The sequence below is a fragment of the Serratia symbiotica genome, from assembly GCF_000821185.2.
Classification (GTDB): domain Bacteria; phylum Pseudomonadota; class Gammaproteobacteria; order Enterobacterales; family Enterobacteriaceae; genus Serratia; species Serratia symbiotica.
Genome location: NZ_CP050855.1, coordinates 974,337 through 1,089,679, shown reverse-complemented (window position 1 = coordinate 1,089,679; position 115,343 = coordinate 974,337). Strand labels below are relative to the sequence as shown.

Sequence of the window (115,343 nt, the reverse complement as noted above, 5' to 3'; positions counted from 1 at the left end):
TCCGCCTCGCCCAAATTACCCAGTACGCCCGTCAACTCGCCAGCCAACCTATGCTAATCTGCCACAAAGCGTTGCAACAACTTGGCAATGTCGGGTTAAGCCCGGTAGATATCGTCACCTTTTCGCAGATCATCGGCTTTGTCAGCTATCAGGCGCGGGTGGTGGCTGGCGTGGCCGCCTTGGCTGGGCGGCCGACCGTATCGGTTCCAAGCTTCCCTTATAGTGCAGACGCCGAGGGCATCGCTTTTACAGACCGGGAACTGGCGTGGCAATCACGACTACCGGTAGTCACCGTAGATGAGGCCAGCGCCGAGCAACGTCAGGTGTTGGATCATAGCCCTCCTCAGGTGCACTCAGAGTCTTACTACCTATTGCTGGCGCATGATGCCTCTGCACTGCGCGAGCGCAATGGCGTATTCATCAACATCAACGCCAAGGATGGCGGGTTGCCCGCCCAATTGAAAGCGCTGGCCACGCTGGCGGTATCACGCATTAACGGCAGCCGCTACTGTGCTGCTGCTGTAGCGCAGGATATTCAAGACGCGGGGCTGGTAAATGCGCTGTTCGCCACCCTGACTCAAGGACTGGCAAAAGCGAGTAACCCGGCCAGCCAGGCGGTGATCCGCGTAGTCGCAGACCTGACACATACACCGGAGCAATTCACCTCGCAGAGCGTACAGCCGCTGTTTAGCAGTGGACTCAATCAAGCACAAGCATTGGATGTGATCCTTACCGGGGCGTTCTACGCCTGGGAGAATCGCCTGCGGCAGACATTGGGGGAAACAACGTTCTCAGACAGCAGAGGACGATAAACCTGAAAATGGAGAAATGGCATCGGCATGGATGAATCGAATCGCTAACGAAGGGTAGGTACTCTCTGTCGTGCGCCTAAAATGCCTACCAACCAAACAGGGGAGCTGATATTGCGCACTACTACCGCAAAACCCTGATGTTAGGCTTGCCCGCAGCGGGTGATTAGCGTAAAACTGTCTGCCGTAATATTGCCACTCACAACCCATTCACTGGACGATATGCTTCAAAATAATCCGCTGCTGGCGCAGCTTAAACAGCAACTTCACTCTCAGACCCCACGCGTTGAAGGCGTAGTAAAAGGCACTGATAAAGGCTTTGGCTTTCTTGAGATCGACAGTCAAAAAAGCTATTTCATTCCCCCGCCCTACATGAAGAAAGTCATGCACGGCGATCGCGTGATCGCCACGCTACATACCGAGAAAGAACGCGAATTCGCTGAACCGGAAAACCTGGTAGAGCCATTCTTGTCGCGCTTTGTTGGACGCGTGCAGAAACGTGATAACCGACTGTCTATCGTGCCCAACCATCCATTACTGAAAGAGGCGATTCAGTGTCACCCAGTGCGTACGTTAACTCACACCTTCCAGCCCGGTGACTGGGCAGTGGCGGAAATGCGTCGTCACCCACTGAAAGGCGATCGCGGCTTCAATGCCGATTTGACCCATTTCATTACCGATGCCGAAGACCATTTTGCACCATGGTGGGTGACCCTGGCACGCCACAACCTCGAAAAAGAAGCACCGGAGATGGCCAGCATCAGCGAACAGGAAACCGCGCTGGCGCGTGAAGACCTGACCGCGCTGGATTTTGTCACCATCGATAGCGCCAGCACCCAAGACATGGACGATGCACTGTTCGTTGTGGACAACGGTGATGGTTCACTACAACTGACTGTCGCTATCGCCGACCCGACCGCCTACGTCGAGCAAGGTAGCGCGCTGGACGATATCGCCCGCGTGCGCGCCTTCACCAATTATCTGCCAGGCTTCAACATCCCAATGTTGCCGCGCGATCTGTCCGATAACCTATGCTCGCTGCGCCCGAATGAATGCCGTCAGGTGTTGGCCTGCCGCGTAACTATCGGTGCTGACGGCATGTTGGGCAACGACATTCAATTCTTCGCCGCCAAGATCGAATCGAAGGCCAAGCTGGTTTACGATGAAGTCTCTGACTGGTTGGAAGGTATCGCGGGTTGGCAACCGCCAAGCGAGACCATCGCGCAACAGCTCACCTTACTGAAACGCGTTTGCGATGCACGCAGCAGTTGGCGTCATCAGCATGCGTTGGTTTTCAAGGATCGCCCTGACTACCGCTTTGTGCTGGGTGAGAAAGGCGATGTGCTGGAAATCATTACCGAACAACGCCGCAGCGCCAACCGCATCGTTGAAGAATGCATGATCGCTGCCAACGTCTGCGCTGCCAAGGTACTTCGTGATCATCTGGGCTTCGGGGTGTATAACGTGCATACCGGTTTCGATCCGCTGCTGGTCGAACAGGCGGTTAGCGTGCTACAAGCCAACGGCGTGGAGGCCAACGCCGAGAAACTGCTAGACCTTGAAGGTTTCTGCGAATTGCGCCGCCACTTGGATTCGCAGCCTACCCAGTTCCTCGACAGCCGCATCCGTCGTTTTCAGACTTTCGCGGAAATCAGCACCACCCCAGGGCCGCACTTTGGTTTAGGTCTGGAAGCTTATGCCACCTGGACTTCACCGATCCGTAAATACGGCGATATGATCAACCACCGCTTGCTGAAAGCGATCATCACCCAACAGCCGGCAGAAAAGCCGCAAGATGAGGTTACCGTGCAGATGGCTGAACGCCGTCGCTTAAATCGCATGGCAGAACGCGATGTCGGCGATTGGCTGTACGCCCGCTATCTGCACGATAAGGCGGGTACTGATCAGCGCTTCACGGCGGAAATCATCGATGTTACGCGCGGTGGCATGCGTGTGCGTCTGCTGGACAACGGTGCCGTTGCCTTTATCCCTGCGCCGTTCATTCATGCAGTGCGTGATGAGATACAGTGCAGCCAAGAAACCGGCACCGTGCAAATCAAGGGCGAAGTGGCTTATCGCCAAAGCGATGCCCTACAAGTCACCATCGCCGAAGTACGCATGGAAACCCGCAGCGTGATTGTCCGTCCGGCACACTAACATCAGGCGTTCTTTCGGGAACACATCCAATACCGGCGATGAACATCGCCGGTGTTCTTTGCCCCTTCTGGTTTGCGAAGAAGTATGATGGACAACCTAAAGCACTGTCACATTAACAGAGAAAAATCAAAAAAATCTATGCTACCTGTTTTTCAGGCAGCCAGAAGATAAAACTGTCCTGCTGCAGACAACCCATCCCCGTGTGAAACGTAATATCATGAAAACACCATTTATATATTTTCATCATAAAAGTTGTACAGCCAGAGCCTGCTCATCTTTGTTTAGCGCTTTTGGTCTTCCACCTTTTCTTCCTCTGGCACGAGCAGCCTGAATGCCTACCTGCGTTCTCGCGCACGTCAGGTTGCGTTCAAATTCAGCCTGCGCACCAAACAGATGAAATATCAGCATCCCGGAACTGGAAATGTGTCAACGGATCCCTTAAGGCTTTTTAAACCGATACTGTTCAATAACCATGTCAATCAGGTCTTTCAGCGAACGACTCAGGCGATCCAGCCGCCAGATCATCAGGGTATCTCCAAGACCGGCAAACTGAAGTACAGCCTGAAGCCCCGGACGTTTAGCTTTGGCTCCACTGATCTGGTCTTCAAATATTTTTTCGCACCCTGCCGCCTGAAGCGCATCCCGCTGCAAATTCAGATTCTGTTCATCGGTTGAGACTAGGGCATACCCGACTAACATGATTTCACCTGTTAGCTGGAATACACACCGGCACACACGACAGCGAAAGCGCTCCTGGCCTTTAGGGTTCTGATCATGACGGTAAACCAGAGCAAGATCACAACGGGGACAATGAAATTAACGCTGGCTATGAGAAACCTTAAAAACCCGTATTGTCCCCAGACTCAACCAATTAGAGGCATCACTTGTGAAACATTAAAAATAAACAGGATCAGGATATTCGCTACCGTAAATGACGCGAGAGCACGAGAAAAAATTTCGAACTACCCCCCCACCAGTGTTACCTGCATGCCTTTAGCTACCAACAGTTGCTTGAGAAGGTCACGTTTGTCACCCTGGATTTCAATCACGCCATCTTTGACCGCCCCCCCGCAGCCGCATTTCTTTTTCAGTTCAGCCGCCAGTTTGTCCAAAGCGGCGTCATCCAGGCCAACACCGGTAATCAGGCACACGCCCTTCCCCTTGCGCCCACTGGTTTGACGCTGAATGCGCACTATGCCATCGCCCTTGGTGCGCGGTGATTTCACTTCTTGCTGCTTGATTCGCCCGCTGTCGGTGGAGTACACCAGGCGGCTGTTATCATCGTTCATCAGCTTATCCTCAGGCCAGCGAAGCGCGAATGGCGCGTAAAGTCGCAGCCGGATCGACAGATTGCATAATCGGACGGCCGATCACCATATAATCAACGCCCGCCGCCAGCGCCTGCACTGGCGTCATAATGCGGCGTTGATCGCCAGCAGCGCTACCAGCCGGCCGGATTCCCGGTGTGACCAGTTGAAATGCCCGACCGCAAGCCGCCTTCAGCCGCTGCGCTTCATGGGCGGAACATACCACACCGTCAAGCCCGCAACTGTGTGCCAGACACGCCAGGCGCTCAGCATGCTCTGCTGGGCTAACGTCAATCCCAATACCGTGCAGATCATCCTGCTCCATGCTGGTCAGCACGGTGACGGCAACCAATATCGGTGCATCAGCACCATAGGGCAACAGTGCTTCTTTGGCGGCAGCCATCATGCGCGCGCCGCCGCTGGCGTGGATGTTGACCATCCAAACGCCCAGCTCAGCCGCTGCCGCCACCGCCTGCGCGGTAGTATTGGGAATATCATGAAATTTCAAGTCGAGGAAAACGTCAAAACCGCGCGCATGCAGATCACGCACCAGTTGCGGCCCAAACAAGGTAAACATCTCTTTACCTACTTTTAGTCGGCAATCCTTTGGATCGATACGGTCAGCAAACGCCAGCGCAGTGTCCTTGTTTGCGTAATCCAATGCGACGACGATTGGCGATGATTTTAAGCCAGTATTTTTGATTTTATTCTCAGAATTCATTTCTTCTGCCTTCTGTAAAAAGGATATTATCAGATAGTCACCCGCCAGACTGAACGCCGCATTCTACATGCCAGCCCGCTTGGATCCCAGCCGCAACCTGCGTTAGCCATTATATGGCACAGTTTATGAACGGTAGAGAAGGTTCTACAGGGGGCGTCAAGTCAATCCTTTCTAGGCAGAAGTGATTTCATTATCTCCAGCTCTTCTCTCACTACCCTCCTAAGTGCTGTTTCCAATGTTTCTCTTGGCTCTATCCCCTCAAAGCACCCTGACCCGGAAACACCCTGCGATCAGAAGCCATTTTGCAAAGAAGGTATTGCCCTTCTTTTGAATTCAGGGGTATAACATTATTCTCTGGCCCATTTCATCTCCGCAGCATAGTCATATTATGGATCACCCTATCAGAAATTCGTCAAAGGAAAGGGAATCATATCTCATGCTATAAACTCCCTATTAACCCGTCAAAACTGATTATTCTCACATTTCAGCATGACTTCACTATTCCCAAAAACTGCCGTTAATTTTCTCGTCGTAAAGTTAGGGCCGAACCCATCATCAGACGCATTGGTGAGCCGTGTGGCGTTCAGGACGAGGGTGCATCCGGCGACGGTCAACAACGATGTGGCAACGGCTGCGACCTTTCATTTGAGTGCTGCTTCACAGCAAAAATTTATTTTTATTGATAAATATTATTATTTTAAGTGTAATCTTGATACGGTGCACCTCAGATATTGACAGTGGATGAATTTCGTTGTAGCATCAAATTACTGCGTATATAAACAGTATTCTACTCAAGTATAGCGTCTAAAAGAAAAAAGAATGTGAGTGCTGAAGACGGAAAAAAACCGTCGTCGCCCAGCCGGTTTAGGCGCGGTGTTGAGGGGGCTGGAACCTCACCGTACAAAACGTACGTTAAGTACTTTTGAATAACCAATAACTTATGTTGGGCCAATGGGAGAATTAGAGTTTAGGAGTAACTTAACCACGATGATGGTTAAGCAATCAAAATGGTTATAGGTAATTTGACTGTCGTAAATCAGATGGCGAGAAATGGCAATCTGCGGTGTAAGCCGTCTGGTTTGTTTTAGCCACTTAGAATGACCACTTGGTGGCATTTTTTTCGTCACTTTCAAAGTCCAATTGTGTCTATCATTTACATTAGGGGTTGGCGATATTAGTAATAAGGAGTAGAGTCAAATATGCTATAGATATTCCTTCTTTTGGTGAATACTTCCCTATCCAAGAAGGGTTCTCATACCTGTTTTCCTTATAATGGATACTTAAGTATGAATATTAAACTGTTTATAATTATCATGATGATGCCTATCATGGCAAATGCGTCCAATGTAAACCTTCATCAAATTTGTTATGCCAATAACGGGGTGATAAGAACAGGATTTATTACACAAGTTGGGATAAGTCATGCAAAAGATAATACTTGGCCGACGCTACACATCAAAATGAATATTAACGGAAGCGATGCTTATTATTTCAGTACATCTGGAGCCAATGGTCGCGGAGATGGGTTTATTACAAACATGTTTAATATAGCCAGTCAATCACGATTATTTAAGGATCAAGTTGATGTTTGTGTATCCCCTAACGACCAATCTGAGATATTGGGGATTGAGAATTATCCAAACTGGCCAAAATGACAAGGAAGTAAAAAATAACAATTATATCGTGATTATTAAATGACATCTATTTTTATAAATTTAATTATTTTTAGCATCCCATAATGGTTTGTTTAATTGTTATAAAAATAGTAACCACAATATAACAAGTATGCTGTAGGCCTAACTTCTGTAATCACTGAGCCAGGATAAAACTGTACTTATTGGTTAATTATATATAAGTGGGGAATAAATGAAAAAAATAATCATCTTGATTCCACTCTTGTTTATTAGTTTTATAGCATGGTCTGTAAATCCTTTTCATATTGTTTACAGAGTAGATGACCGTGATCTTTCAAAAATAAATATTTCAGGGGGGATGTATCCATGGGAAGAGGGACAACCAGATGATGATCTCACACACCATTTCGAAGGGGAGTCACTAGAAGGCAGAAGATCTAATTTTGTTTCTACCACATCAAGCTTAAGAACAGCAGTAATGCATGCGGCTTCATTGGCTCGGCCGAACAGTGAGGAGCCATTTTCTAAGGAGTTTGTTACATATATATATGAAATAAGGCCAGCATCTAACTTTTTTAGTGTTGATGAATCATTAATCAATGCACGAAATTTATCTCCTGAAAATTCGCTAAGGCGAGAACGTCTGACGAGGCTTATAAACGATTATACCCACATGGGAGAGTTTGTGGCTCGAGAAGGTTTTAGCCATGACAGAATAATTGCTTATGCAGAACTTAATGGTGATATGTTACGTCAGTATTACAATGATCATATTTCCGCCCTATTTACGCAATCGTTCTGGAACTCTCGATGGATACGTAATGAAGGGTATAACCATTCTTTTGACCAAGATACAACCTCTACAGAAAATTACGCCAATATGGATACCCCCTTAGGGGTTATGAATATGGTTATTAATGGAACCCAACCACCGGTACCTCTGAGTTTCACATGTCTTGGTGTTAATTCACAGCCGAATACATCGATTCGCGAATTAAAAGAAGTCTCTAACGATTGTTCGTCAAATCAGTACTTAAATTTTAAGAGAAAAATCTATGATATAAAATTATTATCACTTTTACTCAATAATTAAGGAAGTGTGGTGTTCAACACCAATAAAATTGTGGTGCGGCACGAGGCTGCTACTGCCTCGTAGTATGACATACTCATAAATGACGTAAACGAAACCGTATGATAACTGCTCCAGTCATCACTGGTTATCATGCCGATCCTGAACAAGGTTAGCAGCGTCAACAATTCCAATTGAGTGGAGATTTTGTCTACGGCTACTGACCATCAAGGCCACGTATCGGTTTGACCGACGCCCAGCTCCGGCACGATGGGCAGTGCCAATAGAGCGAATGGGCGGTAAAGCCGCATTTATGGCAGCGATAACGTGGTTTGGTGCGTATCTGCTCGCCGACCATGTCACGTAGCAGCAGCAAACTCTCCTTTGCCCGCCCATCTTCGGCGTCCGCCAAATGATAATCCATCAACCTATAGAATACACGCATGGTAGGATGACGCTGCAATTGTCGGTTGATATACGCCTGCACCACATCGCACCCTTCATACTGTTCGATAATCTCTGCTAGCATCAGTTCAGCAGTTGCACCGCAATTCTCCTCCACACAACGTTTAAGGAAAGCGGTCCAAACCTGCTGCTGATCCGGCCAATACTGGTAGCATTGGTGCAGCATCGGCAACGTCTCGCTAACCAATTCCTTATCTTGGCTCAGCACCCGTTGCAGCGATTCTATCGCTTTGGCGTAATCGTGTTGCGCCATATAAATGCGACCAAACATGATGGAGACGCGGGCGCATTGCTTATCTGCCGAGGCGGCACGCTTTAGTAGGGACATCGCTTTATCGAGATCGTCACTACTCACCGCCTGCAATGCCAGTTCGCAGTAAAAATGAGCGATCTCAATATGCTGCTTATCCATACCTAGCTTGACCAGCTTTTCCGCCACGTCAATCGCTTTCATCCAATCACTGGTGGCCTGATGGATCACTAGCAGTTGCTGTAGAGCCGAGATGCGGAAATCTTCTTCGTCAATCAGTTGGCTGAACATGTCCTCCGCGCGGTCATACATACCGGCTGACATGTAATCGCGACCCAGTTGTTGCACCGCCAGCAGGCGTTGTTCGAATGTCAGTGACGAGCTTTCCATCAGTGCCTGATGGATGCGGATAGCGCGGTCAACTTCACCACGCGAACGAAACAGGTTACCCAACGTCAGATGAGCTTCAACGGTATTGCTGTCCTCTTTCAACATATCAAGAAACAGATCGACCGCCTTATCTTGCTGATTGGAAAGCAAGAAGTTAACCCCGGCAACATACTCACGCGATAGGCGGTTGGCCTCCTGTTGTTTATCCTGCTGAGCACTTCTGCGCCCCATGTACCAACCATACGCGGCAGCCACGGGCAGCAATAGAAACAGCAGTTCTAGCATTGAGGCTCATTCCTTGTTGACGATGGGCTGAACCACTGGTTCAGCAGGCTGTTCAAGTTGCAGCGTCAGCCTTTTAATCTTGCGTTCGGCGCGCCCCAGGGCAATGCGGGTACGCAGATAGAAAAGGCCGCAAATGATCCATCCCAGGATAAAACCGGCACCAAACAGCACAGCCAACAAGGTTGAAACTTGATAGTCACCTTGGGCAATTAAGTAGTTAAAAGTCACTACCTGATCGTTATGTGCACCGAAGGTGGCCGAAATCACGAAAATCACCAAAATAAATAAAAAAATCAGCAAGTATTTCACATTCTTTCCCATAAAGCCGAGTTAATCAGATGAACTATGCCAATATGTGGCGTCCCTAACTATTAAGTTAGCATTTCCCATCGTGGCTGGGAAACCCTGCGGCACGATAAGACCACACATTTGCTCGCATTTTCGTCGCACAAATTACCCCGGAAGCTGCTCAAAATAGCGGATTTATCAGGTTGTGAGGGTAACCAAACAAATGGCTAATGGCATGGCGACACCAGCGATTAATGCGGCTCATTCGCGAGCCGCTGATGTAGGTGACAACGTCATTACTTAATCATTTTTGTGATTTACCTACCGTCAAGCCCTGCTGCCCTTGTGGCGGCATCAATAATCCGTACCACCGCTGTGCCAGCCAGCAGGTGAGCGTCACCAGTAGCCAACTGATCAACGTAGCCATGACTAAATCGCGTGACCAATGCATACCCAGCATTAGACGGCTACCCATAACACCTGCTGCCCATAGCATCAGTAGCACTACGGTTTTGTAGTGGCGGCGCGGCCACAATAACCCAACACCCAGCAGCGCCCAGGTAGCAGCGAACAAGGTATGCCCTGATGGGAAGGCAAAACCGGTTTCAAACTGCCAATGCTTGCTCAACCAAATTGGCACCAGATTTTGCCCCTGCGACAACTCCGCCACTAATGCGCTACGCTGTTTGCTATGTAACGAATAAAAGTATTTTTCATCAACGCCGTGATTCTGTTCAAGCCAAACGACAAATGGCCGGGGTTCTTGCACCCGATCCTTGATCATCGATTTTATGCCCTGACCGATTAACATCGCAGCGGAAAGCAACATTACCAGCCCGATGGCTGCCTTGGGGCATAAGCGTAGGCACCACAGGAACCAGGCGCTGAGGAGAATGCTAGTGAGGGATCCCCATGGTGACGTCACGGTCGCAGTAACCCAGTACAGCCCTTTCAGCAGCATTTCATTACTGCCGGGGCACCAATGCCAGCCAGATACCCAAAGCATCATCGGCATTATCAGCAGTAGCAACGCGCCCACCGCCGTGCGTTTTGCTATTTCATGCATCCCCTTACCCCTCATGGCTGAACCAACAGGTAGTTGGATCGATAGTACGCGAAAAAAATTAGCTCAGTGCAATAAAAATAGGCGTTAAATAATATCATCTGCTGGTTTTCTGAGCACTGCCAACCAAGAAATTGTGGCAAAATAGCCGATAATGAATGAAACAGAGATCGGCGTAGCACGTTTTAGTACTGGTCAGTTCACTGAACCGGACGTAGGATGCGTAACAACGATTGAATAGGATGTATTTGTGGAAAATAACATGCAGCTTAAACGGGTGGCAGAAGCTAAATTGCCGACACCTTGGGGTGACTTCCTTATGGTAGGATTCGAAGAGTTGGCTACCGGGCATGACCATCTGGCGTTAGTTTTTGGGGATATCTCTGGCGAGATGCCGGTGCTGGCACGCATACATTCTGAGTGTCTAACCGGTGATGCATTATTCAGCCTGCGCTGCGACTGCGGTTTCCAACTGGAAGCTGCGCTGGCGTATATCGCCGAAGAAGGACGTGGCATTCTGCTTTACCATCGTCAAGAAGGCCGCAATATCGGCCTGTTGAACAAGATCCGTGCCTACGCTTTGCAGGATCAAGGGGCTGATACTGTGGAGGCCAACTATCAGCTCGGCTTCGCCGCCGACGAACGTGACTTCACCCTGTGCGCTGATATGTTCAAACTGCTAGGAGTGAATGCGGTGCGTTTACTGACCAACAACCCGCAAAAGGTTAACATCCTGAGCGAAGCTGGTATCAACATCACCGCCCGCGTACCCCTGATCGTAGGCAAAAACCCAAAGAATGCGCATTATCTGGCCACTAAGGCCACCAAAATGGGGCATCTACTGGATTCAAAAATAAAACCGCTGTGACAGAAAAATCAAGGTGCCTTTGTTAATGATTAGCGGTTTACAGAGGCAATACGTCAATAGCAGCCAGCTAGTCTATTTCTCCGGCAGTTTAACGCTCTTGAACATGGCTTCGATATCTTCGTTAGAGCGCAATGCTATGGCATTATCGACCACGTCACGTGTCAGGTGTGGAGCGAAACGCTGGATAAAGTCGTACATGTAGCTACGCAGGAAAGTGCTACGGCGAAAACCGATTTTAGTGGTGCTGTAAGTAAAAACACCACGCGCATCCACAGTCATCAGATCCGAGTCTTGCAGCGGATCCACCGCCATACTGGCGATCACACCAACTCCCAGCCCCAGGCGTACGTAGGTTTTAATCACGTCGGCGTCAGTAGCAGTAAATACGATACGCGGCGTCAAGCCGGCGCGATTGAACGCAGTGTCCAACTCTGAGCGGCCAGTAAAGCCAAACGTGTAGGTGACGATTGGGTAAGCAGCCAACTCTTCAATGGTGATGTGGCTTTTGTCAGCCAGAGGATGATCGGGCTTCACCACTACCGTGCGATTCCAGTGGTAGCATGGCAACATGATTAAATCGTCATACAGGTGCAACGCTTCCGTCGCGATGGCGAAATCAGCAGTGCCTTTGGAAACCGCTTCGGCTATCTGCGCTGGCGAGCCTTGGTGCATATGCAACGACACCCGTGGATAGCGTTCGATAAAGCCCTTGATAACGTTTGGCAAGGCGTATCGCGCCTGGGTATGGGTAGTGGCAATGTAAAGGTGACCTCTATCCGGGTAGGTATGCTCGCCAGCGACGGCCTTAATGGCATCCACTTTGGACAACACTTCACGCGCAATGCGGATAATTTCCTGGCCAGCCGGGGTAACTTGGGTCAGGTGTTTGCCACTGCGGGCGAAAATCTGGATACCTAACTCATCTTCCAGCATGCGCACCTGCTTGCTGATGCCCGGTTGCGAGGTGTAAAGCCCTTCTGCCGTCGAGGAAACATTCAGGTTGTGGTTAACCACCTCCACAATGTAACGAAGCTGTTGCAATTTCATATCTTATACCACTCTAGATTAAAGACTGCGGCTTTCCGCAGCCAAATGTAACGGTATCTCAAGTATGATGAAGAGTTAGAAGCCTTAGAGACGGTGTGTTCCTACTGCCAGATGCTGAAGATATCGCCATTATTAATAATATTTAATTAATAAAAAGTATTTTATATAACCACTATATCGCATCGAAGCTTCAAGTGTAGAGATTTATCACATTATGAGAATAATTATGTTGCTTTTCCAGCAACATAAAGATTTGGGCAATAGTGGCGAAAAACAGGCAAGGATAGATTCATTGGTGATGCATCCAATTAGTAGCACATGTGTTTCTTAATGAAGGAACCGATAACTTTTTCATACATCTCAATGGAACGTGAGAAGCAGAGAGAAGTGTTGTTGCTGTATCGTGAACCCCAGCGCCGTTGAAGGCCATATCAACGATTGGCTCTGTAACACCTGGCTTCCTGACCTGATAAGTGTAGGGTAGCTGGAATACACACCGGCACTCACGACAGCAGAAGCGTTCCTGGCCTTTAGGGTTCTAAGCATGACGGTTAACCAGAGCAGGATCACAACGGGGGACAATGAATATTAACGCTGACCATGAGATACCTCAAAAACCGCATTGTAGAACATATTCAAACAATTAGAGGTATCACCCCATTTTCCAGGAAGCCCCTTTCTCATCAGCGCTTTTACCCAGGTATATGACCTTTTTCATTGCCGCCATTGCAGCCTTCCATGTATCCACTGACCCAGTACCTCCAGTACGCCTTTAACTTCCGGTTAACCAGATAGCACCTTATCAGTTTGAGTCGTCTGAGAGCATTGATTTTGTAGGTTAACCATGATATCCAGATGTTATGGTTAACCCGGTCAAAGAACTTTTCCAGATCAAGGTCTACTACCCAACGCCATCCGCTTTGTACCTAGGCTTGCGCCTTCTGCACCGCCTGTCATGCAATGCGACCCAGCCGCTCTATTCGGATAACTCAGGTTCCGTGCAAGTATCAGGCTTTGACGATGATAGCCACCTTACCCCACTGCGCCATCTCTTTGCCTTCGGCTTTCCAAGTCTGCCCTCACGATAAACACCCTTACTAGATGTGTAGAGGAGTTTTACCGCCAAGTCGCTTGACCACCATAATCATAAGACAGCGACCGTCAGACGCATCATAAGCAAAGATCCATCAGCGAACTGCATCCTTTTTATACCAGCCAGCGGATCGTTTGGTTGATTATTAAACGATCGGCATTAGCCACATGGGCTAGTTTTTTTGTTGGGGGGATCCAAGCTAAAAATTTACTTTTTGCCTTCCACCCATTTGCCGTCCACATAGAAGGCAGACCAGCCGGTCGCCTTGCCGTCTTTCTCAGAAATGACATATTGCTGTTTAGTCTTGCGGCTAAAACGCACTAGCGTTTTATTACCCGCACTATCGGCCACTGGCGCATCCGTCAGATAACGGAGTTTCTCCGCTAGGCGATCCTTAAAGCGAACCAGTTCTTCCACCAGCGGCGCGCGGGTTTCACGCGATTTAGGGAAGGTGTTAGCCGCCAGGAATATGCCAGCTGCCCCATCGCGCAGGACGAAGTAAGCGTCAGATTTCTCGCACGGTAGTTCCGGCAATGGAACGGGATCCTCCTTCGGTGGTGCAACGTCGCCGTTACGCAGGATCTTACGGGTATTTTTGCAGTGATCATTAGTACAACCCATGTACTTACCAAAACGTCCCATTTTTAGGTGCATTTCAGAACCACACTTGTCGCACTCAACCACCGGGCCATCATAACCTTTAAGGCGGAACTCTCCCTCTTCGATCTCATGACCATCACACGCCGGGTTGTTGCCACAAACATGCAGCTTACGTTGATTGTCGATCAGGTAGCTGTCCATCGCTGTACCACATTTCTGACAACGGCCACGGGCACGCAGCGCGTTGGTTTCCGCTTCATCCCCTTCGAGAATATTGAGTACTTCTGCTTCCGGCAGTAAGTTTATGGTGGTTTTGCAGCGTTCCTTCGGTGGCAGCGTATAACCGGAGCAACCGAGGAACACGCCGGTACTGGCGGTTCGGATACCCATTTTGCGGCCACAGGTTGGGCAGTCAATGTTGGTCATCACCATTTGGTTCGGGCGCATGCCACCCTCCTCTGGTACTTTCTCTGCTGTTTCCAACTGTTCGCTGAAATCGGCGAAAAATTTATCCAGTATCACTTTCCACTCGGCGTGATTATTGGCAACCTGATCCAACCCGTCTTCCATGCGGGCGGTAAAATCGTAATTCATCAACCCACAGAAGTTCTCTGCCAACCGGTCAGTCACGATCTCGCCCATTTTCTCCGCGTAGAAACGGCGGCTTTCCACCCGCACATAGCCACGATCCTGAATGGTCGAAATGATCGACGCGTAGGTCGACGGACGACCAATGCCACGTTTTTCCAGTTCTTTGACCAATGAGGCTTCGCTGTAACGCGCTGGCGGTTTGGTAAAGTGTTGGCTTGGGATCAATTTTTGCAGATCCAACTCGCTGCCAACGTCAATAAACGGCAGTGTACGGTCTTCATCGCCCTTGCGCAGCACAGGCATGACCTTGGTCCAACCATCGAAGCGCAGCGTGCGACCCTTAGCGCGTAGCTGGTAATCACCCGCCTTAACCGACAACGTGGTGGAATCATACTGCGCCGGCGTCATCTGACAGGCGACAAACTGACGCCAGATCAACTGATACAGCTTCTGCGCGTCTGCTTCCATATCTTTCAACTGCTCGGTAATCGCGTTAACGTCCGAAGGACGGATGGCCTCGTGTGCTTCCTGTGAATTTTCCTTGCTGCTGTACTGATTCGGCTCTTTTGGCAGATACTTGGTACCAAAATTGTCACCGATGTAGCCACGCACCATGGTGAGTGCATCTTGGCTCAGGTTGGTGGAATCAGTTCGCATATAGGTAATGTACCCGGCTTCATACAACCGCTGAGCCATCATCATGGTTTTCTTCACACCAAAACCCAGGCGAGTGCTGGCGGCCTGTTGTAAGGTGGAAGTAATGAACGGTGCGCCCGGCTTGCTGCTGGTCGGTTTGTCTTCACGATCCAATACGGTATATCGTGCCTTTTCCAGCAGCTTGATGGCAGCGTGGGTTTCCTGGTGATTGACTGGCTTGAAGGGTTTATCGTGGGCATGTGTCACTGACATCTGTAGCGCAGTGTGACCCTCCGCCAACAGATCAGCGTGCAGTTCCCAGTATTCTTCGGGTACGAACGCCTTGATGTCGCGCTCACGTTCAACCACTAATCGCACGGCTACCGACTGAACCCGCCCGGCAGACAAGCCTCGGGCGATTTTCTTCCACAGCAGTGGAGAAACCATGTAGCCCACTACGCGATCCATAAAACGGCGCGCCTGCTGTGCATTGACGCGGTCAATATTCAATTCGCCCGGCTGTTTGAATGCCTGCTGGATCGCGTTTTTGGTGATTTCGTTAAACACCACACGGCTAAAACGCTTGTCGTCCCCACCGATCACTTCCCGCAGGTGCCAGGCAATGGCTTCCCCTTCACGATCAAGGTCGGTGGCGAGATAAATATGTTCGGCTTTTTCCGCTAACGATTTTAACTCGGCAACCACTTTTTCTTTACCCGGCAGGATTTCATAATGCGCTTTCCAGCCGTGGTAAGGATCGACCCCCATACGATTAACCAGCGCCGTCTTCTCATCTTTCTTAACTTTCTTTTTGGCTTGATCTACGGCTGAATCAGTACTTTTTTTGCTTGCTGAGCCACTGGTCGGCAAATCACGGATATGACCAACGCTGGACTTCACCACATAGCCATTCCCTAAATATTTATTAATAGTTTTGGCTTTTGCCGGGGACTCAACTATTACAAGAGCTTTACCCATATTTACCTTTACCTAAATTTATAACTTCTAGCTAGAAGGAAGCCTTTTATCTCGCCATACCACAGCAATCGTGTCTCTTTTTCATATTGCGGCAATCAAGAAAGAGATCAACATATTTTTTTGGCCGTATGGCTGTACGAAATTCAATCATCATGTAAATAAAAAATTCCACGCAATACCGCAAAATCACACACTGTACCTGATAAAAAGCGCCACGCAACCTAATTAGCACGTAATGACAGATTTCGCCAATCGGTTGCTACCGTTGGACATCCGGACGACATGAACCCTAGTAGGTTTACCAATAAATGCGAGCGGGTATGAGCATAAAAATGAATTGATAAAATTTATGTTTAGAGTGTAATAAATAAATGTGCACTAATACCGCTCGATTGTGAAGCCCCACAGCATTTGTCAGCATGAAGATTATCTGTATGGCATGGCCGCTCAAGGCATTGAGCAAAAAAAGCGCATTAATTTCTTGCGGCAGATTCTTTTAAAGCAGGCTCGGTTGCCTAAGACAAAACCACCGCCGTATTTAGAACCTATCCCACCAGGCTACCATTTGCCATCTTGGCCCTGGGCAATACCCACCATCCTCACGTCTCCATGTACGCTACGGGTGTTGCTCGCTGTCCGTGTCCAAACTGGCTGCAACAATATACGCCATACGCCTGCTGGAATAGGATCTTAATATGTTTAAACATCAGCCCTGCGGCTTTTCTCAGAAATAAAAAAGGGGCAAGCCCCCAGGGTGAATTTAATCATCACATTCAAAACAGTTGTTTATCCCCGCGTTGCCACCAGCGCAGTAGTAGACGATCTACACTCTCGGCGACACTAGCGGTGAAGCGATCCACCAGGCGTTTGCGACGCGTATAGCGTACGGAGATCACTTTGTAGCTATCGACCTCGGCAATCAGGAGATCGTCGCTGGTGCCGATCGCATCGATCAGTCCTTTCTCTTTTGCCTGGGTGCCAAACCAGTGTTCACCAGTGGAAACGCTGCCGATATCCAACGAAGGTCGCTGCTGGTGCACGAACTGTTTGAACAGTTCGTGAGTTTTGTTCAGATCCGATCTGAACTTCTCGCGGCCCTGTTCGGTATTCTCACCAAACAGCGTCAGCGTGCGTTTGAATTGCCCAGCGGTATACAGCTCAACGTCGATATCGTTCTTTTTCAACAGGCGGTGGAAATTTGGGATTTGCGCTACCACTCCGATTGAACCGATAACGGCAAAGGGGGCCGCTACGATGCGATCGGCCACACAGGCCATCATATAACCCCCACTGGCCGCCACCTTATCGACCGCTACCGTCAGGCGGATCCCGCCCTTACGCAAGCGTTCCAACTGCGAAGCCGCCAGACCATAGCCGTGCACCACACCGCCAGGGCTTTCCAGCCGTAGCAGAACTTCATCTTGCGTGGAGGCTACCGCCAGCACCGCCGAGATCTCCTCACGCAGCGAAGTGACTTCATGAGCATCCATGCTACCTTTAAAATCCAGCACGTACAGGCAAGGTTGGGTCACCTCGATAGTACCGGATCTAGCGTTTTGCTTTTTCAGCTTGTCGTCGGCTTTGGCCTGCTTCTTGAATTGTTTGCTCCAAATTTTTTGTTCGGCCTCACTCATGCGCGCCAGCCGCATGGCGCGCTGCATTTCACGATATTGCTCCCCCAGATCGGTCAGTTGCAGTTCCCCTTTCTGTCGGTTCTTACGTTGCCCTAGGCTGGCTGCTAACAACGCTAGCACGCCAATGGCGATGACCACCGTCGACACCTTAGCCAAGAAGAGGCCGTAAACAGATATAAACTCCACAGATTCCGCCTTTATTTACAGGTTTTTGGTATGATCGAGATCATTTTAGCCAATCGCGGCGTCTGCTGTCGCGGCTAAATAAAAATTTCTTATTCAGGGGGGCGGATGTTTTCCTGGACTAATTTAAGGCTTAACCCAATCATCACTATGCAACTTTGTGATAAAAGAATGCCGTACTCATTGAAAATGCTAGACATAAGACACATTATTTAACAACCTGATGTGGCTTCGCAATTCACCCATTTCCCCATGCAAGTGGAATAGCCAGCAAGGCGCGAGGAACGATTGTGCATTACACCCCACCAAAGCACCTGCTCAAACAACGCATTATTTTGGTCACCGGAGCTAGCGCCGGCATCGGCCGTGAAGCGGCACTGACCTATGCTCGCTTCGGTGCTCAGTTGGTGCTATTGGGACGAACCGAGAGCAAATTACAGGCGGTTCAGGCGAAGATTGCCGCAATGGGCGGCCTACCAGCTCATATCGTGACCCTGGATTTGCTACATACTACGCCAGCACAATGCCAACAGGTTGCAGACGATCTGACAGCGCAGATCCCCCGGCTTGATGGCGTGTTACACAATGCCGGGGTGTTGGGAGATATCGCGCCGATGATTGAGCTGTCGATGACCATGTGGCAGGAAGTGATGCACGTCAACGTCAACGCTACCGTGATGCTGACGCAGGCGCTACTACCACTGCTGCTGAGATCACACGCCGGATCGCTGGTGTTCACCAGTTCCAGCGTGGGCCGTACCGGGCGCGCCAACTGGGGGGCTTATGCGGTGTCCAAATTCGCCACTGAGGGTATCATGCAGGTACTGGCCGACGAGTACAGGAACCGTAATCTTCGGGTAAACTGCATCAATCCAGGAGGAACTCGCAGCAAAATGCGTGCTGCCGCCTTCCCACACGAGGACAGCAACAAGCTGAAAACACCCGCCGATATCATGCCGCTGTACCTCTATCTGATGGGGGATGACAGCCGTTTCAAAACCGGTATGACTTTTGATGCCCAACCGCATCGCAAACCGGGTGCCATCGTATAATAAAGGTACGATGACCTGGCTGAAGAACACCACCAGTAAAGGTTACCAGGAACTGGCAGATGCCGTGCCGGTGATGCCGTTGCTTAAAACTTAACGGCGCTTGCTTGGTCTGCCAGATTTGCTACCTGGCGCATTGCGGCGACCACTGCTACCGGTCACCTGGATATGACGTTTGACAGCACGGCGGATCTGATTGGCCTTCATGCGGCGGCGTTCACGCTCCACCGGCATCTTGCTGACCGTTTCCGGTTTCAGGCCAACCAGCGCGCGTAGATAGTTGATCGCGTTCAGATCCAGCTCAGCCCAACCGCCACGCGGTAGCCCTTTGGGCAATGCGATATCGCCGTAGCGTACACGGATCAGTCGGCTGACCTGCACGCCAACCGCTTCCCACAGACGGCGTACCTCACGGTTGCGGCCTTCGGTAAGGGTGACGTTATACCACTGGTTCAAGCCTTCACCCCCTTGGAAGTCGATGGTGCGGAAGGCCGCTGGACCATCTTCCAACTGTACGCCCTTCTTCAACTGCTTCACGCTGTCATCGTCGGTCTGACCAAACACGCGCACCGCGTATTCGCGTTCAACTTCTCGGCTTGGATGCATCAGGCGGTTAGCCAACTCCCCATCGGTGGTGAACAACAACAGGCCGGAGGTGTTGACATCCAGACGCCCTACTGCCACCCAGCGGGAACCACGCAGCTTAGGCAGGCGGTCGAACACCGTTGGACGGCCTTCGGGATCGCTGTGGGTGCAAAGCTCGCCTTCCGGCTTGTAATAGGCCAATACACGGCAAACCGCCTCTTCAGATTCCTTGACCGAGACAACATGACCATCCATACGAATTTTCATCGCAGGGTTTACCTCAACGCGATCACCCAATTTGGCTATCTTGCCATCGACACTGACGCGGCCAGCGTCAATCATGGCTTCAATTTCACGACGTGAACCGTGACCCGCGCGCGCTAAAACTTTCTGTAACTTCTCGCTCATTGAGCAACCTCTAGTGTCGCCTTCACAGGCATCAGCGTATATGATTTTTCCACTGGTTACGGCTCTCATTGCCACAACCATATAATTTATAAAATATTTTTTGAAAACAAACCGCACACATAATTCAAATTGGCCAGATATTCTACACTAACTTCAGGATCAATGATTCTAAAAATTTTGTACGTTTTTCACGCAACACTGGCGGCCTAAAACTGGCTCAAGTCACTCAAAGGCACTTAACCCACGACCATTTATCTCTATACCTCTCATACTTCAAGTTACTTGTGCGTTTGCTCTCCTCGCTGGCCCCTATCACTTACCGGTCTCAGCGCCTGAGGATTAATCATCCTCATCCCTGGGGTTCACAGCCTGCAGCCCAGCTCAAGCGCGGTTCAAATCGGTTCCCAACCGATTTGTCACTGCGTTGCCGCCTTCCTGCAACTCGAATTATTTAGGGTTTATAACAACCTACCCCATTAGGCTCTTAGCCGAATGAAAAAAATATTCAGGTGTCATTTAATTTAATCACCGACCATGCTGAGTAACGCAACAAACTTTTATCTCAGCGAAAAAGCGTAGGATCGCCGGCCCCTTCTCGCACCACTTCAGGCGTCGATTCAGTCAGGTCAACCACTGTGGTTGGCTGTTGGCCTAGGAAGCCGCCGTGAATCACTAGATCCACCTGTTTACCCAGATGATCGCTGATCTCTTGCGGATCGGACTCAGCAAAATCGTTGCCTGGCAGCATCAGCGTGGTAGACATCATGGGTTCATTCAGCGCTGCCAGCAGTGCCAACGCAATCGGATTGGAGGGCACGCGCAGACCAATGGTTTTGCGCTTATCGTTCATCAGGCGGCGCGGTACTTCTTTGGTCGCTTTAAGAATGAAGGTGTAGTTGCCCGGCGTATTGTTTTTGATCAGGCGATACGCGATGTTGTCGACATAGGCATAGGACGACAGCTCGGATAAGTCACGGCACATCAGGGTAAAGTTGTGGTTGCTGCCCAACTGACGAATGTGGCAGATGCGTGCCATCGCCGTCTTATCTTCCAGCATGCAGCCCAGTGCGTAGCCGGAATCGGTCGGATAAACGATTACGCCACCTTTGCGCAGCACATCCACCGTCTGATTGATCAGACGCGGTTGAGGGTTATCCGGGTGAATATAAAAAAGCTGACTCATGACTTGCTCCTAAAATAATGCATTTGGGGCATTGGCCGCGTTAAATCATACTGTTTGACCAGTCGCGCCATACTGGTTCGACACCACCTGGCAGCCATAACTTACGGCCCAGCTCAACCCACGCACAGGGCTGATGAAAATCAGAGCCTTGCGATGCCAATAATCGATATTCCTGGGCATATTTCGCCAGTTGCGAACGCTCATACGGTGCTTGCTGACATTGCGCGACTTCCATCGCATCACCACCGTGCTCGGTGAAATGCGCCAACAAGCGTTTTAGCCACTTCGCCGTCAGATCATAGCGGCCTGGGTGCGCCATCACTGCCTGCCCGCCGGATTGATGAATCACATCAATGGCTTGTTCTATGCTACACCACTGTGGCGCAACATAGCCGGTTTTGCCCTTAGCGAGGTATTTCTTGAATACCTGCGCCATATTGTCAGCCACGCCGATTTGCACCAAATAACGAGCAAAATGTCCCCTGGTTACCGCCCCACCAGCAGCCAGCCGTTGTGCGCCGGCATAACCATCTTGAATGCGTGCTTTCGCTAGCCGTAGGCCGATTTCCTGCGCCCGTAGGGTGCGCCGCACGCTCTGTTCAGCCAACAATTGCACCATGGCCGTTGACGCGGTATCGATACCCAATCCGACAATATGGATCTCGTGGTTTTGCCACAGTGTCGAGATTTCTACCCCATTAACCAATTGCAGCGGTAACGCCAGTTCGGCGATACATGCAGCAGCGGCAGCCAACCCAGCGGTGGTGTCATGATCGGTTATCGCCAATACGCTGACGCGCATCTCCACCGCCCGCTGCACCAATTGTGCCGGTGTTAGGTAGCCATCAGAGGCGGTAGTGTGGCTGTGAAGATCATATAGGGTAAAAGCAGAGGGCTGAGGGTTGCTGTCTGTCAAAACAAAGTATCCGGTAATGGCTTGTTTTTCTATCATACCCGCTATCGTTAGCCAGGCGGAAATCTATTCTGCCACTGGCCTGTGCCATGATGATGAGTTGAACGACTAAACGTTATGCAAAAGAGGGTTGACTTCATCCTCATGAACTAGTTAACTAGTACAAGGTCGAATAAAAATCACCAGAGAGTACTGAAATGATCAAGCCAATGACTTCTCTTCTTCGTGGGTGGCATACCTCCCTTTTACGGGCGGGGTAATCGCGCAGAGCTGTCATCCGACAATGCAGATTTCCAAAGCTCGCGCTGATGCGGGCTTTTTTATGGGCAGAATTTGATTGGAACAACCTAATGATAAACCAGAAACCACAGCTCAAACTACTGAAGGTGCAAGCCAGCTACCGGGACGATCCCACCACTGTTTTTCACCAGTTGTGTGGCGCACGTCCGGCCACCCTGCTGCTAGAATCGGCTGAAATCACCAGCAAACAGAACCTGCAAAGCCTGCTAGTAATCGATAGCGCCCTACGTATCACTGCGCAGGGCCGTACCGTGACCGTGCAAACGCTGACGGCCAACGGTGCAGCCTTGCTGCCGCTGCTGGATGAAGCACTGCCAAGTGAGGTGCATATTCAGGTTTGCCCCAACGGCCGCGCATTGACCTTCCCGCAGATCGATACGGTGCAGGATGAAGATGCCCGCCTGCGTTCGTTGTCGGTATTTGATGCACTGCGCACCCTGCTGACACTGGTCGACTCCCCGGCAGATGAGCGAGAAGCCGTGATGTTGGGTGGTCTGTTCGCCTACGATCTGGTTGCCGGTTTCGAAGATTTACCAGAGCTGCGCCAGGATCAACGCTGCCCGGATTTTTGCTTTTACCTGGTGGAAACGTTGCTGGTGATGGATCACCAGCACACTTCCGCCCACTTACAAGCCAGCGTGTTCACCGCAGACCATGCAGAAGCACAACGTTTGCAACAACGCCTGGAACAGTTGCAGGCTCAATTGACGCACGCGGCGCAGCCGATCCCGCACCAGAGGCTAGAGAGCATACGACTGGGCTGCAGCCAAACCGATGAAGAATACTGCGCGCTAGTCAGCGGGTTGCAGGAAGCAATTCGCCAAGGCGAAATCTTCCAGGTGGTGCCATCGCGCCGTTTCTCTCTGCCCTGCCCGGCACCGCTGGCGGCTTATAAGACGCTGAAGGATAACAATCCCAGCCCGTACATGTTTTTTATGCAGGATGATGAATTCACTCTGTTCGGCGCTTCACCGGAAAGCGCGCTGAAATACAGTGCCAGTACCCGTCAGCTTGAGATCTACCCGATCGCTGGCACCCGCCCACGCGGATACCGGGCCGACGGCTCGCTAGATTTGGATCTCGATAGCCGCATTGAGTTGGAAATGCGCACCGATGATAAGGAACTGGCCGAACACTTGATGCTGGTCGATCTGGCGCGCAATGATCTGGCTCGCATCTGCCAAGTGGGTAGCCGCTATGTGGCAGACCTGACCAAGGTTGATCGCTACTCGTTCGTTATGCATCTGGTATCGCGCGTTGTCGGCACACTGCGCAGCGATCTAGACGCGCTACATGCTTATCAAGCCTGCATGAACATGGGCACCTTGAGTGGCGCGCCGAAAGTGCGCGCGATGCAACTGATCGCCGCATCCGAAGGTTCACGCCGTGGCAGCTACGGCGGCGCGGTAGGCTATTTCACCGCCACCGGCGATCTGGATACCTGTATTGTCATTCGCTCCGCCTACGTTGAAGACGGCATTGCCACGGTGCAAGCGGGGGCCGGTGTAGTACTGGCTTCTGTTCCTCAGGCAGAAGCCGATGAGACCCGTAACAAGGCCCGTGCGGTGTTACGCGCCATCGCCAGTGCGCATCACGCCAGAGAGGTGTTCTAATGGCCGATATCTTACTGCTCGATAACATTGATTCCTTTACTTACAACCTGGTCGATCAATTGCGCGCCAACGGCCATCAGGTGGTGATTTATCGCAATCATATTGCCGCTGAGTTGATTATCCAGCGCTTGCAGCAGATGGAACACCCCGTGCTGATGCTATCGCCAGGGCCAGGCACGCCTGCCGATGCTGGCTGCATGCCAGAATTGCTGCAACGCCTGCGCGGCCAACTACCAATTATCGGCATCTGCCTCGGCCACCAGGCTATTGTGGAAGCCTACGGTGGCCATATTGGGCAGGCGGACGAGATCTTACATGGCAAAGCGTCGGCGATTAGCCACGATAATGAGGGCATGTTCGCTGGCATAACCAACCCATTGTCGGTAGCGCGTTATCACTCGCTAGTCGGCAGCAATATCCCGGCCGAACTCACCGTCAACGCGCGTTTTGGCGAAATGGTGATGGCGGTGCGCAATGATCGACATCGCGTATGTGGTTTCCAATTTCACCCGGAATCGATCCTGACGATTCAGGGCGCACGCCTGCTTCAGCAGACCTTGGCTTGGGCGCTGGCGAAGTAATAAGGAAAACAACGATGCAACTTATTTTAGAAAAACTGTACCGCGCCGAGTCGATGAACCAACAGGAAAGCCAGCAACTGTTCAGCGCCATCGTGCGTGGCAAGCTGGAGCCAAGCCAGTTGGCCGCAGCGTTGATCAGCATGAAGATCCGCGGCGAACACCCAGATGAGATCGCCGGTGCCGCCAGAGCGCTGTTGGCTGACGCTCAGCCATTCCCGCGCCCGAATTATCCGTTTGCTGATATTGTCGGCACTGGTGGCGATGGCACTAATAGCATCAATATTTCTACCGCCAGTGCCTTTGTCGCGGCGGCCTGCGGCGCGAAAATCGCCAAGCACGGTAACCGCAGCGTTTCCAGCCGTTCCGGCTCTTCCGATTTGCTGGCAGCATTCGGCATCCGTCTGGATCTGCCTGCGCAAGAGGCGCGTAAAGCACTGGACGATCTCGGTGTTTGCTTCCTGTTCGCACCGCAGTACCACAGTGGTTTTCGCCATGCGATGCCAGTGCGCCAGCAATTAAAGACTCGCACATTGTTCAACGTGCTGGGGCCATTGATTAACCCGGCACGCCCACCACTGGCGTTGATCGGTGTCTACAGCCCAGAGCTGGTGCTACCGATCGCCGAAACCCTGCGTATGTTGGGCTATCAACGTGCGGCAGTGGTGCATGGCGGCGGTATGGATGAAGTGGCGATCCACACCACCACCCAAGTTGCTGAACTCAACGACGGTGAAATTGCCCGCTACCTACTGACACCGCAATCTTTCGGGCTGAAAAGCCACCCACTAGAAGCGTTGCTGGGCGGCACACCGGAAGAAAACCGTGACATTGTAGCGCGGTTATTACAAGGTAAAGGCGACCTGGCGCATGCCGCAGCAGTAGCCGCTAACGTAGCGTTACTGTTGAAGTTATTCGGGCATGAAGACCTACGCCAAAATGCGCAGCGAGCATTGGATGTGATTCACAGCGGACAGGCTTACGCGCGTGTTACCGCACTGGCGGCAAGAGGATAAATAATGCAGGAAACCATACTCAGCAAGATTGTTGGTGACAAGGCCCAATGGGTCGTGGCACGACAGCAACAACAGCCGCTGACCAGCTTCCAACATGGAATCGTGCCGAGCGAGCGCAACTTCTATCAGGCGCTGCAAGGAACCAGACCCGCATTCATTCTGGAATGTAAGAAAGCTTCACCTTCCAAAGGACTGATCCGCGAAAACTTCGATCCTGTGGACATCGCCTCAGCCTATAAGGATTTTGCTTCGGCCATTTCGGTGCTGACCGACGAGAAATACTTCCAAGGTAGCGTCGATTTTCTGTCATTGGTTAGCAAAACGGTGACGCAGCCAGTATTGTGCAAAGATTTTATTATCGACCCTTATCAGATCTCTCTGGCACGCTTCTACCAGGCTGATGCCGTTCTATTGATGCTATCGGTGCTGAGTGACGAGCAGTACCGCCAGTTGGCGGCGGTGGCTCATCGCCTCAATATGGGGGTATTGACCGAAGTGATCAGCGAAAAAGAGCTGCAACGGGCGATCGCCCTGGGAGCACAGGTGGTTGGCATTAATAACCGCGACCTGCGCGACTTAAGCATTGACCTTGGCCGCACCCGTCAACTGGCACCGCGTGTGCCACCTGGGGTAACGGTGATCAGTGAGTCCGGTATCAACCAATACAGCCAGATCCGCGAACTGAGCCACTATGCCAACGGTTTCCTGATCGGTAGTGCACTGATGGCGGAAACCGATCTGCGCGCCGCCGTGCGCCGAGTCATGCTGGGCGACAACAAAGTTTGTGGTTTAACACGCCCCCAAGATGCCGCCGCCGCCTACCAGGCCGGTGCTATCTATGGCGGGTTGATTTTTGTTGGTCGTTCAGCGCGCTATGTGGCGATCAACCGCGCCCGCGAAGTGATTTCAGGCGCACCGCTGAAATATGTTGGCGTGTTCTGTGATGAGCAGGTGATGACCGTGGCGCAAACTGCCGAATGCCTTGGCCTGCAAGCGGTACAGCTGCATGGCTCGGAAGACCAGGCTTATATCAACGCCCTGCGCCGCCTTCTACCTGATTGCTGCCAAATCTGGAAGGCGCTGAGCGTAAAAGATCGGTTACCGGCGCGCGATCTACAACAGGTCGATCGCTTCTTGCTGGATAACGGCGCTGGCGGCACCGGCCAATGTTTCGATTGGTCGGTATTGCAGGGTGAAGATCTCAGTAATGTCATGCTGGCTGGCGGCTTGGACGTGGACAACTGCATCGAGGCCGCCAAACTCGGCGGAGCCGGTCTGGACTTTAACTCCGGCGTCGAGATCCAGCCTGGAATTAAAGATGCAGCCCTTCTGACTACGGTGTTCCAGACCCTGCGCGCCTACTGAATGCGAATATCATTAACGGATAATAACAGGAATCATAATGACGCTGCTCAATCCCTACTTCGGTGAATTTGGTGGTCAATACGTACCGCAAATCTTGATGCCAGCCTTGAAACAGCTGGAAGAAGCCTTCGTCAACGCCCAGCGCGACCCTGAGTTTCAGGCTGAGTTCATCGATTTATTAAAGAACTACGCTGGACGGCCAACAGCGCTGACGCTGTGTAAAAGCCTCACTGCTGGCAGTAAAACCAAACTTTACCTGAAACGTGAGGATCTGCTGCACGGCGGTGCGCACAAAACCAACCAGGTGTTGGGTCAGGCGCTGCTGGCCAAGCGGATGGGCAAAACCGAAATCATCGCAGAAACCGGTGCTGGCCAGCATGGCGTGGCTTCGGCTCTGGCCTGCGCACTACTCGGCCTGAAGTGCCGTATCTATATGGGGGCCAAAGACATTGAACGTCAGTCGCCGAATGTGTTCCGCATGCGTTTGATGGGGGCAGAGGTGCTCCCGGTGCACAGCGGATCTGCCACCCTGAAAGATGCCTGCAATGAAGCGCTGCGCGACTGGTCGGGTAGCTATGAGAAAGCGCACTATATGCTGGGAACCGCTGCGGGGCCGCATCCCTACCCGACTATGGTGCGTGAATTCCAGCGCATGATCGGCGAAGAAACCAAAGCGCAAATGTTGGAGCGCGAAGGCCGTCTGCCGGACGCGGTGCTGGCTTGCGTCGGTGGCGGCTCCAACGCCATCGGCATGTTTGCTGACTTTATCGACGACACCAGCGTGGCTCTGATCGGTGTGGAACCCGCTGGGCTAGGGATTGCAACCGGCCAGCACGGCGCACCGCTAAAGCACGGCCATGTCGGCATTTACTTTGGTATGAAAGCACCGATGATGCAGACCTCAGATGGTCAGATCGAGGAGTCTTACTCAATCTCGGCTGGGTTAGATTTTCCTTCTGTCGGGCCACAGCATGCTTATCTAAACAATATTGGCCGTGCGCAGTACGTCTCGATCACCGATGATGAAGCGTTGGACGCGTTCAAGGCACTGTCGCGCAGTGAAGGCATTATTCCAGCTCTTGAATCTTCTCACGCACTGGCTCAGGCGCTGAAAATGATCCATGAAACACCGCAGAAAGAGCAGATCCTGGTGGTCAACCTGTCCGGCCGCGGCGATAAGGATATATTTACCGTTCACGACATTCTGAAAGCACGGGGAGAAATCTGATGGAGCGTTATCAGACACTATTTAAACGCCTGGAAAGTAATCAGGAAGGTGCGTTCGTGCCGTTCGTCACGCTGGGCGATCCTAACCCGGCGCTATCATTACAGATCATCGACACGCTGATCGAATCCGGCGCAGATGCGCTGGAACTGGGCATCCCCTTCTCCGACCCGCTAGCCGATGGCCCAGCGATTCAGGGCGCGTCACTGCGTGCGTTGGCCGCTGGCGTCACACCAACCCAGTGTTTCGAACTGCTGACGGCGATTCGCCAGAAACATCCAGCCCTTCCGATCGGGCTGCTGATGTACGCCAATCTGGTGTTCCATAATGGCATTGATGTGTTTTATCGACGCTGTGCTGATGTGGACATCGACTCGGTGCTGATTGCTGATGTGCCGTTTGAAGAGTCGGCACCATTCCGTGCCGCCGCAGCACGGCACGGCATTGCGCCAATCTTTATCTGCCCGCCAAACGCCGATGACGATTTGCTGCGTGAAATTTCTTCCCATGGTCGTGGCTACACTTACCTACTGTCGCGTGCTGGCGTCACTGGCACCGAAAGCCGCGCCCAACTGCCACGGCATCATCTGATCAACAAGCTGCGAGAATACCATGCTGCACCGCCGCTCCAGGGCTTTGGTATCTCCGACCCTGCCCAAGTAAAGAGTGCGTTGCGGGCCGGTGCTATCGGCGCGATTTCTGGTTCGGCGATCGTTAAGATTATCGGGCAGAATCAGGCTAATCCGATCGAGATGCTGGCTAAGGTGGCGAATTTTGTCAGCGCCATGAAAGCCGCCACTCGGTCATAACATATCGCAGCGGGCGCAGTAGATGCTGCCCGCTGATCACCTCTATTTTGTTCATTTTTACATCTGGAATTTGAATAAAGCCGCTTCTTGTCTCACACTTACCTTTGTTCGCTATGCATTTCTTTATTCTGGGGAATGCACTATTTTTACAAGTGATAACCCAAATGTAGTTTCGACAGTAACATTAGTGTGGAGAGCCATTATGAAGTTATTTAAAACCCTTTCAGCCTTGTGCATGGCAACTGTTGTAGCATGCGCAGTGAGCGCTTGCGCCCCGACAGCGAAGTCCGAGGGAACGGGTGGTTATATTGACGATACGGTGATCACCACCAAAGTGAAAACTGCGCTGCTGGGTGATAAAAACATTAAATCGAGAGAAATCAGCGTTGAAACCTTCAAGGGGCGAGTGCAATTGAGCGGTTTCGTTACTTCAAACGACGATGCTATTCGTGCGGTGCAGACAACACGCGGCGTAGCAGGTGTAAAATCCGTTGAGAACGTGATGCAACTTAAATAACACTTCCAGGGAGGCGCAACGCCTCCCTGTTTCTGGCATCTTCAGAAGCGATAACCCGCCCCGAACATAAACACCCAGGGATCGAAGTGGTGTAGTCAACCACAGCGCCAATATGAGATCGTAGTTTGTTCTGCTTGTCATCAAAGCAGTACTGAGCCATCAATGTGGGTGGCAACTGATGCACAGTAGCCAGTTCAGTTCCACCCAATGTGACTTTGTGGCGGAATGGTGTCGCTGCCAGCAGTTCAATACCGATATTTTCCGTTACCCTGTAACCGAAGGTCAAACCAAGCTGAGGGTCATTTTTGGCATCCAGCGACCCAACCCCAGTACGTTTTCTAAATCGGCCTTTGGACGCACTGTCGCACTCCCAGCACGGAATAGGAAATCACCTGCCTGGTGCGCACTTACCCACATAGGAGCCATTATCGCCGCCAATGCCACCACGAGAGTTGTCTTTTTCATGATCCATTTAATTTATCTGGTTTTAACTATTGGGTAATATAACGACTAGTGGGGTATGATGATCCCACTGGGATCACATCTTAAGGGTAAAAACTCAAATTCCTTGCAAAAAAAGGTTACCTGGCAGCCGATTAGATCAAGAGTTGATCTGAACCATAAAGTCACGATTGGGCGGCAAAATCAGCAAAACCGTTGCTTCCTGGTTCGGTTTATTTCAACCGTTCCACCGACGATCAGTCTGGCTATAGCAGTAGACGCAAACAGTAATCAGCCATAGTGCGACTCACGGGGTGCCACAGCGGCACGGAACAGGGTATAATCACCGCTGATTTTCCTCTCTTTTCTCGATGCCAAGGAGTCTGCATGCCTATCACGGCCAACGTTTTGTACCGTGACAGTTTTAATTTTTTCCGTAACCAACTGGTCAGCATCTTAATGTTGGCGCTGTTGACTGCGTCTATCTCCGTGCTGCTCAACAAGATTCTCGGCACTGACGCCGAGATGTTGAAGATCCTGAGTGCCACAAAAGGTGACTTTGCTGCATCAGCCAGTATGGATATCCAGGAATTCATTCACCAAATGACGCCAGAACAACAGCTAATGTTGCTGAAAGCATCGGCGGCAGCGACATTCTCCGCATTAGTGGGCAATGCGCTGCTGATCGGCGGGATACTGACGCTGCTGCGCCTGGTATCCCAGGGGCAACGCACCAGCGCGCTGCGTGCTATCGGTAGCTCTGCGCCAGCGTTGCCGCGCCTGATGCTGCTGCTGTTTATTTGCAGTTTGATGATTCAACTGGGCCTAAGGCTGTTAGTTGTACCAGGTGTGATTATGGCGATCGCCTTCTCACTGGCATCGGTCATCACCACCACCGATAAAAAAGGCGTGTTTGCCTCGATCAAATTGAGCTGCAGGCTGGCCTTCGCCAATGTGCGGGTGATCGTACCGGCGATGGTGCTCTGGCTGGTGGCCAAGCTGCTGCTGTTCTTTGTGTTTAGTCACTTACCGTTACTAACACCCAACGCCACCAACCTGGTGATTACCGCGCTGAGTAACCTGATTTCCGCTCTATTGCTGATTTACTTGTTCCGCCTGTATATTCTGTTGCGCAGCTAATTTGACGTGGATGACGATAAAAGCGGCCTGCCCTTTGTTTTTATGGCCTCCATGAAGGATTACGCCGACCAAACGTCGATAATCAGTCGTTCCCGGCGATACACATAGCCCGATAGATCAGGTATAGCCGGCCGATGAACAGATGATGGATTGATTTATGAAGCAATTTCTTGATTTTCTTCCGCTAATTATCTTTTTTGTCTTTTATAAGCTGTACGATATCTACCTGGCTTCTGGAGCGCTGATCGCCGCCACAGCACTGGTACTGGTCTTCACTTGGGTGAAATATCGCAAGGTAGAGAAAATGGCACTGATCACCTTTCTGATGGTGCTGGTGTTCGGCACCCTAACGCTGGTGTTCCATAACGATTTATTTATTAAATGGAAAGTGACGGTAATCTACGGCCTGTTCGCGCTGGTTCTGCTGATCAGTCAATTGGTGCATAAAAAGCCGTTGGTGCAACGCATGCTAGGTAAAGAGCTTACACTACCGGACAAGGTATGGAGCAATCTTAACCTCGCTTGGGCGGTGTTCTTCCTGGTATGCGGTTTGGCGAATATCTACGTTGCCTTCTGGCTACCACAGAGTACATGGGTCAACTTTAAAGTATTTGGCCTGACTGCTCTAACGCTGGTGTTTACCCTGATCAGCGGCATCTACATTTATCGGCACATGCCGGAAGAAACAAAAAAATAGCTATACCCTAAATAATTCGAGTTGCAGGAAGGCGGCATCTCAGTGACAAATCGGTCGGAAACTGATTTGAATAGCGCTTGCTCTGGACCGCTGGCTGAACCTCAGGGATGAGGTTCATTTATCCTTAGGAGCTTACATCAGTAAGTAACTGAGGAAAGCTAACGCACAGGGAACTTGAAGTATGACGGGTATATAAATTTGTCATTCATTGCCCATGGCGCGGATCGCGGGCAGCAGGGTAGGAAGCGATGGATGACGAGAGCAATTTACCCCCTACCCGGCATTCTGCGTTAGCTTATAACCCGTTCAACATGGGGATCATTTCATTTCGGTCATGCCATTCATTTTGAAGCGGATGTTAACAACGCGATCTTTTGCTTCTTTAGCTTCATAACGCCACTTGCGCAATGCTTGCTTTACCTCGCGCTCAAATATATTGCGCGGTTCAGCGGATAGGATGCGCACGTTAGTCACGAGGCCATTGCTGTCAATATCAAACTGCACCCGCACGCTGCCTTCAATCTGCAATGCTCTGGCGCGTGGCGGATAGAGAGGATCAACCCGACTGATCGGCTTTGGCTCCGCATCGCGTGAATTCCCCTGCACAGGCACGGGACTGATTGACTTAGCAGGCGCGTGATTTTCGGACAGCGATGTCTCATGCCGCCCAGCCTCTTCTGGCTTTGGCCTGATCTGCTTTTCAACTTTTGGTTTCGGCTTTGGCCTAGGTTTTATTGGCTGCGGTTTCAGCATCGCCTTCGGCAATGGTTCCGGCATCAGTTCAGGTTCAGGCTCTACCTGAGGCGGCTCAGGTTCGCTCTGCGCTGGTAGCTCTGCTGTAGGGGCGATATTGACCATCATCACGCTGATCGATGCATCCTCAGATTTGGGGAGTTCCATCACCTCCTTGGCGGAAGCACAGAACAATCCCGCCACCAAGGCGCAATGTAAGCCAACGGACATGACAATCGGCACTGACAAACGACGATTAGGGAACATCTTTTTTAGCGGCATAGTGATTTTGTTTCCTCTGGTTCGTCAAGTTTAAATGCAAATAGCAATCATATTCAATAACGAAAGGAAAACAATCACTTCAACCGTCTTTAGCTGGGGTAAAATTAGCGAACCGCCGTCATGGGTAGGTGGAAGAGGCAAGCAATGCGCAGATTCAAACAGTTTCTCAACGCTATCTTCATCATTGTGGGTTGTTGTTCTCATCGTCGCCGTAATACAGCACACCCAGCTTGATCAGCGACCGCCCTTGCGCTTTGCGGTGCAAGTTGGTATCTCGCAGCGAATAAACACAGCCACAATACTCCTGCTGGTAAAAACGTTCACGTTTGCTGATTTCGATCATGCGCGCTGATCCCCCTTTCTTGCGCCAGTTGTAATCCCAATACAGCAGATCAGGGTACTTTTCTGCGGCACGGATACCGCAATCGGTGATCTGCTGCATGTTTTTCCAACGGGAAATGCCGAGGGAGCTGGAGATAGCATCATAGCCGTTTTCATGTGCGTACAAGGCGGTGCGTTCAAAACGCATATCGAAACACATGGTGCAACGAATACCACGCTCCGGCTCATGCTCCATACCTTTAGCACGGGCGAACCAGTTGTCGGTATCGTAATCTGCATCAATGATCGTTATCCCGTGCTGGTCGGCAAAGCGGATGTTCTCCTCTTTGCGCAGCAAATACTCCTTTTGTGGATGGATGTTCGGGTTGTAGAAGAAAATGGCATACTCAATACCGGACGCCTGAATGGCTTCCATCACCTCACCAGAACAAGGAGCGCAGCAAGAATGCAACAGCAGTTTGCTTTTCCCCGCAGGGAGTTGGAGTTTTTCTCTAATCAGTTCCACTATTTTCTCAGCTCTCATGCATCACTTAATTGACCGCGCGGCGCACTATACGAATAAAAGCTTGCGGCTTCAAGGCGTAAGCTTTAGCCGAAATAGAATTTGTCCTAAGCGTTTTAGGCGTTTCCTTTACTTCGCCTTTTACGTTACCCTGACTTAGCCATTTTATAACAATGATTTAAAGGTGAAACATGCTTTATCTAATCTACACGCAAGATGTTCCACAGTCGTTGGAGAATCGCCTGTCAGCACGCCCGGCGCATCTGGCACGCCTACAGGCGCTGCGTGACGCTGGCCGCCTGGTGGTGGCCGGGCCGAACCCGGCTATCGATAGCAATGATCCCGGCAACGCAGGTTTTACCGGTTCGACAGTGATTGCGGAATTCACTACGCTGGCAGATGCCAAAACCTGGGCCGAGCAAGACCCCTATGTTGCAGCCGGAGTTTATGCGCAAGTGACGATCAAGCCGTTTAAGCAGGTATTTTAAATAGAAGAAAAATAATAGACAAATAATTAAAAATAATTATTTCGGTGTTAAACAAAGATTTTATGTCTGAGGATATTCACCGACCGAAAGCGGTACAGACTCTTAACCCTCAGTAACCGTAGAAAAACGTAATCTGGCCGTTTAGTCCATGCGCATCGGAAATCATTTCGATCTCATCGCACTTTCTACCTGGCTCATTAGCCTTGATTGGCACACCCCTCTAGCTATTCCAAAGACACATTGTATTTCTTAGAACCTATCCCAGTAGGCATACTTTGTTGTCGCCATTTTGGACACGGACAGCGCACAACAACCGCAGCGTGCGTTCTTAACTTCATCATAATTATGCAGTATCAGCGCCCAGAAAAGGTTTCCCCTTTGCCGATCTGTGCGTACACTCCTCATGTGTGGTTTGCAAACGGAATTTTCAGCCTTATGACAACATTTTATACTGTAATCGATTGGCTCATGGTGTTCGGCTACTGGCTGCTTATCGCCGGGGTGACGCTGCGTATTTTGATGAAACGCCGCGCAGTACCTTCGTCAATGGCGTGGCTGCTGGTTATTTATATTCTGCCGCTTGTAGGCATCGTGGCCTATTTATCCTTTGGTGAGTTGCATCTGGGCAGACGCCGTGCCGAACGTGCCAAGGCAATGTGGCCCTCCACCGCCAGCAGGCTGAATGAACTGAAAGAAAGCCGCAGGATCTTCGCCACCGAGTACAGCCCAGTGGCCAGGCCGCTATTCCAACTGTGCGATCGCCGACAGGGCATCGATGGCGTCAAAGGCAATCAGCTCCAATTGTTCACTACCACTGATGAAACGCTAAAGGCGCTGATCCGTGATATTGGATTGGCTCGCCATAACATCGACATGGTGTTCTACATCTGGCAGCCTGGCGGTCTGGTCGATCAGGTAGCCGAATCGCTGATGGCTGCTGCCCGCCGGGGTGTGCATTGCCGTTTGATGCTGGACTCTGCCGGCAGCTTGCAGTTTTTCCGTAGCCCCTATCCGAGCATGATGCGCCATGCTGGCATAAAGGTTGTCGAAGCGCTGAAGGTTAACCTGTTGCGCGTTTTCTTGCGCCGCATGGATCTACGCCAGCACCGCAAAGTAGTGCTGGTCGATAATTACATTGCCTATACTGGCAGCATGAATATGGTCGATCCGCGCTACTTCAAGCAGGACGCTGGGGTGGGCCAGTGGATTGACTTGATGGCACGTATGGAAGGCCCGGTAGCCACCACCATAGGTATCGTGTATGCCTGCGACTGGGAGATTGAAACCGGCAAACGTATTTTTCCGCCACCCCCTGATGTCAATATCATGCCGTGCGAACAGGAAAGCGGCCACACCATCCAGGTGATCGCTTCCGGCCCTGGCTTCCCGGAAGAGTTGATCCATCAGGCGCTACTGACGGCGGTCTATTCGGCGCGAGAGCAATTGATCATGACCACGCCGTACTTTGTGCCAAGCGACGATCTGTTGCACGCTATCTGCACTGCGGCCCTACGCGGGGTTAAGGTTAGCATCATCGTGCCGCGCGGCAACGATTCTACGATGGTGCGCTGGGCTAGCCGGGCATTTTTCTCCGAGTTGCTGGAAGCTGGGGTGAATATTTACCAGTTTACCGGTGGCCTGCTGCATACCAAAAGCGTGTTAGTAGACGGCCAACTCAGCTTGATCGGCACCGTCAATCTCGACATGCGCAGCCTGTGGCTAAACTTTGAAATCACGCTAGTAATCGACGATGATGGCTTTGGCAGCGATCTGGCCTGCGTGCAAGAAGACTATATCGCTCGTTCAACACTGCTGAATGCCAAAGAATGGCAAAAGCGGCCATTCTGGCACCGTTTGCTTGAGCGACTATTCTACTTTTTCAGCCCATTTCTATAAAAGCCTTACTGCGCGTACTTAAATAGCGCCCAATCATTTTATCAGGATTTTTTTATGGAATTGAATAACCGCCTTACCGAAGACGAAACATTGGAACAAGCCTACGATATCTTTTTGGCGCTGGCTGGCGACAATCTGGATCCGGCGGATATTTTGCTGTTCAATTTGCAGTTTGAGCAACGCGGTGCCGCTGAGTTGTACGACCCGTCGGAAGACTGGCAGGAACATGTAGACGTCGAGTTGGATCCAGATTTCTTCGCCGAGGTGGTGATCGGCCTGGCGGACAGCGATGGCGAACCGATCAACGATGTATTTGCCCGCGTGTTGCTGTGCCGCGAGAAAAACCACAAGCTGTGCCACATTCTGTGGAAAGAGTAAGCCTTTTCCCCGCCGGGTAAACAAGTCCCGCTAAAAATTTAAACGGCATCCCAAAAATTGGGTGCCCAACGAGTCAGTGGCATTTTTTATTAATCAATGATACTTACCTGGATTTCAAATTTCCGCTAGGCACCCAGTTCGCTCACCCCGCAAGGGGTGAGGCCTACGGATGGGCCGCATGACCGAGTGCAGGTAGCAACGCTGCTGCTTGAAAGATGACGGGTAAATTATAACGGGTCTACCTTCAAGCACGATACCGCATGGTGGAAGCTGCCTTCTAACAGTGGCCGTGTCTTGGCGCATTCCGTTCCAGCGTTAGGGCAACGGGTACGAAACACGCAACCGGTCGGCAGGTTGATCGGTGAAGGCAGTTCTCCTTCCAGCAATTGGATCTGTTTGCCTTGCTCCTTGTCTGGATCGGGGACTAGCACCGCCGACATCAGCGCTCTGGTATAAGGGTGCTGTGGGTTGTGATACACCTCGTCGTAGGTACCCAACTCCACCGCATGGCCCAGATACATCACCAGCACACGATCGGAAATGTGCTTCACCACCGCCAAATCGTGGGCGATAAAGATCAGTGATAACCCCATCTCACGCTGTAACTGTTGCAGCAGGTTGACCACTTGAGCTTGGATCGACACGTCCAGCGCGGAGACTGGTTCGTCGCAGATCACCAACTTCGGTTCCAGGATCAGCGCACGGGCAATACCGATGCGCTGGCACTGCCCACCTGAGAACTCGTGCGGATAGCGGTTGACTAAATTGGGCAGCAGGCCAACCTTAAGCATCATCGCTTTGACCTTGTCCTTCACATCCTGACGCAGCATTTTTGGGTAGTAGGTGCGCAGCGGTTCGGCGATGATCTCACCGATGGTCATGCGAGGATTCAGTGAAGCTAGCGGATCTTGGAAAATCATCTGAATGTCGCTGCGGGTTTCCCACCAGTAGGCATCCTTCATGCCAAGCAGTTCCTTACCCAGCCAGGTTATGCTGCCACTGGTGGCCTTCACCAGGCCGACAATGGCACGGGCGAAAGTTGACTTACCACAGCCAGACTCGCCAACCACACCCAGCGTTTCGCTCTCAAACAGCCGTAGTGTCACACCATCGACCGCTTTCAGAGTTTTCGGCGGCTGCCAAAACCACTGTTTATCACCATGAATATTGAAGTGCACTTTCAGTTCGGCCACTTCAAGCAGCACTTTCTTATCGGTCAACGCTGTCATATCAACGCCTCCAGGGGTTTAAAGCAGGCGCGCAGGCGTCCTTGCGCAAAAGGTTCCAACGGTGGAGCGCTTTCGCACTGTGCCATCGCGTGCGGACAGCGTGGCTGGAACGGGCAACCTTGCGGCAGACGCAGCAGGTTCGGCGGATTACCGGGGATGGTCATCAGTGCCTCACCTTCGGTGTCTAAACGCGCCACCGCATTCAGCAAGCCAATCGAATACGGATGGCTCGAATGATAAAACACCTCGCGGGCGCTGCCATACTCCATGGTACGTCCAGCATACATCACCAACACTTTGTTGCAGATGCTGGCAACTACCCCCAGATCGTGGGTGATCATGATAATGGCGGTGTTGAACTCACGCTTTAGCTCATTGAGCAGCATCATGATCTGCGCCTGTACGGTCACGTCCAGTGCCGTGGTCGGTTCGTCGGCGATCAACAGCTTTGGTCGGCACAGCAGAGCCATAGCGATCATCACGCGTTGGCGCATCCCCCCAGAGAACTCATGTGGATACATGCGCATGCGTTTGCGCGCTTCCGGCATTTTTACTGCATCAAGCATCTGTACTGACTCGGCAAAGGCAGCACTTTTGCTCATTTTTTTATGCAGCATTAGCACTTCTACCAATTGTTCACCGACGCGCATATAGGGGTTGAGCGAGGTCATCGGGTCTTGGAAGATCATCGCCATCTCTTGCGCCCGCAATTTGTTAAGTTGATTTTCTGGCAGGTTGATAAGCTCGCGGCCATTAAACCTGGCTGAACCGCCAATGTAGCCATTGTTGGCCAGCAGCCCCATCAGCGCATAGGCGGTCTGGGATTTGCCGGAACCGGACTCGCCGACAATCCCCAGCGTCTCACCGACACGCAGGTCGAAATTCAAATTGCTTACCGCCGTGACATCACCCTCCGGGGTGTCGAAAGTGACGCGCAAATTTTTTACATCCAACAACGGCGGATTTTCAATGGTACCCATGATTGCGCTCCTTAGCGATCTTTTGGGTCGAGGGCATCACGCAGGCCATCGCCGATAAAGTTGAAACAAAACAGAGTGACAACCAAGAAACCCGCCGGGAATAGCAGCAACCAGGGTGAAACTTCTATCGAGTTAGCCCCATCGCTGAGCAATCCCCCCCAACTGCTTAACGGCTCCTGCGTACCCAACCCCAGAAAGCTGAGGAAGGACTCGAACAGGATCATGCCCGGCACCATCAACGAAGCATACACCACCACTACGCCTAGCACATTCGGCACGATATGCCGCAGTACGATGTTGCGCGTGGATACACCGCATACCCGTGCGGCTTCAATGAATTCTTTACGCTTCAAGCTCAGTGTTTGCCCACGCACGATACGCGCCATATCCAGCCATGACACCATACCTAGTGCCACAAAAATCAGCAGGATATTTTGACCAAAGAAGGTTACCAACAGGATCACGAAGAACATGAAGGGGAAGGCGTTGAGGATCTCCAGCAAGCGCATCATCACCGTATCCGTCTTGCCCCCACGATAACCGGACATCGCTCCATACAAGGTGCCGACGATCACTGCCATCAACGCCGCCGCCACACCCACCATCAGTGAAATACGCCCACCGATGGCGACACGCACCAGCAAATCACGCCCAGAGGAATCAGTCCCGAAGTAGTGAGTGGATCCAATGCTCGGTGCCGCCGACATCATCGCCCAATCGGTATCGTCATAAGCGAATGGCGACAGCCAAGGTGCCACAATCACAAACAAGGTGATCAGCGCCAGCACAACCAGGCTGCTGATTGCTGCGCGATTGTGCACAAATCGCCGACGCGCATCTTGCCACAGGCTGCGCCCTTCTACGTCCAGCTTTTCGCTGAAGTTTTCCAGCGCATCGCTGTTCTTTTTCACCAACATCATACGCGTGCTCCAAGTTAATAACGGATTTTGGGATCGATTACGGCGTACAACATATCGACGATGGCGTTAAACAGAATGGTCAAGCCACCAACCAAAATGGTCAAACTCAGCACCAAGGAGTAATCGCGGTTGAGCGCGCCGTTAACAAACAACTGGCCGATGCCCGGCAGACCGTAAATGGTTTCGATCACCATTGAGCCGGTGATGATGCCGACAAACGCCGGCCCCATATAAGACAGTACCGGTAGCAGTGCCGGTTTCAACGCGTGGTAGAAAATGATGCGCCACATCGGTAGCCCTTTGGCGCGCGCGGTGCGGATAAAGTTGGCATGCAGCACCTCAATCATCGAACCACGCGTAATACGCGCAAGGCTGGCAATATAGGCCAGCGAGAGCGCGACCATTGGCAGAATGATGTATTGCGGCGCTCCGTCGTTCCAACCACCACCCGGTAGCCACTTCAGCGTAATGGCAAAGATCAGTACCAGTAGCGGTGCCACCACGAAACTGGGGATCACCACCCCGGTCATGGCTAATCCCATCACCGTGTAATCCCATAGGGTATTTTGCTTCAGCGCAGCGACCACGCCAGCGCTAACACCCACTACCACCGCCAGCAGAAAAGCGGCCAGACCGAGTTTGGCAGAAACCGGGAAAGAGGACGCCACCAGATCGTTAACCGAATAATCCTTGTATTTGAATGATGGGCCAAAGTCGCCCTTCGACAACTGCACCAGATAATGGCAGTACTGTTTCCACATCGGATCATTCAAATGGTATTTGGCTTCGATATTGGCCATTACTTCCGGCGATAATGCCCGTTCGCCGGTAAAGGGGCTTCCCGGTGCCAGACGCATCATAAAGAATGAAATAGTAATGAGGATAAACAGTGTCGGGATCGCTTCCAGAAAGCGGCGAAATATAAATGTAAGCATTGGGCTACCCCTGTGCTATAGCCTAGTGGCGGCTTGTTGTTCTCAACATGCGCCAGCGATTCACACCATTGACGCTTACCGTATCAATGCTTGATGATGTACAGGTTTTTATCGTACACGTTGGCAAGCGGATCTTTACCGCTATACCCCCCTACATAGGGCTTCACCAGGCGGGCACTCACATTGTGATACACCGGAACGATGGCGGAGTCTTTATCCAACTGGGTTTCGTCTTTTTGGTACAACTCGGCACGTTGTTGTTCGGTTTTCGCCGTCAACGCACCCGCCATCAGCCTGTCGAACTCGGCGCTCTTATAATGTGCGGTGTTATTGCTGCTGCTGGACAGCATCATGTTCAGGAACGAGCTAGGCTCGTTGTAATCGGCACACCAGCCAGCACTCGCCACGTTATAGTTGCCCTGATGACGACTGTCTAAAAAGGTTTTCCACTCTTGGTTTACCAGCTTCACGTCCACACCCAGGTTTTTCTTCCAGATGGAAGCGGCGGCAATCGCCAGTTTCTTATTCGAATCGGAGGTGTTGTACAGCAGTGAGAAAGTCAACGGTTTGGCCGGGCCATAGCCCGCGTCCGCCAGCAGCTTTTTCGCCACTTGGTTGCGTTTTTCCTGCGTCCATCCGGCCCACTCAGGCGGCGTTAGCGTGATCCCTTTGGTGTAGGGAGGGGTTAAACTATAGGCCGGGAGGTCGCCCTGATTTTTCACTTTATGGGTGATGATGTCACGATCAAGCGCCAGTTTGAGCGCTTCACGTACACGTTGGTCGGTAAAAGGTGCCTGTGGATTGTTGATCTCGTAAAAATAGGTACAGAGGTGAGGAGCAACCTGCACTTCATACGGGATCTCTTTCTTCAGCTTCTGGAACAGTTCGATCGGCATGCTGGAAGTCATATCGATTTCGCCGGTGCGGTAGCGGTTAACGTCAGTCACTTCCGACGAAATCGGTAAGAAGGTTACTTTATTGATGATGGTTTTTGCGTTGTCCCAATATTCTGGATTACGTTCCAGAACGATGTGTTCATTAACGACCCAATCTTTCAGCTTATAAGCGCCGTTACCGACATAGTTGGCTGGCAATGTCCATTTCTCGCCAAATTTCTCTACCGCAGCTTGATACACCGGCTTCATCGCGTAATGCGGGGTCATTTCAACCAGGTAAGGCACTGGCTCAGTTAGGGTGACCTGGAAGGTGTGATCGTCGATGGCCTGCACCCCCAGGGTCGATTTATCTTTCTTACCGGCTATGATGGCATCAACGTTTTCCACATGAGCATATTGCAGATAGCTGGCGTAAGGCGAGGCAGTTCTCGGATCAACCAGGCGCTGCCAACTATAGACGAAATCTTGTGCAGTGACTGGCTTACCGTTGGACCATTTCGCATCTTTACGCAGATGGAATATCCATACTTTAGCGTCTTTGTTATCCCAGCTTTCTGCCACACCAGGAACAATAGAACCGTCCGGGCTATTATTGGCCAAGCCCTCCATCAGATCGCGGGTGATGTTATTCTCTGGCACGCCTTCAATTTTATGTGGATCCAGCGATTGTACTTCAGCGCCGTTGTTTCTGACGATTTCTTGCTTCTCTGCCAACTGTACGCCTGCTGACACTTCAGCCGCGAAAGCACTTCCGCTTGCGGCGATGATGCCAGCGGCCAAGAGGCTTTTCTTCGTAAGATTGCTCATAGATAGGCTCCATTTTCATTATCATAGGCTCGTCGAATCGATATCACTGCATCACTCAGCAGCAATTCCCTTTTTATTGCTTGATGATGCCGCCGATGATCAGCTCGCAGGCAATCAACCCGGTTAACGGCATGGATTTCATAGTTTGCTGCATAGTTGAAGCTCCTTTTCGTTTTCGTTTTCGTTTATAAAATTCTAAATAAATGCAGGCAGGCAAAAATCGTTCCTGTTTTCAGGACTCAATACGCTCGTTACCACAAGGAAGTCTCAAAATTAGCAGAAGCCAAATTCCATCGCCAATTTATTTTACAAAAATGTTAAGAAACTCTCTTTTATTGCCTGAGTTACGATTTTATCGTAGGTTACAAGGTGCTAAATATTAAAAATAATTGCATTATATTGTTAGATATAAATAAAAATAGTTACATAATATGTATTAATGGCCGCGTCGCCAAAATAAACATTTACATAACAAATTAGTTAATTAGGTAATGAATACCTGCTGATGGACTGTTATTCACATTGTAGTGGCACACTGAATTTGGCCACCTGAACAGAGGTGATATGCTCACCTCAGGACATTACAGGTGCTTCAATGAAAAAAAGAAATTTCAGTGCAGAGTTCAAACGCGAATCCGCTCAACTGGTCGTTGACCAGAACTACACCGTGGCAGATGCAGCCAGTGCTATGGATGTCGGCCTTTCCACAATGACGCGATGGGTGAAGCAGTTGCGTGATGAGCGGCAGGGAAAAATACCTAAAGCCTCTCCCATTACTCCTGAACAAATTGAAATACGTGAGCTGAGGAAAAAAATACAACGTATTGAAATGGAAAACGAAATATTAAAAAAGGCTACCGCGCTCTTGATGTCAGACTCCCTGAACAGTTCTCGATAATCGGGAAACTCAGAGCGCATTATCCGGTGGTCACACTCTGCCACGTGTTCGGGGTTCATCGCAGCAGCTACAAATACTGGAAAAACCGTCCTGAAAAACCAGATGGCAGACGAGCTGTATTACGCAGCCAGGTACTGGAACTGCATAGCGTCAGCCATGGCTCTGCTGGCGCAAGGAGTATCGCAACTATGGCAACCATGAAGGGCTTCAGGATGGGACGATGGCTCGCCGGCAGGCTCATGAAAGAGCTGGGGCTGGTCAGTTGTCAACAGCCCACTCATCGGTATAAATGCGGTGGCCTTGAACACATCGCTATCCCGAATCACCTTGAGCGGCAGTTCGCAGTGACAGAGCCTAATCAGGTGTGGTGTGGCGATGTGACCTATATCTGGACAGGCAGGCGCTGGGCCTACCTCGCCGTTGTTCTCGACCTGTTCGCGAGAAAACCGGTGGGCTGGGCAATGTCGTTCTCACCGGACAGCAGGCTGACCATCAAAGCGCTGGAGATGGCGTGGGAGGCCCGGGGAAAACCAGCCGGAGTGATGTTCCACAGCGATCAGGGCAGCCATTACACAAGCAGACAGTTCCGGCAGTCACTGTGGAGGTATCGGATCAGACAGAGTATGAGTCGGCGTGGAAACTGCTGGGATAATAGCCCAATGGAGCGCTTCTTCAGGAGTCTGAAGAACGAATGGGTACCGGTGACGGGTTACATAAACTTCAGCGATGCAGCCCACGCAATAACGGACTATATCGTTGGGTATTACAGCGCGCTCAGGCCGCATGAATATAACGGTGGGTTACCACCAAACGAATCGGAAAACCGATACTGGAAAAACTCTAACGCGGTGGCCAGTTTTAGTTGACCACTACACATAACGACTGAGTGAAGGCCAGACAAACCTTGCATGAGGGTGATTATTCAATAACAACTTTCAGCGTCGGTAGGGAAAATGTAGGCATGATGATGAAGGCAACAGCTCACTCGGAAGTTTCTGGGGGGTAACTTCATCCCTGAATACGCTGGCACTGCACACTTGATCAACAAGAAAACTGCCGCGAAGCCAACGCAAAACAGGTTGTGGCATAACCATCCGAAATCCCTCTACTGCTGTGATTGCCGAACTACAGCAAATCTTGTTAGATACTTTCTATGGCCGTGAGTCTAGTGAAATGATTGCACAAGCAGTTGCTCTTGTTACGGCTATAGGGATAACAAGCTCAGAAAGTAGCCGTGCATTAAACCGATAAAAACTACCTTCTTGAACTGCCCCTTATAGATGGCTAGCTTTCAAGAAAGGCCGTTTTTTTATCCGCATGGTGGGTAGTATCGGCATCGAGCTAAACGCGCTATCGTTCCTGCTATACCTTTCTGACATCAATTTTGGGGGTAAATAGCCTCTTTATAATGCTTGCGGCATACAGAAACATAGCTCTCATTACCGCCTATTACCACTTGCTCGCCAGCTTGCGTTGCCTGACCATTTTCATCCAACCGCAGCACCCGGTTCGCTTTTCTTCCGCAGTGACAGATGGTTTTCAATTCCACCAGCTTATCTGCCCAGGCTAGCAAGTATTGGCTACCGATAAACAACTCCCCCAGAAAATCGGTACGCAGGCCGTAACACAACACCGGAATATCCAATTGGTCTACGACATCGCATAGTTGCTCTACCTGCGCTTTGGTCAGAAATTGGCTTTCATCCAGCAAAACGCAATGAACCGGCTGCTGTTGATGCTGCTGACTGATCATAGTGTACAGCATCGAGTCGTTATTATAGAGCTGTGCCAGAGAGGACAGGCCGATGCGCGAACTCACCTTACCCATACCAAAACGGTGATCAATTTCAGCGGTAAACACCAGCGTGCGCATACCACGTTCTTGATAATTATATGAAGATTGCAACAATGCGGTAGATTTTCCGGCATTCATAGCAGAGTAATAAAAATAAAGTTGAGCCATGAGCCAGCAACTCCAATAGTATAAGAAATATTCAGACCTAACTCTCGGCAGTCAGTGTACCACAGCAAGTCCGCATGCTCAGCCTTCACGAGTACAATAACCTGCTTGAGGTAATAATGCGCTTTCACTATGAAACATATCGTTCTACGCTAGCCTAGCTTATACATCTATTTACCGGATAATCACTATCTGACAGCACTATTAATTATTTCTGATGTAGATGCCCGCATTAATGCCTAGAATAGTGCACGTTACCAACCTGCGCGTTGAACAGTCCTGGCGGCGTATTAAAAGCATCAGCGGCAGCACTGAGGTATTTAATAGCATCAGATGACCAAGACAGTACACGTTGGCGCAATCTTTAGCGGTATATCCGCCAATCCCGGCAATGTTTGCCAAGCCTTTGCGCGGTTACCCCTGTAAAGCTCATTGCAATAATGATACAAATTACTGCTATTACTTATCCATAAAAGCCTTTTGACGCAATCAATATACCACAACTACTGGAAATTTGACTTAAAATTACAGTGGTAATACTTAATAATCCTATCTATATTAGCTTGTCAGATCTGATTGACCATTTTTTAAAACAGTAAATTTGAGTATTAAGACCATTTTAGCTATTGCAGAAAAGAAAAGAGCACTCTATTATTATACACACCCACACCAATATAATTTGAGACTAGGACAATGAGCGAAGCATTAAAGATTTTGAACAACATCCGTACTCTACGCGCTCAGGCAAGAGAATGTAGCCTGGAAACGCTGGAAGAAATGCTTGAGAAACTGGAAGTTGTTGTGAACGAACGACGCGAAGAAGACAGTCAGGCTCAAGCAGAAATTGAAGAACGCACTCGCAAATTGCAACAATATCGTGAAATGCTCATTGCTGATGGCATCGATCCAAATGAATTGTTGCAAACTATGGCGGCGACTAAAGCAGCGGGTAAAGCAAAGCGTGCGACACGTCCTGCTAAATACCAATATAAAGATGAAAATGGCGAACTCAAAACCTGGACAGGTCAAGGCCGTACTCCAGCGGTGATTAAGAAAGCTATCGAAGAGCAAGGTAAATCTCTGGATGATTTCCTGCTGTGATAACCCTTAGCTCCGCATACAAAAGGCTCTCCTTAGGGGATAATGCCGATCAGTTAAGGATCACTTGAACGATCCTACCTCTGTGTGAAAATCCGTAATCTCCCTGAGATTACGGATTTTTTTATGTTACTGAGTCAGGCGCTTGATGCCGTTCTTAAATTCTCTCCTAAAGAGTTTGCTGCACTGTCTGATTTGCTCTCACCTGAGCTTATCGATGAGTGCCTGGCTGATACCGGGGTCGTGACGCTTCGCAAGCGCCGTCTCCCCATGGAGATGATGGTCTGGGCTGTCGCCGGTATGTCCTTGTTCCGCTCATTTTCCATGAATCAGTTGGTTTCACATCTCGATATTATGCTGCCGGGTAAGCGTCCTTTTGTCGCACCCAGCGCCGTGGTACAAGCCCGTCAGCGGCTCGGGGAAGATGTGGTTAGACTGGTTTTCGAGAAAACACGCCAACTCTGGTTCGAGAAAACACCGTTATCCCACTGGAACGGTCTGACATTGATGGCTGTAGACGGCACTCTGTGGAGAACACCGGACACGCCGGAAAATGATGCTGCTTTTGGACGAACAGCTAATGAGTATGCCCAGTCCGACTGGCCACAGCTGCGTATGGTCTGTCAGATGGAAGTGACCAGTCATCTGTTATCCGGTGTGAGCTTTGGCAGCGTGTCAGAAACCAGCGAAGTTGACCTTGCCGCTCAATTGGCCGGGCAGACGCAGGACCACTCACTGACGATACTGGATAAAGGCTTCTATGCACTCGGGTTGCTTCACCACTGGTGGTCATCAGGAACAGAAAAACACTGGATGATCCCACTGCGCAAAGGCGCGCAGTATCAGGTGCGCGAGAAGCTGGGTGCAGGACATGAACTGGTCGAACTCAGCTTACCCCCTCAGGCCCGTAAGAAATGGAAAGATGCGCCTCAAACACTGACGGCGAGGTTGATAAGTAAAGAAATCAACGGAAAAACAATACAGATCCTGACGTCAATGTGCGATCCGTTACGTTACCCTAAAGCTGATATCGTTGACCTTTACGGGCAGCGTTGGGAAATCGAGCAGGGCTTCAGAGAAATGAAACAGCATCTGTTGCAAAATGAACTGACGCTGAGAAGCAGAAAGCCAGAGCTAATAAGACAGGAACTCTGGGGTGTAGTGCTGGCTTATAACCTGCTGAGGTTCATGATGGCACAGATGGCTTACAGCCTGAAAAACGTGGAGCCTTACCAGATAGGGTTTAAACAGGCTGCACTGTATCTAACAGCGCAACTGAGCATACTGCCAGCGGTGGCTCCGGGAAAGGTGCCGAAAGTGATGAATGAAATCCTGGCGATGGCTGAAAGCTTCGTCCTGCCAGCCCGACGGCAAAGACATTATCCAAGAGCGGTAAAAAAGAAGCCGCAACGTTACCCGTTGCGGCGTCCTCAAAAGCTTAACTGACAAGCATTACTCCTTAGGGGAGCCTTTTTTGCAACATTATAAGCCGAACTGACGATTACCTTCTTAGGTAAATATCTTAAAATACTGTATCAAGTTTCTCCGGCGAATTATCTGCATTGCAGGTATAAAAAAGGATCCGTAGCCACTCTATTATCCCTGCATCTGCATACTACTCAATCATTGAAATTTATAAAATTCCCGGTACCAATTTACAAAGCGTTTTACCCCGTCCTGTACGCTAGTTGCCGGTTCAAAACCGATAGCGTTGTAAAGCTCAGCGGTATTTGCATGAGTATCCACAATGTCACCAGATTGCATCGAAAGCATATTTTTACACGCAGTTATCCCTAACGCCTGTTCGAGCGCACTGATATATTCCATCAGCTTTACTGGGGTGTTGTTACCGATATTATAAACATGATAAGGTGCGGAACTGGTAGTCGGTGATCCCTCTTCCACAACCCATTCGGGATCCGCCTGAGGTATAATCGCTTGCAATCGCACTATGGCTTCAGTGATATCATCAATATAGGTAAAATCGCGGTACATTTCGCCATGGTTATATACATCAATGCTCTCCCCCGCCAATATGGCCTTGGTAAATTTGAACAATGCCATATCTGGCCTGCCCCAAGGGCCATATACAGTAAAGAAGCGCAATCCGGTGGTGGGAATACCGTATAAATGGGAATAGCTATGCGACATCAGTTCATTGGCTTTCTTGGTCGCCGCATACAGTGATATAGGGTGATCAACGGAATCTTCAGTAGAAAATGGCAGCTTACGATTCAGGCCATAAACTGAACTGGAAGAGGCATACAACAAATGCTCAACTTTATTACGACGACAGCCTTCCAGTACATTTAAATGGCCAATAAGATTTGCATCAGCGTAGGCCAACGGGTTTTCTAGCGAGTATCGCACACCAGCCTGAGCAGCCAGATGAATAACCCGTTGAAAGTTATGCTCGGCAAACATTGCCGCCATTCCCTCGCGGTCAGCCAAATCCAATTTAATAAACTGAAACTTTGGTTTATTAACCAGCAGATCAAGACGAGCCATTTTTAGAGCCACATCATAGTAATCATTCAGATTGTCGATACCGACAACCTGATGCCCGTCGGCCAACAATCGCGCTGCTACATGATAACCAATAAATCCTGCGGCACCTGTAACCAGGAATTTCATGCCCTCCCCCTTAAATTACTGGCTTAATAGAGGAGCCACGGCCAATTGCATAATAGGTAAAACCACGGTTTTTAAGACGTTCAGGATCAAACAAGTTGCGACCATCAAAGATGACCGGTTGCTTTAACGCCCCTTTGATAATATCGAAATCCGGTGCGCGGAAGCTCTGCCACTCGGTACAGATCACCAACGCGTCAGCACCTTGTAGCGCAGCCTCTTTAGTATCCATCACTTTGAGATCATCACGTTGACCATAGATGCGCTGAACCTCATGCATCGCTTCTGGATCGTAAGCCTGTACCGTGGCTCCAGCCTGCCATAACTGCTCCATCAACACACGGCTGGACGCTTCACGCATATCGTCGGTATTCGGCTTGAACGCCAACCCCCACAGGGAGAAAGTTTTACCCTTCAGATCTTCACCAAAGTAGTCGCTAATAAGCTTGTTTAGCTTGTATTTCTGCTGATAGTTAACCTGCTCCACCGCCTGTAACAGCTTCGGCTGGTAGCCGATGTGTTCCGCAGTGCGGATCAGCGCCTGCACGTCTTTCGGGAAGCAGGAACCGCCGTAGCCGCAGCCTGGATAGATAAAGTGATAGCCAATACGTGAATCGGAACCGATACCCTGACGCACTTTTTCGATATCCGCACCCAACATTTCCGCCAAGTTCGACATTTCGTTCATAAAGCTGATTTTGGTCGCCAGCATGCAGTTGGCGGCATACTTGGTCAATTCAGCACTACGGATATCCATCATTATCATACGATCATGATTGCGGTTAAACGGCTCGTACAGTTCACGAATAGGTTCGATCACCTCTTTGCTTTCACTATCGCTACCGATAACGATGCGCTCAGGGCGCATGCAGTCGGCGACCGCAGCCCCTTCCTTCAGAAACTCCGGGTTGGACACCACATCGAACGGCACGTTGCTGCCGCGTTTTTCCAACGTTGTGGCCATCACCTGACGCACCTTATCCGCTGTGCCGACCGGCACGGTAGACTTGTCAACTACAACTTTACGATCGGTCATGTGCTCGGCGATAGTACGCGCCACGGCGGTCACGTACTGCAAATCGGCAGAACCATCCTCGTCCGGCGGTGTGCCAACGGCGATGAATTGGATAGTACCGTGAGCAATGCCTGCCTTTGCGTCGGTGGTGAAATGCAGGCGGCCAGCTTCATAGTTTTGCTGCACCAACGGTGCCAGGCCAGGTTCAAAAATAGGGATATTCCCTTTTTTCAAGTTTTCGACTTTATGCTCATCAACGTCAATACACATAACGTCATGACCGACCTCAGCCAGCACCGCTGCTTGCACAAGACCAACATAGCCAATACCAAAAACTGTAACTTTCATGGGAAAATCCTAGTTCTTCAAATTATCAATAAATTATTTCTTTGCAGTGGTTATCAACCGTTGTAACCACTGAGAAAAATCTTTGCCTAGGCTAGCGTGGCGCGTACCATATTGGACGAAAGCCTGCATATAACCCAGCTTGTTGCCGCAATCATGGCTCATACCTTTAAGATGGTAAGCTTCTACCGTCTCCCGCTGCATCAGCATCTCAATGCTGTCGGTGAGTTGGATTTCGTCGCCTGCGCCTGGAGGTGTTTTCGCTAGTAGCGGCCAAATATTGGCGGATAACACATAGCGGCCAACAATGGCCAGATTGGAAGGCGCTGTGCCCAGCGTCGGTTTTTCGATCACATTGACCATCGGAGCACTCTCCCCTGGCTGCAACTCATAGCCTTGGCAATCTGCTATGCCGTAATTCCCGACATCGTTATGTGGTACCGGTTCAACCATAATCTGGCTGATGCCTGTCGCGTCGAAACGTCGCAGCATTTCGTGTAAATTGTCTTTTCCCAGATCGGCGCTATATTCGTCAAGGATCACGTCCGGCAATACCACAGCGACCGGTTCATCCCCTACCATCGGATAAGCACACATAACAGCGTGCCCCAATCCCTTAGCCACCCCCTGGCGTACCTGCATAACGGTAACGCCTTTGGGGCAAATCGACTGAACTTCATCCAGCAACTGGCGCTTAACGCGTTTTTCCAGTATTGCTTCCAGCTCAAAGCTGGTGTCGAAATGGTTCTCGATTGAGTTTTTAGAGGAATGGGTGACCAACACAATCTCGATAATCCCCGCCGCAATACATTCATTGACCACGTACTGGATCAAGGGTTTGTCCACCAGTGGCAACATTTCTTTCGGGATAGCTTTAGTCGCTGGCAACATCCGTGTTCCCAAGCCTGCAACCGGGATCACCGCTTTTCTGACTTTACGATTTATAGCAGGCATTGCTTCCCCTCTTAATATGCTCATTTTATGAGCCTTATATGCCATACAAAAACGTTTAAGAGTATACCAGCTTATCGTTACCGAGCATTAGTCCGAACACAAATAGAAAGAATTTAGGGCAATCACTCAATCTGAGGTAAAATACGCGTTCTGAATATCGCATTTCCAAATGCTATTGGTACTGACTTATTCAGCACTCAGCATCAGCCGCAACCTGCCACCGCTTCCCCATACCTGGCACTGCCAGGCGGTGCAGCGCTGGCTGATTTGATTGGTATATGTCGCTTCAAACGTCCCCAACGGAACGCCATTACTCAACTGTATCTGATTGTCTCCGGTATTAACGTTGGCGTTCAGCCCAGCGGAAACCAGAATCAGTTTTTTATATTCGGTGTGATAATAACCTAGCAGCAGGGGGAATTGGCCTTTGAGCTTGCCTTGACGTAATAGTTGATTAATTTGCTTTAACAATACGGGCATTTGCGGCCACCGGTGATGTTGACTCGCTAAATGATCTTGTAACAACCCATTAAATAATACGCGCAACAATAAGGCCGCTAACAAGCCATTATCGCCCGCTCGGCTGACATCGAGACAATAGAACGCCAGATCTTTATCCGACAAAGCAGCAATATCCAGCACCAAGCCGGGATTTTCATCAGTGGTAAGCTGCCGATAATTAATCCGGCAATGCGCAATGGTCTGCTGTACCGGTGGTTGCAGTTGCCTGAGCAGTTCTATGGCGTCAGAAGAGTGCTTACTCAGCGCGTCCCAGTTTTGAAACAGTTCTGCCTCCTCAATTGCCTGAGAAGTGAACATGCTGGGGTACAAACAGGCTAATATCGACTCGCGCAAGCGGTTCATATCAGTCAACGGTTTGAGCAATACATCCTGAACACCCAGCCGCAACACCTTGGCAATATCGACCATCTTATCGGTTGCCGAGATAACCAACACCGGGATCTGTACCCCCTGTAGGCGCAAATTTTCGACAAATTCAATGCCGCCCATTTCCGGCATGGCAAGATCGCTGAGGATCAAGTCGGGCGTGACGTCATCCATCACATTCATCGCCTGCAAGCCATTGTTCGCCTCACTGGTTTCCGCGCCCAATGATTTCAAATAACTAACAAGCACAGAACGAAAATGCTGTTCGTCCTCGACGACCAAAACGCGCTTGTGAGTCAAGGGTAATGCCATCAGCCTCATCCTTTTCATCATGTAATAGTGGCTCAAAAAGGTCACTTATGCTTGCTTGAACATCCCGAACGCACATTTTCCTTCGCCTGTGAACTGATAACCATCTCTTTTTATCGTTGGCAACAAAACTGCCAATCCAGCGAAAACCACACCACATTAAAACACGGTAAGCGGCCTGCAAGCGGATCAGTACGCCACTATGCGCCATCCCAGCCCGATTTTAATTTGCCGCATAGCGCGTACCCTTTGCCAGATGAATTTTCTACTCAAGCCTAGGAATCTTCCGATTAGGCGATTTTATTTGCCATTTTGGCCCTGAGTCACGCTCACCATTCTCACGTACTCCCTGTACGATCCGGTTGTTGCGCGCTGCCCTGGTCCAAACTGGCTGCAACAATGTAGGCCTACTGGGATAGGCTTTAAGAGTAGATTGTCACTCGCAAATGATGTTAGGTAACATATGCGCTAAACTCACTTTCAGCATCCCCTTTCCTGGAGTTATTTTGCCCGAATTATGCCCATGCGGCAGCAGACTGGAGTATAGCGCCTGCTGCGGCCTTTATATTGCCGATACCAAGGGTGCTCCAACGCCAGGCACACTGATGCGTTCACGCTTCACTGCCTACGTCAAACACAACGCCGACTATCTGATCGCTACCTGGCATCCTGACTGCCATGCCAACGAATGGCGCACTGTGATTGGTGACAGTTTTAAAAACACCAAATGGCTTGGGCTGACGATCGTGGAAGAAACAGAGAGCATGGATACCGACGAAGGCTTTGTCGAATTTATCGCTCACTTCATCGACGGCAACGGCGAACATCAGACCATGCATGAGCGTTCTCGTTTTTGTCGCCTTGAGCAACACTGGTATTATATCGACGGTATTAAGCCGCAACCGGGTAGAAATACCCGGTGTCCCTGTCGTTCAGGGAAAAAATATAAGAAGTGCTGCGGGCACTAGCCAACTGACATTTTACCTTCACTCTACGCCATCAGGGCGTTCATTAGCAGACCGGACCCTTGCACCAATGCCATACCAAAACATACAAAGAAAAGTTTTACGCACCATTTGCCCAGACGCCAAAGGTCTGATCGCCAAGATCACCCATATTTGCTCTCAGCATGAACTCAATATTGTGCAGAATAACGAATTCGTCGACCACCGTACTAACCGTTTCTTTATGCGTACCGAGTTGGAAGGCATTTTTAACGATAACTCCTTGTTGGCCGATCTTGACGCCACCCTACCAGAAGGTTCAATGCGAGAATTGAACAACATCGGCCGCCGCCGCATTGTCGTGCTGGTCACCAAAGAAGCCCATTGCCTGGGCGATTTGCTGATGAAGAGCACCTATGGTGGTCTTGAAATGGAAATCGCAGCAGTCATTAGCAACCACGCTACCTTGCAGACGCTGGTGGAACGTTTTGACATTCCTTTCCACCTGGTAAGCCATGAAGGGCTAACCCGCGAAAAGCACGATCTTGAAATGATAGCCAAGATCGATCAATATCAACCAGATTATGTGGTGTTAGCCAAATATATGCGCGTGTTAACGCCAGCCTTTGTGCAACACTATCCGAATCAGGTGATTAATATCCACCACTCATTCCTGCCAGCGTTTATCGGCGCACGCCCTTATCATCAGGCTTACGAACGCGGCGTCAAAATCATCGGTGCTACTGCGCACTACGTTAACGATAACCTCGACGAAGGCCCAATCATCCTACAGGATGTGATTAATGTTGATCACACCTATTCCACCGAGGATATGATTTGTGCAGGCCGTGACGTAGAGAAAAACGTGTTGAGCCGCGCCCTATATCACGTATTGGCTCAGCAGGTATTCGTCTACGGTAATCGGACGGTTATCTTATAATTGTTTAATACAGCGGTGCATTTCGTTCAGTGATGCGCCGCTACGAATAAAAATTCAGCAAACGATTCATTTTCCGCATTTCGATACTTTACACCTGAGCTTCATTTGATATGATGCGCCGCGCTTTGCCAACAAGGCTAGTGGTGGGGTTCCCGAGCGGCCAAAGGGAGCAGACTGTAAATCTGCCGTCACAGACTTCGAAGGTTCGAATCCTTCCCCCACCACCATATTCAAAATATTCGACAGTTTTTTCAGTGTGGCTCGCCGTATTGAAGCATTCCTTAGTAGAACGTTCCCCATTAAATCAATCCTAAAATTTCCATCGACATTCTATATTTCTTTGAATACTCAATGGGACGGTATCTTGAACTCCGGCCAATAATTCGTTATATCATTGGCTTCTTTAATGCCGTAAGGAAAAGTGCATGCATAATAACATCTGCGTTTTTTGTGGTGCCAGCGAAGGCGTTAACTCTGCTTATGCCGACACCGCCCGCCGACTTGGGCAGACGCTCGCTGTTCAAGGACGACGTTTGATTTATGGTGGTGGTAAAAAGGGTTTGATGGGGATCGTCGCCGATGCAGTGATGGCCGCAGGTGGTGAAGCCATAGGCATCATCCCTGAGCGCCTGGTTGAGGCAGAAACTGCGCACCGAGGTCTGACAACGCTGGAAGTCGTTTCCGATATGCATACCCGTAAAGCCCGAATGGCAGCGCTAGCGGACGGTTTTATCGCCCTACCGGGTGGCATCGGCACGTTGGAAGAGCTGTTTGAAATTTGGACTTGGGGGCAGATTGGCTATCACAGCAAACCGGTGGGGTTACTGGATGTAGAGGGCTTCTATCGTCCGCTGAATGACTTCCTGCGACATGTCGCCGATCAGGGATTTATGCGCCACGATTATCTCGACACTTTGTATATTAGCGAAGCACCGCAAACCTTGCTCTGTCAGTTTGACGATTATCAGCCAAAGAAATACGATCGCTGGGCAAAATAACTCCATCGCCAGCCAGAGGCAGAGCCGCTGGCTGCGTTACATTTCCCACCAAACTCTGCTACTATCGCCACACTTTTTTCGTGAAAACGGCACCACTCATGAAGTTTGTCTCTTTTAATATCAATGGACTGCGCGCACGTCCACATCAGTTGGCAGCAATTATTGAACAACACCAGCCTGATGTTATCAGCTTGCAGGAAACTAAAGTCCACGATGACATGTTCCCATTGGAAGAAGTCAGCCAGTATGGGTATCACGTGTTCTATCACGGGCAAAAAGGCCACTACGGCGTTGCACTGCTGACCAAAGAACCACCTTTGGCGGTACGTCGCGGCTTCCCGACAGATCACGAAGACGCACAGCGCCGCATCATCATGGCCGATCTGGTCACTACGCAGGGTACGCTGACGGTTATCAATGGCTATTTTCCGCAGGGAGAGAGTCGCAATCATCCGATCAAATTCCCGGCCAAAGCGCGCTTCTATCAGGATTTACAGACTTACCTTGAGCAGCAGCTATCGGTAGATGCGCCGGTATTGGTAATGGGTGATATGAATATCAGTCACAGTGATTTTGATATTGGTATCGGCGAAGAAAGCCGCAAACGTTGGCTGCGCACCGGCAAATGCTCCTTCCTGCCGGAAGAACGCGAATGGATGGATCGTCTGCTGAATTGGGGGCTGGTGGATACCTATCGCCACGCTAACCCGACACGCAACGACGAGTTCTCGTGGTTCGATTACCGTTCCAAAGGGTTCGAGGACAACCGGGGCTTACGCATCGACCTGCTGCTGGCCAGCCCCACACTGGCGGCGCGCTGCACCGCCAGTGGCATTGACTACCAAATCCGCAGTATGGAGAAACCTTCCGACCATGCGCCAGTTTGGGCGGAATTTGCGCTGTGATATTCAGACCCGGCAACCGCCGGGGTTATTAGGCTGTGCCTGTTCCGCTTTTGGCCGACGATGCCGCTTATCAGTGACATAGTCACTTTTTCAGGCGTACCCAAATTAAGGGATGAGTGCTCACCACGTTGTGATCTCGCGCGCATTGCAACATCTCTCCGTCGATTTTAAGCACCGCCCCTTCGGAGTAATTCTGATCCTGATAAATGCAACAGCGGTTGCAAGGTTGAACGGCGGCTTGGGTATGCGCATTTTTGCCCCAGATATCTGGAGAAATCGGCAATACCACATCCACATCTTGCCGATTGGCTACGGCTAAACCGGATAACAACCAGGTGCCTACCACCAGCATCAGTAATCCACGTTTCATTTACTCTTCTCCTGCGCCTTACCAGCGCTTTTTCTGCGTTTTTTGCTGCCCGTTGAAGGCGGCGGCAACCCACGAAATGCCATACTTGCTCGACTCTGCTGGGCCTGATAAATCAACGTTTGCAACGTGCCAACCAACGGTTGCATAAAGTCCTGATAGCGGCAAGACTTCTCACTGATTTGCGTCAGCGTGGCTTCCCAGTTGGCTGTCATATCAGGGCGTGCAGCGATCTCCGGCAATGAGTGGATCAAAGCGCGACCCGCCTCGCTAGCGTGAATATAGCGCCCCTTCTTGTACAAAAACGCTCGCTTGAACAGCAATTCAATGATCCCTGCCCGCGTAGCTTCGGTTCCTAAACCATCGGTCGCTCGTAGGATTTTTTTTAGCACTTTATCCTGCACGAAGCGCGCAATCCCAGTCATCGCCGACAATAAGCTGGCATCGGTGAACGGCCGTGGCGGTTGCGTCTGCCGGTCAACCACTTCACCGCGTTCGCATAACAGCGCATCATCCTTCGCCACCACCGGCAGTGGTGCCCCTTCGTTCTCCTCATCGCGCTCCTTGCTGCCCAATAGCGCGCGCCAACCAGCCTCTGCCAGAAAACGTGCTTTGGCGACAAATTTACCACCAGCGATATCCAGTTCAATCACGCATTTACGGAACATCGCATCTGGACAAAACTGCATCAGATACTGCCGAACCACCAACCCGTAAACAATCAACTCATCCTGTGTGAGGTTAACTTTGCTGGCGCGAGCAGTGGGAATAATGGCATGGTGAGCATCCACTTTTTTATCGTTCCAACACCGATTGCGGCGTTCACTGTCGATCACTGGCTGCGGGTACATTTCCGGCTGGTGAACGCTGATGGCGTTTAGCACCGCATAACGCTCAGCGAAGTGTTCCTCCGGCAAGTAGCGGCAATCGGAACGCGGGTAGGTGATCAGCTTGTAGGTTTCATATAACCGTTGGCAAACATCAAGCACCTGCTGAGCGCTGAGGTTATAACGCTTGGCGGCTTCAATTTGCAGTGCCGAAAGCGAAAATGGCAGCGGGGCAATTTCTGATTCCCGTTTATCATTATAGGAAATCACTCGCGCTGGCTGTCCAGCAATACGCTTGACTACATGCTCCGCTAACGGCCGATGCAGTAAGCGCCCCTCTTCGTCTTGATAGGCTTCACATGAATCACTGGGTTGCCACAGCGCCACAAAGCGTTCTTCCTTAGGCGTAACAATGTGCGCTCTGACTTCAAAAAAGTCCTTCGGCACAAAGTTTTCTATCTCTTCATCACGCCGCACCACCAGCCCTAATACCGGTGTCTGCACCCTCCCCACCGATAGCACACCATCGTAGCCCGCATTGCGACCTAGCAAGGTATAGGCGCGGGTCATATTGATGCCGTATAGCCAATCGGCGCGTGAACGCGCCAACGCGGATACACACAGTGGGATAAAATCACGGTTGTCACGCAGGCGGTTAACCGCGCGTTCCACCGCCTGCGGGTTAAGGTCATTAATCAGGCAACGGCGGACGTTCTGGCGTTTTTCCGGCATTAAGTCCAAATAATCCAATACCTCATCCACCAGCAGTTGCCCCTCGCGATCCGGATCGCCCGCGTGCACCACTTCATCGGCCTCAAGCAGCAGTTTTTTGATAGTATTGAGTTGTTTGCTGACAGAGAGACGTGGCTGCAACCGCCACTTTTCTGGAATAATGGGCAGATCTGCCAGCGACCAGCGCGCAAAGCGGCTGTCATAGGCATCGGGCTGTGCCTGCTCCAGCAAGTGACCGATGCACCAAGTCACCACATCATTGTTGCCACAGGCGATAAAGCCATCACCACGGCGATGCGGCTTAGGAAGCACATCGGCAATGGCGCGCGCTAAACTTGGTTTCTCGGCAATAAACAGTCGCATTATTCACCGTTTTTCTGGCTATACGTCATCAGGAATTCTCTTACTTCAGCATAGTTCCCGCAGAAAACCCTCCACAGGAAGTGATATCGATGGATAGCCGTCATACAGCGGCACTGACTTGTTATGTGCTAGCCATCTCACCGTCGGACGATTCTCAAAATCAGCGCTCACACTATTCGACCGTGATCAACGGTTTGCCAGCAACCACGGCGTGCAGTTCGCCGATAGCATCGATTTGAATGCCATGACGTTCGGCAATCGACTGCACCTGCTGCACCACCTCCGGCATTACCGCCAGCAGTAGGCCGCCGGATGTTTGTGGATCGCACAACAGTTTACGCTGTAAATCACTCATTTCACTCACCAGATGACCATAGCTATCAAAATTGCGGCCACTGCCGCCCGGTACACAGCCCTCAGCGATGTAAACCTCGACCCCCGGCAACCTAGGCACCTGTTCGAACCATAGGGTGGCCTGTAGCCCAGAACTTTGGCATACCTCGCTCAGGTGGCCCAACAGCCCGAAGCCGGTAATATCGGTCATTGCCGTTATCCCCACCACCTGAGCAAAGTCCACACCCGGCGTATTCAGCCGACACATCACCTCCGTCGCCAACCCTTGATGTTCAGGGCGCAACTGGCGTTTTTTCTCGGCGGTGGTCAGCACGCCTATGCCCAACGGTTTAGTGAGGAACAGTGTTGATCCTGCCTGCGCGGTGCTGTTTTTCTTCACCCGTGCGGTATTGACCACGCCAGTGACAGCCAGGCCAAAGATCGGTTCTGGCGCGTCGATGGAATGCCCGCCTGCCAGCACAATACCCGCCTGCTGGCAGGCGAAACGCCCACCATCAACCACCCGCTGCGCCACTTCCGGCGGCAACGTGGCGATCGGCCAGCCGAGGATAGCGATCGCCATAATCGGGTTGCCCCCCATGGCGTAGATATCGCTAATGGCGTTGGTGGCGGCGATGCGGCCAAAATCAAACGGATCATCAACGATCGGCATAAAGAAGTCGGTAGTGCTGATGATGCCAACATCATTGCCAATATCATACACCGCTGCGTCATCGCGAGTTTCATTACCCACCAGCAGACGCGGATCGATAAGCTTTTCATGCGTGCTGTGCAAAATGGTATCGAGAACTTTCGGTGAGATTTTACAGCCGCAGCCAGCGCCATGGCTGTACTCGGTCAAGCGGATAGCTGGCGATGTCATATAGCGCACTCCTTTCGATGATCGTCACTCAAGATAACATAGGGTAACGTTTGCCGAAGGGATTGATAAGCACAGGCTGTCGATTAACCCGCAGCCTGCACATAGATGCGATTTGTTTTTATTTACCTTGCGTATACCCGTCATACTTCAAGTTGCCTGTTCGTGAGCTTTCCTCGCTCGCCCCAGTCACTGACGGGTGTCAGCGACTGGAGATTCATCAACCTCATCCCTAAAGTTAAGCCTACGGCCCAGCGCAAGCGTTGTTCAAATCGGTTCCCAGCCGATTTGTCGCTGCGTTGCCGCTTTCCTACAACTCGAATTATTTAGGGTTTATATCAAACGTGTAGCCATAGAAGGTGTCGAGATCCTCCCCGTGCCGGTATAATACCTAGTAACAGCAGTGAAATAGCCTAATGCCCTAATCTACTCACAGTCCCTCGAAATAACACCGTTCTAGGGCATTTTGGTATATCCACCAGCATAATCAAAAATGGCTGACGAAAGGCGCACTATTCGGGGCGATGACTTTGTTTGAAGCTTTCAACTCTGGGGTACCCAAATACAAGAAACCGACGATCATATCCTGTTCTCGGCATCCGAACGCATCGCGCACCAGTGGGTACTCAGCCCAAACACCTGTGCGCCAGATGCCATTAAAACCCTGCGCTAACGCTGCCATTTGCATCGCCTGTACCGCGCAGCCAGCGGATACCACTTGCTCCCAATGCGGCACCTTGGTCTCTTTAGTACAGTGCGCAATCACAGCAATGATTAAAGGTGCGCGGAACGGTGCCTTAGCGGCCTTTTCGATCGCGATTTCGTCCATTTTCGCCTGTTTTGAAGCAATTTGTAACAATTGGCTGAAGCGCTCTAGCCCTTGATTCTCAATTATCACAAACCGCCACGGTTGCAGGTTTCCGTGATCGGGCGCACGCAGTCCTGCATTGATGATATTCTGACGTATTTCCCCCACGGGCGCTGGTGCCGAAAGCCGTGAGGCTGAACGGCGATTCAGTAAAAGATGCAGTGCATCCATCAAAAACTCCTGATAATAATTTTCATTAAGATCACGTTAGCATAGCTCATCGATATGTAACAGCCTCGTCAATGCAGTTCGTGATCGAAGATTTAAAGCGACATTTCTTCAGCCGCTCATTAGGATAGCGGAACATTTTTCGACTTTTGTTGGAGAGCACATGCGCACATTAGGGCAAATTTTTACCAGCACATTTAGGTGGACATGGCGTCTGCTGAACTTTCTCAGGGAACTGATCCTTAATTTATTTTTGGTGTTACTGCTCCTGGTTGGCGGCGGTATTTATCTATACTTTCAAAACTCCACCACTCCGGCAATACCAGAACATGGCGCTCTGCTGGTCGATTTAAGCGGCGTGGTGGTCGATCAACCTTCAATGAACAATAAAGTACGCCAGTGGGGACGTGAACTGCTCAGCGCTTCCAGCAACCGACTACAGGAAAACTCATTGTTCGAGCTGGTTAACAGCATCCGTAAAGCCAAGGATGACAAAACCATTACCGGGATGGTATTGCAGTTGAATGACTTTGGCGGTGCCGATCAGCCTTCGCTGCATTATATCGGCAAGGCGCTACGTGAATTCCGTGATAGCGGCAAACCTATCATTGCCATCGGCGACAGCTACAGCCAGATGCAGTACTACTTGGCCAGTTACGCCAACAGGATCTATCTGTCACCACAAGGTTCGGTCGATCTGCGTGGTTTCGCCAGCAATAATCTGTACTACAAATCGCTGCTGGAGATGTTCAAAGTCACCTCCCATATTTTCCGCGTTGGAACCTATAAATCGGCGGTCGAGCCGCTGATACGCGACGATATGTCGCTAGCCGCGCGTGAGGCGGATAGCCGTTGGATCGGTGGTTTGTGGCAAAACTATTTGGATACTGTGGCGGCTAACCGTCAGCTCACTCCGCAGCAACTGTTCCCCGGAGCCGACAACGTGCTGAGTGGTTTGCAGGCGGCAGGCGGCGATACTGCACGCTATGCGCTGGATAACAAGCTGGTGGATGAACTGGCATCACGCACTGCCATTGAAGACCAGTTGGTGAAAACTTTCGGGTGGAACAAGCGCGCCAATAACTTCAACGCCATCAGCATCTATGACTACCAGCCAAAACCGGCTGATGCTCAGGGCGACGAAATTGCCGTGGTATTTGCCAACGGTGCCATCATTGACGGGCCGCAGGCACCTGGTACTGTGGGCGCTGATACCACCGCCGCAGAACTACGTCAAGTGCGTCTGGATCCGATTATCAAGGCGGTGGTATTGCGCGTCAACAGCCCAGGCGGCAGCGTCAGCGCTTCTGAAGTGATCCGCGCCGAACTGGCTGAGATCCGCGCTGCTGGCAAGCCGGTGGTGGTCTCAATGGGTGGCATGGCGGCCTCTGGCGGCTACTGGATATCGACGCCAGCCGACTATATCATCGCCAGCCCAAGCACTCTAACCGGTTCCATCGGCATTTTCGGCATCATCAATACCTATGAGCGAACGCTGGACAGCATCGGCGTGCACACCGACGGCGTGGCAACCTCGCCACTGGCCGATATTACGGCGACCAAAGCGCTGCCGCCGGCGTTCTCACAGATAATGCAGTTAAGCATTGAGCACGGGTATAAGAACTTTATCGATCTGGTGGCTAAAGCGCGCAAAATGGTACCGCAGCAGGTAGACCAAATTGCTCAGGGACACGTCTGGTTGGGTAGTGATGCCAAGGCTAACGGGTTAGTTGATCAGTTGGGTGATTTCGACGATGCCGTGAAGAAAGTGGCCGAGCTGGCCAAGCTAAAACAGTGGAAGTTGAACTGGTTTGTCGATACCCCAAGCTTGACAGAGATGGTACTTAGCCATTTCAGCGGTTCGATTCACGCCATGCTGCCAGCGGCGATCCAAGCGATACTGCCCGCCCCACTGGCATCCGTAGCCATGACAGTAAAAGAACAGTCGGGGTTGCTTAACAACCTGAACGACCCGCAAAACCGCTATGCATTCTGTTTGACCTGCGGAGAAGTCCGCTAACCAATAATTCCACGGCCCGGCGAACGTCGGGCTTTTTTTCTACCACTATCTCCCTATAATTCAGCCCATCTTATCTCGGTTAAGACAGTACCCATGCAAAAGAAATCCATTTACGTTGCCTATACAGGCGGCACCATTGGCATGCAACGTTCCGCTCAAGGCTATATCCCCGTTTCCGGCCATTTGCAGCATCAACTCGCACTGATGCCGGAATTCCACCGGCCGGAAATGCCAGATTTCACCATCTGCGAATACATGCCATTGATCGACTCTTCCGATATGACACCGCAAGATTGGCAACACATCGCCGACGATATTAAACAGAATTATGATCGCTACGATGGCTTTGTCATTCTGCACGGCACCGACACCATGGCTTTCACCGCTTCAGCGCTATCATTCATGTTGGAGAACCTGGCCAAGCCGGTGATCGTGACCGGTTCGCAGATCCCGCTGGCGGAGCTACGCTCCGATGGTCAAACCAATCTGCTCAACGCCCTGTATCTGGCAGCCAATCATCCGGTGAACGAAGTATGTCTGTTCTTCAATAACAAACTCTTCCGTGGCAACCGCACCACCAAGGCTCACGCCGATGGTTTCGATGCGTTCGCTTCTCCCAATTTGCCGCCGCTCTTGGAGGCCGGCATCCATATCCGCCGTATTAACGGCATCGCTAGCCCGACCTGCAACGGCCAACTGAATGTGCATGTCATCACACCGCAGCCGATCGGCGTAGTGACCCTTTACCCAGGGATTTCATACGCGGTGGTGCGCAACTTTTTGCTACAGCCGGTAAAAGCGTTGATCTTGCGTTCCTATGGCGTAGGTAACGCACCGCAGAAAGCCGAGCTGATCGATGAATTGCGCGATGCGTCCGAGCGCGGCATCGTAGTGATCAACCTAACACAGTGCATTTCCGGCAGAGTCAATATGGAAGGGTACGCCACCGGCAATGTACTAGCACATGCGGGAGTGATCAGCGGTTTTGATATGACGGTAGAGGCCACGTTGACCAAACTGCACTATCTGTTAAGTCAACCTCTGACGCCAGCGCAAATCCGCTGCCAGATGCAGCAAGACCTGCGCGGCGAACTGAGCATCAGCGATTAGCATACGGATAGGAATTGGGGCATCACCCCATGGCAATCGTCGATGGTTGGTTGCGGCATCGATTACAACCGGTGAATAACGACCAGACATGACCGGTTGGGGGGGGGGTTACCCTGTCACAATTTATCGCGAGTGATCCCCCAGGTCACGCCTGCATTCTCCTTGCTGACCGGTTAAAGCCATCATTACCTGTCAGCACAATGTCCTCAGAGTATGACGCAGTTGACAGAAAGTTGAGGTTAATCGCTGACAACACGCCTTATCGCCTTGATCCGCGTATTATTGCGGCTTCAGTTTGACCAGTGGCTCGGCAACGAACTGCTGCTTAAGCTGCTGCTTGCTCTTCATCACCATCTGGCCATTGGTGCCGATGCTCATATGTTGAGGATCGACATTGTTTTTCGACTGCCACAGCATCACAGCTTGTAGACTATTTGCTTTCTGCTCTGGCGTCAGTGCTATGCCATCTGACCATTTACCCAATTCAACCGCCCGTAGCAAACGCTGGTAGATTTCTGGCGTCATCGCCGCAATCAAATCTTGCACGTCCATCAGAACATCTCTCACTTAAGGAAGAATAATTAGCTGAATCGATTTTATTAGTGAAATTCCCACTCAACCGGCAGTTTTATCGCCGTTTTCATTATCGGTAAAACTCAGCGAAGCCGAGTTGACGCAGAAGCGCTCGCCTGTTGGCTGTGGGCCATCGGAGAATACATGCCCAAGATGTGCGTCACAGTGACCACAGCGGATTTCGATACGCTGGATATTAAATGAATTATCAAAAAGATAACGAATTGCATTATCAGATAGTGGCTGATAAAAACTCGGCCAGCCGCAGCCGGAATCATACTTGCTCTCGGAGTAGAACAACGGCTGATCGCAGCACAAGCAATGGTACACACCCTCGCGCTTGTTGTGCAGCAATTTACCGGAATATGGGGCCTCGGTGCCTCGCTTTTGAGTCAAATAATATTGGATTTCATTCAGTACAATGGCCGGCTGGTCTGGGGGGGATTCTTTAGGCATTTATACCTGTCTCTGAATGTGTAAAATTTAAACAAAAACAATTTATTGTAACAAAAAATAAACACTCGCGCAGAGATTTTTTGCCCAACTGATTAGCGTAAAAGGTCAATCCAGAATGATATGTGATTCTGATCACACAATTGTAGACGCTGAGTTTATATTTCTCAGTTTGCCCCCATATAGTGCATGAGGCGACACGCAAACGGGACGAGCAATAAACGCGCAACATTAACCTTCAGATTTAGTTTACCGCACAGATTGACACGATTCCGCTTGACGCTTGGTAAGGTTTTTGTAATTTTACAACCCATCCTTTATTCACTAACAATAGCTGGTGGAATTATGACTATCAAAGTAGGTATCAACGGTTTTGGCCGTATTGGTCGCATTGTTTTCCGTGCTGCTCAGGAACGTTCTGACATCGAAATCGTTGCAATCAACGATCTGTTGGATGCAGAGTACATGGCTTACATGCTGAAGTATGACTCTACTCACGGCCGTTTCAACGGCACTGTAGAAGTTAAAGATGGCCATCTGGTTGTTAACGGCAAGACTATCCGTGTTACCGCTGAAAAAGACCCGGCTAACCTCAAGTGGAACGAAGTGGGCGTTGATGTGGTAGCGGAAGCGACCGGTATCTTCCTCACTGACGAAACCGCACGTAAGCACATCGTGGCGGGCGCAAAGAAAGTTGTAATGACCGGCCCGTCCAAAGATGCAACCCCCATGTTCGTTCGTGGTGCTAACTTTGAAAAGTACGCTGGTCAGGATATCGTTTCTAACGCCTCTTGCACCACCAACTGCCTGGCCCCACTGGCTAAAGTTATCAACGATAACTTCGGCATCATTGAAGGTCTGATGACCACTGTTCATGCCACCACCGCAACTCAGAAAACTGTTGATAGCCCATCTCTGAAAGACTGGCGTGGTGGCCGTGGTGCCTCCCAAAATATTATCCCTTCTTCTACCGGTGCCGCTAAAGCGGTAGGTGTCGTTCTGCCTGAGCTGAAAGGCAGGCTGACCGGTATGTCATTTCGTGTTCCAACGCCAAACGTATCGGTAGTTGACCTGACCGTGCGTCTGGAAAAACCCGCCACCTATGAAGAAATTAAGAAAGTCATCAAGGATGCTGCTGAAGGTTCGATGAAAGGCGTGCTGGGCTACATTGAAGACGATGTGGTTTCTACCGATTTCAACGGCGAAACCCTGACTTCCGTGTTCGATGCCAAAGCCGGTATCGCATTGAATGACAAATTTGTGAAACTGGTTTCCTGGTACGACAACGAAACAGGCTACTCCCACAAGGTTCTGGACCTGATCGCTCACATCTCCAAATAATGGCATAATGGTAAGCTGGTGAAAGAGGGCGACATCAATGTCGCCCTCTTCGCTGGTGTTTAGCCGAACAAGAGGCCAAATGATGAACGAGAAAATTTTCAGCCTGCCCGTAACCACACAAATCTCTCCTTATATCAGCCTGCGCCAGCTCGATGAACTGGGTATAGTGGTCATTTCCCATCCCAAGGTTCGGGCGGCTGTTGCCCTACAGGGCGCACAACTATTAGCCTGGCAACCCAGTGGCGCTAAGCCAGTAATCTGGCTTAGCGCTAATACCCCTTTCAAAACAGGCCAAGCGATCCGTGGCGGTGTGCCAATCTGCTGGCCTTGGTTTGGCGCGGTAGCACAACCTTCCCATGGTTTTGTTCGCACCCTGCCCTGGTGCCTGACGGGCCACGATGAGGACGAGAACGGCGTTATTCTGACCTTCACGCTGAAAGACAATGAGCAAACCTATAAGCGGTGGCCGCACGCTTTTACGCTGATTGCCCGCTTCAAGTTGGGCGTGAAATGTGAGATCGAGTTAGAATCGCACGGCGACTATCAGGCGACTGCTGCGCTGCATACCTACTTCCAAATCGGCGATATCGCGCAGATACAAGTGGCGGGCCTTGGCGACAGCTATATCGATAAAGTGGCGGGTGGTCTCCCAGCATGTCAAACTGGCAACCTGCGGTTTATCGGCCAGACCGACCGTGTCTACAACCAACCGGAAGCTCTCAGCCTGATCACAGATCCAGCGCTACAACGCACCCTTGAAGTTCATCACCATCATATGAGTGATGTGATCGCCTGGAACCCTGGGGTTGAATTGTCATGTAGCATGCCGGATATGACCAATGACGGTTACAAAACCATGGTGTGCGTGGAAACTGGCCGCGTCAGCAGGCCGCTAGTCGCCGCTGGCGAACAACCCGCACGTCTGGCCGTCACCCTCTGCAGTAGGAAAAACACCTAAGCTTTTCAGGGTAGCAACATATTGCTATCTTGCCAGCCCACGTCCGGTAACCACCAACAACGTGCAAAATAGGCGCAAGCACCCTTCGAATTAACGTTAAATTAGATGGTATAGCTTGCTGCAGCAACCCGGCATAGGATTTATCCACCTTCGGGCTGTTTTGCACTTCATTGGCGAGTTTTACGTAGCGGCCAACGAAGAAAGCATATACCCTGTACAGATCTGCTGTAAAAGCGTTATTCACCTGCTGTTATCCAACCTAAGCAAAACCTGCTCTCGTACCTGTGCCATAAAGCCGAAAGGCAATCCGTTAGCTAACCCCATAGAGCCAGCGCCGGATTGTTCCGGCATGCAACCGGCATCCGGTTATCTCATTGATTTTTATTGCCATCAGTTCAGTACGCCAGCGGGAACGCTGATAACCAAAGTCACCCAGTGAATGCTTTACGAGCGCGCGCCGCAGTTCGCAAATAGGGGTTATCGGGTCGCGCCAGGGAATTTCCCCCTACGCTCCCACGGAACCGGACGTGACAGTCTCCCGTCATCCGGCTCTTGTCGTTGACCGTTCACGCCGCGTACAAATTTCCCAGTGTGCAAACCGGCAGGACTTAGCGCTCTGTATCCTTCTCAACCATTCATATGCCTGAGCCAGGCTACCCTGTACCCGCTTATATTTGCGGGCGACCCATTTCGCAAGATGCAGATCTATATGACTGGCTATACAGTCCATCGCTGACCGATAAAAGCGCCCAGAGTAATTAATCCAGCCTCGTAACATGGGATTGAGCCAGCGTGCCATTACTTCCAGAGATAACGGGGTTTTGTGACTCAGATCCCAGCCCCGTACCGTCTGCCGGTGTGCCCCGCATTGGTACTCAGGCGCTTGCAGGGTTTCTGCTCGACGCCGCTCCCTTCGCATCGGGACGACAGGTTCCCTCGTTCCATGCCAGAGCCTGTGTTATGCTCATGCTGTCTCTATGCCGGATGCCGACCAGCCAGTAACCAGATAACCGCTGGACTTATCACGCACCGCTTAGAAAGCGCATTTTTAACATCATCTTGTTCCTTCTGACACTGCATCTACAGTTCACTCTCGTTCATCTTCACAACACATACATGACGCATCTGACTGCGCCTTTTCTCTGACGCTCACCACCACCGCTCTTAACGGCAGCAGCTCAGGGTAGTTTGAAGGCTGCGTCTGGACACCGCCTCCGAGGGGCCTACCCTCATCTCTCGCACAGCATTGCACCCTTATTTACCACAGGGTGCATTCGTGGCACACCTACGCCGGAATCCCAGATTTTTCCAGAGGCTGAAATTATGTTCAATTTATTAGCATTAACCCATCATGGATGGGAGCATTTATAGATTTTTACGGTGTAGCTCAATCGTAAAATCACAGTAATCGTTAAGACACCAGGTTTGGGTATATTCAACAGGTCGATCGTTATGAGTAAAGCCTGTTCGGGTCACTAGTAAAACGGGCTCATGCTCATCAGTACCTAAGTAGTGTGCCAGTTTACTGTCCGTAATTGCTGCGCTGAAGTGCTGGGTTGCCCGTAATACCTGTGCTCCCTTTTTTTCCAGATGCCAATACAAAGACTCATTGAGTTCACTGACGTTATCTAGAAAATGCGCCGGTAAAATCGCAATCTGGAGGGAAACAGTAATACCATTAACCTTTCTTAGTCTGGTCAGAGACTGTAATTTAAATTGTGTATCTGCCTGTTTTTGATATGTTCACTCCAGTAACGGAGACAGGTAAATTATGGACGAAAAGAAACTTAAAGCCCTCGCGGCTGAACTGGCTAAAGGCCTTAAAACCGACGCAGATCTCAATGCGTTTTCCCGCATGCTGACGAAGTTAACCGTCGAAATGGCGCTGAACGCTGAACTGACCGACCACCTCGGGCACGAGAAAAATGCCCCAAAATCCGGCTCGAATACCCGTAATGGCTATTCCTCTAAAACGCTGCTGTGCGATGATGGCGAAATCGAACTGAACACGCCACGTGACCGTGAAAACACCTTCGAGCCGCCGTGGATAAAGAAAAACCAGACGCGTATCACGCAGATGGACAGCCAGATTTTGTCCCTGTACGCCAAAGGCATGACAACCCGCGAAATCGTCGCTACGTTCAAAGAAATGTACGACGCAGACGTGTCTCCCACGCTGATATCTAAGGTCACCGATGCGGTTAAAGAGCAGGTTACAGAGTGGCAAAACCGGCCTCTGGATGCACTGTATCCCATTGTTTATCTTGACTGTATTGTTGTAAAAGTGCGTCACGGCGGCAGCGTGATTAACAAAGCCGTATTCCTCGCGCTGGGCATTAATACTGAAGGCCAGAAAGAATTGTTGGGCATGTGGCTGGCAGAAAACGAAGGGGCTAAGTTCTGGCTCAGCGTGCTGACAGAGCTGAAGAACCGGGGCCTTCAGAATATCCTGATTGCCTGCGTAGACGGTCTGAAGGGCTTCCCGGATGCGATAAACAGCGTGTACCCACAAACGCATATCCAGCTGTGCATCATCCATAGGGTGCGCAACAGCCTGAAATAGGTGTCGTGGAAAGACTATAAAGCCGTCACCAGCGGGCTAAAAATGGTGTATCAGGTTCCGACAGAGGAAGCGGCGTTGATGGCGCTGGATACGTTCGCGGGTTTTCAACTTAGCAAGGTCCGCTTCTCACTCTAAGCTGCCTGTCATGCTGCTTAAGAAATAGGCTTAGCGTAGGATATTTTCCGTTTTCCAAGCGGCCCCCGCCAGGCGCTATCAAAAGGGGCGATTCAATCTCCTAACCATGAACCAAATTTTGGGACTGACCGAAACAAAAAGGCCAGCCCCAGAGGGCTGGTTGTTCAGTACAAGGCAATGACAGGTTTCTTGATACCGCAGGCGTGAGCGTAGCGGGTCAGTGTGTCGATGCTGGCTTTGGTGATGTTGTTTTCCAGGCGGGAAATAACCGGAGGTGTAACCCCCATGCGTTCCGCAACCTGCGTTTTTGTCAGGTTGCCATGCTTACGCCATTCCGCAAGTAGCTCTCTGAGCTTCTCCTTGCGTTCTTCTTCCTGCCATGCAGCGCGATATTCATCGTCCTGCATCCACTCGTTATGCAGTTCTTTATGGCTTACCAGTTTCATTAAGTACCTCCGCTAACCGCTTTTTGGCGAGATCGATTTCTTTCGCTGGCGTTTTCTGTGACTTCTTGATGAAAACCCGGAGCATGATGATGGTATTGCCTTTGTGGTATACCCAGATGCCTCTGGCTATGTTCGTCCCCATCGTGCGGATCTCAAAAAGTCCATCGCCCAGGGGCTTCGTGTCCGGTTCCCGCAGTAATCGGGCGTCATACTCCAGTTTGCCAATGAGACGGTCAAACTTCACCCTGATTTTTACGGGCAATGCTGTGGCTTCTTCCCTGGCTTCCGGGTGATAAACAACGCTAAACATGTGACCTCCCATTTCCTTTGATATTAACCTACAGGCTAATTCACTGCAAGGTATAGTTAGTCTGTAGGTTAATAATAAAGTGTGATTAGTGTCACGTTGTCACCTGATTAGTTAGTTTATTTGTTTGTTAGTTTATTGTGTATAATGCGTGTACATCAACCAGAACAGGAAACGGCTCATGCGTCCGGCAACCTTTGAACCACAACAAATTATTGATGCGGGCCTGGAACTCCAGGCTGAGGGCAGGAACATCACCGGGTTCGCCCTGCGTAACCGCGTTGGCGGCGGTAATCCGGGGCGGCTTAAGCAGGTGTGGGATGACTATCTCTCGTCGCAGACAGAAGTCACCGCCGAGCCGGTGGCCGAGCTGCCCGTTGAAGTGGCCGAAGAAGTTAAGGCCATATCGTCTGCACTGGCCGAACGTATCAGCCAGTTAGCCACCGGGCTGAATGATAAGGCCCTCAGAGCTGCCGAACGGCGGGTTGCCGAAGTTACCCGTGCTGCGGGTGAACAGACGGTACAGGCCGACGCCGCACAGACCGTTGACGATCTGGAGGAAACTTTGGATACCCTTCGGGATGAACACAGCACCACGCTGGCTGCGCTGGATGGCAGCCGCAGAAAAGAGCAGTCTCAGGCCGTCGAACTGGCTCAACTGCGGGAACGTCTGGCCGCGACAGAGAAACAGCTTGGTGAATCGGAGAAGGCAGGAAAAGAGGCCGCAGAACAGCACTGGCAGCAGCAAACGGAGCTACAAAAGCGGCTCGATGTGACCGAGAATAAACTGGCTGAGGCCACTACGCGCCATGCGGCAGAGTTGCAGGGCATCAGGGAGCAGCACACTGGCGAAATTAAAGAGCTTAAGGCGCAACATGCCTGGAGCGAAAGCGAACTGCAAAAGCGGCTGGATACTGAACTAAAAGCCCGTCAGACAGCACTGGATACAGCGCTGAAAGAGGCAACCGAAGCGCGGGAAGCAAAAGCGGCCATGACGGGTGAGCTTACAGCGCTGAAGGCGTATAACAAACAACTGGTGGCGTTACTGGCCGGGAAAGAGGAAACAGCAAGGGGGAATAAAAAATGATGTTCGAAGCTGCGTAGCAGCGCCGTTCACGCCGCAGGCGTGCTAATTGACTTTCTGGCATTGATTTCCCGTTTGGAAAATACCGACACTGATACAACCAAGGGCGTCAAACCTGTCCCGGTATGGCATGGGATTGACTGGCCTTCACTTATCGCGGAAATGAACGAGATAAAAACACTGGCACCGCATCCACGGGGATTCCGGTTTGAAACCTGGCTTGCTGAACTGTTCAGTACCTTTAAGCTTGCTCTCCGCTCGTCTTTTCGAAACACAGGCGAACAGATTGACGGCAGTTTTCGGCTGAATGATGAATTTTACCGAAACCGGTGAAAGATCTATAAAGCCTTGCCCGAAATAGGCACATGTGCCTATACGGAGTTCCGTGGTCATTTCTGCAATAACACACGCTATGTGATTTTCACCCTGATGGAAATCAACTGTTTTCAGTTCAGGGGTTAGCGAGAGAAATATTCTCGCCCAAATACGGCGTTTTTGTATGCGACAAACACTGTCGGATAGTGAAATGGTACGACAAACTAACTTCTGACGTTTTCCGTATATTTTAGCTTCAGCATAACCTCGAATGTTCAGGATCGGATCTGGCTAACTCCTTGAATTTCTGCAAGTAGGCTTTTGTTACCGTGTGTTGTTGCAGAAATTCCCACGGAACCCCTAATAGGATAGGCTCTTAATATGCTGGTGAAGCATTTCTTCATTCGTCCATTAAATTAAGACAGTAGACAAAAAAACCAACGCGTAGCTAGCAATAAATTAGAAGCAATGTGATCAGTGTGGTGCCGACTCCGAGGGATTCATACCCTCAGCGATAATGAAAATATTTATCATTTATTATTGTAAAGCACTTTCTGTCGCCACTCTACCTGTCGTGCTAGCGACCCACACGAATTAACGACGCCATACAGCCCAGTAGGTGTACAGTAGGCTAGCGACCCACAAGATAAGCCACAATGCCCCATTCAGCCCACACCACAGCATCAATAAGTAGAGAAAGGTTTGATAGGAGGGAATGCCAAGATCAGCAGAAAAAGGATTAAACTTAAAGAATTTGATTATGCTGAAAGGATTAAGATTAAAATACTCGAAAAAATAAGTGGTCAGTATAGGCGGTAAAAAGAAATAGAATACCAAGGTGGTTACCATCAGGAGCTTGGTGATTGAATGGTTTTTATAGTCTTTCATATTAATAAGTTGCCTCTAAATTCTGGTATCAATATACCCTGCATCCACCCCATATGAACAGACCCCTGCGTAGCCAAAGTAGTTCCTCCTTATCACCCAAATAAAACCCGCTCAGCTTTAAACCCCTATTGAGTGATCGGGCGATATAAACCCTGTGGCTTCCCTGTCAATTCACTTTTCTGCAAATTAAAATAAGGAATGTTAAAAATTCTGTGTCATTCCAGTAAAATGCCGATAAAAGTAATGACACATGTCCCAACCCTTCAATGTTGATAAAGCCCTGAAAGCACCTCAGGATCGTCAGGCTATTACAGGTAAGATAGCATCTTGCCCCTGTTGATCAAGCAGTTATCCCAGGCTGCACTGGCTGCTGAACTCGACTCTCATCTGGCATGGGACATTAATGCCAACCGCAAAAAGGATTCGTCCAGAAAAACGGTCAAAACACCAACCGGTGCCTTTGAACAGGCCATTCGCCGCCAACATAATGGCTCTTTTGAACTTCATCCCGTGAAAAAACATCAGACCACGCTGTCCGATGAAATCGAACACGCGATCATCGGTATGTTCGCGCTAGGTATGAGCTACAAAGATATCAGTCAAAAAATCGAATCTTTATACGCTTTCAGCGTCTCCAGTGCCATCCCGACTGAGCTGAAACAATGGCAGCAACGCCCACTGGAAACGGTTTCCCCCTTTGTCACTTGGATGTGCCTTTTTTATTATGCAAAAATTTCTACTTATCCTGATATTGCTCGGCTAACTCTACCTACCGAGCATTCCCGCCATTGCTACCGATCTTGGCAACAGCGAACCGCTGATCCAACCAGCGATCAGGGTCTGTTAGCGATGGTATTGCCGCTGCCACACCAGCTTTCTTTGGCGCTGCATGCACGGCAGCACAGCAAGCAGATTAAAGAAAAGATAATGAAAGTCGCTTGAGGCTCAAAGGTGATAAGCTCTGGTAAAGATGCAATATAGGGCTAAATCATCAGTCATCGACACCATTGCTAGCAACAACAGCGTCAACAAAAACCGCAGAGAGGCGGGATTAGCACAAAATGATTTTGCCCTAACTTTGGACAGACAATACATCTGATAAGCCCATTCGCATCCCCCCGTATGGATTAACAATGCGCTTCGATCAGATCGCTAGGTAGGCTACCCTGCATACTCTGCCAGATGGCTTCGCTCTGTTTCCCATAGTTACGCACCGTGTCGATCACTTGGTCGTGCTGTTTTTCATCACACAGGGTAGACAGTTTACGGTAGAAGCTCAGCGCCAGCTTGCGCGCTTCCGTGTTGGAGAAATAGTAGCGGCCAACGCGGGTGTACAGCCCTTTCATGCCGTTGAAGATCAAGCCGTAGATCGGGTTGCCGGACGCAAATGCCAGGCCGCGAAAAATCTCGTAATCCAGCAGGTTAAAGGCATCAGCCTGATCTTCCACCCCAGCCACTTTCGCCAGCACATCCTGCGCCTGTGCCGGATGGTTGTGCAGCGCAGCGCGAATAAAAATCGATGCGATACTGGTGCGCACCGATAACAGGTTACCAATCAACTGTGGAACACTTTTATGATCAAAACGCGCTACGGTCTCAAGAATGTTAAGACCAGAGGTTTCCCAGAAATTATTGACTTGGGTCGGTTTGCCATGCTGAATGGTCAACCATCCATCGCGAGCCAGGCGTTGTAAAACTTCACGCAATGTCGTGCGCGTGACACCAATCTGTTCTGAAAGCTCGCGCTCTGCGGGCAAAACAGAGCCTGGAGGGAAGCGATTATTCCAAATACTCTCAATAATGTACTCTTCCGCGAAACCGGCAGGACTCTGTGCCTTTATAACCATGTGTGTGTGACGTTCCGTTGCGACGATAACCAGTAGTGGGCGGCTGATAATAACAGATCGCTATGGCATGACATAGCCTGAGCAAAACAATAAATCAACCTGTACATAGCTTGGCAAAAAAATAGGTGCAAAATCCGCCATCTGAGAAATTTATCACCGTGGATCACGCTTCAGTTGCGCCACCTATGCGAGATTGTTAGGGTATTGGCTAATGACTGATTGATATGGATGCATAACGTACAATGGAAACAACCCTACGCAGTGCTTTGGTGGAAAACTTCCTCGGCCCCTCCCCTCGCTGGTATAAACTGAGCATTATCGTCTTTTTATTCGTCAATCCGCTGATATTCTTTTTGGTTAGCCCGTTCGTGGCAGGCTGGCTGCTAGTGATCGAATTCATCTTTACCCTGGCAATGGCGCTGAAGTGTTACCCCCTGCTGCCCGGTGGCTTGCTGGCCATTGAGGCGGTAGCGATCGGCATGACCCATCCGGCCCATGTGGCGGATGAGATCGCCCATAACCTGGACGTGCTGCTGCTGTTGGTCTTTATGGTGGCTGGCATCTATTTTATGAAGCAGTTGCTACTATCCGTTTTTACCAAACTGTTGCTCAATATCCACTCAAAGATGCGACTTTCGCTGGCCTTTTGTGTCGCGGCAGCGTTGCTTTCCGCCTTCTTGGATGCGTTGACAGTAATCGCGGTGGTGATCAGCGTTGCCACTGGCTTTTATTCTATCTATCACAACGTGACGTCCAACCAGGCAGACAGCGATGGTAATATCAGCGATGTCAGCGGCTTTAGCTCTAACGAACGAAAACAGACGCTGGAACAATTCCGTGCCTTTTTGCGCAGCCTGTTGATGCAGGCGGGTGTCGGCACTGCACTTGGCGGCGTGATGACTATGGTCGGTGAACCACAAAACCTGATCATCGCCAAAAGCGCCGGTTGGGGATTTATCGATTTCTTCCTACGTATGGCACCGGTAACGCTGCCTGTGCTGGCGTGCGGTCTACTGGTATGCCTGTTGGTCGAGCGTTTCCACCTGTTTGGTTACGGTACTTCGTTGCCCGAACCGGTGCGCGAGGTGCTGAAAGCGTTCGATCGCAAGGCCAGCGCCGGCCGCAGCAAGCAGGAGCAGCTCAAACTGGTGCTCCAGGCGCTGATCGGCGTTTGGCTAGTGTTGGCATTGGCGTTTCACTTGGCTGAGGTGGGCTTGATTGGTCTGTCGGTGATCATTCTAACGACCTCGCTGTGCGGAGTGACCGATGAACACGCCATCGGCAAGGCCTTCCAAGAAGCTTTGCCTTTCACCGCCCTACTGACTGTATTTTTCACTGTGGTAGCGGTGATTATTGACCAGCATCTGTTCAGCCCGGTGATCCAGTATGTCTTACAGGCTTCCCCAGCCTCTCAGTTGTCGCTGTTTTATCTGTTTAACGGCCTGCTGTCGTCAGTATCAGACAACGTTTTTGTTGGCACTGTCTACATCAATGAAGCGCGTGCCGCCTTTGAGAGCGGTGCCCTGCCACTGGAGCAGTTCGAAATGCTGGCGGTCGCCATCAATACCGGCACTAACCTGCCTTCAGTCGCAACGCCGAATGGTCAAGCAGCTTTTCTGTTTCTGCTGACTTCAGCGTTGGCACCGTTGGTGCATTTATCTTACGGCCGTATGGTGTGGATGGCTTTGCCCTATACTGTCGTATTGACGACAGCTGGCCTACTGTGCGTACAGTTTACCTTGGTGCCAATGACTGACCTGCTAGCACAATGGCATTGGCTGGCCCAGCCGCTGAACGATCAGCATTAACACTCCTTCCCGCCAATATTTTGCGCTGGTGCAGCGCTAAGTGACTGGCAGAACGGGGGTAAATTGGTTTAGACTGCACCTTTAGGTGCTTACTGCGTGGAACAATAAATATTATGTTGCAATTCTTTAAACGCTGCTCACAAGGCCGTGGGGCTTGGCTGCTGATGGCTATCACCGCACTGTTGTTGGAATTAGCCGCGCTCTATTTCCAGCACGTTATGCTGCTGCAACCCTGTGTGATGTGTATCTACGAGCGTTGCGCGCTGTTTGGCATTCTTGGCGCAGCGCTAGTCGGCGCTTTCGCCCCGAAATCGCCGCTGCGCTATGCGGCAATCCTGCTGTGGATCTACAGCGCTTGGCAAGGGGTACAGATGGCGTGGAAGCACACCATGATCCAACTGCATCCGTCACCGTTTAGTACCTGTGATTTCTTCGTTACCTTTCCATCCTGGTTGCCATTGGATAAATGGCTGCCAGCGGTGTTCTACGCTTCCGGCGACTGTGCCGCTCACCCGTGGTCATTCCTAACATTGACGATGCCACAATGGCTGGTCGGTATCTTCGCCGTTTATCTGGTGGCTGCGGTGATGATGTTGATTGCGCAGTTTGTTCGCACACGCCGCCGCAATCTGTTTGGCCGTTAAAAGTCCCCCCCATGGACAGCATGAAGTACCGTCCCTATCTCCACTGTGCCGGCCTGTCCAGCTTCACATTTAAATTATCTATATCTGTCATACTTCAGTGTTAGCTTTCTTCGCTCACCCAGTTACTTACTGATATAAGCTTCTGGGGATCGATTGTGTCGCCGTCTTGCTGCCACTCGAATTATTTAGGGTATATTCACCTTGCCCAACTTGGCTTATTCAAAATATGATCTTGCCAATCAACCACCTCGCTCTCGGGTACTGCAATATAGCGTACCGTAATGCGCTCGCCGTGCATTGCCGCCTTAGAGCCACTGATTAGCGGGTGCCACGGGAATAGCGGTTTACCTTCGCCGATCAGGCGGTAAGCGCAGGTTGGCGGCAACCAGTCAAAGGTGGTGAGATTTTCACGCGTCAGTTTTATGCAATCTTCTTCCAACTCGAAGCGGTGCGCGTAGTTACGGCACTGGCAGGATTTGATATTGAGCTGGTTGCAAGCCACGTTGGTGAAATAAATCTCGTCGGTATCTTCGTCAATCAGCTTATTCAGGCAGCATTGCCCGCAGCCATCGCACAGCGATTCCCACTGTTGTTCTGACATTTCTGCCAAGGTTTTCTGTTGCCAAAAAGGGAGTGGTGACATGTTTAGGCTCAATATCGGTAAAAATAACCCGCACAGCGGGCGGTGATGGGGGAACTATATAGCCAAGTTAAAGCAAAAGGAAATTAAAAACCCACGCTTGCCCTTCTCCATCAGCCAGCAGCGCCCCCAAGGGATAAACACTCCCAGCGCGAAGGCAAAACCCTATGGCGAAAAAGTGAGCTTCAGAGGGGCGGGGTTCAGCCTTAATGAGATGAATTACGCTGCTACATTAATATGCTGTGGCTCAAAAATTGGTACAGTTCGATATCTCGGTTCATATTGAGTTTCCTCATAGCTGAGCGTTTCTGGCTGCTTACCGTTTTCACATTTTTCTTAAGCATACGGGAGATAGTCGAAACGCTAAATCCAAGGCCGATATAACGAATTATATTTTTCTCACTGTAGCTCAGCCGTTGAAAACGGCAATCCTCATATGGCACATCATTACTGTACGCGAGTGAGTGATTATTGCTCTGCTGCGGTAACCAAACCTTATCCAGTTTTTTCAGTAGCGTTTCAATGCTGTCATTACGGAAAAAGAAGGTAGTATCACGGATACATGAGCATACCTCATGACGCGTCAAATCCTTTGGCATACAAATGGGTATCACTCGCTGCAAGCCCTGATTAAACAGGCAATAGCAGCTAAAGCTCTGCGTGAATGTATCTAACGATCGAAAAACCAGCCTCGACTCGCCAGCAAAGGTATGGTCATAACCGGTGAAGTTGACCTTTAAGTTTTTATAAAAAAAGTAGCTTGTCACTAATTTCCTCAGCCCGTACTCAAAATAGCGATCACTCTCCAATATTGAAACATTAATCATAATTCCCTCCTGGGTGAATATACACTTAGTACTGTATTGACGTTTTGTTACTCAGGCAGCAGGCCGATTTCTCTTTTAGCTACAAGGGAATCATTACAATGACTAACACCACTGTTTTTTGTGGCCTAACAATGGTGTCTGGTTCAATTATTTGCATCACCCTATTTTGTAAGTCGCTCATCATCATTCAATCATTATCACCAAGGTGGCGGAGGCAGTGAATTTTCCAGTCGGGATTGCTCTAGTCGGTGCTTTTCTCACCGGTGCAAAGTAAATCCAATCATCACCTTTGCCACTAACCAAATGGGTTGTAAAACTGCCCCAGGGCTTTATGGTGCGGGAGTGATACTTCATCACCACACCCAGCTCTGGGTTGCTAGTCAGGATATAATCCCCGGAAAAGCGGGTATTGCTAGCGATCAGATTGATGGTCACTGGCAAATTAACATCGCTGTTGCAACTGTAGCTGATGGCGATGTCTTTACCGTAATGGCTACCGTCCAAGGTAATATCGGCGCTGTTCAGTTCACCAAATACCACATCAATCACTTTTTCGTTGTTAATACTGCACACCACCGGCGTGGGAACCACCTGGCCTTTTAAGAAAATACGCAATGCCGGAAGCGGGTTTTTGGCCTCAGGGGGGCTGCCGCTGGAAGGCGACATAGAGCGATAAATGGAGGCGGCCTGCACATTGCGTGGCAACAGTACCCCGCCGCCGACCATATCACGACGCAATATCAGCGAAAGCTCTCCTTCCATACCATAAAAAAACCGGTTAAATGCGCGTCCCATGCCATAATTCAGCGATGCACTGACCCCCTGATACGACCAGCTGAACGGTACCATTTCCCCATGCGGCATACTGACCTTGATATCCAGATTTTCATTCAGTTTCAAATATCCACTATTGATGTCAGAAGGCATTAGGGAAGTTTCCCCAGCCAACCAGGATGGCGGGTTGGTTAACGAGGTTTGGTTATTGTAGTTCAGCGAATAGGAAGACTTGGCCGGCGTCTTGTAAAAGAGCTGCAACTTCGTTCCCGCTTTGCTGCTGGGAAAAGATGAACTGTCCAGTTGAATGTAAAAATCGTTTTCTCCGGCGCCGTCCCAAAAAGTATTAGACAAGTTTGCCCATGCTATCTGGCTGGTGAAAAGCATCAAAAGGAAAAAACCTGTCCGCATGTAAATATCCCCCAATCATCGGCCTGCGTATGCCATTTCTGATCTGCCGCCGCGCGGTCTGCGCGATCAGTTGTAATTTAGCGTGAAGGTGGTAATGGCGCTGAAGGTTCCTTCCTTAATGGATCGCTGCTCAATGCTGCCCTTATCCGCCTGTAAATAAGCCTGTAGACTTAAGCGCGTATCCCCAGGCAGTAGATTAAACCGCGCCACATCGCGATTTAGCGACAGCGCTTCACCCTGCTGGGTTTCCAAGCCGATCGCTACCCCTTGGGCGCTGCCGCTGATCGCCAGCAGGCCAGGTTGCTGCGGGTCTTCTTCACCATCAAAAGTGATTTCGACGGTGTTACCGAAGCTTAAGTCGCAATGTTCGAGCAGGATGTCGAACTTTTTGACATGGCCTCGCGGACGGCTGTAGAAGTCATGCGCTGACATCACACCGAACACCACACGTTGATCCGCAGAATTGATGTTAACTACGCACGGGCCTTCCACCAGTTCACCGTGCAACCTGATATCCACTGCTTGCGCCCCTGTCACAGTCAACAACAGCATGGCGAGCAACACGCAACAGAGAGTTTGCATATATCACCCTTAGTAATAGCGGGAGATCATGGTGGCGTTGGCGCTAAAATTACCGCCAACCAACGGTTTGCCCGAGTCGTCTTTGACCGGTATAGCCTGTAGGAGAAAACGGGTATCCCGATCGACATAAAAAAACTGATTCAGGGGAATTTTTTGTCCATCAACACCGTTGTACAATGCGATGCCCAAATTACTGCTGTCGGTTTTTAGCACATTCTCCCCGTTCAATTGATCGCCTTGTATCGCAATTTGTAACGGTGCCAAGGTGTCGGCATCGCAACTGAAGATCAACGTTTTCGTCACTGCATAACTGCTGCCATCCACCTTTTTGACACCCACGCTGCCAAAAGCGAAATCAATGGTCTGTTCGCCGTTGATCTTGCAGGGCGGCGGATCAAACACCGTACCGCTGAAGGTAACCTCAGTGCCACCTTCACCGCGTGCCAACGGGTTGCCAAGCGCGCAGATAAGCAACACCGCTACCCCGGCAATGCTGATCCTGATTTTCTTTTCATCGCGCAATATGGTCATCACAGATGCTCCAGGCGAAATGCCAACAGCGTGCTGAACAAACCTTCAAGCAGCGACTTCGGTTGCCGCAGTCGTTGAGCATAAAACAGCAGGCTATTGTCTGCTGGGTTGAGCGCTTTCACACCGCTGTGCACGCCCAGCGTCAGTGGCTGCTGACTCTCATCAGTAAGGCGCAGTGCCACACCCTGTGCGTTTCCCGTCAAGCTGAATGCCTGCTGTACATCGTCGGCTTGTACCCCGATAAAGATGATGAACATGTCTGGCTGCTGTGGCCTAGAGGTCAGCGTGCCGCCCAGTTGGCTATCAGGCAACACCCCGGCGCATGCCAACCGGTGACGCGGGATCGCCCCCACAGCGACCATTTGTTGCTGCAACTCCATGGCATGAACATAGGCCGACAACAGCAGTTCCCCCACCACCTGACACTCACCGTGCATCTTCTCCAACTTCACATAAGTGTTTTGCCGAACCTGCAATTGCCAAGCCATCAGTATCAAGGTCTGCATCAGGCGGTATGCAAAATATCGCACTTTTATCTCCCTTAACCTGATCAGGATTCACTCACCTGACAACTATCGCCCTGACAACGGAATGTCAGTTGTGGTCGGCCTCCATAGTCATTGATATAGGTCAGCACCGGCGTTCGCAGTACAGCCGAGCGCACATTTTCCGACGATTTCGGCGCGATCATCACTGGCTGGATGTCACTTGCTGGCAGACCTTTTTCCGTCAAGTCGATCACCGTGATGAAATACGGCGTTGGGTTTTCAATCCGATAACCGGCTGTAGTTCGGGTCAAACGCAGTTGTTCCTGCCATACTGCATTCTGTTCTGGGGCGATCGCCGCTGGGCGGTAAAACAGCTTGATCTTGGTTTGCAGCGCAATTTGCATCACATTGGGTTCGCTGCTACGCGGGGGTATCTCACGCAGGTTAAAATAAAATAGCGATTCGCGATCCTGCGGTAAACGCGCGGTATCCGGCGTGGCCGTGATCCTGACCATGCTATTACCACCCGCTTCTAAGCGCTGCACCGGCGGCACCACCATCAGAACGTGCGTCTTTTTGTTGGTCGTCCCCTCCAGCCACGCTTGGGCGAGATAGGGCTGCTGCTTATTTTCGTTAGTGATGTTCAGGCTGATCGACCTGGCACTGCCATCATAAATTGCACGGGTTCGGTCAAGCGTAATGGCCGCTTGAGCCGTTTGAACACTGAGCACCCAGACGCAACCAAGTGACAGCCATCCGTTTTTTTGCATGATTCGCTTTCCTGTGATTAATGAATGGACTTGCATGGAAGCACCCATTGTGTGGTCGGCGGTAGCGTTTTCGGTACTTCAGCAAAGCACTGCTTGGCGCTATCCCACGCCACATCTAGCGTTTCACCTAGTGCAACACCGCTTAGATAAGCCAACCCGCCGTCGCTGACCACCGCCAGTTCATGCCCTTTGCGATTAATTACACTCGCGCCGAAAGGAGGATGCGTGCCATCGGCCATCGCCAAGATCACTAGCAACTTGACCCCCTTCAGCAAGCCGAACTTGCGGTAGCCAATCGCGCCTTCGGTCAGCGACGATTCCACCACTGGTTTGCTGGCTTCAACATCATCGTCCAGTTGGTTAACGTCGATACGGGTGCTGGTGCGGTAATAGCTGCTCATGTCGGCCAGCACACCGATACCAATAGCGTTGGTGTGAATACGTCCTCCCTCAACCGGCACGCCAGCTACACCGTCTGAGTCCACCATCAGACGCGTGCTGCCATTACCCCCGCCAGGATGCAATGCTGCCCCGTTAGCGGTCACCGTTGCTCCACCTTGCAGCGATAACCCCGCAGAAGTGTAGCTGTTCTGCACATAAGCCGCATTGACGCTCATGTCCACTTTATCGCCCCGGTGGATGTAATATCCGCTCAGTTGCCCATGAGTACCCTCTGAGAGGCCGCCAGTCAGCCGATAGCTATCGTAGTTATCCAACTGCGAGTAAAAGCCGACTGTTTGGCTATAACGGCTATCGTTCAGTTGTCCGTTGTAACTCACCATTGCGTTGCTGAGCGGCACGGATAAGCTCATAAAAAGTGTGTCATCATTGTGACCATAGTATTCGCTACGTGTGGCCGATAGGCTCAGCGACGCATTCTTAAAACGACTGATGTCGAAATAGCGGCTTAGCGAAAGACTATAGCGATGGTTATCCGACTGATCCCAATAAGTCTGGTGGCTATACGATAGATAGGCGCTGATCTTAGCGTCCTCAAACCCTTTATTTGCGGTAAGGGTATATAGCGCTTTATCCTGACCGCTGTTGCCCCCGCCATAGCGGGTATCAAGATAATGTCCCATCGACATATACTCACGCTCTGAGAAACGGTAACCGGCAAAGGTGACCTCGCTATTGAAGTCATCAAACCGTTTCGCATAGCTCAGATGCCAGGATTTACCTTCCCGATTTGCTGCATTGGGCAAACGCGCCCAGGATTGCGTCACATCGGCGGAGATCGCACCGAAACGGTAAAGATTGCGTCCAATCCCGATCGCCAGCGCCTTATAGGGTTCAGCCATGATCGTACCGCCATACAGCGACCAACTGTTAGCCCCCCCCCAGGAGAATACCCCGTTGCTGAACATCGGCCCTTCAATATGGTGGTCATAGCGCGATGGGCGCCCCAAAGCCGTGGCGTAGCGCAGTTGCCCAGGACGCGTCAGATACGGTACCGAGGCATTGTCGACCTGGAAGGTTTGCACACTGCCGTCTTGTTCTTCAACCTTCACATCCAATTGTCCATTGACTGCGCTGTTCAACGACTGAATGCGGAATGGCCCAGAGGCGACCGTGGTTTGATAAACTACCTTGCCCAGTTGGGAAACGGTAACCTTGGCATTAGTGCGGGCAATACCACTCACCTCCGCTGCGTAACCGCGCAGCGAGGGTGGCAGCATGCGTTCATCGCTGTTGAGGCTAATGCCGGTATAACGCCAACTGTCGAACAGGTTGGAAGCCAGGAAAATCTCTCCCAACATTACGGTGGCACCCATTTGCGGCAGAGCGCGGTAAGCATAAAACCGATTCCAGCCTAGGTTATGCCTGCTGCTGGCTGTGCATTTGACATAACTGCCCTGATAATCGGTACGCATACGCCAGGCACCTAGATTAGCACCCGCTGTGCCGCTGACGCTGGCATTGTGCATATGGTCATTGCGTTGCAGGCGGCTCACAGTGCTATTGAGACTGTAGTCCAACATCAGGCCAGGAATACCATTATCCCACTGTGCTGGCGTAACCCAGTTGGGATCAGTGTATTCCAACCAGGCTTGCGGTATGGAGACCTGCAACGAGGCACTCGCCAGATCACCACGCACCTCAGTGCCCTGCAAGGCACTGAGATCAGCGCAGTCATGGTGGTGCCAGTAGCGGATTTTCTTTTCTGCCGTTGGGGTTAGCCCCAACTGCTTCATCAATTCCGGTAACAGGCAGGCTTCGCTGCTATTCTTTTTTTCTTCACGCGGGTAAAAAGGCACAGTGAAATCAGACAGATCTCTGTCATTCAAACGCAACGTAAGCGGATAACGGCCTGGCAGTATGTAATTAGAAGAAGAAAAACGAGAAAAATCGATATTATTTTTATCTTCAGCGTCTAATACATCGGTATTAAACTCAACGGAATAAGCCAATTTTCCTGCATCTAGCAAAGAAAATAAGATAGCGACACTTAACCAGTGTGGTTTTAATTTATATTTCATACGAACCTGTCTACTATTTTTTTATTTTTGCCGCAGATCATCTGTATTCCATTGACTCTGTTCTAAGAGCCTATCCCAGTAGGTGTAGCTGCCAGTTTGGACACGGTCAGCGTGCAACAACCGCAGCGTACATGGCGTACGTGAGGATGGTGAGCACTGCCCTGGGCCAAAATGGCAAATAAAATAGCCTAATGGGACAGGCTCTAAGTACGTTGGTGTAATTAAAGATACTCCAATATAAAACGTACAATGGCCCGGTAGCGCCCGGCCCTGAGCTGTTGGTTATTTCGCCGAAGGAATAATGAATAATTCAAGGAAGTCAGCGCCATGTCTGGCGAAACTTCTCCAAGTACCAGCGGATTGCCCGTGCATATTCAATCACCAGCCCGACCCCACGCGCGCTGCCATGCAAGGCGATCAATGCGCTGTTACTATCACACAGCGCGTCAAGCATCACCCTTACCCTGCGGTAATACACTGCATGATTGCTCTGATCAACGGCAACCCGTTCGTGTGAACGTTAAATTTGCCCCCTGCCTTGTTTTGTTATCACTTCTATCGGCAGGGAACCGAAGTCGATAGCCTGAAAATCACTACCGCTTTCAACAGCACAGGCCGATACGACAATTCGCCTACTGAGGATAACTTGGCCGTAACCTGTCTATATCTGCGCCAGCATTACACAATTACGCATTTACTGCATAGCAGCATAAGAGCCAACCTATCGATAACTGATCTCATGTGTTCGCCTTCCTTTCCATCATTAGCAAACAGATATGCCGAATGCGAACTGCGGCGCTCCCACATACCGTTACCGATTACTGATAATCGATCACAAAATCGGCAATACTGGAGAACTCGCCCGGCACTACGGCTGCGGAAGCCAGCCCTTGTAAGTAAGCAGAGAAGTAGAGCCTGTTATCGCCTTGAACCAATTTAAGCAGACTGGTTTTCTGTCCCAGAGCGATCCGGTTGCCGTTAGCATCAGTAATGGCGATGCCCGCGCCGCGTACACCGGGGATGCCCAGCAGATTGGCCGTAGTACCGCTGCCAGCAGCACTGCCATCAAAGGTAATGGAAACTACTTTACCTACAGCGGTGATGTCACAGTTTTCCAATTGGATACCAAAAGGGCGTGGTTTGGACGAACCTTGATCTTTCAACTCGTTCTGCGTAATATGACCCAATTTCACTTCCTGCTGTGAGCTATCCGACGTGAGCGAACAAGGTGCATCTACAATCGTACCGGTGAACGTTACCTTGCCAGCCTCCCCATTAACCTCATTTACTGCGGGAAAGACTACCCCCATTACCATCACGCATACTGCCCACAGCTTATTCATTTTCATCAATATCTACCTGTCACTCCAGATTCAATAGTTTTATCCACTTCTTGGATAAAACAACGTTTTGAATTTCAAGAAAAACTACTCACCAACAACATGGGCAAGGCAGAAATTGTTTTACTTTTGCATTGGGCAGTAATAAAACCTCAATACTTTAATAGTATTGATGATACAAATCCATGAGATACAAATAAACCAATTTAATTTAACAAAGTTAAAAACAAAGCTTAACTCCAATTAAACTAAGAATATTCTATATCATCTAGTCAATAATGAATGAAAAGACTATTAATATAGATAAAAGAACTACTCAAACAAAAATATTTAGATCAAACACTGATAAAACACAAATTTTTGGTTGTCAAGGCCCAAATGGCACACAAGCAACAGATTAGAGGGGGAAAGGGTGTGGCTACTTAACAGAAAGGGGATCTGAGGCTAGTGGCTGGGTAGCAGCAAGATCTGCTTTATTAAGATAATCTTATTGATAGAAAGACACAAAGAAACGCATTCACCCGCAATGGCCCCCAGATAAGGGTGATCGCCAAACATAGAGCCTATCCCAGTAGGCGTACATGGATGAACACTGCCCAGAACCAAAATGGCAAATAAAGTAGCCTAGAGGATAGGTATTCAGGAGACTCACTGCCTGCCACCTGAGAAACAGCTGGCACCGGGATTAGATCACACGGGTTGTCAGCACCATACCATTGAGCGACACCTTCAAGCTATCGCCAACAACCAGCGAACCTACGCCCTGTGGGGTGCCAGTGAGGACGATATCGCCCTCTCGCAGCGTGAAGAAACGGCTCATGTAGGCGATCAACGGCATGATCGGCGTGATCATCTCGCGGGTATTACCCTGCTGACGCAATTTATCGTTGACCGCCAGCGACAGCGCAACACGTTGTGGATCGCCAAATTCAGCCGCCGGAATAAAGCCAGATATCGGGCAGGAACCATCGAAAGCCTTAGCTTTTTCCCACGGTTGCCCTGCTTTTTTGAACTCTGCCTGCCGCTCGCGCAGCGTCAGATCGAGCGCAATGCCATAGCCAGCAATCGCCCCTGCTACCTGTTCTTCGTTGGCCTGTTTTAGCGCGCTGCCAATTAGCACCGCCAACTCCACCTCATGGTGGACAGAACCCAATTCTTTGGGGATCGCCAGCGGATGGCGAATATCGCACAACGCTGTCTCAGGCTTGATAAATACCACAGGTTCAGCAGATATCGCACTGCCCATTTCCTTGATGTGTTCGCTGTAGTTGCTGCCAACGCAAACCACTTTATTCACCGGCAAATCAAGCAATGCCCCCTGCCAATCTCTATGCCGATACATACCTTTGTCTCCCTTAGGAGCTTACCCGCTAAGCCCCTTATTGGCATATGGACGTTGCGGCTGCTGGTCAGCAGCCATGCATATGATAATATTACTATTTTCATCCAGAAAGATGCGTGTTCAGCAGATTTTCTAGCGGTGGAGGGAACTGCAAATAGTACCCTTCGTCTCTCAGAGACTGTTTGACTTTTTCACTGTCCGCCGAGGCCAACTTTTTTCGCTCGTCGAGCGAAAGTACCATCACCAAGCGTGGCGTGCCGAAATTTTTCATCAATTCTTGCGGTACACGAGAGAAATCGTCTTTTTTCTCGACATAAAGATACGTTTTATCGCGTTTCGTACTGCTATAGATCACGCAAAGCATTTTATTAACTCTATTTAATTAAGACATCGTCTTGCCTGGGCATAACTCTAACTATACCATGTTTAATACATCGGAATATCGCCCCCCGAGTGGTATTCTGGGGTTTTAACGTTGCTTAGACTGAGTCAGGATAGATGTCACAATCGCCAATTGAGCTAAAAGGCAGCAGTTTTACCCTATCGGTTGTTCATTTGTACACTTCAGAACCCGAGGTAATACGTCAAGCGTTACTGGAAAAAGTGGAGCAAGCGCCCAGCTTTTTGAATAACGCCCCTGTTGTTATCAACGTTGCAACGCTGGATAGCGATGCGAACTGGAAAGAACTTCAGCAGGCTGTCGAGGCAGCAGGTTTGCGCGTGGTTGGCGTCAGCGGTTGCCGAGTTGAGCGACAAAAGCAGGCGATAATGCAGGCCGGGCTGCCACTACTTAACGAAGGCAAAGGCCAGAAGATGGTCGCGCCAGACACAGTGGAGGAAAATCCCCCCACCAAGGCACGTATCATCAATACGCCGGTACGCTCCGGCCAACAGATTTATGCCCGCAATAGCGATCTGATCGTTGCCAGCAGCGTCAGCGCTGGTGCTGAGCTGATTGCCGATGGCAATATTCACATCTACGGCATGATGCGTGGTCGTGCTCTGGCTGGTGCATCTGGCGATATACAGTGCCAGATTTTTTGCATGCACCTGGGGGCTGAGCTAGTCTCTATCGCAGGGCAGTACTGGTTGAGCGACCAGATCCCGCCCGATTACCTTGGGCAGGCAGTACAGCTGAGCCTGTTAAATAACGCTTTAACCATACAACGTCTAAACTAAGCCCTTTTGACAAGGAATCCATTTCATGGCACGCATTATTGTTGTTACATCGGGTAAGGGAGGGGTTGGTAAGACCACCTCAAGCGCAGCCATTGCTACCGGCCTCGCCCAGAAAGGCAAGAAAACCGTGGTGATCGACTTTGATATCGGCTTGCGTAACCTTGACCTGATCATGGGTTGCGAACGTCGGGTAGTGTATGATTTCGTTAACGTCATTCAAGGTGATGCCACGCTGAACCAAGCGTTAATCAAGGATAAACGCACTGAAAATCTTTATATCCTACCGGCGTCACAAACACGCGACAAAGATGCGCTGACCCGTGAAGGCGTTGAAAAAATCCTCAACGATTTAGGTGAAATGGATTTTGACTTTGTGGTCTGTGATTCGCCAGCTGGCATAGAAACTGGCGCACTGATGGCGCTTTATTTTGCTGATGAAGCGATCATCACCACCAACCCGGAAGTGTCCTCCGTCCGTGATTCTGACCGTATCCTGGGCATTCTGTCTTCCAAATCCCGTCGCGCTGAAAAAGGCGAATCGCCGATCAAGGAACACCTGTTGCTCACCCGCTACAACCCTGGGCGCGTTAGCCGTGGTGACATGCTGAGCATGGAAGACGTGCTGGAGATCTTGTGTATTCCACTGCTGGGCGTAATCCCCGAAGACCAGTCCGTGCTGCGCGCGTCTAACCAAGGCGAGCCGGTTATCCTGGATGCCGAATCAGATGCCGGTAAAGCCTATGACGACACCGTTAGACGCTTGTTAGGAGAAGACCGTCCGTACCGCTTCATTGAAGAAGAGAAAAAGGGTTTCCTGAAACGCCTTTTTGGGGGATAAACCATGGCCTTATTAGACTTCTTTCTATCCCGCAAAAAACAGACGGCCAATATTGCTAAGGAGCGGCTACAGATTATCGTCGCAGAGCGCCGTCGCGGAGACAGCGAACCTCCGTACTTGCCTGATTTGAAACGCGATATTCTGGCAGTAATTTGCAAATATATTCAGATCGATCCTGAAATGCTGCATGTGCAGTTTGAGCAGAAAGACGATGATATTTCGGTGCTTGAACTCAACGTAACATTGCCGGAGCCGGAAGACACAGGTAAATGAGGACGATTCATAAGCCCCCTCTATAGTGTTTAGGGGGGTGGCTGTACAGGGTGCAGATAAGTCAAGAATGTGAGCATTTAGCGGTTCTCCATCCATTTATACCTTAAATGATAGGTTCTCATATTAGCGTCATAACTAAAGCAGCAGGTGTTTTTTCACTGAAATCCCTGAGTCATCTTATTGTCATCGTGTATGAGGGACGACTCAAGTGGATAGAATATCCTTCGTGGTGCGGTACACCAATCCCCTCACATAATTTATTTCCTGATAAGGTTCTCTTCAGAAAATATACCTAATCCAACGGTTTTTGTTTCTTCAAGTAAAAATGGCGAGTGCATTTATCAGCCTAGTTGGGAAGTTTCAACGTTAGAGGCTCGCCATTTTAATGGTGGAGAACATGAAGTAGCTCATGAGATACCATGCACGCATGGAAATCCGTCAGACCCATTACGTGCTCGCTGGGGTATTCAACCGCATCCAGATTTCAGTGAAAGCCGGAACCCGTTCCCGATAGTTTCCAGCATCTGTGCTACAGTATGCTGCCGCATACCACTCAACAAAATTGAGATGAATTGCCAATTTTGCCAACAATTAATAATTTTTCAGAATTTTTTGTAGCGGTGCCGCTAATAGATCACCGCGCCAGTTGCTGATTAATTCCGGCAGGGGTTGGCTGTCTTTCAGTTTCCAATGCCAGTTCAGCAGTTGGTTAACCTGGCGGCGTGAGGCCAGTAATTCACTGCTTAACCCGCTTTGCTCACTGACGATCACTATCGCCGCTTTAATCTCCTTGAAAGCTTTCTTGTAGCCTGGCTGGTCGATCAGATTCAACAGCGGTGCCGGCAAAGCGGAGGTGTCCAGCGCTGCCGCCTGCGACACTAGCGCTATCAGGGTTTTGCCGTGATAACGGATCTCCGCTCCACTTAGGCCCAGCGAGTCTAGTTCCCCTAGCGATGTTGGCATATAACGCGCCACCTGCCAAAGGTGCTCTTCACGCACCACAAAATTTACCGCCAGATCGCGCTCACGCGCCTGCTGCAAACGCCATGCTGCCAGCTTTTGTAAACATGCCAATTGACGCGGGCTGAGATTCCAGGCATTGCTGATTTCGCGGTAGGCCAATTCCGGTGACAACATCTCGCTACGACGCTGGCACAGCAACAGGCTCTCGGTGTTGGCGGCGCTGGCCCAACCGGCCTCCTCGGTCTCCTGCACCAATTGTTTCGCCATCGGCAGAAGATAGAACACATCTGCCGCCGCATAGACGCACTGTTTTTCCGTCAATGGACGCGCCAGCCAGTCGGTGCGCACTTCGCTCTTATCCAGCTCGACCTGCATATATTCCGCCACCAGCGTTGCAAAGCCACATGACAGTGTTCGGCCAGCAAAAGCTGCCAGGATCTGGGTGTCGATCATTGGGGTAGGCAGAGTTTTAAAGGCGTTGATAAACACCTCCAAGTCTTCACTGCCTGCGTGGAGAAACTTGACTACCTGGGTATCGGCCAGCAATGCGATAAATGGCTGCCATTGCTTTATTGGCAGCGGATCGATCAGGGAAAGCTGCTCGCCATCGTAGAGTTGGATTAAACCTAATTGTGGGTAGTAGGTACGTGTTCTGACAAACTCGGTGTCCAGCGCAATCTGCGATTGCGTGCGCGCCTGCTCGCAGACCTGCTGCAATGCGGTATCGGTAGTAATCAACTTATAATTCAAAACGTCATTCTCTTGTAGGATCCCAACGCAACAACACTAGGCGAACCGTAAAGTTTGGTGGATCAAATCAGCGGCGCGTCACCTAGGGTGAGCATAGTTGGCCTCTGCCCTTCGGGTCGCGCCCTCCACGGTCAACTACCGGGCACAACCAAACACTCACCAGCGTTATGGGACAGTAAGGTATAAAGGACAGGAGACTTTTTCCCCAAACTGTTAAGCATGCCCGACGCACCACAAAAAATCGTTTCGAGCACGGTAATAAACGCCGTAACTCTAATGCCTGACCAGGGTAACGCCCAGCATTCAGATAATCAACTGATGACATTTTTAACCTCGCCCACGCGGTGATGCCATGTCGGTCATCACCAACATCACCCGTAAAATCAGCCCGCAGAGTAATGCAGTTGCACGCAGATCCTTCTTGTCATGGGCAACCACAAATTGATTGCTTTTTATACCCGTCATACTTCAAGTTGACTGCGCGTTAGCTTTCTTGGCCCCCCCAGTCACTGACGGGTGCCAGCGCCTGGGAATTAATGGTTCTCACCCCTAAGGTTCAGTCTGAGGCCCAGCGCAAGCACTGCTCAAATCGGTTCCTGACCGATTTGTCTCTGCGTTACGGCCTTCCTACAACTCGAATTATTTAGGGTATATACCCTGCATCACACCAGAGATGATCGTTTAAACCGATCAAAAAATAACAACCTATCTATATAATCAATTATCAATATCATTAAGGAAAGAGTCAGAATGAATAAAGAACTCCAATACCAGGGAGTTTTGCCCACAGCGTACTACGTGGGCTTTTTCCCGCCCCTCCACTATGCTGAAAATTAGCTATATCACTATGATAAAATGAGTAAATTCATGTTTCACTACCAAACGATTAACTTGATAGTAATATCACTATGAGCAATAGATACGACATCAATTCACCGCAACGCATTTTGGCGGGGAGAGGGTGATATGTGAAATTTTGCTAATACCTGACAAGTAAAAAGACATTGCATAATGCCTGGCCTCTGCCGCTGCACCTCCACGGGAGGCGGCAGAACAAGCGTGCGTAATATTTTACCAATCCAATAAAGCACGGGTATAGCGGCACGAGCAAGTATTCACGCTGACGCACTTCGCCAGAAACAACACATTAGTAATAGTGATGCTAACGCTACAACGCCTGAGCAAACCGATCGGCCGCCGTATTAAAATGGTTCACATCACGCGTTTGCTACTCGGTAACGATGATTTGTAGCTGTGCCGGGTCTGGATTATACCAACCATAGCCCCAGTTGCGCCATGGCCCGATAGGCACAGGCGGTATTATCACCTGCTGCACCAGGTGCCAACGCTTATAACCAGTGGCGTTCATCGTAACAAACCGGTATGAGGTCATGCCGATCTTACCGTCTTTCAGGCCGGTAATCGGCCCGACCACAGTCACTATCTGGCTTTTAAAATCAGCCGGTTCAAGGAACCCTTGTACCGTGGCCAACAAACGGCCGCTTGATGGTTCACCTAAAATAGGACGCGCCGACGAGTCGAGCGGCACAGTGGCAATTTCCAACACTGTCTGCCCTTGCTCATTGGTGATGTTCATTACCTTGCCGCCAAAACGTGCCTCTGCGCCGGTAAACAGATTCGGCGCATGCTGCACCGAGGACAACTGCATGACAGGTGTAGCCGTTGAACCTTTGATGGCATCCGGCACAGTGACGCAACCAGCCAATACCAGTGCACCACAGGCGATGGTCAGCAACACCAAACTTTTTGTATTACGGGTTAACATTGTCATAATCTCCTCGAAATAACAGTAAGCTTGACCATTGAGTTAGGCACGATTACCTCTTCAAGTCCCACAGCACAATACGCTGCGACTAGGGGCGACCAGGCCGCTTCTTCCAGGTAACTTCATTACGCAAGTAGGTTGGTTCGGCGTTTTCCACTGCCACCGCCAGACCCTGTTGCCAAGCCAGTAACGCTAGCGGCAGCATGTCTTCTGCCTGGGGCAACAGCATTTGTCCATCACGCACGCTCAACGCAGACCCGCTGACCAAATCTGGATATGTTTGCCAACCAGTGCCAACACAAGCCCAGTCGCCATGCAGTCCGTGAGCGCGCTCCAATGCCTGAGCGGGTGAAATCACCCCTTCTCCTTCGCTTTCATGCCAACGGCCATCCTGCTGACGCTCGAATTGCCCCCAGTAGACTTCCCCCATCCGGGCGTCAATCGCCGCCAGTACACGCTCAGCATGGCTGACCCGCCAAGCACCCTGTGCCATGGTTTGCAAGGTGGAAATACCCAGCATCGGAAGATCGGCACCCAGCGCCAGCCCCTGAGCGATACCAATGCCGATACGTACACCGGTAAAACTACCGGGGCCGCGGCCAAAAGCCAATACATCAAGCTGGCTAAGCACCAGGCCGCCATCCGCCAGTACCTGCTGCACCATAGGTAAAATACGTTGCGTATGCTCACGTGGGCGTAACTCAGACAAGGCCAGGATTTCACCTTGATTCCAGATAGCAACGGAACAGGCTTCCGTCGATGTATCGATCGCTAAAATTCGCGTGGACATACCAACCTCTGGCGAGAATAAAGCAGGGTTTTCATACAGTGCGCGCATTATAACACAGCCACCTTTCCTCTTTCATGTTACTAGCGGCGGAGTGTCCTGTAGGAATGCGATCGCCTGGGCGATATCACGGGTGCGTGGCGTCGGTGGCAGGCTGTTGAGGAACACTTCGCCGTAAGGACGCATCACTAGCCGATTATCGCAGATCACCAGCACACCGCGATCATCGGTGTCACGGATCAGCCGCCCGACACCCTGCTTCAGCGTGATGACTGCATCCGGTAATTGCACATCATTGAAAGGGTCGCCGCCTCGCAGGCGGCAATCTTCAATCCGTGCCTTTAATAGCGGATCATCCGGCGAGGTGAACGGCAGCTTGTCGATGATCACACAGGATAATGCGTCACCTCGCACGTCTACTCCCTCCCAGAAACTACTGGTTGCCACCAGTAGTGCGTTGCCGGCCTCAACAAACTGTGTCAACAGTTGGCCTTTACTGGTTTCACCCTGCAACAACACAGGCAGCAACAGGGTGGCGCGAAATTCTTCAGCCAATTCGCGCATCATCTGGTGCGAGGTGCATAGCAAAAAACAGCGGCCGTTATTGGCCTCGATCAGGGGCCGCAGCATGCGCGCCAATTGGCGCGCGCCGCCGGGCTGATTAGGCGATGGCAGGAAACGCGGCACACACAGCAGTGCCTGTTTGGCGTAGTCAAACGGGCTAGGTAGCAACCAGGTCTTCGCCTTGCTCAGGCCCAATCGTTCAGTAAAATAGGCCAACTGCTCGTTGACCGATAACGTAGCGGACGTAAAAATCCAACTACCCGGCTGCTCGTCCAGCAGTTCGCGGAAGCGATCGGCCACCGTCAACGGCGTCAGCGCTAGCACAAAATGGCGTGAATTGCATTCATACCAATAGCTATAGCCGGGTTCAGTGACCTGCTGCAACTGTTTGAGGCGCGCACGGTATAGCGTGGCGCGCTCAAAAGCAGCGTCCAGCAATGCAGAACGCCCCAACGATAGCTTGGACACGTCATAACACAGTTCGAGCGCATCATCGAGCAACAGCAGCGCACGCTGAACGTTCGGCTGGCTGAGCACATCACGCAGATTGCCGCGAAATCCCGGCTCCCCCAACATTATCCGGAAATCCTGAGTACTTTGGCTTAAGCGGTCGGCGCTTTTTTGCAATTGTGCAGCATCACGAACTTCGGTGCGGTAAGCAATGGTGATGTCTTTTGCCAGATCCAGCAACTGGCGGCTGGTGAGCTGTTTGCCAAAATACTGGCTGGCGATATCGGGGAGTTGGTGTGCTTCATCGAAAATCATCACATCAGCCGCAGGGATTAATTCGGCAAATCCGCCTTCCTTCACCACCATGTCTGCCAGAAACAGGTGATGATTCACCACCACCACATCGGCATCCATGGCTCGCCGCCGTGCTTTAACCACGAAACAGTTCTGATACAGCGGGCAATCACTGCCGAGGCAATTGTCATTGGTACTGGTCACCAGCGGCCAGACAGCGCTGTCCTCCGCTACATCGCTACAGCGGCTGATATCGCCGTCTTGGGTTTGTGAAGACCACTTACGCAAGTGCACCAGATCGATCAGGGCCTGACCGGCCAACTCTCCACCAGCCATTGACTGCTGCTCCAACCGTTCCAAGCACAAGTAGTTGGAACGCCCTTTCAGCAGCGCCATTTTACCTTTGTAGTTCAGTGCATTGGCAATGGTGGGCAGATCACGCACATAGAGTTGATCCTGCAAGGCTTTCGATCCGGTGGAAATAATCACTTTACGTTGGGCGCGCAGCGCAGGTGCCAAGTAGGCGAAGGTTTTGCCGGTGCCAGTTCCCGCCTCCACCACCAGTTCTTGCTTGAAGTTGATCGCTTCGGTAACCGCTTGCGCCATCAGCCGTTGTGCCTCGCGCGGTTTGAATCCCTTGATTGCCTGCGCCAGAGCGCCATCTGTTGCAAAATCGTCTGTCACACTATTTCTCTGTCAGTGTCATTCAACGTTGATTATGCCAAGCCTGCCACGCCGCTACCATCGACTTTATCACTACCTATTTCCACCGCTGGCTGTGATACTCTTAGTGGAAATAGGCATGGAGATAACCCAATGAACATCGAACGAATTGATCCCGATCATCGCTGATCCTAAGCCGTAGTACACAATGATACCCTCTACTACACCAGCGTGCCGGAAAATCTGATGAAGACGCCACTGCGCAAACCGCTAGCACGCTGACCACCATCGACATATTGTTGGCACGGGTCGGTTCGGAAAAGAACCGCATTCTGGACGCCACCATTTTCCCGGCCAATGCTGCCGATTTCGCCGCCATAAACGCCGCCTGGGATGCCTGGGTGGTCGCTGGCAATGCGCCGGTGCGCTGCACCGTGCAGGCACAATTGATGAACCCGAAGTACAAGGTTGAAATCAAGATTATCGCGGCGCTGTGAAGCGGTGAAAACACCGCATGCACAACAGCCGCAGGTTAGTGCCGCGCCCCAAAAGCCGTGTGTTATTCGAACTCGTTCCAGGAACGGCCATCGCGGGTAATCATCGCCACCGAGGCCACAGGCCCCCAAGTGCCAGCCTGATATGGCTTAGGTGCCTCGTTGTCCGCCTTCCAGGCGTTCATGATAGAGTCAACCCACTTCCACGCTTCTTCCACTTCGTCACGGCGTACAAACAGCGCTTGAATGCCACGCATGCTTTCTAGCAGCAAGCGCTCATAGGCATCCGCTACGTGTTCCTGATTGAATGTCTCAGAGAAGCTCAAATCCAACTTGCTGGTTTGCAGACGGTGCTTATGATCCAGCCCCGGTAATTTATTCAGCACCTGGATCTCAATGCCTTCATCCGGTTGAAGGCGAATGGTTAGCTTGTTCTGCGGCAGTTGCTGATAAGAATCGCTGAACAAGTTGAGCGGTGGGTTTTTGAAGTACACCACCACTTCTGAACATTTGGTCGGCAGGCGTTTACCGGTACGTAGGTAGAACGGCACCCCAGCCCACCGCCAGTTATCGATATCCACGCGGATTGAGACGAAGGTTTCAGTGTGGCTGTTTTTGTTCGCCCCCTCCTCTTCCAGATAGCCCGGTACCTTTTTGCCCTGAACGAAGCCAGCGGTGTACTGCCCGCGCACAGTGGTTTCATGCACATTGGTCTGATCAATACGCCGCAGCGAGCGCAGTACCTTCACCTTCTCATCGCGGATACGGTCAGCCGACAAATCTACCGGGGGCGACATAGCGATCATGGTCAAGATTTGCAGCAAGTGGTTCTGGATCATGTCGCGCATCTGGCCAGCCTGGTCAAAGTAGCCCCATCGCCCTTCAATACCCACCTCTTCCGCCACGGTGATTTGCACAGAATCGATAGTGCGGTTGTCCCAGTTGGAAGCGAACAACGAGTTGGCAAACCGCAACGCCAGCAGGTTCAATACTGTTTCTTTGCCAAGATAGTGGTCGATACGATAGACCTGTGATTCATTGAAGTACTCCGCAACCTGATCGTTGATCACGCGGCAAGACGCCAGATCGGTGCCCAGCGGCTTCTCCATCACCACACGCGCCGGCTCATGATTCAGCTTGGTTTTACCTAGCCCTTGGCAAATCGCACCGAAAGTGCTTGGCGGCATAGCAAAATAGTTGATGGTGGTACGATGCTTTTGATCCAGCATGTGACCTAGCATGGTAAAATTCTTGCTGTCGTTCACATCAAGATTGCAGAAATCCAAGCGTGCGCTCAGCGCGGCCCAGATTTTATCATCCAGTTTTTCCTGCATAAAGGTGTCAAGGGCTTCTTTCACCACCTCGGTGTAGGCTTTTTTATCCCAATCGGCACGGCCAACGCCGATAATCCGTGTATCCGGGTGGATGTACCCGGCTTTCTCTAACTGGTACAGGGAAGGCAGCAGCTTACGACGCGCCAAATCGCCTTTCGCGCCAAAAATAACCAAGTCACAGGCTTGGGATGTAGAAGTTACCGCCATGTTGCTCTCCTTGTTGCAGGATATTTGTAATTTTCTTACATTACTATGCGGTGTCCGGCCATTGACCATGGCAGCGTTGCAGACCCCAAAGCCGGTAATCAAGGCGGAGGAGGCAGAACCTATGTTCATGCCCGACAACGTGGAGTACCGGCTTTGGGGACACGTCCCGCAGGGCTGGGCCATTTGAACATTCTCCTACTTATTTGGCCACCTAGCAAAGCTCACGCGCCGCCTTGATGCGCGTTCAAATGACCGCCAGCAGAGCTTACCTGCCATTACCGGACACAGCCTAATGTACTCTCTTTAACTACGACCAGTAAACTTGGATTAAGAAGCCTTAAGATTCTCGTGTTAGCGTTCGCCACGGCGGGCGGAATGCCGCCGAAGGCGCAGAAAATGGTGACTTTCTGTCTTTTTCTCCAACAATCCCCTGATGAAAGCTAGACAACTCTCATATTATGACCGATGACCGGTATATATGAATATGCTGGAAAGTATCCATCACCATCTGGCGCTACTGAGCCAATCTGCCATTTCCGCGCGTGATTCCCCTTTTCCTTATGTGCCTTATGCGGCTACTCTGGCTTTACTAATTGATTTTCCAGAAGATACCGACATTGACTCTGCCTATAGTGTCATGCATCGCGCAATTAACGTTCATTAACGTATTGGCTACCGATTTTACCCTGCGCAGAGGGGCTAAATTCAGAGATAACTTGCAACGGTTCAAGGAAGCGGAAGCGCTCCAAGAATCGCCTTTTGATTAAGGCAAGGGTTCGCTTGGAAAACGGAACCCAGCTATCCTGATCCTGCTGGAAACCGCCAAACTCAACGGCCACGACCCGTAGATCTGGTTGCGCGATGTGTTGACCCGCTTACCCACCTGTCCCAACAATAGGCTCCAGGAGCTATTACCCTACGCCAAAAACAGCTTCAGTTAATATCCACCAGCTTATTACATTATTTTAATCACACAACGCGGGTTCGCCGTTCGGTTATGATGCGCTAGCTTGTTAGACACGCATGCGGATAAACTTCATGACATTTCACTGCTGGTTTCGTTGCCAAACATTAGCGGAACCCCCTATTTACTTCACCAGTTAGCGGAGTAACACATGTCCAGACGCCTCAGAAGAACCAAGATTGTTGCCACACTGGGGCCAGCTACCGACCGCGACAATAATCTGGAAAAGATCATTGCCGCTGGCGCTAACGTAGTTCGGCTTAATTTTTCTCACGGCAGCCCAGAAGATCACCAAAATCGCGCGAACAAGGTACGTGAAATTGCTAGCAAACTGGGACGTCACGTCGCCATTTTGGGCGACTTGCAAGGGCCAAAAATCCGCGTTTCCACCTTCAAGGAAGGCAAAATTTTCCTCAACGTGGGCGATAAATTCCTGCTTGATGCCAGCCTATCTCATGGCGAAGGGGATAAAGTAAAAGTCGGTATCGACTATAAAGGTCTACCTAAGGATGTGGTGCCGGGCGATGTACTCCTACTCGACGATGGCCGCGTGCAGTTGAAAGTACTGCAAGTTCAAGGCATGAAAGTATTTACTGAGGTTACCATGGGTGGCCCGTTGTCCAACAATAAAGGCATTAACAAGCTTGGCGGTGGCCTGTCAGCCAAGGCACTGACCGAAAAAGATCTAGCCGATATCGTCACTGCCGCCAAGATTGGCGTCGACTATCTGGCCGTTTCCTTCCCACGTACCGGTGAAGACTTGGAGTACGCCCGCCGTCTGGCGCGTGACGCCGGTTGTTACGCCAAAATCGTTTCCAAGGTTGAGCGTGCCGAAGCAGTTTGCAGCGATGAAGCCATGGACGATATCATTCTGGCCTCCGATGTAGTGATGGTGGCTCGTGGCGATCTAGGCGTTGAAATCGGCGATCCAGAACTGGTCGGCATCCAGAAAAAACTGATCCGCCGTGCCCGTACGTTGAACCGTGCCGTCATTACCGCAACCCAAATGATGGAATCGATGATCACCAACCCGCTGCCAACCCGTGCCGAAGTGATGGATGTAGCGAACGCCGTATTGGATGGCACCGATGCTGTCATGCTGTCGGCGGAAACCGCTGCTGGCCAATACCCAGCGGAGACCGTGGCGGCAATGGCACGCGTTTGCCTGGGTGCGGAGAAGATCCCCAGTATCAACGTCTCCAAACACCGGCTGGATGTGCAGTTCAACAACATTGAAGAGGCGATCGCCATGTCTTCAATGTACGCGGCTAACCACCTGAAAGGGGTTACCGCACTGATCGCCATGACCAAATCTGGCAGCACCGCCCTGATGATGTCGCGTATCAGTTCCAGCCTGCCGATCTTCGCCATGTCTCGCCATGAACACACGCTGAACCTGGCTGCACTGTACCGTGGCGTAACGCCGGTGTACTTCGATAGCCGCGATGGTCATGTCATCACCGCCACTGACGCCGTGAACCACCTGCGTGATAAAGGCTTTCTGGTTTCTGGCGATCTGGTGATCGTCACCCAAGGTGACGTGATGGAAACTATCGGCACCACCAATACCTGCCGCATCCTACGCGTCGAGTAATGACCACTGCAAAGCCATGCCAGCCAGCGAGCGCTGGCTGGCATTTTTCATTGTTCCTTCACCATAACGGCTGTACCACTGGGTGAGTTCAGTCTTTCATCATCAAACTGTGAGCGTGGTTTAGCGGTATAGATCATCACGCGAGTAAGGCTCCATCTCCCCTTCTTTACGCGTTTTCAGCAGTTTCAAGATCCAGGTGTACTGTTCAGGATTCGGCCCCACCAAGTTTTCCACTTCTTCATTCATACGGCGGGCGATGCGCGCGTCGTCCGCCCCAGCCAAATCATCCATTGGCTCGCGGATATAGATATTCAACCTGCTGGCTTTACCATCATATACTGGAAACAGCGGCACGATCGCAGCACGGCACACTTTCATCAAGCGACCAACGGCTGGCAGTGTTGCCTTGTAGGTAGCAAAGAAATCAACGAATTCGCTGTGCTCTACACCGTGATCCTGATCGGGTAAATAATACCCCCAAAATCCTTGACGTACCGAGTGGATAAAAGGCTTGATGCCGTCATTACGTGCATGCATACGTCCGCCAAACTTGCGGCGCACGGCGTTCCACATGTAGTCGATCAGTGGATTACGTTGGTTATGGAACATCGCCGCCATCGGCTGCCCACGCGCGGCCATCAGCATCGCGGGCACATCCACCGCCCAACCATGCGGCACCAAAAATATTACATTACGTCCTTCCCCGCGTATTTTATCTAGCACCTCTTCGCCGTGCCAACGCACGCGTTTCAGCACTTTTTCCGCTTTGGTACAGGCCAGCTCGGCCATCAGCACCATCGATTGCGGCGCGCAGGCGAACATGGCGTCAATAATATGCTCACGTTCGCTTTCCGATGCATTGGGCAGGCAGTACAACAGGTTAATGCGTGCACGGCGTCTTGCACCTGCCGCCAGCTTGCCAGCCAATGTGCCGATCGCACCTAATAGCGGATCACGCAGGCGCGCAGGCACCAGCGAAATACCCGCCATCAAGCCGATACCCAACCAAATGCCCCAGTAGCGTGGGGCGAAAAAGGCTTTCTGGAAGTGCGGAATGAACTCTAAGTTCGATTTTTTTTCGTTTTGCATGCACAAACTCTTAACTTAGCGGCTCGGCCAATAATAATTACAGCAAATGATTTTGCCATTATACCCTAAATAATTTGCGTTACAGGAAAGCGGCAACGCAGCGACAAATCGGTCGGGAACCGATTTGAACAGCGCTTGCGCTGACACCCATCACTGACTGGGGTGCGCGAGGAAAACTCACGCACAGGCAACGTGAAGTATCACGGGCATAACACTGGCGAAGCACCGATATAAAACAACATTGGGCCGATGGCATCGTGGGCGAAGGGGGATTAATCAAGCCGTAGTTGCGCAACCATTTCCTTCACTTGTGCCAGATAAGTGCTACGCTCCTTGCCGATCAAACCTTTGGAATGCGGCAACTTCGCTGTCAGCGGGTTTACCGCCTGTTGGTTGATCCACAGTTCAAAATGCAGATGCGGCCCGGTAGAACGGCCGCTATTGCCCGATAGCGCAATGCGCTCACCACGCTTCACCTTCTGCCCCGGTTTAACCAACAGCTTCTTCAAGTGCATATAGCGCGTGGTGTACTGACGGCCATGGCGGATCGCCACGTAATAGCCTGCGGATCCGCTGTGTTTGGCGATCAACACTTCACCGTCACCCACCGCCACCACGGGAGTACCGATCGGCATGGCGAAATCAACACCTTTATGTGGCGCAATACGGCCAGTCACCGGATTCACCCGACGCGGATTGAAGCTGGAAGAAATGCGGAACTGTTTCATGGTTGGGAAACGCATAAAACCGCGCGCCAAGCCGGAACCCTCACGATCGTAGAATTTGCCATCTTCAGCGCGGATCGCATAGTAATCCTTGCCACCAGTACGTATACGAACGGCCAGCAGTTGGCTTTGCGTTTTTTTACCGTCAAAATGCTCACGCGACATTAGCACCGAAAACGGATCACCTTTGCGCAGCTTTTGGAAATCCAATTGCCACTGTAGCGCCTTAACCACCGCATTGATCTCAGTGCGGCTCAGGCCAGCATCACCGGCACTGCTGACGAAGCTACCACTCAAGCGGCCACTGACTACGCTGTTACGCCATTCACCCTGCTGCCATTGCTGCGACTCTTTAAAGCTGTTGCCGACGCGATCGTAAGTGCGCGTTTCACGGCGAGAAACCTCCCACCTAAGCTGTTGCAGGTCACCAGCGGCGTTCAGCGTCCACGATAACTGCTGGCCGATCTTCAGATTGCGCAGATCGCGATACTGTGCGGCCAACAGCGCGACATCCGACATTTCGATGTCATATTGGGTCAGAATGCTGCCGAGAGTATCACCGGAAGAAACGACATATTCATGCACGTTTTCCTCGCCGACGCCCTTTTGGTCAAGCTCATCCTGGGGGAATTCATCATCAGGGATAGATGGGTCTGCATCGATCGGTTCACTGGCTTCTGGCAGCATGACCCGCAACTGCCTGGCTTCTAATTCGACGTTCTTAACGCTAGGGGCATGTTCTGGGTGATAAATAAAAGGTCGCCAGATTGTGACGGCAAATGTCACCACGGTCAGCGATCCCAGCATGACGCGATGGATCCGTGGCAGGCTGTTATACGCTAGAAAGATAGTTTGGACTATCCGCTGCACTCGATATTATCCTTATAAGCTTTACTCCAGGCGGCTCACGAACTGGCTCGACAGGGCTTCTGTAATTTCCTGTAGCTGTCCTTTCCCAATGCGATGCAGATGTCCAACGGGACTAGTTACTCCCCTTGGCAACGACTTTGATTACGGCCTGCCTGGATTGTGGCTCAGCAAAAAAAGACTGCTTTTTGCTCAACCCACGGTGTTCAAATTTAGTGTAAGCGCTGTGCTCCAGGCTGAATTTCGGGGTTAACGGTGGGATGACCCAGTGGGCGCAAGCCGTGGTGTTTTTCGAAATAACCGTAAGCAGGGTGAAAACAACATTACCTCTACCTTGCACAAGCGTAAGCATGTTACCAACATTTCTGTCAATTTGCGTCAGCAGATCTTTGAACCCGTGCAGGTTTTCAGCTAATTCATTCTTATTTTAAGGCATGAGTTCCAATCATTGGGCGAAATGGCGTTTGCGGTTACTTTTGCTACTTCTGTAGACAGTTAAACAGGTCTATTGTATGCATTTACGCCGTCACACTCGGCATGACTATGCTGTCGATATCGCGGTGAAAAGAGCTGCTGATGCTACCCTTTTGACTGTTTATTCCTCTCCGCATTCGATGCCAAAATGCCGGTAGGCATGATGGGTCGCCATACGGCCACGCGGTGTACGCTGGATAAAACCCTGTTGGATTAGGAAGGGTTCGATAACGTCTTCAATGGTTTCACGCTCTTCACCGATCGCCGCAGCCAGGTTATCCAGCCCTACTGGCCCCCCAGTGAACTTGTCAATAATCGCCAGCAATAGCTTGCGATCCATATAGTCAAAGCCTTCGGCATCGACATTGAGCATATCCAGCGCTTGCATGGCCACTTCACCATTAATCACACCATTGGCGCGCACCTCAGCAAAGTCACGCACCCGGCGTAGCAAACGGTTGGCGATGCGCGGCGTGCCGCGCGCCCGGCGCGCTATTTGATGAGCACCATCGCCAGAAAGATCCAGCCCCAAGCAGCGAGCGCTGCGCGATACGATGAGTTGCAAGTCTGCCACTTGGTAAAATTCCAGCCGTTGCACAATGCCGAAACGATCACGTAACGGTGACGTCAGGGAGCCAGCGCGAGTGGTAGCTCCGACCAGGGTAAACGGCGGCAGATCAAGTTTGATCGAACGTGCCGCCGGGCCTTCACCGATCATGATATCCAGTTGATAATCTTCCATCGCCGGGTACAACACCTCTTCCACCACTGGCGACAGTCGGTGGATCTCATCGATAAACAGCACGTCATGCGGTTCGAGGTTGGTGAGCATCGCCGCCAGATCGCCCGCTTTCTCCAACACTGGGCCGGAGGTGGTACGCAGATTAACTCCCATTTCATTGGCGACAATATTAGCCAACGTGGTTTTTCCCAAGCCCGGCGGGCCAAAAATCAACAGGTGATCCAGCGCATCGCCACGCTGCCTGGCCGCTTGAATAAAGATTTCCATCTGCTCGCATACATGCGGTTGCCCAACGTACTCCGCCAGCAGTTTCGGGCGGATGGCGCGATCAAGAAGTTCCTCCTCATTGATCGGTTCGGCTGAAATCAGGCGATCGGCCTCAATCATTGTCTCCCCCTTGTCAACCTTACAGCGCAGCGCGCAGCGCATCACGGATCAGGGTTTCGCAATCGGCACCCGATTTGGCGATTTTGCTGACCATACGGCTGGCTTCCTGCGGTTTATAGCCCAACGCCACCAGCGCGGAGACAGCTTCAGCTTCAGTATCGTTATCAGCGGTTTGCACCGCCGTGGCCGGCAAGCTGCTCCCACTGCTGTTGGTAAACAGATCACCATTAAGCCCTTTGAAACGGTCTTTCATTTCCACCACCAGGCGCTCGGCGGTTTTCTTGCCGACACCCGGCAGTTTAATCAGGGTGGTAATCTCTTCATGCTCTACCGCGCTGACAAACTGCTGCGCGGACATGCCGGACAGGATCGCCAGCGCCAGCTTTGGCCCAACGCCGTTGACTTTGATCAGTTCGCGAAACAGCGCACGCTCTTGCTTATCATTGAAGCCATACAGCAGTTGCGCGTCTTCACGCACCACAAAGTGGGTAAACACGATAGCCTCTTGCCCCAGTTCCGGCAGTTGATAAAAGCAGGTCATTGGCATATACACTTCATAACCCACACCGTTCGCCTCCAGTAACACCAGTGGCGGCTGCTTTTCCAGAATATTTCCTCTGAGACGACCTATCATTAACCCTCCTGCAAGATCCCTGATCATGATTCACGGCCATGCCATGCTGGTAAAGCTTATAGCATAAAAAGGGCTGGATGAATATCCAGCCCAATCAATAACCGGTTAAACGCTATCTCAAGCGGCCACGCGCCAGATTCAGCCGCCCTGCACTCATCCGCAGCACATTTTGGCTCAGATGACAGTGGGTGATGGCTATCGCTAACGCATCGGCGGCATCCGCCCGTGGATTGGCGGAGAGCTTGAGCAGCGAACGTACCATATGCTGTACCTGGGCTTTTTCGGCTGCCCCCGTACCCACCACAGTTTGCTTTACCTGCCGTGCCGCATACTCAAACACGTCCAGGTTCTGATTCACGGCGGCGACAATCGCCACTCCACGCGCCTGACCAAGTTTGAGCGCCGAATCCGGGTTCTTGGCCATAAACACTTGCTCGATAGCGAAAAAGTCCGGTTGGAACTGGGTAATGATTTCGCTGACGCCAGCATAAATCAGCTTCAGCCGCATCGGCATGTCCTCCACCACGGTGCGAATACAACCGCTGGCGATATAGGTCAATTGGCGGCCCTGCTGACGGATAAGGCCATAGCCGGTAATACGTGAACCGGGATCGATACCCAGTATGATCGCCATCGCTACATCCACCTTGCGTTAAGCCTGGGTTCTGCCCGGCGCTGCCACAGGGCAACGCCGCATAGCAACCTCATTACAGCGTAGCCGCAATCTCGTCGGAGATCTCACCGTTGTGGTAAACCTCCTGCACATCGTCGCAATCTTCCAGCATATCGATCAAACGCAGTAGTTTAGGCGCGGTTTCTGCGTCCATATCGGCTTTGGTCGATGGGATCATCGCGATTTCTGCCGCTTCCGCGTTGAAACCGGCAGCGGTCAGTGCATCCTTCAACGCACCCAGACTCTCCCAGGCGGTGAACACATCAATAACATCGTCATCATAACTGACGATGTCTTCTGCACCTGCTTCCAGCGCCGCTTCCATCAATGCGTCTTCATCCACCCCTGGTGCGTAAGTGATCACGCCCTTTTTGGTGAACAAATAGGCGACAGAACCGTCGGTTCCCAGGTTGCCACCGCATTTAGTGAAGGCATGGCGCACTTCCCCCACCGTGCGATTGCGGTTATCACTCAGGCATTCGATCATCACAGCGGTGCCGCCAGGGCCATAGCCTTCATAAATGATGCTTTCCATGTTGGAATCATCATCACCACCTACACCGCGTGCAATCGCACGGTTCATGGTGTCGCGCGTCATGTTGTTCGCCAGCGCCTTGTCCATCGCCGCGCGTAAACGTGGGTTGGAATCAGGATCACCGCCGCCCAATTTGGCCGCCGTGACTAGCTCACGAATAATTTTGGTGAAAATTTTACCGCGTTTGGCGTCTTGCGCCGCCTTGCGGTGTTTTGTATTGGCCCACTTACTATGACCTGCCATAAAAATCTCCGGGAATTACTGGACTAAATTAATTACCAACTCTTCAATCGCCTGCTGGTTGCTCCACGACTTAGTCAGCGTCATAGCTTGCACAGCCTCTAGCCATTGGTAGGCGTGATGTTCGGTGAGCACCGGCTCGCGTTCTTCGGGCAAAACCAAACAAAACCAGTGCTCTTTATTACGCGTAGTGCCTGGGGCATAGCGATACCGCAAATGGACAAAGAGTTCAAACTCCACACAGCGCTGGCAATCGAACATCGGCAAATGCTCTGCTTCAATATCAATGCCGACTTCTTCCATCACCTCACGTTGCGCTGCCTGTGGCGGCGACTCATCCTGCTCTAGGCTACCGGTGACCGACTGCCAAAATTCACTATCATCGCGCCGCTGTAACATCAGCACCCGACCGCTGGATTTCGCATAAATCACTACCAGGACAGATTCAGGACGCTTGTAGCTCATTACTCATTCTCTTGTGGTGTATCGGTTTTCTTCAGTACGTTGATCGCCAGTTCCTGCAATGCTGCCGGGTTGGCGAAACTTGGCGCATCGGTCATAAGACAAGCCGCAGCGGTGGTTTTCGGGAAGGCTATCACGTCGCGGATGTTGTCAGTGCCGGTCAGCAGCATCACCAAACGATCCAGGCCAAAGGCCATCCCAGCATGCGGCGGGGTGCCGTATTTCAGCGCGTCGAGCAGGAAGCCAAATTTCTCACGCTGTTCATGTTCATTGATGCCTAAAATACTGAACACGGTTTGCTGCATTTCACCGTGGTGAATACGCACCGAACCACCGCCCACTTCGTAACCGTTGATCACCATATCGTAAGCATTGGCGATAGCGTTGGTTGGCATGCTAGCCAGTGCTTCTGGGGCCATGTTACACGGTGCAGTGAACGGATGATGCATCGCCACCAAGCCCCCCTCGCCGTCCTCTTCAAACATCGGGAAGTCAACCACCCATAGTGGTGCCCAACCGTCCAGTTTGGTCAGTGCCAGATCACGACCCAGTTTCAAGCGCAGCGCACCCAGCGCATCGGTAACGATCTTGATGTTGTCGGCCCCGAAGAACAGAATATCGCCACTTTGAGCGTTGGTGCGCGCCAGAATCGCTGCCAACACGTCTGCATCAAGGAATTTGGCGATCGGGCTTTGCACACCAGCCAGACCAGCCGAGCGGTCATTCACCTTCAGCCAGGCCAAACCTTTGGCACCATAAATGTTGACGAAAGCGCTATATTCATCGATCAGTTTGCGTGTCAACTGTGCACCACCTGGAACGCAGATCGTCGCTACCCGTCCCTTGGCGTCGTTAGCCGGAACGGAAAATACGTTGAACTCGACATCCTTCACCAGATCGGCAATGTCCACCAATTCCAGCGGGTTACGCAAATCCGGTTTATCAGAGCCGTAGCGGCGCATCGCTTCTTCAAAGGTGATAACCGGGAAGCGCCCCAGATCCACCCCTTTTACCTCCAGCCACAGCTCACGTGCCAGTTTCTCCATCACTTCGCGCACTTGTTCGGCAGTCATGAAAGAGGTCTCAACGTCAATTTGAGTGAATTCCGGCTGGCGGTCAGCGCGCAGGTCTTCGTCGCGGAAGCATTTGACTATTTGATAGTAACGATCAAAGCCGGACATCATCAGTAACTGTTTAAACAACTGAGGGGACTGCGGCAGCGCGTAGAATTTGCCTTTGTGCACACGGCTCGGCACCAGATAGTCGCGGGCACCTTCCGGCGTAGCTTTAGTCAGCATCGGGGTTTCGATGTCGAGAAAACCGTGGCTGTCCATAAAGTGTCGCACCAGGCTGGTGATTTTGCTGCGGGTTTTCAGACGTCCAGCCATGTCTGGACGACGCAAATCCAGGTAGCGATATTTCAGACGGGCTTCTTCACTGTTGACTTGGTTAGCGTCGAGCGGCAATGGCTCGGAGCGGTTGATGACCTCCAGTGCATGAGCAAACACTTCTACTTCACCCGTGGTCATCTCTGTATTGATTTGGCTGTCCGGGCGTGCACGCACGGTGCCGACGATCTGAATACAGAATTCATTGCGCAGGTCGTATGCTTTGTCGAACGCCGCTTGCTGATCTGGATCGAAGAACACCTGCACGATACCTGTACAGTCGCGCATATCAATAAAGATCAAGCCACCGAGATCGCGGCGGCGGTTGACCCAACCACACAGAGTGACTTTCTGGCCTACGTGGGACAGATCCAACTGCCCGCAATATTCAGTACGCATACGCTATCCTTTTTACACAGCCGATACCGCGCCAGGCTGGAGCGCCCTGGTCGCATAGCTATTTCTGATGAACTCTATTTTTGTTGTCCAATCTAAATCTGCCGCATCCCGGCCATTTCTCTTAAGTGGGAAGATGGCGAGGAAATATTTTTGCACTCTCGCTAACCGATAGCGGCAAACGCCTCATGCCTACAGGTCGTTGAAGTAAAGAGTGGTGAAAAAAGGGGGCTATTATAAAGGAAATTCATGCGCCAGATAAGAGCGAACAACGCATTGTTACCGCTCTATATGGCGTGCTTTGGTGCGAAATGCCGTCAATTCAGCCTGAATTAACACATACGCCTTGCTAACAGTCTATCCCAGTAGGCGTACAATGTTGCAGCCGGTGATTGCACACCGATAGCGCGCAACCACCGGCGCATACAGGGAGTTTGTAAGGATGGTGAGCACCGCTCAGGGCCAAAATGGCAAATAAAATAACCTAATGGGATAGATTCTAAATGCTTCGCCAAGGCTGAAACCTACTCTTCCAAATTCACAAAACGGCATTCTACCCAACCCTTGCCGCACTCGCCTAGTCACGTTAAGGTGTCGCCTGATGAGATAATATAAGGAAGATGGCGCGTTGATCTACATTGGACTACCACAGTGGCAGCACAATGCCTGGAGCCGTATCGGGCTGCGTGATTTGGCGGATTACAGCCGTTATTTCAACTGCGTAGAAGGCAACACCACTTTCTACGCGTTGCCCAAACAAGAAACCGTGCAACGCTGGCACGACATGACGCACGATAACTTCCGCTTCTGTTTTAAATTCCCCTCGGATATCAGCCACAAAGCCTCCCTGCGCAACTGCAACGCCGATCTGCAAGCGTTTTATCACTGTCTGGAGCCGCTGCATCAGCGCATCGGCCAACTGTGGCTACAATTGCCGGCCACCTTTGGCCCCGATGAACTACCAAGAATGTGGCAATTCTTTGACGCACTACCAAAAACGTTCACCTACGGTGTGGAAGTACGTCATCCGACTTTCTTCGCCAAGGGGGAGGCGGAACGTCTGCTGAATCAGGGGCTGCATCAGCGCGGCATCAATCGGGTGATCCTCGACAGCCGCGCCGTACATCACGCCCTACCCAACAACGCCGCAGTGCGCGATGCGCAGCAGAAAAAACCAACGCTCCCGGTGCACGCACTGCTCACTGGCAACCAGCCGCTGGTGCGCTTTATCGGCGGCGACGTATTGGCAGATAACTTGCGCTGGTTCGCCGTCTGGCAGCAGAAGCTCGCGCTCTGGCAACAGCAGCATCAGCCTTACCTGTTTATCCATACACCAGATAACGGCGATTCACCGCAGCAGGCGCAAAAAATCTGGCAGCAGTTGCGCCAGGTGATCCCTGATCTGCCTGCACCGCCGGACTGGCCGCAACAGGACGCGCTATTTTGACTGCATCACCTAACTGATTGCACAGCTATCATCAGACGACCACGCTGCGCTTTCTCGCCGTCATCTGTTAGAATGCGCACTTCGAATGCTGAACTGATTTGCCGCTATGCCAAACCGCGATACCCTTTTTTCCGCCCCCATTGCCAAATTGGGCGACTGGACTTTCGACGAACGTGTTGCTGAGGTGTTCCCAGACATGATCCAGCGTTCTGTTCCCGGTTATTCCAACATCATTTCGATGATTGGCATGCTGGCCGAACGTTTTGTGCAACCCGATAGCCAAGTGTATGATCTGGGCTGTTCCCTGGGCGCAGCAACGCTGTCGATGCGACGGAATATTAAGGTAGCGGGTTGTAACATTATCGCCATCGATAACTCCCCGGCCATGGTCGATCGTTGCCGTCGCCATATTGACGCTTTCCGCGCTGATACCCCGGTTGAGGTAATCGAAGCCGATATTCTCGACATACCCATCGAAAACGCCTCAATGGTAGTGCTTAACTTCACCCTGCAATTCCTTGAGCCAGCCGATCGCTTGCAACTGTTAGCGCAGGTTTATCGTGGACTGCGGGCGCACGGCGTGCTGGTGCTGTCAGAGAAACTCAGCTTTGAAGATGCCGATGTCGGTGCATTGCTGTTCAATATGCATCACGATTTCAAACGCGCCAACGGCTACAGCGAACTGGAGATCAGCCAGAAACGTAGCATGCTGGAGCGCGTTATGCTGACGGACTCAGTGGAGGCGCATAAAGCACGTCTGAAACAGGCTGGCTTCGAACACGTTGAAATGTGGTTCCAGTGTTTTAACTTTGGCTCACTGGTCGCGCTGAAAACAGGTGTAGAACCATGATTGAATTTGGTGATTTTTATCAGCGTATCGCCAAGAGTAACCTCAGCCACTGGCTGGACACCCTACCCGCGCAGCTCAGCGCCTGGCAGCGTGGATCACGACATGGCAAGTTTAAACAGTGGTTTAATTCAGTGGAGCATTTGCCGACACTGACGCCAACTTACGTCGATTTGCTGCACGGCGTGCGCGCCGAGATGGAGCCGGGGCTACCGCCGGGTCAGTTAGCAGGCATCGAAAAAATGCTACGCACCATGATGCCATGGCGCAAAGGGCCGTTCTCGCTGTACGGTATCGACATCGATACCGAGTGGCATTCCGACTGGAAATGGGATCGCCTGCTGCCACACCTTTCACCACTGGCCGGGCGCACCATTCTCGATGTCGGCTGCGGCAGTGGCTACCATCTATGGCGTATGGTCGGTGCCGGCGCTCAATTGGCGATCGGCATCGATCCAATGCAGTTGTTTTTGTGCCAGTTTGAAGCTGTACGCAAGCTGCTAGGCGGTGACCAACGCGCCCATCTGCTGCCGCTCGGTATCGAACAGTTGCCAGAGCTGGCGGCCTTTGACACGGTATTCTCCATGGGTGTGCTGTATCATCGCCGTTCCCCGCTGGATCATCTCTATCAACTGAAAAACCAGTTGGTTTCCGAGGGCGAACTGGTGCTGGAAACCCTAATAGTGGCAGGCGATGATAATCAGGTGCTGGTGCCGGGCGATCGTTATGCGCAAATGCGCAACGTCTATTTTATCCCTGCGGCACACGCACTGAAGAACTGGCTTGAGAAATGCGGCTTCGTTGATGTGAGGATCGCCGATATATGCGTGACCAGCACTGAAGAACAGCGCCGCACCAGTTGGATGACCAGCGAGTCACTGACAGAATTCCTCGACCCCGATGATCACCGCAAAACGGTTGAAGGTTATCCGGCACCGCTACGCGCAATACTGGTGGCAAGAAAACCCTGATCGATGACTCACCACCTGATGCTAACTGCATAGTGGCGAGGTCTCATTGCTGGCGATATAGGCTCTGCGCCAAGGGGGCAACCAAGGCTAGCGTGTTTTTCATCATCGCCACCATTTCGCCATCCACACAATAATGGCTAAATTCGTCAGATTCGTTGTCGGAACACATAGTGACGCCCGCTTTACGATAGCGCATGGTGGAAGGCACGGCATGGCCTGAAGAACTGTGTAGTTCCTGAATGCCGATATCGACAAACTTGTGCAGGTTGCTAAGCCGTACCCCGCCACCCGCAATGATCACCGGGCCTGGGTTGGCATGGCGTAAATTGCGCAGCAACGTCAGACCCAACTCGGCATTCTGCTGTTGCCCTGAAGTCAAAATACGTGCCACACCAAGCTGCGCCAGTTGCTCAAAGGCGAGCATCGGGTTCTGGCACATGTCAAATGCTCGATGGAAAGTCACCGCCATATTGCCACTCAGTTGCATCACTTCACGCATACGCGGCAAGTCTATATGGCCTTCCTCATCTAGCATACCCACCACGACACCGGGGAAGCCCATATCGCGGATCTGGGCGACATCTTGCTTGATCACCTCGAAATCCAGCGTGCTGTAGCAAAAATCGCCACCGCGCGGACGAACGATAGGATGTACGGGAATAGTTACCCGTTCGCGCGCCAAAAGGAGCGTACCGTAGCTCGGCGTCAACCCACCCTCGCTGCGGCTGGCGCACAATTCAATGCGATCCGCCCCCGCTTGTTCAGCCGTCAGCGCGCAACCTACGCTAAAGCAGCAAATTTCCAATTTCATTATTGTCACCCCAGATGACGGCCAGCATTTGGCGGAAATTGTTGATTTCTTTTGCGGGCAGAAGCATAGGCATCTACTCACTCAATGTGTTCACTATGGCATTTAATTTTGATCAATGGGGAGAATGTCGTCACAATGGCAATATATAAATCGGATAAATCATCCCACAAGTGAATCGCCACCGCTAGAGTAAGGTGGCTGTTGCAACAGCCATGTTAGGATTTTTCACTAGTGACGATTTCCCTGATGGAGTAGGGATGAAATTTTATCGTCATGCTACCATCGCTGATGGCTAAGCTCGGGTTAGGCAGCCGATCACCCTCGCCCTGTAGAACACTTTGTTTCAACGTGATCCCCGGTGCTAGCAGCGCTTCATCAGCCAAGTAGCTCAATGCCCGCGCATGCAACGTGTCAGGATCACCACGGAGCACCAGTTCCAAGTGTTCCCAGCCTTCGTGCAGATAGCGCTTTCCTCCTGGATACGGCAGTTCTACGCAATCTATCAACCACGGTCCCACATTGAGCGGCTGTTGCAAATCGAACAAGCAGATCAGACGGCCATTGATCATCGATTCGGACAGTAGTGAAGCGCACTGCATCAGCCCCTGCCGCCATCGTTCAGCGGTGGCGTCTTGGTGGCAGCGTACTGAAATGTGATCGGCGCTAAATTGCGATAGATCAAGCTGCAATTTCGCCGCGAACTGATCCAGTGCCTGTTCAAAACGCGGCAAATCAAGTGCCAGATCGTTAAGGTCGGCGATAGCCTGTAAGGGGGTCATGAAAGCCTCAAACAACAGAATGCGCATTCATACGCGGTAATTTAACCAATGAGACATATCTCACCATGATTGCCTATTTGGGATGATAGAGGCCCACTGGGTTATGATATTTCTCATTCGACCAGCATTAGTGCAGGAAGTAATTTATCAATATGTATGCTTGATTAACAATAGGAATTCTCCTATCTACTACAGCCTTTTATTATGAAGACAAAAATCCTGCTGAATCAACGTCATTTATTCATAAAAATTAAATAACCATTTCACAATAACACTAGGGCTACTTTAGAGAAAACTAGAGCTGAAATAATAGTGATGTCTCTATATTGTCGATATCACTGGTGCTGATAGTGGTATACTCGTCATACTTCACATTGCTTGTGCGTTAGCTTTCCCCGCTCACCCCCGTCATTTAATGGGGTAAACACCTGGGGATCTACTGCGTTGCCGATTTCCTGCAGCGCGAATTTTTTAGGGTATAGCTGCATACGCTATTTATCGCCACTTTAAGTTACGCCGCAACCACACTTTGCGTGCTGGTCGCCCAATAAAAACTTGGCCTGTTTACTTTCTCTCCTTCTGTTACCTAATTACCACGCTTTAGTGAAGATAGATCTTGCGGTGGATCTTTCATCGCTGGATCCTCGTCAACTGCTGACTCAACACATTAGATCGGTTACAATTACAGGCTATTTTTAGTGGGTCGGCACCCTCTGATCCCCTCTTTAAATCCCGCAGGGGCATGGCACAATGCCCCGCGTTCGTCATTAAGGTAACCCGTTGAATATTCAGGTTCTGCTCTCAGATAAAGTCAACCAGGCACTGATTGTCGCAGGCGCACCAGCCGATTGCGAAGCGCAGGTACGTCAGTCAGCCAAAGCGCAATTTGGTAATTACCAGGTCAACGGCGTGATGTCGGCTGCCAAGAAACTTGGCATGCCCCCGCGCCAACTGGCAGAAAAAGTGCTGCAATTGCTGGAGCTTGGTGACATCGCTAGCAAAGTGGAGATCGCTGGCCCCGGCTTTATCAATATTTTCCTGAACAGCGCATGGCTGGCACGCCAGATCGATTGGGTGTTGAACGCCCCAAAACTCGGTGTGACAGCGGTTGAACCGCAAACTATTGTTATCGATTACTCGGCACCCAATGTGGCTAAAGAGATGCATGTCGGCCACTTGCGCTCCACCATTATCGGTGACGCTGCCGCGCGTACTCTGGAATTTTTGGGTCACAACGTGATCCGCGCCAACCATGTAGGCGATTGGGGCACCCAATTCGGCATGCTGATCGCCTATCTAGAAAAAATGCAGAATGAAAATGCCAGCGACATGGGCCTGTCCG

At 51.0% G+C, this 115,343-nt stretch carries 101 protein-coding genes, 1 tRNA gene, 14 pseudogenes and 1 other annotated feature (2 of these 117 cut by a window edge); of the genes and pseudogenes, 46 read left to right on the top strand and 70 right to left on the bottom strand.

All coding sequences use genetic code 11. From position 1 onward, the window contains the following. Nucleotides 1-812: the 3' portion of a CMD domain-containing protein gene (locus tag SYMBAF_RS05660; RefSeq protein ID WP_040266064.1), read on the top strand. 376 nt of this gene lie to the left of the window's left edge; 812 of the gene's 1,188 nt are visible here — the last part of the coding sequence; the start codon falls outside the window, past its left edge; it ends in the stop codon at nucleotides 810-812. Between the two features lie 219 nt (nucleotides 813-1,031). Beyond that, complete coding sequence (locus tag SYMBAF_RS05655; RefSeq protein WP_040266065.1) at nucleotides 1,032-2,966, top strand: exoribonuclease II; 1,935 nt, start codon at nucleotides 1,032-1,034, stop codon at nucleotides 2,964-2,966. Nucleotides 2,967-3,209: 243 nt separating this feature from the next. On the opposite strand, the pseudogene SYMBAF_RS05650 reads toward SYMBAF_RS05655, so the two are convergent. The 5 genes and pseudogenes from SYMBAF_RS05650 to SYMBAF_RS17570 all read right to left on the bottom strand — a co-directional run. Continuing rightward, a pseudogene (locus SYMBAF_RS05650) lies at nucleotides 3,210-3,665 on the bottom strand (recombinase family protein). A gap of 9 nt (nucleotides 3,666-3,674) precedes the next feature. Continuing rightward, a pseudogene (locus SYMBAF_RS05645) lies at nucleotides 3,675-3,779 on the bottom strand (IS1 family transposase); the annotation flags it as partial. Nucleotides 3,780-3,928: 149 nt separating this feature from the next. Next, entirely contained in the window at nucleotides 3,929-4,255 is a 327-nt protein-coding gene (gene yciH / locus SYMBAF_RS05640) for a stress response translation initiation inhibitor YciH (RefSeq protein ID WP_040266066.1), read from the bottom strand. Nucleotides 4,256-4,265: 10 nt separating this feature from the next. Next, nucleotides 4,266-4,994: an orotidine-5'-phosphate decarboxylase gene (gene pyrF / locus SYMBAF_RS05635; protein ID WP_040266067.1), complete on the bottom strand. Its 729-nt coding sequence runs from the start codon at nucleotides 4,992-4,994 to the stop codon at nucleotides 4,266-4,268. A 197-nt stretch (nucleotides 4,995-5,191) separates the two neighbouring features. Then, a pseudogene (locus SYMBAF_RS17570) lies at nucleotides 5,192-5,337 on the bottom strand (nucleoside triphosphatase NudI); the annotation flags it as partial. Between the two features lie 943 nt (nucleotides 5,338-6,280). Between SYMBAF_RS17570 and SYMBAF_RS05630 the strand changes: the two are divergent. Both SYMBAF_RS05630 and SYMBAF_RS05625 read left to right on the top strand, forming a co-directional pair. Beyond that, the gene (locus tag SYMBAF_RS05630) at nucleotides 6,281-6,649 is read left to right on the top strand and encodes a hypothetical protein (protein WP_040266068.1); all 369 of its coding nucleotides are present in this window, start codon (nucleotides 6,281-6,283) and stop codon (nucleotides 6,647-6,649) included. Between the two features lie 211 nt (nucleotides 6,650-6,860). After that, nucleotides 6,861-7,721, top strand: a complete 861-nt coding sequence (locus SYMBAF_RS05625; protein WP_152609153.1) for an enterotoxin A family protein — start codon at nucleotides 6,861-6,863, stop codon at nucleotides 7,719-7,721. 193 nt (nucleotides 7,722-7,914) lie between these two features. Here the strand turns inward: SYMBAF_RS05625 and lapB are convergent, their stop codons facing one another. The 3 genes from lapB to pgpB form a co-directional block, all read right to left on the bottom strand. Continuing rightward, the gene (lapB, locus tag SYMBAF_RS05620; protein WP_040266069.1) at nucleotides 7,915-9,087 is read right to left on the bottom strand and encodes a lipopolysaccharide assembly protein LapB; all 1,173 of its coding nucleotides are present in this window, start codon (nucleotides 9,085-9,087) and stop codon (nucleotides 7,915-7,917) included. Between the two features lie 6 nt (nucleotides 9,088-9,093). Further along, a complete protein-coding gene (locus SYMBAF_RS05615) occupies nucleotides 9,094-9,396 on the bottom strand; it encodes a LapA family protein (RefSeq protein WP_040266070.1) in 303 nt (100 codons plus the stop codon). A gap of 283 nt (nucleotides 9,397-9,679) precedes the next feature. Next, a complete protein-coding gene (pgpB, locus tag SYMBAF_RS05610) occupies nucleotides 9,680-10,441 on the bottom strand; it encodes a phosphatidylglycerophosphatase B (RefSeq protein WP_040266071.1) in 762 nt (253 codons plus the stop codon). A 259-nt stretch (nucleotides 10,442-10,700) separates the two neighbouring features. Here pgpB and ribA point away from each other — a divergent pair, with 259 nt between their 5' ends. Continuing rightward, nucleotides 10,701-11,306, top strand: coding sequence for a GTP cyclohydrolase II (gene ribA, locus SYMBAF_RS05605; protein WP_040266072.1), 606 nt, complete (start codon nucleotides 10,701-10,703; stop codon nucleotides 11,304-11,306). A 72-nt stretch (nucleotides 11,307-11,378) separates the two neighbouring features. Here ribA and cysB read toward each other — a convergent pair whose 3' ends face one another. The 5 genes and pseudogenes from cysB to sohB all read right to left on the bottom strand — a co-directional run bounded on the left by cysB (nucleotide 11,379) and on the right by sohB (nucleotide 18,071). Then, a complete protein-coding gene (gene cysB, locus SYMBAF_RS05600) occupies nucleotides 11,379-12,353 on the bottom strand; it encodes an HTH-type transcriptional regulator CysB (protein WP_040266074.1) in 975 nt (324 codons plus the stop codon). A gap of 308 nt (nucleotides 12,354-12,661) precedes the next feature. Next, nucleotides 12,662-12,712 (bottom strand): hypothetical protein, encoded by a 51-nt coding sequence (locus tag SYMBAF_RS18350; protein ID WP_082027018.1) that lies wholly within the window; start codon nucleotides 12,710-12,712, stop codon nucleotides 12,662-12,664. Then, a pseudogene (locus tag SYMBAF_RS17565) lies at nucleotides 12,694-12,955 on the bottom strand (IS1-like element transposase); the annotation flags it as partial. The pseudogene SYMBAF_RS17565 and the gene SYMBAF_RS18350, both read right to left, overlap by 19 nt. A 698-nt stretch (nucleotides 12,956-13,653) precedes the next feature. Beyond that, nucleotides 13,654-16,251, bottom strand: coding sequence for a type I DNA topoisomerase (gene topA / locus SYMBAF_RS05585; RefSeq protein WP_040266076.1), 2,598 nt, complete (start codon nucleotides 16,249-16,251; stop codon nucleotides 13,654-13,656). Between the two features lie 773 nt (nucleotides 16,252-17,024). Continuing rightward, complete coding sequence (gene sohB, locus SYMBAF_RS05580) at nucleotides 17,025-18,071, bottom strand: protease SohB (RefSeq protein WP_040266078.1); 1,047 nt, start codon at nucleotides 18,069-18,071, stop codon at nucleotides 17,025-17,027. A 287-nt stretch (nucleotides 18,072-18,358) separates the two neighbouring features. Here sohB and SYMBAF_RS05575 point away from each other — a divergent pair, with 287 nt between their 5' ends. Next, nucleotides 18,359-19,120, top strand: a complete 762-nt coding sequence (locus SYMBAF_RS05575; protein WP_040266079.1) for a YciK family oxidoreductase — start codon at nucleotides 18,359-18,361, stop codon at nucleotides 19,118-19,120. 90 nt (nucleotides 19,121-19,210) lie between these two features. Here the strand turns inward: SYMBAF_RS05575 and rluB are convergent, their stop codons facing one another. From rluB to rnm, 3 genes are all read right to left on the bottom strand, one after another. Further along, on the bottom strand, nucleotides 19,211-20,110 hold the full coding sequence (rluB, locus tag SYMBAF_RS05570; RefSeq protein WP_040266080.1) for a 23S rRNA pseudouridine(2605) synthase RluB: 900 nt from the start codon (nucleotides 20,108-20,110) through the stop codon (nucleotides 19,211-19,213). Between the two features lie 562 nt (nucleotides 20,111-20,672). After that, nucleotides 20,673-21,293, bottom strand: a complete 621-nt coding sequence (locus SYMBAF_RS05565) for an L-threonylcarbamoyladenylate synthase (RefSeq protein WP_040266081.1) — start codon at nucleotides 21,291-21,293, stop codon at nucleotides 20,673-20,675. Between the two features lie 40 nt (nucleotides 21,294-21,333). Then, nucleotides 21,334-22,209, bottom strand: coding sequence for an RNase RNM (gene rnm / locus SYMBAF_RS05560; RefSeq protein WP_040266296.1), 876 nt, complete (start codon nucleotides 22,207-22,209; stop codon nucleotides 21,334-21,336). A 218-nt stretch (nucleotides 22,210-22,427) separates the two neighbouring features. Continuing rightward, nucleotides 22,428-22,530: a sequence feature (Trp leader region), on the top strand. A 26-nt stretch (nucleotides 22,531-22,556) separates the two neighbouring features. Between rnm and SYMBAF_RS05555 the strand changes: the two genes are divergently transcribed. The 6 genes and pseudogenes from SYMBAF_RS05555 (at nucleotide 22,557) to SYMBAF_RS05525 (ending at nucleotide 29,629) form a co-directional block, all read left to right on the top strand. After that, entirely contained in the window at nucleotides 22,557-24,119 is a 1,563-nt protein-coding gene (locus SYMBAF_RS05555; RefSeq protein WP_040266083.1) for an anthranilate synthase component 1, read from the top strand. After that, nucleotides 24,119-25,713: pseudogene (trpD, locus tag SYMBAF_RS18680) on the top strand (bifunctional anthranilate synthase glutamate amidotransferase component TrpG/anthranilate phosphoribosyltransferase TrpD). The gene SYMBAF_RS05555 and the pseudogene trpD overlap by 1 nt, the downstream one beginning before the upstream one ends. Nucleotides 25,714-25,716: 3 nt before the next feature. Beyond that, nucleotides 25,717-27,078, top strand: a complete 1,362-nt coding sequence (gene trpCF, locus SYMBAF_RS05540) for a bifunctional indole-3-glycerol-phosphate synthase TrpC/phosphoribosylanthranilate isomerase TrpF (RefSeq protein ID WP_040266088.1) — start codon at nucleotides 25,717-25,719, stop codon at nucleotides 27,076-27,078. Between the two features lie 37 nt (nucleotides 27,079-27,115). Then, the gene (trpB, locus tag SYMBAF_RS05535; protein WP_040266090.1) at nucleotides 27,116-28,306 is read left to right on the top strand and encodes a tryptophan synthase subunit beta; all 1,191 of its coding nucleotides are present in this window, start codon (nucleotides 27,116-27,118) and stop codon (nucleotides 28,304-28,306) included. Next, on the top strand, nucleotides 28,306-29,112 hold the full coding sequence (trpA, locus tag SYMBAF_RS05530; protein ID WP_040266092.1) for a tryptophan synthase subunit alpha: 807 nt from the start codon (nucleotides 28,306-28,308) through the stop codon (nucleotides 29,110-29,112). Before trpB ends, trpA begins: the two co-directional genes overlap by 1 nt. A gap of 202 nt (nucleotides 29,113-29,314) precedes the next feature. Then, the gene (locus SYMBAF_RS05525; protein WP_040266093.1) at nucleotides 29,315-29,629 is read left to right on the top strand and encodes a BON domain-containing protein; all 315 of its coding nucleotides are present in this window, start codon (nucleotides 29,315-29,317) and stop codon (nucleotides 29,627-29,629) included. Between the two features lie 85 nt (nucleotides 29,630-29,714). On the opposite strand, the pseudogene SYMBAF_RS05520 reads toward SYMBAF_RS05525, so the two are convergent. Further along, nucleotides 29,715-30,094, bottom strand: a pseudogene (locus SYMBAF_RS05520) (OmpW family outer membrane protein); the annotation flags it as partial. 363 nt (nucleotides 30,095-30,457) lie between these two features. Here SYMBAF_RS05520 and SYMBAF_RS05515 point away from each other — a divergent pair. Both SYMBAF_RS05515 and SYMBAF_RS05510 read left to right on the top strand, forming a co-directional pair. Then, the gene (locus SYMBAF_RS05515) at nucleotides 30,458-31,210 is read left to right on the top strand and encodes a YciC family protein (protein WP_040266096.1); all 753 of its coding nucleotides are present in this window, start codon (nucleotides 30,458-30,460) and stop codon (nucleotides 31,208-31,210) included. 157 nt (nucleotides 31,211-31,367) lie between these two features. Continuing rightward, a complete protein-coding gene (locus SYMBAF_RS05510; RefSeq protein WP_006709710.1) occupies nucleotides 31,368-31,907 on the top strand; it encodes a septation protein A in 540 nt (179 codons plus the stop codon). A gap of 318 nt (nucleotides 31,908-32,225) precedes the next feature. Here SYMBAF_RS05510 and SYMBAF_RS05505 read toward each other — a convergent pair whose 3' ends face one another. Together SYMBAF_RS05505 and SYMBAF_RS05500 are read right to left on the bottom strand one after the other, a co-directional pair. Continuing rightward, entirely contained in the window at nucleotides 32,226-32,921 is a 696-nt protein-coding gene (locus tag SYMBAF_RS05505; protein ID WP_040266098.1) for an energy transducer TonB, read from the bottom strand. 181 nt (nucleotides 32,922-33,102) lie between these two features. Beyond that, entirely contained in the window at nucleotides 33,103-33,771 is a 669-nt protein-coding gene (locus SYMBAF_RS05500) for an epoxyqueuosine reductase QueH (RefSeq protein WP_152609161.1), read from the bottom strand. Nucleotides 33,772-33,956: 185 nt separating this feature from the next. On the opposite strand from SYMBAF_RS05500, the gene SYMBAF_RS05495 reads away from it, so the two are divergent. The 3 genes from SYMBAF_RS05495 (at nucleotide 33,957) to SYMBAF_RS05485 (ending at nucleotide 36,527) form a co-directional block, all read left to right on the top strand. Then, nucleotides 33,957-34,253 carry a YciI family protein gene (locus tag SYMBAF_RS05495; RefSeq protein ID WP_040266100.1) on the top strand — a complete coding sequence of 99 codons (297 nt, stop codon included), beginning with the start codon at nucleotides 33,957-33,959 and terminating at the stop codon, nucleotides 34,251-34,253. Between the two features lie 435 nt (nucleotides 34,254-34,688). After that, nucleotides 34,689-36,149 (top strand): cardiolipin synthase, encoded by a 1,461-nt coding sequence (cls, locus tag SYMBAF_RS05490; RefSeq protein ID WP_040266101.1) that lies wholly within the window; start codon nucleotides 34,689-34,691, stop codon nucleotides 36,147-36,149. Between the two features lie 54 nt (nucleotides 36,150-36,203). Next, on the top strand, nucleotides 36,204-36,527 hold the full coding sequence (locus tag SYMBAF_RS05485) for an HI1450 family dsDNA-mimic protein (RefSeq protein WP_006709718.1): 324 nt from the start codon (nucleotides 36,204-36,206) through the stop codon (nucleotides 36,525-36,527). 227 nt (nucleotides 36,528-36,754) lie between these two features. Here the strand turns inward: SYMBAF_RS05485 and oppF are convergent, their stop codons facing one another. The 5 genes from oppF to oppA form a co-directional block, all read right to left on the bottom strand. Then, nucleotides 36,755-37,756: a murein tripeptide/oligopeptide ABC transporter ATP binding protein OppF gene (oppF, locus tag SYMBAF_RS05480; RefSeq protein ID WP_040266103.1), complete on the bottom strand. Its 1,002-nt coding sequence runs from the start codon at nucleotides 37,754-37,756 to the stop codon at nucleotides 36,755-36,757. Further along, nucleotides 37,753-38,736, bottom strand: a complete 984-nt coding sequence (gene oppD, locus SYMBAF_RS05475; protein ID WP_040266105.1) for an ABC transporter ATP-binding protein — start codon at nucleotides 38,734-38,736, stop codon at nucleotides 37,753-37,755. The genes oppF and oppD overlap by 4 nt, the downstream gene beginning before the upstream one ends. Before the next feature lie 11 nt (nucleotides 38,737-38,747). Further along, on the bottom strand, nucleotides 38,748-39,656 hold the full coding sequence (gene oppC, locus SYMBAF_RS05470; protein ID WP_040266106.1) for an oligopeptide ABC transporter permease OppC: 909 nt from the start codon (nucleotides 39,654-39,656) through the stop codon (nucleotides 38,748-38,750). 14 nt (nucleotides 39,657-39,670) lie between these two features. Further along, nucleotides 39,671-40,591 carry an oligopeptide ABC transporter permease OppB gene (gene oppB / locus SYMBAF_RS05465; protein ID WP_040266107.1) on the bottom strand — a complete coding sequence of 307 codons (921 nt, stop codon included), beginning with the start codon at nucleotides 40,589-40,591 and terminating at the stop codon, nucleotides 39,671-39,673. Between the two features lie 83 nt (nucleotides 40,592-40,674). Continuing rightward, the gene (oppA, locus tag SYMBAF_RS05460) at nucleotides 40,675-42,294 is read right to left on the bottom strand and encodes an oligopeptide ABC transporter substrate-binding protein OppA (protein WP_040266108.1); all 1,620 of its coding nucleotides are present in this window, start codon (nucleotides 42,292-42,294) and stop codon (nucleotides 40,675-40,677) included. Nucleotides 42,295-42,889: 595 nt separating this feature from the next. Between oppA and SYMBAF_RS05455 the strand changes: the two genes are divergently transcribed. After that, a protein-coding gene (locus SYMBAF_RS05455; RefSeq protein ID WP_152609001.1) for an IS3 family transposase occupies nucleotides 42,890-44,058 on the top strand; the annotation gives its coding sequence in 2 pieces (ribosomal slippage) (nucleotides 42,890-43,139 and nucleotides 43,139-44,058; 1,170 coding nt in all). A 512-nt stretch (nucleotides 44,059-44,570) separates the two neighbouring features. On the opposite strand, the gene SYMBAF_RS05450 is transcribed toward SYMBAF_RS05455, so the two are convergent. Next, on the bottom strand, nucleotides 44,571-45,155 hold the full coding sequence (locus tag SYMBAF_RS05450) for a thymidine kinase (protein ID WP_040266110.1): 585 nt from the start codon (nucleotides 45,153-45,155) through the stop codon (nucleotides 44,571-44,573). A gap of 690 nt (nucleotides 45,156-45,845) precedes the next feature. On the opposite strand from SYMBAF_RS05450, the gene hns reads away from it, so the two are divergent. After that, complete coding sequence (gene hns / locus SYMBAF_RS05445) at nucleotides 45,846-46,253, top strand: histone-like nucleoid-structuring protein H-NS (protein ID WP_040266112.1); 408 nt, start codon at nucleotides 45,846-45,848, stop codon at nucleotides 46,251-46,253. A 123-nt stretch (nucleotides 46,254-46,376) separates the two neighbouring features. Beyond that, nucleotides 46,377-47,696, top strand: a complete 1,320-nt coding sequence (locus SYMBAF_RS05440; RefSeq protein WP_040263633.1) for an IS4 family transposase — start codon at nucleotides 46,377-46,379, stop codon at nucleotides 47,694-47,696. 177 nt (nucleotides 47,697-47,873) lie between these two features. Here SYMBAF_RS05440 and SYMBAF_RS05435 read toward each other — a convergent pair whose 3' ends face one another. The 4 genes from SYMBAF_RS05435 to rssB all read right to left on the bottom strand — a co-directional run bounded on the left by SYMBAF_RS05435 (nucleotide 47,874) and on the right by rssB (nucleotide 52,395). Then, a complete protein-coding gene (locus SYMBAF_RS05435) occupies nucleotides 47,874-48,884 on the bottom strand; it encodes an NAD-dependent epimerase (protein WP_040266114.1) in 1,011 nt (336 codons plus the stop codon). A 10-nt stretch (nucleotides 48,885-48,894) separates the two neighbouring features. Further along, nucleotides 48,895-50,244 (bottom strand): UDP-glucose dehydrogenase family protein, encoded by a 1,350-nt coding sequence (locus SYMBAF_RS05430; RefSeq protein WP_040266116.1) that lies wholly within the window; start codon nucleotides 50,242-50,244, stop codon nucleotides 48,895-48,897. Between the two features lie 33 nt (nucleotides 50,245-50,277). Then, nucleotides 50,278-51,195 carry a UTP--glucose-1-phosphate uridylyltransferase GalU gene (gene galU / locus SYMBAF_RS05425; RefSeq protein WP_040266117.1) on the bottom strand — a complete coding sequence of 306 codons (918 nt, stop codon included), beginning with the start codon at nucleotides 51,193-51,195 and terminating at the stop codon, nucleotides 50,278-50,280. 186 nt (nucleotides 51,196-51,381) lie between these two features. Beyond that, the gene (gene rssB, locus SYMBAF_RS05420; RefSeq protein ID WP_040266119.1) at nucleotides 51,382-52,395 is read right to left on the bottom strand and encodes a two-component system response regulator RssB; all 1,014 of its coding nucleotides are present in this window, start codon (nucleotides 52,393-52,395) and stop codon (nucleotides 51,382-51,384) included. A 503-nt stretch (nucleotides 52,396-52,898) separates the two neighbouring features. On the opposite strand from rssB, the gene SYMBAF_RS05415 reads away from it, so the two are divergent. The 5 genes from SYMBAF_RS05415 (at nucleotide 52,899) to xthA (ending at nucleotide 56,179) form a co-directional block, all read left to right on the top strand. Beyond that, nucleotides 52,899-53,360, top strand: a complete 462-nt coding sequence (locus SYMBAF_RS05415) for a YchJ family protein (protein WP_082027005.1) — start codon at nucleotides 52,899-52,901, stop codon at nucleotides 53,358-53,360. A 67-nt stretch (nucleotides 53,361-53,427) separates the two neighbouring features. Continuing rightward, nucleotides 53,428-54,276 carry a formyltetrahydrofolate deformylase gene (gene purU / locus SYMBAF_RS05410; protein ID WP_006708806.1) on the top strand — a complete coding sequence of 283 codons (849 nt, stop codon included), beginning with the start codon at nucleotides 53,428-53,430 and terminating at the stop codon, nucleotides 54,274-54,276. 142 nt (nucleotides 54,277-54,418) lie between these two features. Further along, nucleotides 54,419-54,503: transfer RNA gene (locus SYMBAF_RS05405), tRNA-Tyr, on the top strand. Between the two features lie 198 nt (nucleotides 54,504-54,701). Continuing rightward, on the top strand, nucleotides 54,702-55,274 hold the full coding sequence (locus tag SYMBAF_RS05400) for an LOG family protein (RefSeq protein WP_040266120.1): 573 nt from the start codon (nucleotides 54,702-54,704) through the stop codon (nucleotides 55,272-55,274). A gap of 98 nt (nucleotides 55,275-55,372) precedes the next feature. Continuing rightward, nucleotides 55,373-56,179 carry an exodeoxyribonuclease III gene (gene xthA, locus SYMBAF_RS05395; RefSeq protein ID WP_040266121.1) on the top strand — a complete coding sequence of 269 codons (807 nt, stop codon included), beginning with the start codon at nucleotides 55,373-55,375 and terminating at the stop codon, nucleotides 56,177-56,179. An 82-nt stretch (nucleotides 56,180-56,261) separates the two neighbouring features. Here xthA and SYMBAF_RS05390 read toward each other — a convergent pair whose 3' ends face one another. The 4 genes from SYMBAF_RS05390 to SYMBAF_RS05375 all read right to left on the bottom strand — a co-directional run bounded on the left by SYMBAF_RS05390 (nucleotide 56,262) and on the right by SYMBAF_RS05375 (nucleotide 60,720). Beyond that, on the bottom strand, nucleotides 56,262-56,549 hold the full coding sequence (locus SYMBAF_RS05390) for a DUF1496 domain-containing protein (protein WP_040266122.1): 288 nt from the start codon (nucleotides 56,547-56,549) through the stop codon (nucleotides 56,262-56,264). Then, entirely contained in the window at nucleotides 56,546-58,468 is a 1,923-nt protein-coding gene (locus SYMBAF_RS05385; protein WP_040266123.1) for a DNA topoisomerase III, read from the bottom strand. The genes SYMBAF_RS05390 and SYMBAF_RS05385 overlap by 4 nt, the downstream gene beginning before the upstream one ends. A 172-nt stretch (nucleotides 58,469-58,640) precedes the next feature. After that, nucleotides 58,641-59,684, bottom strand: a complete 1,044-nt coding sequence (gene selD, locus SYMBAF_RS05380; RefSeq protein WP_040266125.1) for a selenide, water dikinase SelD — start codon at nucleotides 59,682-59,684, stop codon at nucleotides 58,641-58,643. A gap of 484 nt (nucleotides 59,685-60,168) precedes the next feature. Then, nucleotides 60,169-60,720 carry an NAD(P)H nitroreductase gene (locus SYMBAF_RS05375; protein WP_040266127.1) on the bottom strand — a complete coding sequence of 184 codons (552 nt, stop codon included), beginning with the start codon at nucleotides 60,718-60,720 and terminating at the stop codon, nucleotides 60,169-60,171. A 160-nt stretch (nucleotides 60,721-60,880) separates the two neighbouring features. Here SYMBAF_RS05375 and sppA point away from each other — a divergent pair, with 160 nt between their 5' ends. Further along, complete coding sequence (gene sppA, locus SYMBAF_RS05370) at nucleotides 60,881-62,737, top strand: signal peptide peptidase SppA (protein ID WP_040266128.1); 1,857 nt, start codon at nucleotides 60,881-60,883, stop codon at nucleotides 62,735-62,737. A 93-nt stretch (nucleotides 62,738-62,830) separates the two neighbouring features. Continuing rightward, nucleotides 62,831-63,847, top strand: coding sequence for an asparaginase (ansA, locus tag SYMBAF_RS05365; protein WP_040266130.1), 1,017 nt, complete (start codon nucleotides 62,831-62,833; stop codon nucleotides 63,845-63,847). A gap of 279 nt (nucleotides 63,848-64,126) precedes the next feature. On the opposite strand, the gene SYMBAF_RS05360 is transcribed toward ansA, so the two are convergent. Both SYMBAF_RS05360 and msrB read right to left on the bottom strand, forming a co-directional pair. Next, complete coding sequence (locus SYMBAF_RS05360; protein ID WP_040266132.1) at nucleotides 64,127-64,399, bottom strand: YeaC family protein; 273 nt, start codon at nucleotides 64,397-64,399, stop codon at nucleotides 64,127-64,129. 63 nt (nucleotides 64,400-64,462) lie between these two features. Next, the gene (gene msrB, locus SYMBAF_RS05355; RefSeq protein WP_040266133.1) at nucleotides 64,463-64,876 is read right to left on the bottom strand and encodes a peptide-methionine (R)-S-oxide reductase MsrB; all 414 of its coding nucleotides are present in this window, start codon (nucleotides 64,874-64,876) and stop codon (nucleotides 64,463-64,465) included. Between the two features lie 342 nt (nucleotides 64,877-65,218). Here msrB and gapA point away from each other — a divergent pair, with 342 nt between their 5' ends. Continuing rightward, complete coding sequence (gene gapA / locus SYMBAF_RS05350; RefSeq protein WP_040266135.1) at nucleotides 65,219-66,214, top strand: glyceraldehyde-3-phosphate dehydrogenase; 996 nt, start codon at nucleotides 65,219-65,221, stop codon at nucleotides 66,212-66,214. Between the two features lie 82 nt (nucleotides 66,215-66,296). After that, complete coding sequence (locus tag SYMBAF_RS05345) at nucleotides 66,297-67,172, top strand: D-hexose-6-phosphate mutarotase (protein ID WP_040266137.1); 876 nt, start codon at nucleotides 66,297-66,299, stop codon at nucleotides 67,170-67,172. Between the two features lie 121 nt (nucleotides 67,173-67,293). Here SYMBAF_RS05345 and SYMBAF_RS05340 read toward each other — a convergent pair. The 4 genes and pseudogenes from SYMBAF_RS05340 to SYMBAF_RS05320 all read right to left on the bottom strand — a co-directional run. Then, nucleotides 67,294-67,377 (bottom strand): annotated as a pseudogene (locus SYMBAF_RS05340) (MipA/OmpV family protein); the annotation flags it as partial. A gap of 120 nt (nucleotides 67,378-67,497) precedes the next feature. Continuing rightward, nucleotides 67,498-67,662: pseudogene (locus SYMBAF_RS05335) on the bottom strand (IS630 family transposase); the annotation flags it as partial. Nucleotides 67,663-67,713: 51 nt separating this feature from the next. Beyond that, entirely contained in the window at nucleotides 67,714-67,971 is a 258-nt protein-coding gene (locus SYMBAF_RS05330; RefSeq protein WP_237162958.1) for a group II intron maturase-specific domain-containing protein, read from the bottom strand. Nucleotides 67,972-68,537: 566 nt separating this feature from the next. Beyond that, nucleotides 68,538-68,873, bottom strand: coding sequence for a GntR family transcriptional regulator (locus SYMBAF_RS05320; protein ID WP_226020442.1), 336 nt, complete (start codon nucleotides 68,871-68,873; stop codon nucleotides 68,538-68,540). 70 nt (nucleotides 68,874-68,943) lie between these two features. On the opposite strand from SYMBAF_RS05320, the pseudogene SYMBAF_RS05315 reads away from it, so the two are divergent. After that, a pseudogene (locus tag SYMBAF_RS05315) lies at nucleotides 68,944-69,834 on the top strand (IS256 family transposase); the annotation flags it as partial. 200 nt (nucleotides 69,835-70,034) lie between these two features. Here SYMBAF_RS05315 and SYMBAF_RS05310 read toward each other — a convergent pair. Both SYMBAF_RS05310 and SYMBAF_RS05305 read right to left on the bottom strand, forming a co-directional pair. Next, nucleotides 70,035-70,316 carry a helix-turn-helix domain-containing protein gene (locus SYMBAF_RS05310; RefSeq protein ID WP_040266141.1) on the bottom strand — a complete coding sequence of 94 codons (282 nt, stop codon included), beginning with the start codon at nucleotides 70,314-70,316 and terminating at the stop codon, nucleotides 70,035-70,037. Further along, nucleotides 70,297-70,626, bottom strand: a complete 330-nt coding sequence (locus tag SYMBAF_RS05305; RefSeq protein WP_040266143.1) for a type II toxin-antitoxin system RelE/ParE family toxin — start codon at nucleotides 70,624-70,626, stop codon at nucleotides 70,297-70,299. Before SYMBAF_RS05305 ends, SYMBAF_RS05310 begins: the two co-directional genes overlap by 20 nt. Nucleotides 70,627-70,804: 178 nt before the next feature. Between SYMBAF_RS05305 and SYMBAF_RS05300 the strand changes: the two genes are divergently transcribed. From SYMBAF_RS05300 to SYMBAF_RS18150, 3 genes and pseudogenes are all read left to right on the top strand, one after another. Next, the gene (locus SYMBAF_RS05300) at nucleotides 70,805-71,710 is read left to right on the top strand and encodes a DNA-binding protein (RefSeq protein WP_040266145.1); all 906 of its coding nucleotides are present in this window, start codon (nucleotides 70,805-70,807) and stop codon (nucleotides 71,708-71,710) included. 48 nt (nucleotides 71,711-71,758) lie between these two features. Then, a pseudogene (locus SYMBAF_RS17560) lies at nucleotides 71,759-72,028 on the top strand (restriction endonuclease); the annotation flags it as partial. A gap of 1,132 nt (nucleotides 72,029-73,160) precedes the next feature. Next, nucleotides 73,161-73,636, top strand: a pseudogene (locus SYMBAF_RS18150) (transposase); the annotation flags it as partial. Nucleotides 73,637-74,037: 401 nt separating this feature from the next. Here SYMBAF_RS18150 and fadR read toward each other — a convergent pair. After that, entirely contained in the window at nucleotides 74,038-74,757 is a 720-nt protein-coding gene (gene fadR / locus SYMBAF_RS05290; RefSeq protein WP_040266149.1) for a fatty acid metabolism transcriptional regulator FadR, read from the bottom strand. A 242-nt stretch (nucleotides 74,758-74,999) separates the two neighbouring features. Between fadR and nhaB the strand changes: the two genes are divergently transcribed. Then, nucleotides 75,000-76,565 (top strand): sodium/proton antiporter NhaB, encoded by a 1,566-nt coding sequence (gene nhaB / locus SYMBAF_RS05285; RefSeq protein WP_040266151.1) that lies wholly within the window; start codon nucleotides 75,000-75,002, stop codon nucleotides 76,563-76,565. A gap of 113 nt (nucleotides 76,566-76,678) precedes the next feature. After that, nucleotides 76,679-77,209 carry a disulfide bond formation protein DsbB gene (dsbB, locus tag SYMBAF_RS05280; RefSeq protein WP_040266154.1) on the top strand — a complete coding sequence of 177 codons (531 nt, stop codon included), beginning with the start codon at nucleotides 76,679-76,681 and terminating at the stop codon, nucleotides 77,207-77,209. Nucleotides 77,210-77,405: 196 nt separating this feature from the next. On the opposite strand, the gene SYMBAF_RS05275 is transcribed toward dsbB, so the two are convergent. The 12 genes from SYMBAF_RS05275 to SYMBAF_RS05225 form a co-directional block, all read right to left on the bottom strand. Beyond that, nucleotides 77,406-77,852: a YcgN family cysteine cluster protein gene (locus SYMBAF_RS05275; protein ID WP_006708817.1), complete on the bottom strand. Its 447-nt coding sequence runs from the start codon at nucleotides 77,850-77,852 to the stop codon at nucleotides 77,406-77,408. 224 nt (nucleotides 77,853-78,076) lie between these two features. Further along, nucleotides 78,077-78,676 carry a LuxR C-terminal-related transcriptional regulator gene (locus tag SYMBAF_RS05270; protein ID WP_052447830.1) on the bottom strand — a complete coding sequence of 200 codons (600 nt, stop codon included), beginning with the start codon at nucleotides 78,674-78,676 and terminating at the stop codon, nucleotides 78,077-78,079. Nucleotides 78,677-78,859: 183 nt separating this feature from the next. Next, nucleotides 78,860-79,804, bottom strand: coding sequence for a fimbrial protein (locus tag SYMBAF_RS05265; protein ID WP_160289814.1), 945 nt, complete (start codon nucleotides 79,802-79,804; stop codon nucleotides 78,860-78,862). 123 nt (nucleotides 79,805-79,927) lie between these two features. Further along, on the bottom strand, nucleotides 79,928-80,443 hold the full coding sequence (locus tag SYMBAF_RS05260; protein ID WP_040266157.1) for a fimbrial protein: 516 nt from the start codon (nucleotides 80,441-80,443) through the stop codon (nucleotides 79,928-79,930). Nucleotides 80,444-80,452: 9 nt separating this feature from the next. Then, nucleotides 80,453-80,974 carry a fimbrial protein gene (locus SYMBAF_RS05255; protein ID WP_040266158.1) on the bottom strand — a complete coding sequence of 174 codons (522 nt, stop codon included), beginning with the start codon at nucleotides 80,972-80,974 and terminating at the stop codon, nucleotides 80,453-80,455. Beyond that, on the bottom strand, nucleotides 80,974-81,504 hold the full coding sequence (locus SYMBAF_RS05250; RefSeq protein WP_152609155.1) for a fimbrial protein: 531 nt from the start codon (nucleotides 81,502-81,504) through the stop codon (nucleotides 80,974-80,976). The genes SYMBAF_RS05255 and SYMBAF_RS05250 overlap by 1 nt, the downstream gene beginning before the upstream one ends. 20 nt (nucleotides 81,505-81,524) lie before the next feature. Beyond that, nucleotides 81,525-82,232: a fimbria/pilus periplasmic chaperone gene (locus SYMBAF_RS05245; protein ID WP_040266162.1), complete on the bottom strand. Its 708-nt coding sequence runs from the start codon at nucleotides 82,230-82,232 to the stop codon at nucleotides 81,525-81,527. A gap of 17 nt (nucleotides 82,233-82,249) precedes the next feature. Further along, complete coding sequence (locus SYMBAF_RS05240) at nucleotides 82,250-84,712, bottom strand: fimbria/pilus outer membrane usher protein (protein ID WP_040266163.1); 2,463 nt, start codon at nucleotides 84,710-84,712, stop codon at nucleotides 82,250-82,252. Nucleotides 84,713-85,031: 319 nt separating this feature from the next. Next, the gene (locus SYMBAF_RS18075) at nucleotides 85,032-85,166 is read right to left on the bottom strand and encodes a hypothetical protein (protein ID WP_272899525.1); all 135 of its coding nucleotides are present in this window, start codon (nucleotides 85,164-85,166) and stop codon (nucleotides 85,032-85,034) included. A gap of 364 nt (nucleotides 85,167-85,530) precedes the next feature. Continuing rightward, the gene (locus SYMBAF_RS05235; protein WP_040266165.1) at nucleotides 85,531-86,061 is read right to left on the bottom strand and encodes a fimbrial protein; all 531 of its coding nucleotides are present in this window, start codon (nucleotides 86,059-86,061) and stop codon (nucleotides 85,531-85,533) included. 676 nt (nucleotides 86,062-86,737) lie between these two features. Further along, the gene (locus SYMBAF_RS05230) at nucleotides 86,738-87,394 is read right to left on the bottom strand and encodes a fumarylacetoacetate hydrolase family protein (protein WP_040266167.1); all 657 of its coding nucleotides are present in this window, start codon (nucleotides 87,392-87,394) and stop codon (nucleotides 86,738-86,740) included. Nucleotides 87,395-87,494: 100 nt separating this feature from the next. Beyond that, the gene (locus SYMBAF_RS05225) at nucleotides 87,495-87,758 is read right to left on the bottom strand and encodes a YcgL domain-containing protein (RefSeq protein WP_006709792.1); all 264 of its coding nucleotides are present in this window, start codon (nucleotides 87,756-87,758) and stop codon (nucleotides 87,495-87,497) included. 134 nt (nucleotides 87,759-87,892) lie between these two features. On the opposite strand from SYMBAF_RS05225, the gene minC reads away from it, so the two are divergent. From minC to minE, 3 genes are read left to right on the top strand one after another with little or no spacing between them, the layout of a single operon-like run. Further along, a complete protein-coding gene (gene minC, locus SYMBAF_RS05220; protein ID WP_040266169.1) occupies nucleotides 87,893-88,573 on the top strand; it encodes a septum site-determining protein MinC in 681 nt (226 codons plus the stop codon). Between the two features lie 25 nt (nucleotides 88,574-88,598). Next, nucleotides 88,599-89,411, top strand: a complete 813-nt coding sequence (minD, locus tag SYMBAF_RS05215) for a septum site-determining protein MinD (RefSeq protein ID WP_006709794.1) — start codon at nucleotides 88,599-88,601, stop codon at nucleotides 89,409-89,411. Between the two features lie 3 nt (nucleotides 89,412-89,414). Then, nucleotides 89,415-89,684 (top strand): cell division topological specificity factor MinE, encoded by a 270-nt coding sequence (gene minE / locus SYMBAF_RS05210; RefSeq protein ID WP_006709795.1) that lies wholly within the window; start codon nucleotides 89,415-89,417, stop codon nucleotides 89,682-89,684. Between the two features lie 591 nt (nucleotides 89,685-90,275). Here minE and rnd read toward each other — a convergent pair. The 5 genes from rnd to SYMBAF_RS05185 form a co-directional block, all read right to left on the bottom strand. Further along, nucleotides 90,276-91,397 carry a ribonuclease D gene (rnd, locus tag SYMBAF_RS05205; protein WP_040266171.1) on the bottom strand — a complete coding sequence of 374 codons (1,122 nt, stop codon included), beginning with the start codon at nucleotides 91,395-91,397 and terminating at the stop codon, nucleotides 90,276-90,278. Nucleotides 91,398-91,724: 327 nt separating this feature from the next. After that, nucleotides 91,725-91,862, bottom strand: a complete 138-nt coding sequence (locus SYMBAF_RS05200; RefSeq protein ID WP_155814782.1) for a hypothetical protein — start codon at nucleotides 91,860-91,862, stop codon at nucleotides 91,725-91,727. 763 nt (nucleotides 91,863-92,625) lie between these two features. Beyond that, nucleotides 92,626-93,183 carry a Slp family lipoprotein gene (locus tag SYMBAF_RS05195; RefSeq protein WP_040266173.1) on the bottom strand — a complete coding sequence of 186 codons (558 nt, stop codon included), beginning with the start codon at nucleotides 93,181-93,183 and terminating at the stop codon, nucleotides 92,626-92,628. An 88-nt stretch (nucleotides 93,184-93,271) separates the two neighbouring features. Continuing rightward, nucleotides 93,272-93,973, bottom strand: coding sequence for a tRNA (adenosine(37)-N6)-threonylcarbamoyltransferase complex dimerization subunit type 1 TsaB (gene tsaB, locus SYMBAF_RS05190; RefSeq protein ID WP_040266302.1), 702 nt, complete (start codon nucleotides 93,971-93,973; stop codon nucleotides 93,272-93,274). Between the two features lie 72 nt (nucleotides 93,974-94,045). Next, nucleotides 94,046-95,962, bottom strand: coding sequence for a DNA repair helicase YoaA (locus SYMBAF_RS05185; RefSeq protein WP_040266175.1), 1,917 nt, complete (start codon nucleotides 95,960-95,962; stop codon nucleotides 94,046-94,048). Between the two features lie 132 nt (nucleotides 95,963-96,094). Here SYMBAF_RS05185 and SYMBAF_RS05180 point away from each other — a divergent pair. Then, a pseudogene (locus SYMBAF_RS05180) lies at nucleotides 96,095-96,438 on the top strand (RidA family protein). A 62-nt stretch (nucleotides 96,439-96,500) separates the two neighbouring features. Here the strand turns inward: SYMBAF_RS05180 and zwf are convergent. Beyond that, nucleotides 96,501-97,976 carry a glucose-6-phosphate dehydrogenase gene (zwf, locus tag SYMBAF_RS05175; RefSeq protein ID WP_040266177.1) on the bottom strand — a complete coding sequence of 492 codons (1,476 nt, stop codon included), beginning with the start codon at nucleotides 97,974-97,976 and terminating at the stop codon, nucleotides 96,501-96,503. Between the two features lie 529 nt (nucleotides 97,977-98,505). On the opposite strand from zwf, the pseudogene SYMBAF_RS05170 reads away from it, so the two are divergent. From SYMBAF_RS05170 to pyk, 3 genes and pseudogenes are all read left to right on the top strand, one after another. Further along, nucleotides 98,506-98,743 (top strand): annotated as a pseudogene (locus tag SYMBAF_RS05170) (transcriptional regulator HexR); the annotation flags it as partial. A 42-nt stretch (nucleotides 98,744-98,785) separates the two neighbouring features. Then, nucleotides 98,786-98,917 (top strand): annotated as a pseudogene (locus SYMBAF_RS17550) (transposase domain-containing protein); the annotation flags it as partial. Between the two features lie 174 nt (nucleotides 98,918-99,091). Beyond that, a complete protein-coding gene (gene pyk, locus SYMBAF_RS05165) occupies nucleotides 99,092-100,534 on the top strand; it encodes a pyruvate kinase (RefSeq protein ID WP_040266183.1) in 1,443 nt (480 codons plus the stop codon). Nucleotides 100,535-100,654: 120 nt separating this feature from the next. On the opposite strand, the gene lpxM is transcribed toward pyk, so the two are convergent. The 8 genes from lpxM to aspS all read right to left on the bottom strand — a co-directional run bounded on the left by lpxM (nucleotide 100,655) and on the right by aspS (nucleotide 109,149). Next, nucleotides 100,655-101,623 carry a lauroyl-Kdo(2)-lipid IV(A) myristoyltransferase gene (gene lpxM, locus SYMBAF_RS05160; protein WP_040266185.1) on the bottom strand — a complete coding sequence of 323 codons (969 nt, stop codon included), beginning with the start codon at nucleotides 101,621-101,623 and terminating at the stop codon, nucleotides 100,655-100,657. Nucleotides 101,624-101,895: 272 nt separating this feature from the next. Further along, nucleotides 101,896-103,218, bottom strand: a complete 1,323-nt coding sequence (gene mepM, locus SYMBAF_RS05155; protein ID WP_040266187.1) for a murein DD-endopeptidase MepM — start codon at nucleotides 103,216-103,218, stop codon at nucleotides 101,896-101,898. A 592-nt stretch (nucleotides 103,219-103,810) separates the two neighbouring features. Next, the gene (gene ruvB / locus SYMBAF_RS05150) at nucleotides 103,811-104,818 is read right to left on the bottom strand and encodes a Holliday junction branch migration DNA helicase RuvB (RefSeq protein WP_040266189.1); all 1,008 of its coding nucleotides are present in this window, start codon (nucleotides 104,816-104,818) and stop codon (nucleotides 103,811-103,813) included. A gap of 19 nt (nucleotides 104,819-104,837) precedes the next feature. Then, nucleotides 104,838-105,452, bottom strand: coding sequence for a Holliday junction branch migration protein RuvA (gene ruvA, locus SYMBAF_RS05145; protein ID WP_006709047.1), 615 nt, complete (start codon nucleotides 105,450-105,452; stop codon nucleotides 104,838-104,840). 112 nt (nucleotides 105,453-105,564) lie between these two features. After that, on the bottom strand, nucleotides 105,565-106,086 hold the full coding sequence (gene ruvC / locus SYMBAF_RS05140) for a crossover junction endodeoxyribonuclease RuvC (RefSeq protein WP_040266190.1): 522 nt from the start codon (nucleotides 106,084-106,086) through the stop codon (nucleotides 105,565-105,567). Nucleotides 106,087-106,159: 73 nt separating this feature from the next. Further along, nucleotides 106,160-106,903, bottom strand: coding sequence for a YebC/PmpR family DNA-binding transcriptional regulator (locus tag SYMBAF_RS05135; RefSeq protein ID WP_006709049.1), 744 nt, complete (start codon nucleotides 106,901-106,903; stop codon nucleotides 106,160-106,162). Nucleotides 106,904-106,918: 15 nt separating this feature from the next. Continuing rightward, entirely contained in the window at nucleotides 106,919-107,365 is a 447-nt protein-coding gene (gene nudB / locus SYMBAF_RS05130) for a dihydroneopterin triphosphate diphosphatase (protein ID WP_040266191.1), read from the bottom strand. Beyond that, complete coding sequence (gene aspS, locus SYMBAF_RS05125) at nucleotides 107,365-109,149, bottom strand: aspartate--tRNA ligase (RefSeq protein WP_040266192.1); 1,785 nt, start codon at nucleotides 109,147-109,149, stop codon at nucleotides 107,365-107,367. The genes nudB and aspS overlap by 1 nt, the downstream gene beginning before the upstream one ends. 628 nt (nucleotides 109,150-109,777) lie before the next feature. Here aspS and SYMBAF_RS05120 point away from each other — a divergent pair. The 3 genes from SYMBAF_RS05120 (at nucleotide 109,778) to cmoB (ending at nucleotide 112,411) form a co-directional block, all read left to right on the top strand. Continuing rightward, nucleotides 109,778-110,593 carry a DUF72 domain-containing protein gene (locus SYMBAF_RS05120; RefSeq protein WP_152609163.1) on the top strand — a complete coding sequence of 272 codons (816 nt, stop codon included), beginning with the start codon at nucleotides 109,778-109,780 and terminating at the stop codon, nucleotides 110,591-110,593. 106 nt (nucleotides 110,594-110,699) lie between these two features. Then, entirely contained in the window at nucleotides 110,700-111,443 is a 744-nt protein-coding gene (cmoA, locus tag SYMBAF_RS05115; RefSeq protein WP_040266194.1) for a carboxy-S-adenosyl-L-methionine synthase CmoA, read from the top strand. After that, nucleotides 111,440-112,411, top strand: a complete 972-nt coding sequence (cmoB, locus tag SYMBAF_RS05110; protein ID WP_040266195.1) for a tRNA 5-methoxyuridine(34)/uridine 5-oxyacetic acid(34) synthase CmoB — start codon at nucleotides 111,440-111,442, stop codon at nucleotides 112,409-112,411. The genes cmoA and cmoB overlap by 4 nt, the downstream gene beginning before the upstream one ends. Nucleotides 112,412-112,454: 43 nt before the next feature. On the opposite strand, the gene cutC is transcribed toward cmoB, so the two are convergent. Together cutC and SYMBAF_RS05100 are read right to left on the bottom strand one after the other, a co-directional pair. Further along, nucleotides 112,455-113,225: a copper homeostasis protein CutC gene (gene cutC, locus SYMBAF_RS05105; protein WP_040266304.1), complete on the bottom strand. Its 771-nt coding sequence runs from the start codon at nucleotides 113,223-113,225 to the stop codon at nucleotides 112,455-112,457. 212 nt (nucleotides 113,226-113,437) lie between these two features. Next, on the bottom strand, nucleotides 113,438-114,001 hold the full coding sequence (locus tag SYMBAF_RS05100; protein ID WP_006709057.1) for a VOC family protein: 564 nt from the start codon (nucleotides 113,999-114,001) through the stop codon (nucleotides 113,438-113,440). Between the two features lie 780 nt (nucleotides 114,002-114,781). On the opposite strand from SYMBAF_RS05100, the gene argS reads away from it, so the two are divergent. Further along, nucleotides 114,782-115,343: the 5' end (the start) of an arginine--tRNA ligase gene (gene argS / locus SYMBAF_RS05095; RefSeq protein WP_185899922.1), read on the top strand. 1,169 nt of this gene lie beyond the right edge of the window; 562 of the gene's 1,731 nt are visible here — the first part of the coding sequence; it begins with the start codon at nucleotides 114,782-114,784; its stop codon lies beyond the right edge, outside the window.

Bases quoted from the DNA above. Each gene is read 5' to 3' on its own strand.
- tsaB (WP_040266302.1), bottom strand. From the start codon at position 93,973: ATGTCCACGCGAATTTTAGCGATCGATACATCGACGGAAGCCTGTTCC.
- SYMBAF_RS05375 (WP_040266127.1), bottom strand. From the start codon at position 60,720: ATGGATGCACTGCATCTTTTACTGAATCGCCGTTCAGCCTCACGGCTT.
- SYMBAF_RS05135 (WP_006709049.1), bottom strand. From the start codon at position 106,903: ATGGCAGGTCATAGTAAGTGGGCCAATACAAAACACCGCAAGGCGGCG.
- pyk (WP_040266183.1), top strand. From the start codon at position 99,092: ATGTCCAGACGCCTCAGAAGAACCAAGATTGTTGCCACACTGGGGCCA.
- ruvC (WP_040266190.1), bottom strand. From the start codon at position 106,086: ATGGCGATCATACTGGGTATCGATCCCGGTTCACGTATTACCGGCTAT.
- minD (WP_006709794.1), top strand. From the start codon at position 88,599: ATGGCACGCATTATTGTTGTTACATCGGGTAAGGGAGGGGTTGGTAAG.
- topA (WP_040266076.1), bottom strand. From the start codon at position 16,251: ATGGGTAAAGCTCTTGTAATAGTTGAGTCCCCGGCAAAAGCCAAAACT.
- zwf (WP_040266177.1), bottom strand. From the start codon at position 97,976: ATGGCGGTAACTTCTACATCCCAAGCCTGTGACTTGGTTATTTTTGGC.
- SYMBAF_RS05430 (WP_040266116.1), bottom strand. From the start codon at position 50,244: ATGAAAGTTACAGTTTTTGGTATTGGCTATGTTGGTCTTGTGCAAGCA.
- SYMBAF_RS05310 (WP_040266141.1), bottom strand. From the start codon at position 70,316: ATGAAACTGGTAAGCCATAAAGAACTGCATAACGAGTGGATGCAGGAC.
- ruvA (WP_006709047.1), bottom strand. From the start codon at position 105,452: ATGATAGGTCGTCTCAGAGGAAATATTCTGGAAAAGCAGCCGCCACTG.
- SYMBAF_RS05555 (WP_040266083.1), top strand. From the start codon at position 22,557: ATGATAAACCAGAAACCACAGCTCAAACTACTGAAGGTGCAAGCCAGC.
- selD (WP_040266125.1), bottom strand. From the start codon at position 59,684: ATGACATCGCCAGCTATCCGCTTGACCGAGTACAGCCATGGCGCTGGC.
- lapB (WP_040266069.1), bottom strand. From the start codon at position 9,087: ATGCTAGAACTGCTGTTTCTATTGCTGCCCGTGGCTGCCGCGTATGGT.
- SYMBAF_RS05625 (WP_152609153.1), top strand. From the start codon at position 6,861: ATGAAAAAAATAATCATCTTGATTCCACTCTTGTTTATTAGTTTTATA.
- rssB (WP_040266119.1), bottom strand. From the start codon at position 52,395: ATGGCATTACCCTTGACTCACAAGCGCGTTTTGGTCGTCGAGGACGAA.
- xthA (WP_040266121.1), top strand. From the start codon at position 55,373: ATGAAGTTTGTCTCTTTTAATATCAATGGACTGCGCGCACGTCCACAT.
- SYMBAF_RS05510 (WP_006709710.1), top strand. From the start codon at position 31,368: ATGAAGCAATTTCTTGATTTTCTTCCGCTAATTATCTTTTTTGTCTTT.
- oppB (WP_040266107.1), bottom strand. From the start codon at position 40,591: ATGCTTACATTTATATTTCGCCGCTTTCTGGAAGCGATCCCGACACTG.
- SYMBAF_RS05655 (WP_040266065.1), top strand. From the start codon at position 1,032: ATGCTTCAAAATAATCCGCTGCTGGCGCAGCTTAAACAGCAACTTCAC.
- pgpB (WP_040266071.1), bottom strand. From the start codon at position 10,441: ATGCATGAAATAGCAAAACGCACGGCGGTGGGCGCGTTGCTACTGCTG.
- lpxM (WP_040266185.1), bottom strand. From the start codon at position 101,623: ATGCAAAACGAAAAAAAATCGAACTTAGAGTTCATTCCGCACTTCCAG.
- SYMBAF_RS05195 (WP_040266173.1), bottom strand. From the start codon at position 93,183: ATGTTAACCCGTAATACAAAAAGTTTGGTGTTGCTGACCATCGCCTGT.
- SYMBAF_RS05495 (WP_040266100.1), top strand. From the start codon at position 33,957: ATGCTTTATCTAATCTACACGCAAGATGTTCCACAGTCGTTGGAGAAT.
- cmoA (WP_040266194.1), top strand. From the start codon at position 110,700: ATGCCAAACCGCGATACCCTTTTTTCCGCCCCCATTGCCAAATTGGGC.
- cmoB (WP_040266195.1), top strand. From the start codon at position 111,440: ATGATTGAATTTGGTGATTTTTATCAGCGTATCGCCAAGAGTAACCTC.
- SYMBAF_RS05200 (WP_155814782.1), bottom strand. From the start codon at position 91,862: ATGACGGGTATAAAAAGCAATCAATTTGTGGTTGCCCATGACAAGAAG.
- pyrF (WP_040266067.1), bottom strand. From the start codon at position 4,994: ATGAATTCTGAGAATAAAATCAAAAATACTGGCTTAAAATCATCGCCA.
- gapA (WP_040266135.1), top strand. From the start codon at position 65,219: ATGACTATCAAAGTAGGTATCAACGGTTTTGGCCGTATTGGTCGCATT.
- nudB (WP_040266191.1), bottom strand. From the start codon at position 107,365: ATGAGCTACAAGCGTCCTGAATCTGTCCTGGTAGTGATTTATGCGAAA.
- oppD (WP_040266105.1), bottom strand. From the start codon at position 38,736: ATGGGTACCATTGAAAATCCGCCGTTGTTGGATGTAAAAAATTTGCGC.
- cls (WP_040266101.1), top strand. From the start codon at position 34,689: ATGACAACATTTTATACTGTAATCGATTGGCTCATGGTGTTCGGCTAC.
- dsbB (WP_040266154.1), top strand. From the start codon at position 76,679: ATGTTGCAATTCTTTAAACGCTGCTCACAAGGCCGTGGGGCTTGGCTG.
- SYMBAF_RS05240 (WP_040266163.1), bottom strand. From the start codon at position 84,712: ATGAAATATAAATTAAAACCACACTGGTTAAGTGTCGCTATCTTATTT.
- trpA (WP_040266092.1), top strand. From the start codon at position 28,306: ATGGAGCGTTATCAGACACTATTTAAACGCCTGGAAAGTAATCAGGAA.
- SYMBAF_RS05260 (WP_040266157.1), bottom strand. From the start codon at position 80,443: ATGCAAACTCTCTGTTGCGTGTTGCTCGCCATGCTGTTGTTGACTGTG.
- SYMBAF_RS05100 (WP_006709057.1), bottom strand. From the start codon at position 114,001: ATGACCCCCTTACAGGCTATCGCCGACCTTAACGATCTGGCACTTGAT.
- yciH (WP_040266066.1), bottom strand. From the start codon at position 4,255: ATGAACGATGATAACAGCCGCCTGGTGTACTCCACCGACAGCGGGCGA.
- SYMBAF_RS05300 (WP_040266145.1), top strand. From the start codon at position 70,805: ATGCGTCCGGCAACCTTTGAACCACAACAAATTATTGATGCGGGCCTG.
- SYMBAF_RS18075 (WP_272899525.1), bottom strand. From the start codon at position 85,166: ATGCTTGACGCGCTGTGTGATAGTAACAGCGCATTGATCGCCTTGCAT.
- SYMBAF_RS05385 (WP_040266123.1), bottom strand. From the start codon at position 58,468: ATGCGACTGTTTATTGCCGAGAAACCAAGTTTAGCGCGCGCCATTGCC.
- galU (WP_040266117.1), bottom strand. From the start codon at position 51,195: ATGCCTGCTATAAATCGTAAAGTCAGAAAAGCGGTGATCCCGGTTGCA.
- SYMBAF_RS05275 (WP_006708817.1), bottom strand. From the start codon at position 77,852: ATGTCACCACTCCCTTTTTGGCAACAGAAAACCTTGGCAGAAATGTCA.
- minC (WP_040266169.1), top strand. From the start codon at position 87,893: ATGTCACAATCGCCAATTGAGCTAAAAGGCAGCAGTTTTACCCTATCG.
- SYMBAF_RS05255 (WP_040266158.1), bottom strand. From the start codon at position 80,974: ATGACCATATTGCGCGATGAAAAGAAAATCAGGATCAGCATTGCCGGG.
- SYMBAF_RS05525 (WP_040266093.1), top strand. From the start codon at position 29,315: ATGAAGTTATTTAAAACCCTTTCAGCCTTGTGCATGGCAACTGTTGTA.
- SYMBAF_RS05345 (WP_040266137.1), top strand. From the start codon at position 66,297: ATGAACGAGAAAATTTTCAGCCTGCCCGTAACCACACAAATCTCTCCT.
- SYMBAF_RS05230 (WP_040266167.1), bottom strand. From the start codon at position 87,394: ATGTATCGGCATAGAGATTGGCAGGGGGCATTGCTTGATTTGCCGGTG.
- SYMBAF_RS05400 (WP_040266120.1), top strand. From the start codon at position 54,702: ATGCATAATAACATCTGCGTTTTTTGTGGTGCCAGCGAAGGCGTTAAC.
- SYMBAF_RS05305 (WP_040266143.1), bottom strand. From the start codon at position 70,626: ATGTTTAGCGTTGTTTATCACCCGGAAGCCAGGGAAGAAGCCACAGCA.
- SYMBAF_RS05565 (WP_040266081.1), bottom strand. From the start codon at position 21,293: ATGAGTCAGCTTTTTTATATTCACCCGGATAACCCTCAACCGCGTCTG.
- msrB (WP_040266133.1), bottom strand. From the start codon at position 64,876: ATGCCTAAAGAATCCCCCCCAGACCAGCCGGCCATTGTACTGAATGAA.
- SYMBAF_RS05235 (WP_040266165.1), bottom strand. From the start codon at position 86,061: ATGAAAATGAATAAGCTGTGGGCAGTATGCGTGATGGTAATGGGGGTA.
- SYMBAF_RS05270 (WP_052447830.1), bottom strand. From the start codon at position 78,676: ATGATTAATGTTTCAATATTGGAGAGTGATCGCTATTTTGAGTACGGG.
- SYMBAF_RS05360 (WP_040266132.1), bottom strand. From the start codon at position 64,399: ATGGACGTGCAAGATTTGATTGCGGCGATGACGCCAGAAATCTACCAG.
- ribA (WP_040266072.1), top strand. From the start codon at position 10,701: ATGCAGCTTAAACGGGTGGCAGAAGCTAAATTGCCGACACCTTGGGGT.
- fadR (WP_040266149.1), bottom strand. From the start codon at position 74,757: ATGGTTATAAAGGCACAGAGTCCTGCCGGTTTCGCGGAAGAGTACATT.
- oppC (WP_040266106.1), bottom strand. From the start codon at position 39,656: ATGATGTTGGTGAAAAAGAACAGCGATGCGCTGGAAAACTTCAGCGAA.
- ruvB (WP_040266189.1), bottom strand. From the start codon at position 104,818: ATGATTGAGGCCGATCGCCTGATTTCAGCCGAACCGATCAATGAGGAG.
- oppA (WP_040266108.1), bottom strand. From the start codon at position 42,294: ATGAGCAATCTTACGAAGAAAAGCCTCTTGGCCGCTGGCATCATCGCC.
- SYMBAF_RS05450 (WP_040266110.1), bottom strand. From the start codon at position 45,155: ATGGCTCAACTTTATTTTTATTACTCTGCTATGAATGCCGGAAAATCT.
- SYMBAF_RS05435 (WP_040266114.1), bottom strand. From the start codon at position 48,884: ATGAAATTCCTGGTTACAGGTGCCGCAGGATTTATTGGTTATCATGTA.
- trpCF (WP_040266088.1), top strand. From the start codon at position 25,717: ATGCAGGAAACCATACTCAGCAAGATTGTTGGTGACAAGGCCCAATGG.
- ansA (WP_040266130.1), top strand. From the start codon at position 62,831: ATGCAAAAGAAATCCATTTACGTTGCCTATACAGGCGGCACCATTGGC.
- aspS (WP_040266192.1), bottom strand. From the start codon at position 109,149: ATGCGTACTGAATATTGCGGGCAGTTGGATCTGTCCCACGTAGGCCAG.
- SYMBAF_RS05630 (WP_040266068.1), top strand. From the start codon at position 6,281: ATGAATATTAAACTGTTTATAATTATCATGATGATGCCTATCATGGCA.
- oppF (WP_040266103.1), bottom strand. From the start codon at position 37,756: ATGACAGCGTTGACCGATAAGAAAGTGCTGCTTGAAGTGGCCGAACTG.
- SYMBAF_RS05330 (WP_237162958.1), bottom strand. From the start codon at position 67,971: ATGGCACGCTGGCTCAATCCCATGTTACGAGGCTGGATTAATTACTCT.
- sppA (WP_040266128.1), top strand. From the start codon at position 60,881: ATGCGCACATTAGGGCAAATTTTTACCAGCACATTTAGGTGGACATGG.
- SYMBAF_RS05225 (WP_006709792.1), bottom strand. From the start codon at position 87,758: ATGCTTTGCGTGATCTATAGCAGTACGAAACGCGATAAAACGTATCTT.
- SYMBAF_RS05515 (WP_040266096.1), top strand. From the start codon at position 30,458: ATGCCTATCACGGCCAACGTTTTGTACCGTGACAGTTTTAATTTTTTC.
- trpB (WP_040266090.1), top strand. From the start codon at position 27,116: ATGACGCTGCTCAATCCCTACTTCGGTGAATTTGGTGGTCAATACGTA.
- SYMBAF_RS05245 (WP_040266162.1), bottom strand. From the start codon at position 82,232: ATGCAAAAAAACGGATGGCTGTCACTTGGTTGCGTCTGGGTGCTCAGT.
- SYMBAF_RS05390 (WP_040266122.1), bottom strand. From the start codon at position 56,549: ATGAAACGTGGATTACTGATGCTGGTGGTAGGCACCTGGTTGTTATCC.
- purU (WP_006708806.1), top strand. From the start codon at position 53,428: ATGCCATACCAAAACATACAAAGAAAAGTTTTACGCACCATTTGCCCA.
- cysB (WP_040266074.1), bottom strand. From the start codon at position 12,353: ATGAAATTGCAACAGCTTCGTTACATTGTGGAGGTGGTTAACCACAAC.
- minE (WP_006709795.1), top strand. From the start codon at position 89,415: ATGGCCTTATTAGACTTCTTTCTATCCCGCAAAAAACAGACGGCCAAT.
- nhaB (WP_040266151.1), top strand. From the start codon at position 75,000: ATGGAAACAACCCTACGCAGTGCTTTGGTGGAAAACTTCCTCGGCCCC.
- SYMBAF_RS05440 (WP_040263633.1), top strand. From the start codon at position 46,377: ATGTTACTGAGTCAGGCGCTTGATGCCGTTCTTAAATTCTCTCCTAAA.
- hns (WP_040266112.1), top strand. From the start codon at position 45,846: ATGAGCGAAGCATTAAAGATTTTGAACAACATCCGTACTCTACGCGCT.
- rluB (WP_040266080.1), bottom strand. From the start codon at position 20,110: ATGAGCGAGAAGTTACAGAAAGTTTTAGCGCGCGCGGGTCACGGTTCA.
- SYMBAF_RS05505 (WP_040266098.1), bottom strand. From the start codon at position 32,921: ATGCCGCTAAAAAAGATGTTCCCTAATCGTCGTTTGTCAGTGCCGATT.
- SYMBAF_RS05485 (WP_006709718.1), top strand. From the start codon at position 36,204: ATGGAATTGAATAACCGCCTTACCGAAGACGAAACATTGGAACAAGCC.